78 protein-coding genes, 1 tRNA gene and 2 pseudogenes are annotated in these 86,441 nt (G+C 74.0%); 29 read left to right on the forward strand and 52 right to left on the reverse strand.

What is annotated here, in order from left to right:
- Positions 1-48 precede the first annotated feature (48 nt).
- The 5 genes from ACIRYZ_RS10450 to ACIRYZ_RS10470 all read right to left on the reverse strand — a co-directional run bounded on the left by ACIRYZ_RS10450 (position 49) and on the right by ACIRYZ_RS10470 (position 8,192).
- On the reverse strand, positions 49-1,896 hold the full coding sequence (locus ACIRYZ_RS10450; protein WP_402941947.1) for a threonine/serine exporter ThrE family protein: 1,848 nt from the start codon (positions 1,894-1,896) through the stop codon (positions 49-51).
- 119 nt (positions 1,897-2,015) lie between these two features.
- On the reverse strand, positions 2,016-2,198 hold the full coding sequence (locus ACIRYZ_RS10455; RefSeq protein WP_402941949.1) for a hypothetical protein: 183 nt from the start codon (positions 2,196-2,198) through the stop codon (positions 2,016-2,018).
- 88 nt (positions 2,199-2,286) lie between these two features.
- Positions 2,287-4,650 carry a hypothetical protein gene (locus ACIRYZ_RS10460; protein WP_402941951.1) on the reverse strand — a complete coding sequence of 788 codons (2,364 nt, stop codon included), beginning with the start codon at positions 4,648-4,650 and terminating at the stop codon, positions 2,287-2,289.
- Positions 4,651-4,720: 70 nt separating this feature from the next.
- The gene (locus ACIRYZ_RS10465; protein ID WP_402941953.1) at positions 4,721-6,643 is read right to left on the reverse strand and encodes an ATP-binding protein; all 1,923 of its coding nucleotides are present in this window, start codon (positions 6,641-6,643) and stop codon (positions 4,721-4,723) included.
- A 364-nt stretch (positions 6,644-7,007) separates the two neighbouring features.
- The gene (locus tag ACIRYZ_RS10470; protein ID WP_402941954.1) at positions 7,008-8,192 is read right to left on the reverse strand and encodes a TetR/AcrR family transcriptional regulator; all 1,185 of its coding nucleotides are present in this window, start codon (positions 8,190-8,192) and stop codon (positions 7,008-7,010) included.
- A 198-nt stretch (positions 8,193-8,390) separates the two neighbouring features.
- Between ACIRYZ_RS10470 and ACIRYZ_RS10475 the strand changes: the two genes are divergently transcribed.
- Complete coding sequence (locus ACIRYZ_RS10475) at positions 8,391-9,548, forward strand: acyl-CoA dehydrogenase family protein (protein WP_402941956.1); 1,158 nt, start codon at positions 8,391-8,393, stop codon at positions 9,546-9,548.
- Positions 9,549-9,666: 118 nt separating this feature from the next.
- On the opposite strand, the gene ACIRYZ_RS10480 is transcribed toward ACIRYZ_RS10475, so the two are convergent.
- Complete coding sequence (locus tag ACIRYZ_RS10480; protein WP_387619769.1) at positions 9,667-9,933, reverse strand: hypothetical protein; 267 nt, start codon at positions 9,931-9,933, stop codon at positions 9,667-9,669.
- Between the two features lie 115 nt (positions 9,934-10,048).
- On the opposite strand from ACIRYZ_RS10480, the gene ACIRYZ_RS10485 reads away from it, so the two are divergent.
- Positions 10,049-10,366 (forward strand): cupin, encoded by a 318-nt coding sequence (locus tag ACIRYZ_RS10485; RefSeq protein ID WP_393028074.1) that lies wholly within the window; start codon positions 10,049-10,051, stop codon positions 10,364-10,366.
- A 12-nt stretch (positions 10,367-10,378) separates the two neighbouring features.
- On the opposite strand, the gene ACIRYZ_RS10490 is transcribed toward ACIRYZ_RS10485, so the two are convergent.
- Entirely contained in the window at positions 10,379-10,969 is a 591-nt protein-coding gene (locus ACIRYZ_RS10490) for a TetR/AcrR family transcriptional regulator (RefSeq protein ID WP_402941959.1), read from the reverse strand.
- Positions 10,970-11,079: 110 nt separating this feature from the next.
- Here ACIRYZ_RS10490 and ACIRYZ_RS10495 point away from each other — a divergent pair, with 110 nt between their 5' ends.
- The gene (locus ACIRYZ_RS10495; RefSeq protein WP_402941961.1) at positions 11,080-12,636 is read left to right on the forward strand and encodes an MFS transporter; all 1,557 of its coding nucleotides are present in this window, start codon (positions 11,080-11,082) and stop codon (positions 12,634-12,636) included.
- Positions 12,637-12,721: 85 nt separating this feature from the next.
- On the opposite strand, the pseudogene ACIRYZ_RS10500 reads toward ACIRYZ_RS10495, so the two are convergent.
- Positions 12,722-12,945, reverse strand: a pseudogene (locus ACIRYZ_RS10500) (type II toxin-antitoxin system RelE/ParE family toxin); the annotation flags it as partial.
- A 43-nt stretch (positions 12,946-12,988) separates the two neighbouring features.
- On the opposite strand from ACIRYZ_RS10500, the gene ACIRYZ_RS10505 reads away from it, so the two are divergent.
- The 3 genes from ACIRYZ_RS10505 (at position 12,989) to tatA (ending at position 14,799) form a co-directional block, all read left to right on the forward strand.
- Positions 12,989-13,624: a class I SAM-dependent DNA methyltransferase gene (locus tag ACIRYZ_RS10505; RefSeq protein WP_402941962.1), complete on the forward strand. Its 636-nt coding sequence runs from the start codon at positions 12,989-12,991 to the stop codon at positions 13,622-13,624.
- A 115-nt stretch (positions 13,625-13,739) separates the two neighbouring features.
- Positions 13,740-14,309 carry a methyltransferase family protein gene (locus tag ACIRYZ_RS10510; protein ID WP_402941964.1) on the forward strand — a complete coding sequence of 190 codons (570 nt, stop codon included), beginning with the start codon at positions 13,740-13,742 and terminating at the stop codon, positions 14,307-14,309.
- 208 nt (positions 14,310-14,517) lie between these two features.
- The gene (gene tatA / locus ACIRYZ_RS10515; protein WP_393028079.1) at positions 14,518-14,799 is read left to right on the forward strand and encodes a Sec-independent protein translocase subunit TatA; all 282 of its coding nucleotides are present in this window, start codon (positions 14,518-14,520) and stop codon (positions 14,797-14,799) included.
- 139 nt (positions 14,800-14,938) lie between these two features.
- Here the strand turns inward: tatA and ACIRYZ_RS10520 are convergent, their stop codons facing one another.
- The 3 genes from ACIRYZ_RS10520 to ACIRYZ_RS10530 form a co-directional block, all read right to left on the reverse strand.
- Positions 14,939-16,510 carry a protein kinase gene (locus tag ACIRYZ_RS10520; RefSeq protein WP_402941966.1) on the reverse strand — a complete coding sequence of 524 codons (1,572 nt, stop codon included), beginning with the start codon at positions 16,508-16,510 and terminating at the stop codon, positions 14,939-14,941.
- Positions 16,511-17,087: 577 nt separating this feature from the next.
- Positions 17,088-18,164 (reverse strand): hypothetical protein, encoded by a 1,077-nt coding sequence (locus ACIRYZ_RS10525; RefSeq protein WP_402941968.1) that lies wholly within the window; start codon positions 18,162-18,164, stop codon positions 17,088-17,090.
- Positions 18,161-19,006 carry an RNA polymerase sigma factor gene (locus ACIRYZ_RS10530; protein ID WP_402942095.1) on the reverse strand — a complete coding sequence of 282 codons (846 nt, stop codon included), beginning with the start codon at positions 19,004-19,006 and terminating at the stop codon, positions 18,161-18,163. The genes ACIRYZ_RS10525 and ACIRYZ_RS10530 overlap by 4 nt, the downstream gene beginning before the upstream one ends.
- Before the next feature lie 300 nt (positions 19,007-19,306).
- On the opposite strand from ACIRYZ_RS10530, the gene ACIRYZ_RS10535 reads away from it, so the two are divergent.
- The 3 genes from ACIRYZ_RS10535 to ACIRYZ_RS10545 all read left to right on the forward strand — a co-directional run bounded on the left by ACIRYZ_RS10535 (position 19,307) and on the right by ACIRYZ_RS10545 (position 21,865).
- A complete protein-coding gene (locus ACIRYZ_RS10535) occupies positions 19,307-20,044 on the forward strand; it encodes a VC0807 family protein (RefSeq protein WP_402941970.1) in 738 nt (245 codons plus the stop codon).
- A gap of 177 nt (positions 20,045-20,221) precedes the next feature.
- Complete coding sequence (locus tag ACIRYZ_RS10540; protein ID WP_402941972.1) at positions 20,222-20,959, forward strand: tyrosine-protein phosphatase; 738 nt, start codon at positions 20,222-20,224, stop codon at positions 20,957-20,959.
- 144 nt (positions 20,960-21,103) lie between these two features.
- Complete coding sequence (locus ACIRYZ_RS10545; protein ID WP_402941974.1) at positions 21,104-21,865, forward strand: Clp protease N-terminal domain-containing protein; 762 nt, start codon at positions 21,104-21,106, stop codon at positions 21,863-21,865.
- Between the two features lie 75 nt (positions 21,866-21,940).
- On the opposite strand, the gene ACIRYZ_RS10550 is transcribed toward ACIRYZ_RS10545, so the two are convergent.
- On the reverse strand, positions 21,941-22,432 hold the full coding sequence (locus ACIRYZ_RS10550; RefSeq protein ID WP_393028085.1) for an NUDIX domain-containing protein: 492 nt from the start codon (positions 22,430-22,432) through the stop codon (positions 21,941-21,943).
- A gap of 113 nt (positions 22,433-22,545) precedes the next feature.
- Here ACIRYZ_RS10550 and ACIRYZ_RS10555 point away from each other — a divergent pair, with 113 nt between their 5' ends.
- On the forward strand, positions 22,546-22,881 hold the full coding sequence (locus ACIRYZ_RS10555; protein WP_402941976.1) for an STAS domain-containing protein: 336 nt from the start codon (positions 22,546-22,548) through the stop codon (positions 22,879-22,881).
- Here the strand turns inward: ACIRYZ_RS10555 and ACIRYZ_RS10560 are convergent.
- The 5 genes from ACIRYZ_RS10560 to ACIRYZ_RS10580 form a co-directional block, all read right to left on the reverse strand.
- Positions 22,789-23,766 (reverse strand): sigma-70 family RNA polymerase sigma factor, encoded by a 978-nt coding sequence (locus ACIRYZ_RS10560; RefSeq protein WP_402941978.1) that lies wholly within the window; start codon positions 23,764-23,766, stop codon positions 22,789-22,791. The genes ACIRYZ_RS10555 and ACIRYZ_RS10560 overlap by 93 nt on opposite strands.
- A 70-nt stretch (positions 23,767-23,836) precedes the next feature.
- Positions 23,837-25,072: a serine hydrolase domain-containing protein gene (locus ACIRYZ_RS10565; RefSeq protein WP_402941980.1), complete on the reverse strand. Its 1,236-nt coding sequence runs from the start codon at positions 25,070-25,072 to the stop codon at positions 23,837-23,839.
- Positions 25,073-25,283: 211 nt separating this feature from the next.
- Positions 25,284-25,556 (reverse strand): hypothetical protein, encoded by a 273-nt coding sequence (locus tag ACIRYZ_RS10570; RefSeq protein WP_402941982.1) that lies wholly within the window; start codon positions 25,554-25,556, stop codon positions 25,284-25,286.
- Between the two features lie 120 nt (positions 25,557-25,676).
- The gene (locus ACIRYZ_RS10575; RefSeq protein ID WP_393028090.1) at positions 25,677-25,943 is read right to left on the reverse strand and encodes a UBP-type zinc finger domain-containing protein; all 267 of its coding nucleotides are present in this window, start codon (positions 25,941-25,943) and stop codon (positions 25,677-25,679) included.
- A 34-nt stretch (positions 25,944-25,977) separates the two neighbouring features.
- Complete coding sequence (locus tag ACIRYZ_RS10580) at positions 25,978-26,922, reverse strand: helix-turn-helix transcriptional regulator (RefSeq protein WP_402941984.1); 945 nt, start codon at positions 26,920-26,922, stop codon at positions 25,978-25,980.
- A gap of 162 nt (positions 26,923-27,084) precedes the next feature.
- On the opposite strand from ACIRYZ_RS10580, the gene ACIRYZ_RS10585 reads away from it, so the two are divergent.
- The gene (locus tag ACIRYZ_RS10585) at positions 27,085-27,846 is read left to right on the forward strand and encodes an SDR family oxidoreductase (protein ID WP_402941986.1); all 762 of its coding nucleotides are present in this window, start codon (positions 27,085-27,087) and stop codon (positions 27,844-27,846) included.
- Positions 27,847-28,106: 260 nt separating this feature from the next.
- Positions 28,107-30,662 (forward strand): lysylphosphatidylglycerol synthase domain-containing protein, encoded by a 2,556-nt coding sequence (locus tag ACIRYZ_RS10590; protein WP_402941988.1) that lies wholly within the window; start codon positions 28,107-28,109, stop codon positions 30,660-30,662.
- A gap of 11 nt (positions 30,663-30,673) precedes the next feature.
- Here the strand turns inward: ACIRYZ_RS10590 and ACIRYZ_RS10595 are convergent, their stop codons facing one another.
- Positions 30,674-30,871: a hypothetical protein gene (locus ACIRYZ_RS10595; protein WP_387615921.1), complete on the reverse strand. Its 198-nt coding sequence runs from the start codon at positions 30,869-30,871 to the stop codon at positions 30,674-30,676.
- A 181-nt stretch (positions 30,872-31,052) separates the two neighbouring features.
- Here ACIRYZ_RS10595 and ACIRYZ_RS10600 point away from each other — a divergent pair, with 181 nt between their 5' ends.
- The 6 genes from ACIRYZ_RS10600 (at position 31,053) to ACIRYZ_RS10625 (ending at position 36,246) form a co-directional block, all read left to right on the forward strand.
- Positions 31,053-31,520: a carboxymuconolactone decarboxylase family protein gene (locus ACIRYZ_RS10600; protein WP_402941990.1), complete on the forward strand. Its 468-nt coding sequence runs from the start codon at positions 31,053-31,055 to the stop codon at positions 31,518-31,520.
- A 195-nt stretch (positions 31,521-31,715) separates the two neighbouring features.
- Complete coding sequence (locus ACIRYZ_RS10605; protein ID WP_402941992.1) at positions 31,716-32,360, forward strand: class I SAM-dependent methyltransferase; 645 nt, start codon at positions 31,716-31,718, stop codon at positions 32,358-32,360.
- A complete protein-coding gene (locus tag ACIRYZ_RS10610) occupies positions 32,357-32,935 on the forward strand; it encodes a TrmH family RNA methyltransferase (RefSeq protein WP_402941994.1) in 579 nt (192 codons plus the stop codon). The genes ACIRYZ_RS10605 and ACIRYZ_RS10610 overlap by 4 nt, the downstream gene beginning before the upstream one ends.
- Before the next feature lie 170 nt (positions 32,936-33,105).
- Complete coding sequence (locus tag ACIRYZ_RS10615) at positions 33,106-33,993, forward strand: ABC transporter ATP-binding protein (protein WP_402941996.1); 888 nt, start codon at positions 33,106-33,108, stop codon at positions 33,991-33,993.
- On the forward strand, positions 33,987-35,558 hold the full coding sequence (locus ACIRYZ_RS10620; RefSeq protein WP_402941998.1) for an ABC transporter permease: 1,572 nt from the start codon (positions 33,987-33,989) through the stop codon (positions 35,556-35,558). Before ACIRYZ_RS10615 ends, ACIRYZ_RS10620 begins: the two co-directional genes overlap by 7 nt.
- 139 nt (positions 35,559-35,697) lie before the next feature.
- Complete coding sequence (locus ACIRYZ_RS10625) at positions 35,698-36,246, forward strand: hypothetical protein (protein ID WP_402942000.1); 549 nt, start codon at positions 35,698-35,700, stop codon at positions 36,244-36,246.
- 149 nt (positions 36,247-36,395) lie between these two features.
- On the opposite strand, the gene ACIRYZ_RS10630 is transcribed toward ACIRYZ_RS10625, so the two are convergent.
- A complete protein-coding gene (locus ACIRYZ_RS10630) occupies positions 36,396-36,632 on the reverse strand; it encodes a DUF6059 family protein (RefSeq protein ID WP_393028099.1) in 237 nt (78 codons plus the stop codon).
- A 493-nt stretch (positions 36,633-37,125) separates the two neighbouring features.
- Here ACIRYZ_RS10630 and ACIRYZ_RS10635 point away from each other — a divergent pair, with 493 nt between their 5' ends.
- Positions 37,126-37,284, forward strand: coding sequence for a thiazolylpeptide-type bacteriocin (locus ACIRYZ_RS10635; protein ID WP_402942002.1), 159 nt, complete (start codon positions 37,126-37,128; stop codon positions 37,282-37,284).
- Between the two features lie 72 nt (positions 37,285-37,356).
- Here the strand turns inward: ACIRYZ_RS10635 and ACIRYZ_RS10640 are convergent, their stop codons facing one another.
- From ACIRYZ_RS10640 to ACIRYZ_RS10685, 10 genes are all read right to left on the reverse strand, one after another.
- Complete coding sequence (locus tag ACIRYZ_RS10640; RefSeq protein ID WP_402942004.1) at positions 37,357-39,054, reverse strand: DUF6297 family protein; 1,698 nt, start codon at positions 39,052-39,054, stop codon at positions 37,357-37,359.
- Positions 39,045-39,770 (reverse strand): ATP-binding cassette domain-containing protein, encoded by a 726-nt coding sequence (locus tag ACIRYZ_RS10645; protein ID WP_402942005.1) that lies wholly within the window; start codon positions 39,768-39,770, stop codon positions 39,045-39,047. Before ACIRYZ_RS10645 ends, ACIRYZ_RS10640 begins: the two co-directional genes overlap by 10 nt.
- A 101-nt stretch (positions 39,771-39,871) precedes the next feature.
- A complete protein-coding gene (locus tag ACIRYZ_RS10650; RefSeq protein ID WP_402942007.1) occupies positions 39,872-40,813 on the reverse strand; it encodes a thiopeptide-type bacteriocin biosynthesis protein in 942 nt (313 codons plus the stop codon).
- Complete coding sequence (locus tag ACIRYZ_RS10655) at positions 40,813-42,198, reverse strand: hypothetical protein (RefSeq protein WP_402942009.1); 1,386 nt, start codon at positions 42,196-42,198, stop codon at positions 40,813-40,815. Before ACIRYZ_RS10655 ends, ACIRYZ_RS10650 begins: the two co-directional genes overlap by 1 nt.
- Before the next feature lie 41 nt (positions 42,199-42,239).
- Positions 42,240-44,099, reverse strand: a complete 1,860-nt coding sequence (locus ACIRYZ_RS10660) for a YcaO-like family protein (protein WP_402942011.1) — start codon at positions 44,097-44,099, stop codon at positions 42,240-42,242.
- Positions 44,096-45,631 (reverse strand): hypothetical protein, encoded by a 1,536-nt coding sequence (locus ACIRYZ_RS10665; protein WP_402942013.1) that lies wholly within the window; start codon positions 45,629-45,631, stop codon positions 44,096-44,098. The genes ACIRYZ_RS10660 and ACIRYZ_RS10665 overlap by 4 nt, the downstream gene beginning before the upstream one ends.
- Before the next feature lies 1 nt (position 45,632).
- Complete coding sequence (locus ACIRYZ_RS10670; protein WP_402942015.1) at positions 45,633-46,640, reverse strand: hypothetical protein; 1,008 nt, start codon at positions 46,638-46,640, stop codon at positions 45,633-45,635.
- 4 nt (positions 46,641-46,644) lie between these two features.
- Complete coding sequence (locus ACIRYZ_RS10675) at positions 46,645-49,143, reverse strand: lantibiotic dehydratase (protein ID WP_402942017.1); 2,499 nt, start codon at positions 49,141-49,143, stop codon at positions 46,645-46,647.
- 198 nt (positions 49,144-49,341) lie between these two features.
- Positions 49,342-49,509, reverse strand: coding sequence for a thiazolylpeptide-type bacteriocin (locus ACIRYZ_RS10680; protein WP_402942019.1), 168 nt, complete (start codon positions 49,507-49,509; stop codon positions 49,342-49,344).
- Positions 49,510-50,321: 812 nt separating this feature from the next.
- Positions 50,322-50,395 (reverse strand) — tRNA-Thr (locus tag ACIRYZ_RS10685).
- 195 nt (positions 50,396-50,590) lie between these two features.
- Here ACIRYZ_RS10685 and leuE point away from each other — a divergent pair.
- On the forward strand, positions 50,591-51,253 hold the full coding sequence (gene leuE, locus ACIRYZ_RS10690; protein WP_402942021.1) for a leucine efflux protein LeuE: 663 nt from the start codon (positions 50,591-50,593) through the stop codon (positions 51,251-51,253).
- A gap of 10 nt (positions 51,254-51,263) precedes the next feature.
- Here the strand turns inward: leuE and ACIRYZ_RS10695 are convergent, their stop codons facing one another.
- The 11 genes from ACIRYZ_RS10695 to bldG form a co-directional block, all read right to left on the reverse strand.
- Positions 51,264-52,883 (reverse strand): alpha/beta hydrolase, encoded by a 1,620-nt coding sequence (locus ACIRYZ_RS10695; protein WP_402942023.1) that lies wholly within the window; start codon positions 52,881-52,883, stop codon positions 51,264-51,266.
- 176 nt (positions 52,884-53,059) lie between these two features.
- Entirely contained in the window at positions 53,060-54,229 is a 1,170-nt protein-coding gene (locus ACIRYZ_RS10700) for a hypothetical protein (RefSeq protein ID WP_402942025.1), read from the reverse strand.
- Positions 54,230-54,532: 303 nt separating this feature from the next.
- Entirely contained in the window at positions 54,533-55,744 is a 1,212-nt protein-coding gene (locus ACIRYZ_RS10705) for a DNA polymerase III subunit delta' (RefSeq protein ID WP_402942097.1), read from the reverse strand.
- A 174-nt stretch (positions 55,745-55,918) separates the two neighbouring features.
- Complete coding sequence (tmk, locus tag ACIRYZ_RS10710; RefSeq protein ID WP_402942027.1) at positions 55,919-59,425, reverse strand: dTMP kinase; 3,507 nt, start codon at positions 59,423-59,425, stop codon at positions 55,919-55,921.
- Positions 59,426-59,581: 156 nt separating this feature from the next.
- On the reverse strand, positions 59,582-62,476 hold the full coding sequence (gene topA / locus ACIRYZ_RS10715; protein WP_402942029.1) for a type I DNA topoisomerase: 2,895 nt from the start codon (positions 62,474-62,476) through the stop codon (positions 59,582-59,584).
- Between the two features lie 445 nt (positions 62,477-62,921).
- The gene (locus tag ACIRYZ_RS10720; protein WP_402942031.1) at positions 62,922-63,383 is read right to left on the reverse strand and encodes a DUF3592 domain-containing protein; all 462 of its coding nucleotides are present in this window, start codon (positions 63,381-63,383) and stop codon (positions 62,922-62,924) included.
- Between the two features lie 231 nt (positions 63,384-63,614).
- A complete protein-coding gene (locus tag ACIRYZ_RS10725; RefSeq protein ID WP_402942033.1) occupies positions 63,615-65,147 on the reverse strand; it encodes a methyltransferase in 1,533 nt (510 codons plus the stop codon).
- Between the two features lie 170 nt (positions 65,148-65,317).
- Positions 65,318-66,070, reverse strand: coding sequence for a small secreted protein (locus tag ACIRYZ_RS10730; RefSeq protein ID WP_402942035.1), 753 nt, complete (start codon positions 66,068-66,070; stop codon positions 65,318-65,320).
- 142 nt (positions 66,071-66,212) lie between these two features.
- Complete coding sequence (locus tag ACIRYZ_RS10735) at positions 66,213-66,602, reverse strand: cyclophilin-like fold protein (protein WP_402942098.1); 390 nt, start codon at positions 66,600-66,602, stop codon at positions 66,213-66,215.
- A 128-nt stretch (positions 66,603-66,730) separates the two neighbouring features.
- Entirely contained in the window at positions 66,731-67,150 is a 420-nt protein-coding gene (locus ACIRYZ_RS10740; protein ID WP_402942037.1) for an ATP-binding protein, read from the reverse strand.
- Between the two features lie 160 nt (positions 67,151-67,310).
- On the reverse strand, positions 67,311-67,652 hold the full coding sequence (gene bldG, locus ACIRYZ_RS10745) for an anti-sigma factor antagonist BldG (protein ID WP_380608663.1): 342 nt from the start codon (positions 67,650-67,652) through the stop codon (positions 67,311-67,313).
- A gap of 223 nt (positions 67,653-67,875) precedes the next feature.
- Here bldG and ACIRYZ_RS10750 point away from each other — a divergent pair, with 223 nt between their 5' ends.
- Positions 67,876-70,320: a DEAD/DEAH box helicase gene (locus ACIRYZ_RS10750; RefSeq protein WP_402942039.1), complete on the forward strand. Its 2,445-nt coding sequence runs from the start codon at positions 67,876-67,878 to the stop codon at positions 70,318-70,320.
- On the opposite strand, the gene ACIRYZ_RS10755 is transcribed toward ACIRYZ_RS10750, so the two are convergent.
- From ACIRYZ_RS10755 to ACIRYZ_RS10785, 7 genes are all read right to left on the reverse strand, one after another.
- Complete coding sequence (locus ACIRYZ_RS10755) at positions 70,315-70,815, reverse strand: Rv3654c family TadE-like protein (RefSeq protein ID WP_402942041.1); 501 nt, start codon at positions 70,813-70,815, stop codon at positions 70,315-70,317. The genes ACIRYZ_RS10750 and ACIRYZ_RS10755 overlap by 6 nt on opposite strands.
- The gene (locus ACIRYZ_RS10760) at positions 70,803-71,243 is read right to left on the reverse strand and encodes a TadE family type IV pilus minor pilin (RefSeq protein WP_402942043.1); all 441 of its coding nucleotides are present in this window, start codon (positions 71,241-71,243) and stop codon (positions 70,803-70,805) included. The genes ACIRYZ_RS10755 and ACIRYZ_RS10760 overlap by 13 nt, the downstream gene beginning before the upstream one ends.
- Positions 71,233-71,505 carry a DUF4244 domain-containing protein gene (locus ACIRYZ_RS10765; RefSeq protein ID WP_402942045.1) on the reverse strand — a complete coding sequence of 91 codons (273 nt, stop codon included), beginning with the start codon at positions 71,503-71,505 and terminating at the stop codon, positions 71,233-71,235. Before ACIRYZ_RS10765 ends, ACIRYZ_RS10760 begins: the two co-directional genes overlap by 11 nt.
- 57 nt (positions 71,506-71,562) lie before the next feature.
- Complete coding sequence (locus ACIRYZ_RS10770; protein ID WP_402942047.1) at positions 71,563-72,339, reverse strand: type II secretion system F family protein; 777 nt, start codon at positions 72,337-72,339, stop codon at positions 71,563-71,565.
- On the reverse strand, positions 72,336-73,364 hold the full coding sequence (locus ACIRYZ_RS10775; RefSeq protein WP_402942049.1) for a type II secretion system F family protein: 1,029 nt from the start codon (positions 73,362-73,364) through the stop codon (positions 72,336-72,338). The genes ACIRYZ_RS10770 and ACIRYZ_RS10775 overlap by 4 nt, the downstream gene beginning before the upstream one ends.
- Positions 73,365-73,511: 147 nt before the next feature.
- Positions 73,512-74,777: a TadA family conjugal transfer-associated ATPase gene (locus ACIRYZ_RS10780; protein ID WP_402942051.1), complete on the reverse strand. Its 1,266-nt coding sequence runs from the start codon at positions 74,775-74,777 to the stop codon at positions 73,512-73,514.
- Positions 74,778-74,860: 83 nt separating this feature from the next.
- The gene (locus ACIRYZ_RS10785; protein WP_402942053.1) at positions 74,861-75,325 is read right to left on the reverse strand and encodes a hypothetical protein; all 465 of its coding nucleotides are present in this window, start codon (positions 75,323-75,325) and stop codon (positions 74,861-74,863) included.
- A gap of 267 nt (positions 75,326-75,592) precedes the next feature.
- Between ACIRYZ_RS10785 and ACIRYZ_RS10790 the strand changes: the two genes are divergently transcribed.
- The 7 genes and pseudogenes from ACIRYZ_RS10790 (at position 75,593) to ACIRYZ_RS10820 (ending at position 79,717) form a co-directional block, all read left to right on the forward strand.
- Complete coding sequence (locus tag ACIRYZ_RS10790) at positions 75,593-76,225, forward strand: hypothetical protein (RefSeq protein ID WP_402942055.1); 633 nt, start codon at positions 75,593-75,595, stop codon at positions 76,223-76,225.
- Between the two features lie 106 nt (positions 76,226-76,331).
- Positions 76,332-76,520 (forward strand): annotated as a pseudogene (locus tag ACIRYZ_RS10795) (helix-turn-helix domain-containing protein); the annotation flags it as partial.
- A gap of 36 nt (positions 76,521-76,556) precedes the next feature.
- The gene (locus ACIRYZ_RS10800; protein ID WP_402942102.1) at positions 76,557-77,531 is read left to right on the forward strand and encodes a transcriptional regulator; all 975 of its coding nucleotides are present in this window, start codon (positions 76,557-76,559) and stop codon (positions 77,529-77,531) included.
- Positions 77,532-77,615: 84 nt separating this feature from the next.
- Positions 77,616-77,846, forward strand: a complete 231-nt coding sequence (locus ACIRYZ_RS10805; RefSeq protein WP_402942057.1) for a hypothetical protein — start codon at positions 77,616-77,618, stop codon at positions 77,844-77,846.
- A complete protein-coding gene (locus tag ACIRYZ_RS10810; protein WP_402942059.1) occupies positions 77,843-78,265 on the forward strand; it encodes an ATP-binding protein in 423 nt (140 codons plus the stop codon). Before ACIRYZ_RS10805 ends, ACIRYZ_RS10810 begins: the two co-directional genes overlap by 4 nt.
- On the forward strand, positions 78,262-78,441 hold the full coding sequence (locus ACIRYZ_RS10815) for a hypothetical protein (protein WP_402942061.1): 180 nt from the start codon (positions 78,262-78,264) through the stop codon (positions 78,439-78,441). The genes ACIRYZ_RS10810 and ACIRYZ_RS10815 overlap by 4 nt, the downstream gene beginning before the upstream one ends.
- A 307-nt stretch (positions 78,442-78,748) precedes the next feature.
- A complete protein-coding gene (locus ACIRYZ_RS10820) occupies positions 78,749-79,717 on the forward strand; it encodes a hypothetical protein (RefSeq protein ID WP_402942063.1) in 969 nt (322 codons plus the stop codon).
- Here the strand turns inward: ACIRYZ_RS10820 and hemC (ACIRYZ_RS10825) are convergent.
- Complete coding sequence (gene hemC, locus ACIRYZ_RS10825) at positions 79,714-80,640, reverse strand: hydroxymethylbilane synthase (protein WP_402942064.1); 927 nt, start codon at positions 80,638-80,640, stop codon at positions 79,714-79,716. The genes ACIRYZ_RS10820 and hemC (ACIRYZ_RS10825) overlap by 4 nt on opposite strands.
- A 103-nt stretch (positions 80,641-80,743) precedes the next feature.
- Here hemC (ACIRYZ_RS10825) and hemC (ACIRYZ_RS10830) point away from each other — a divergent pair, with 103 nt between their 5' ends.
- Positions 80,744-81,679 (forward strand): hydroxymethylbilane synthase, encoded by a 936-nt coding sequence (gene hemC, locus ACIRYZ_RS10830; protein WP_402942100.1) that lies wholly within the window; start codon positions 80,744-80,746, stop codon positions 81,677-81,679.
- A gap of 48 nt (positions 81,680-81,727) precedes the next feature.
- Here the strand turns inward: hemC (ACIRYZ_RS10830) and ACIRYZ_RS10835 are convergent, their stop codons facing one another.
- The 4 genes from ACIRYZ_RS10835 to ACIRYZ_RS10850 all read right to left on the reverse strand — a co-directional run.
- Complete coding sequence (locus ACIRYZ_RS10835) at positions 81,728-82,243, reverse strand: hypothetical protein (RefSeq protein ID WP_402942066.1); 516 nt, start codon at positions 82,241-82,243, stop codon at positions 81,728-81,730.
- A gap of 1 nt (position 82,244) precedes the next feature.
- Positions 82,245-84,449: a site-specific integrase gene (locus tag ACIRYZ_RS10840; protein ID WP_402942068.1), complete on the reverse strand. Its 2,205-nt coding sequence runs from the start codon at positions 84,447-84,449 to the stop codon at positions 82,245-82,247.
- Positions 84,446-86,218, reverse strand: coding sequence for a hypothetical protein (locus ACIRYZ_RS10845; RefSeq protein WP_402942070.1), 1,773 nt, complete (start codon positions 86,216-86,218; stop codon positions 84,446-84,448). The genes ACIRYZ_RS10840 and ACIRYZ_RS10845 overlap by 4 nt, the downstream gene beginning before the upstream one ends.
- Positions 86,218-86,441, reverse strand: a 224-nt coding sequence (locus tag ACIRYZ_RS10850; RefSeq protein ID WP_402942072.1) for a hypothetical protein, incomplete at its 5' end; no start/stop codon positions are given. The genes ACIRYZ_RS10850 and ACIRYZ_RS10845, both read right to left, overlap by 1 nt.

Genomic DNA, 86,441 nt, shown 5'->3' on the forward strand with positions numbered 1-86,441 from the left:
TGACATGGCCCGGGGCCCAACACGCCTCCAACACCGGCCGACGTGCGATCAGAACCCCCGGGTGCGCTTCGCCGCCCGGCGCGGCACCGCCGGGTAGAGCGAGGGGAGCTCGGCGCCGACCGGCAGCTTCAGGAACAGCCGGGCGATCTCCCCACCGAGGTTCACCCCGACCGCCAGCGCCATCGCGATCGCCGCCGCCCGGAAGACCGACACCAGGCCGGTGCTGGAGTGCCCCTGGGCGAAGGCCAGCATCCCGAGGTAGAGCGCCGAACCCGGCATCAGCGGGCCGATCGCGGCGGTCACGTACGGCAGCGCCGAACCGTTGCGGTAGCGCGCCATCAGCTGGCCGAAGAGGCCGACCAGGCCGGCTGCCACGCCCGTCGCCGCGATCGGGTTGACACCCGCGTTGTAGACCAGCGCGCCGTAGCTGGCCCAGCCGATGCCGCTGTTGACGGTGACCAGGGCGAGGGTGCGGCGGTCGGTCTGCAGCAGCATCGCGAAGGCCAGGGTCAGCAGCATCGCGGCGACCATCTGGACCGGCGGGTAGCTGATGCCGGCCAGGCTCTCGTCCGGCTTCAGCTTCGCCTCGAAGCCGACCCCCAGGTAGAGGATCACCATCACGCCGATCACGATGCCCGCGACCAGGTAGACCACTTCCAGCAGGCGGGCCGCGGCGGTGATGTAGAAGCCGGTCAGACCGTCCTGGACGGCGGCGACCAGGGCGCGCCCGGGCAGCAGGGCGAACAGGCCACCGGTGATCACGACCGAACCGCGCAGGCCCCAGTCGTTGAAGGACAGGATGATGCCCGAGGCCGCGGCCGGCATCGCGGCCGCCACGAACTGGTAGAACTCCGGCAGCCGGCGCCGGGCCAGCGCGGAGGCCAGCCGGTCGCCGAGCACGGCCGCGACGAAGGCGCTGGCGAAGACCAGCCAGGCCTTGTCGTCGATCCGCCCGCCGACCAGGAAGGTCGCCGCGCCGGCCAGCAGACCGGTGGTCAGGGCGAGCAGCCAGGCCGGGTACGGGTGCCGGTTGCGGCGGATCAGGGCCAGCCGGCGGTAGGCGTCGTTGACCGTCACCTTCTCCGCGGTGATGTCGGCGACCAGCTCGTACACCGCGTTCAGCCGGGTGTAGTCGGAGGTGCGGCGGCGCACCACGCGGTCGGCGGTGACCGGCGGCTCGACCAGCGAGGGCTGGTACGAGATGCCGATCAGGGTGAAGGTCACCTGCGGCTCGCAGCGGTCCAGCCGGTAGGCGTGCGCGATGCCGAGCATCGCCGCCTCGACGTCCTCGGCGCCCTCGCCGCTGGCCAGCAGCAGCTCGCCGATGCGCAGCGTCAGGTCGAGGATGCGCGGGACGTTGCGGGTGGTGCCGACGGAGGGGTGCAGCTCACGGGCGGTCCGCTCGAAGGCGGGGCGCTCGGACATCGGGGTGCGCAGCAGGGTGCGCATCCGGTCCGGCCAGGGCGCCTCGCCGGGGCCGCCCGGGGTGAGTTCGGGGATCGGGATGCCGGTGGGCGGGGTGTAGCCGGCCGCGCGCCACTCCTCGGGGGTGAGGGTGTCCTCGGCGACCGAGCGGCGGCGGGCCGGGCGCTCCGCCCCGGGGCGGGCGTCCCGGGGATGCACGTCGACGGCGAGCTCGGGGTGCGGCTCGGCGCGTGGCGGCGGAGTCGGTTCCGGGGTCGGTTCCGGCGTCAGCAGGCCCTTGGTCTCGGGGACGGGCGGGGCGAGCGGGACGACGACGGTCGGCTCGACGGGCGGGGCGGGGTGGCCGAGCAGGCCCTCGGTGGGCGGTGCGTCGGCGGGGTGCACCGGCTTCGGCGGCGCCTGCCGCGCCTGACGGACCGCCCGGCCTCCCCTCGTCCGCTTGCCCGCACCCGGTCGGCCCCGCTTAGGCACTTCCACTCCTCGCCGCCCCTGGTGGCCGCCGGCCACCCTTCGATCTCGGGTTACACCTTGCCTGATCGAACAGCGTGACGCACATGTACGCGACGTCCCGTGACCTGCGCCGCGATCGCCTACCCGGCGCGGTGGCGGGCGGCGGACGCCGTGCCGGAACGGCGGGCCCGGAGCAGTTCGATCGCCACCGGGATCACCGAGACCAGCACGATGCCGACCAGGATGGCCTCGATGTTGTCCCGGACGAAGGGGATCTGCCCGAGGAAGTAGCCGAGCACGGTGACGCCCCCGCCCCAGAGCACGCCGCCGGCCCCGGCGGTCAGTGGTGACCGTCGGGGCCGGGGTGGCCGGGGTGGCCGGGGTGGCCGGGGTGGCCGGGGGAACAGGGGCTCAGAGCCCGTAGCGCTCGATGATCTCCGTGTGCCGGCCGAGGTCCGCCTCCGCCGCCTTGGCCAGGTCGAGCCAGGCGAGCGGGTGCTCCCAGCCGGCGGTGAGCCGGTGCAGCAGCGCGTCGGCCTCGGCGGCCGAGGCGGTCGGGGGCACCCCGAGCGCGGCGTAGATGCCGGGCAGCTGCTCCTCCTCGTCCTCGTCCGCCGGGTCGTGGACGCTGTACTGCTCCCCGCTGTACGCCCAGACCGCGTAGCCGCTCTCCCGCAGGTCGTCGCGCAGCGCGGCCCAGGCCTCGTCGCCGGGCCAGGCGCCGTCGATCCAGTAGGTGGTGTAGCCGGCCGGGTCGAGCGGGGCCAGCAGCTCGAACACCGGGCGCCAGCCCACCCGCTCCGCCTCGGGGACGTCCTCTCCCGGCGGCTGCTCCAGCAGGGCCGGGGCGAACACCACCACGTCGCCGTGGTTGAGCGTCAGGTCGTCGCCCAGCACCGGCAGGATGCGGGCGGTGGCCGGGCCGGTCCGGACGGCGGGCAGGTCGGCCGTCGCGCCGTTGGTACGGGTGGCGCGGACCGTGACGAGCTGCCACTCCTCGTCGACCGGGCCCTCGGGCTCGTCGAACTCGATGCCGATCCGCGCGCCGGTGGAGCGGACCACGGCCCAGTCCCGGTTGGCGGTGGCCGCGGTGATCAGGTGCCAGAGGTCGGGCTCCTGGACCGTCCGGTACAGCTGTTCCTCTCCGGCCTCCTCGGCCGGCAGGGCGTGCTCCAGCAGGTCCTGGTAGAGCCGCTGCGCGGTGGCGTGGTCGCCCAGCCGGGTGGCGGCGGTCGCGGCCAGCCGACGGGTGTTGATCCGGCTGTCGTCCAGCGCGAGGATCGCCTCACACTGCTCCAGCACCTCGGCCCAGCGGCCCTCGGCGGCGGCCCAGCGGGCGCGGATCCAGTGCCCGTCGGACGGGCTGGTCACGGCCAGCCGCTCGGCGAGGCGGCGCACCCCCTCGGCGTCCGCGGCCTCGATCAGGGCCTGGCCGAGGGTGCCGGTCAGCTCCTCGCTGCCCGGGTCGGCCTCCAGCCGCCGCCACAGCAGGTCGGCGGCGGCCCGGGCGTGGCCGAGGCCGCCGAGCACGTTGGCCAGCAGGAGGGTCAGTTCGGTGGCGCCGGCCTGCTCACCCTGGTACCGGTCCAGGGCGACGGAGAGCAGGTCGGCGCCGGTCTCGTAGGACACCCGGGCCTCGGCCAGGTGCGCCGGCAGTTCGCCGGGCGGAACCGGCAGCTCGGACACCGGCAGTGCCTCGGCGGCCGCGCGCAGCGCGGCGACCTCCTCGGCCACGCCGTCGGTGCGAAGCAACTGGGTGAGCTTACGCTCCCCCGTCGCGGCGAGCGTGAGCGCCACCGTGCGGGCGCCGCGGGCGACGGCCAGCCGACCCGCCACCAGCAGCAGGTCCACGCACGGGCGGTGCGAGCCGGTGGCGTCCAGGTACCCGACCCAGTCGGCCAGCACGGCGCCCAGCTCGGCGTCGTTCTCCCAGGCGCCGGCCGCGACCAGCAGGGCGACCGTCTCCGCCCACGCCTGGCGCAGGTCGGCGTGGTGCCCGGCAGCGTCGCGGGAGGGCAGCAGCGGGAGCGCCTGCGCCGTCCGGCCGAGCGAGGCCAGCGCACGGGCCCGCAGCAGGCCGCCCCAGAGCCGGTCGCTCTCGTCGAGCTCGCGGCCCCGGGTGCGCTCGGCCTGTTCGGCGGTGTCGACCAGCGCGAGCACCTCCTCGTGCCGGCCCAGCCGGTGCAGGGTGCCGGCCCGGGCGTGGTGGAAGTGCAGCGAGAGGCGCTCGCCGGCGGCCTGTATTCGGGCGGCCGCGGTGTCCAGGTGGCTGAGCGCCTCGGCCGGGCGGCCGTCGTCCTCCAGCGCGTCGGCGTACTCGCGGGAGAGGCAGTCGAAGCAGGCGCGGGCGGGCTCGATCCGCTCCAGCGTCTCGGCGAGCACCTCCAGCCGCTGCGGCACGTAGCCGGGGCCGTCGACCCGGGCGTGGCAGATCGCGAAGTCCTGCACCACGCAGACCGACTGCGGGCAGCCGGCTGTCTCCTCGCGGTGGGCGAACTCCAGCAGCTCGACCGCCTCGGGCAGGGCCTGCTCGCCCTGGTGGCGCTTGTTCAGCAGGTTCTGCATCCGCCAGTGCCGCAGGTAGACCTCGACCCAGGGCAGGCCGAGCGCCCGGGCGGCGGCCACCGCCTCAGGGTAGACCGCGTCCAGCTGCTCGTTGCGGCCCTCGTTGGCGTGGCCGGGGAGCTCGTAGATGGCGTCGGCCAGCCGCCGGTGGCCGGCCTCGGCGAGCTGGCGGTGGGTGTCGTGGACCCAGGCCCAGATGTCGGTCGTCATGCGTGCTCCCCGTGCGTCGTGCTGATCAGTTGTCTACCGCAGGCCACTGACAATCCGTCGGCCATGCCCGTCACGCCTCGCCCGAGAGCGCCCCGGGGCTGTCCGGGACGGACGGCAGGCCGGCCGGGACGGCGGCGGTCAGTGCGGAGACCGCGGTGCCGATGCCGGCCAGCGCGGCGCCGAGGTCCCCCTCGGCGGGGCCGGCCGAGGCGGAGGCCATGATCACCTTGAGCGAGCGGAGCAGACCGGCCGCGGTGGCGCTGCCGGTGTGCCCGGTGCGGTAGGCGGTGAGCAGGTCCTGGACGGCCGGGCAGGCCAGGTTGAGGTAGAGCCGGGCCTTGGCCCCGCCGTCGGTGCGGGCGGTGAACGCCCGGGCCAGCCGCAGCGCGGCGGACGGGATCCGGGCGTCGGCCTGGTCGTCCTCGATCCGGGCCTTCAGCTCGGCCTCGCGGTCCGGCACCAGGACCAGCGGCAGGCCGGGCGGGTCGAAGCGGGCCGGGACGAGCTGCTCGCCCGGCTCGGCGAGCGCGCCGGCCAGCCAGGCCGACTCCTCGGGCGGCAGGGGGCGCTCCGGATCGCGGAAGAGTTCGCGGTTGCCGCGCTCGCTGCCCAGCTCGACCAGCCGACAGCCGCGCAGCTGGGCGTAGCGGCGCAGGAACGGCAGGACGGCGTAGCGGTCGCCGCGGGCGATCGGCACCTGCATCGCCCGGTAGAGCATCTCCTCGAAGCCGCCGCCGCTGCCGAGCGCGACGTGCACCGCTCCGCCGCCGGCCGCGCGCAGGCCGCCGGCGGTGAGGTCGCCCTGCGAGGTCGGCACCGGGACGTCGTCGGCGAGCAGGGTGAACAGCCGGTCGTCGCAGAGCGCGGCACCGAGCAGGTCCTGGCCGTGCCGGGTGAGGATGCGGCGCCAGGCGGCGGGCCGCAGCCGGGCCGTCTCGTACAGGCCGTCCACGATGGCGTCGGCGAGGGCCTTCTGCAGCGCGCGGTAGTGCTCGTCGCGCTGGAGGTCCTCGCGGCTGGCGGTGGGGGTGAGCCGGCTGGACTCGACCACGCCGCCGATGAACCCGGCCCAGCTGGGCAGCAGGTCGCGGGCGTCCTCGGCGAGCAGCATGCCGCGCAGGTAGACGGCGAGGTCGCGGTTGTCGCTGCTGCCGTAGGTGCCGCCGTCCTGGACCCAGAGCAGGCCGATCGCGTCGGTGCCGCCCTCGACACCCCCCTCTTCCCGGACGGGCTGCACGGGGAAGGCGGTGAGCGGCTCGAACCGGCGGCCGAAGGCGGTGGCGAAGCGCATCCGGGCGGTGTGCTGGTCGCCGTCGAGGTTCTGCCGCCAGGGCACCTGGACGGAGTTGACGGGCTCGGTGTCGTCGCCGACGTAGACCGGTATCGGCAGCAACACGCAGTAGCGGCCCAGGACTTCGCGCAGCGCGTGTTCGTCGGCGAGGTGGGCGTGCCCGGCCTTGAGCGCCAGCTCGACCACGGTGCCCGGCTGCGGCCGGGCGGGGACCGGCTCGACCTGGTACTGCTCGCCGCCGCGGCTGCGGTAGCGGTGGCCGAGCCGCGGCTCGCGGTGCGAGGTGGTGGTGACGGTGACCTCGTCGGCGACCGAGAAGGCGGACAGGAAGCCCAGGCCGAAGGCGCCGATCAGCTCCTGGTTGCCGGTCAGTTCGCGCAGCATCCGGGTGTAGCCGGTGCCGACGGTGGCGAGGTAGGAGTGGATCTCGGGCTCGGTGAGGCCGGCCCCGGTGTCCTCGATGGCGACGGTCCGCCGGGCGGCGTCGGCACGCACCCGGATCAGCGGGCGGTGGTCGCCGTCAGGGTCTTCCAGGAGCCGGCGGGTGTGCGAGTCGTGGGCGTTCTGGACGAGTTCGCGCAGGGCGACCAGCGGGGTGGAGTAGAGGTGGGTGGCGAGGACGTTCACCAGGCCGCCGAGATCGACCTCGGTGGTGCGCAGGTCCTCGGCGGGGGTGGGCTCGGTCGGGGCACCTTCAGACATGGGTCCCCAGTGTGCCAGTGCGACAATCCGCCGACCATTTCTTTCCTCCTGACGGAATGACGGACGACGAGTCGATGACGCATTACGGTCAACTCCGAATTGACCGATCCCCCACCATCGAGGGAAATGCCACCCGTTTGGTGGAGTTTGTCCACGTCGCCGGGGGATGCTGATCGCGCGACGCCAGGCAACGGCGCCGCGGAGCGGCCACTCCGGAGCGCGCCACTCTCGCACTTCCAGCTCAGGGAGACCGGGCCGGCCGGCCCCGAACGGGCCGGGTGCCCGCCCCGCGCCGACGGGGTGGGTGCCCGGCCCGACCCGTGCGCCGGGTCGGCACCGGCCGCGTCGGGTCGGCCCCGGCGGGTCAGGACAGTCCCAACACCGCCCCGCCGAGCCGCAGCAGACAGTCCCCGAGGTCCGGCCGGGTGCTGTGCGGACGGTTCCGCACTCCGTCGTTGACCAGCGCGAACAGCGCGTGCACCCGGATCCGGGCGTCCACCGCGTCGACCGTGGGGCTCACCTGCCGCAGCAGCTCGACCCAGGTGCGCAGGAAGTCCCGCCGGAAGTCCACCGCGGCCCGGCGGTCCGGCGGGGCCAGCCGCTCGGTCTCGCTGAGCATCGCGCCCAGGTAGTCGCCGTTGCGCAGCGCGAAGTCGACGTACGTGCCGAGCCCGGCCGTCAGCGCCGCCTCCGGTCCGGCGGCGGCCGCGATCGCGCCGTCCACCTCGTGCCGGAGCCGCTCGCGGCTGCCCACCAGGGAGGCGGCGAGCAGCTGCGCCTTGCTGTCGAAGTGCCGGTACACGCTGGGGCCGGATATGCCGACGGCTGCGCCGAGTTGGTCGGTGCTGACGTTGTCGAAGCCGCGCTGGTGGAACAGTCGGACGGCCGCCGCGAGCAGTTCCTCCCGGCGGGCCCGCGGCCTGGCCTCCGGCACGGATGCGGGTGCGGGGACCGGGGCGGAGGCGGCCGCGGGGGCCGTCTCGGGGTCGGCGGCCGTACCGTCCAGGGACACCGCAAGGACGGCCGCGACCATCCCGCGCAGCAGCGCCTCGGCCCGGCGGGACTGCGGCGCGGCCGACTGGTAGGACAGCCCGGAGCAGGCCGAGAGCGCCGACCAGCAGAGCAACTCGGCGTCCGACTCGGCCAGTTCGGGCCGCTCGGCGCGCAGCACGGCGGTCATCAGGGCGGCGTCGACACGGAGTTCGCGCCGCAGCGCCGCCCGGCGGGCCGGCGGCAGCAGTCGGGCGTCGCGCTGCACCAGGGTGCCGAGCGGGCGGTGACCGACCGCCACGGCGGCCAGCACGGCGCCGAGTTCGGCGGTGGTGGCGGCCGCGCGCAGGCCGTCGGCGAGCGCGTCCAGGCCCAACCGGACGGCCCGGTCCAGCAGTTCGGGCTTGCCGCGGAAGTGCCGGTAGAGCGCGGGCGCGGTGATGCCGACCCCGGCGGCGACCTCGGTCATCGAGACCTGGTGGTAGCCGCTGCGGTGGAAGCGGTCGGCGGCCACCGCGAGGATCTGGGCGCGCCGACCGGGCGGCCGTCGGACCACCATGACGCACCTCCTCCGGGGGCTTCTTTGAACGCCGTCCAAAGGCTAGCAAGGATTCACTTGCCGCCCCTGTCCGCCCGGAATCCCGGGCCGGACAACTCTGGACAGTCGAAGCTACCCGGGATTAACTTGTGGGGCCACCACCTGGGCCGTTCCGCCGCGGCCGGTACTCCGGCCGGCACCGTCGAAGGGAGCGCCGCCGTGCGCCGCACCGTGTTCAACGAGGACCACGAGGCCTTCCGGGAGACCATCCGGGACTTCATCGCCAACGAGGTCGTCCCGGTCTACGAGAGCTGGGAGACCGACGGCCACCCGCCGCGCGACTTCTACCGCCAGCTCGGCGGACTCGGCATCTACGGCATCGAGGTGCCGGAGGAGTACGGCGGCGCGGGCGAGAGCGGCTTCAAGTACCAGGCGGTGATCGCCGAGGAGACCGCCCGGGCGGGCGTGAGCTTCGGCTCCTCCGGCGTGCACACCGGGCTGGTGCTGCCGTACCTGCTGGAGTACGCGAACGAGGAGCAGAAGCGGCGCTGGCTGCCCGGCTTCGTCTCCGGCGACATCATGACCGCGATCGCGATGACCGAGCCGGGCGCCGGCTCCGACCTCGCGGGCATCACCACCACCGCGCGGCTCTCCGAGGACGGCACCCACTACGTCCTGAACGGCGCCAAGACCTTCATCACCGGCGGCGTGCTGGCCGACCTGGTCCTGGTGGTCTGCCGCACCTCGCCGTACGACCCGGAGAACCGCCGGGCCGGCCTGTCCATCCTGTGCGTGGACACCACGTCGCCGGGCTACACCGTCGGCCGCAAGCTGCAGAAGATCGGCCTGCGCACCTCGGACACCGCCGAGCTGGCGTTCAGCGACGTCAAGGTGCCGGTGGAGAACCTGCTCGGCGAGGAGGGCAGGGCCTTCTCCTACCTGACCCACAACCTGGTGCAGGAGCGCCTCGCGATCGCCGTCAGCGCGTACGCGTCGGCCGCGGCGGCGGTGCGGTTCGCGGTGCAGTACGTCAAGGAGCGCAAGGTGTTCGGCAAGGCGGTGGCCGAGTTCCAGAACACCAAGTTCAGCCTGGCCGACTGCGAGTCCCAGGTGATGGCGCAGCAATCGATGGTGGACCGCGCGCTGGAGCTGTACCAGAACGGCGAGTTGAGCGTCGCGGACGCGGCCGCCACGAAGCTGTTCTGCACCGAGTCGGCCTCCGTGGTCATCGACAAGTGCCTTCAGCTGCACGGCGGTTACGGCTACATCCTGGAGTACCCGATCGCCCGGCTCTACACCGACAACCGGGTGTTCCGGATCTACGGCGGCACCAGCGAGGTCATGCGCAGCATCGTCGCCAAGTCGCTGGGACTGTAGGCGCGCTGCAGGAGCGCTGGAGGATTTCCAAGCTGCGGCGGGCCGTACCCCCATGACGGCCCGCCGCGCCCGTCCCGTACGGGCGGACGGACGGACGCGCCCGACTGGGCGAGCCGGCTCAGTTGGGCGAGCCGTGCTCCGCGCGCCAGGCCTCCCAGCCGGCCGCGGAGGCCACCCTGGCCTCGCGCAGGGCCCGCTGGGCGAGTGCGGTCGGCGGGGTCTCCAGGCTGCGCACCCAGTTGCGGCCCGCGGTGAGCAGCGCCGCGCACACCATCGCCGCCCCGGCCGCGCCGAGCACCGAGCCGATGCCCGTGAGCACCAGGCCGCCGGCCAGCATCGAGCGGCTGACCTGGACCCCGCTCAGGATTCTCTCGTTGGTCGCCATGCCTCCACGATGAGGGCAGTCGGCGGGGGCTGCACCTCGGGTGACCCGCTCCGGACCCCTCCGGGTGCGCTTCGACAGCGCGTCCGCGACCCTGGGCACGGGGTGAGGAGGAGCGATGCCCGATCTCGAACAGCTCGCCGTGGAGCACGCGGCCCTGGCGGCCGAGAGCCCGCACGGCCGCAGCGCCCACCTGGTGCTGCACGACGGCGTGCTGCGGCAGACCGTGATCGCGCTGACCGCCGGCACCGCACTGGACGAGCACACCCCGCCCACCGCCGGAAGCGTCCAGGTGCTGCGCGGCCGGGTCTCGCTGACCATCGCCGGGCGGCGGACGGAACTGTCCGTCGGCGAGCTGGAACCCGTCCCGCAGGAGCGGCACGGGCTGCTCGCCCACGTCGACTCGGTGGTGCTGCTGACGGCCGTCACCGCGTGACGGCGGCCGCCGTCAGCCCGCGGTGGCGCCCAGTACGCTGCCGCTGACCAGCCGCAGCCCGCGCAGGAACTCCTGCCCGCTGGGTACCAGTTCGGGCGCGGCCAGCCACTGGGCGACGTACCCGGCCAGCAGGATCTGGTAGAAGGTGCCGCGGGCGAGTTCCTCCTCGGTGTCCGGCACCTCGGGCAGCCCCTGGAACAGCGCGGCGAGCCCGAGTCGACCCTCCTTCTGCGCCTCCGCGAGGGCCTGCGCGAGCTCGGGCTCGTGACCGGCCTGGGCGAGCGCCTCGAACTGGGCCGCCCAGAGCCCGCGGTGCTCGGCGAAGACGCCCTTGAGCCCCTCCCAGGCGGCGGCGAAGCGTTCCTCCGGGTCGTCGGAGCTCTGGTTGGCGGCGACGACCACCGCCCCCAGGCCCTGCCCCAGTTCACCGATCGCCTCGATCATCGCGGCGTTGAGCAGGGCGTCCTTCGAGCCGAAGTGGTAGCCGATCGCGGCCAGGCTGACGCCCGAGGCGCTCGCGATGTCGCGGGCCGTGGTGCGCCCGTAGCCCTTCTCGTACAGGCAGCGCTTGGCGCCGGCCATCAGGTCTTCGCGGTTTCCCATGCCCTTGATCCTACGGAAGGACTGCACAGATGTCTTGCACGAATGTCTAGGACAATCGATTTACACATACGTACTAGACAAACGTCTGACACGTCCGTACCGTCTTCCCCATGACCGCAACCACCGGCCGCGCAGGCCGCCGCGAATGGATCGGCCTGGCCGTCCTCCTGCTCCCCACACTCGTCCTGTCCATGGACATGGGCGTGCTGTTCTTCGCCGTCCCGTACATCTCCACCACGCTGGCGCCCAGCGGCACCCAGCAGCTGTGGATCATGGACATGTACTCGTTCCTGCTGGCCGGGCTGCTCATCACGATGGGCGCGCTGGGCGACCGGATCGGCCGCCGCCGACTGCTGATGATCGGCGCCGCCGGCTTCACCGGCGCCTCGCTGCTGGCCGCCTGGTCCGGCAGCGCCGAACAGCTGATCGCCGCCCGCGCCGTGCTCGGCGCCGCCGGGGCCACCGTGATGCCCTCGACCCTCGCGCTGATCCGCAACATGTTCCACGACCCCAAGCAGCGGCAGATCGCCCTCGGCGCCTGGGGCGGCATGCTCACCGCCGGAGCCACCCTCGGCCCGGTCGCGGGCGGCCTGCTGCTCGACCACTTCTGGTGGGGCTCGGCCTTCCTGCTCGCCGTCCCGGTCATGGCCCTGGTCCTGCTGACCGCACCCGTCCTGCTCCCCGAGTACCGCACCGCCGCCCGCACCGGCCGCTTCGACCTGCCCGGCGCCGTGCTCTCCCTCGCCGCGATCCTGCCGCTGGTCTACGGGATCAAGACCCTCGCCGTGGACGGCTGGAGCCTGCCGCCCGCGCTCGCCGTCGTCGCCGGGCTGCTGATCGCCGCCGCGTTCGTCCGGCGCCAGCGCACCGCCGCCAGCCCGCTGATCGACCTGAGCCTGTTCCGGATCCGCACCTTCAGCGGGGCGATCAGCGTCAACACCCTCGCGATGTTCGCGATGATGGGCTTCGCCCTCTTCACCTCGCAGTACCTGCAACTGGTCAAGGGCATGAGCCCGTTCACCGCCTCGCTCTGGTCACTGGTGCCGAGCGTCGGCGTCGGCGCGGCGATCGGGATCAGCTCCGCGCTGGCCGGCAAGGTCCGCCCGGCGGCGCTGATGGGCGGCGGCTTCCTGGTCGGCGCGGCCGGGTTCGCGATGATGACCCAGGTCGGCGCCCACTCGCCGCTGGCACTCATCCTCACCGCGGCGGGCGTGCTGGCCGCGGGCACGGTCGGGACCATGACGATGACCGCCGAGATGGTCGTCTCCGCCGCCCCGGTCGAGCAGGCCGGCGCCGCCTCCGCCACCTTCGAGACCGCCGTCGAACTCGGCAGCTCGCTCGGCATCGCCCTGCTCGGCGCGGCGGGCGCCGCGGTCTACCGCCACCAGCTGGACGGCGCCCTCCCGACCGGCGTCGGCAGCCAGGCCGCCGACACGGCCCGGGACACCCTCGGCGGCGCGGTCGCCGTCGCGGCCCACCTGCCCGGACAGCTCGGCGCGGACCTGCTGGAGACCGCCCGCAACGCCTTCACCGACGGCCTGCACGTCGCCGCCGCCGTCGGCCTCCTCTTCGCGCTCGGCGCCGCCCTCCTCGCCCACCGCCTCCTCCGCCACCTCCCGGCCGCCACCCCGGCCCCGGCCCCGGAGACGGAGACGGTTGCCGCCTGACCCACCCGACAACCCCGATCCACGCGAGTCATCGAGAGCCCCCGCCCACCCCGGGCGGGGGCTCTCCGCCGTCCGGGGGCCGGATCTAGCGGCTCCGGCAGATCTCGCGCCGGTGACCGACCGCCATGACCCAAACGATCAGCACCCCGTCTTCGACGGTGTACACCACCCGATAGTCCCCACCCTCAACCGCCACCGGGCGTGGTGCCCCTGAAGGGCCTTGACGTCGAGCATCGACGTGTCGCCGCCGTCCAGGGCCCGCTGCAGCTCGGTGAGTCGGTGGAGGATCCGAACCGCATCCGGGCGGGGAAAGGCCCGGCGCCGGGGTGGGTGGGCGTGTCAGGGTGGGGTCATGGCGACTGGTCACGGGCGGGTGCGCGGGAGTTACGACGCGGTGGCGGAGGAGTACCTGGGGCGGATCGGGGGCGAGCTGGCGTACAAGGTGGTGGACCGGGCGCTGCTCGGGGTGGTCGTGGAGGAGGCGGCCGGCGGGGTGGTCGCCGACCTGGGGTGCGGGCCGGGGCACGTGGCGGGGTGGCTGGCCGAGCAGGGGGCCGGGGTGGTGGGCGTCGACCTGTCGCCCCGGATGGTCGAGCTGGCCCGGCGGGAGCAGCCGAAGGCGGAGTTCCGCACCGGCGACCTGCTGGCGCTGCCCGCCGCCGACGGGGAGTTCGCGGCCGCGGTGGCGCTGTACTCGGTGATCCACCTGGAGCCGGAGGAACTGCTGCCCGCCTTCGTCGAGATGCGGCGGGTGCTGCGGCCCGGCGGGGTACTGCTGGTCTCCTTCCACCTGGGCGACGAGGTACGGCGGATGGAGGAGTGGTGGGGTCACCGGGTCGACGTGGACTTCCACTTCCGGGGGACCGACGCCGTCGCCGCCCGACTCGCCGAGGCCGGGTTCGCCGTCGAGGCGCGACTGGAGCGGGAGGGCCTGCCCGAGGAGGTGCCCACCCGGCGTGGCTACCTGTTGGCGCGGCGCCCGCGATGACCGGCCGGTGACCGTCCACCCGGAGGTGGACGCCGGAGCTTCCACCCCCGGGTGCGTGCCGTGGCGGGCCGGCCGGAGGACCGTGAAGGGGTGACCACGACCGTCAGGAGCCGTCATGTCCCTGCCGTCCCTCCTCTCCCTGCTCGGCCTCGCCTGCTGGATCGGCTACGAGCTGTTGCTGCGCCGCCGCGAGGACGCCGCCACCGGTAGCTGGCGCGCGGACGACCGCGACCGCGGCTCGACCCGGCTGCTGATCGGCTGCTACCTCGCGTCGGCCCTGGTCGTGGTGCTGTTCAGCCGCGCCTCGATCGGCGAACTGCCCACCTGGGCAAGCTGGTTCGGGGTCGCCCTGGTCGCCGCCGGGCTGGCGCTGCGGGCCTGGGGCATGCGCACCCTGGGCCGCTACTACACCCGCACCCTGCGCACCGTGGACACCCAGCACGTCGTCCGCACCGGCCCGTACCGGTTGATCCGCCACCCCGGCTACGCCGGCAGCCTGCTGGTCTGGGGCGGCTACGCGCTCGGCACGGCGGGCTGGGCGGCGGCCCTGGTGGTCGTCACGCTGCTGCTCGGCGCGTACGGTTGGCGGATCGCCGCCGAGGAGCGGCTGCTGCTGTCGGCCTTCGGCCCGGCGTACGCGCAGTACCGTACGGTCTCGAAGCGGCTGGTGCCGTTCGTCTACTGATCGCACCGGCGCCGGTACGGATGTGAGGCGGCACGCCGAACCACCCGGGACACGCCCGCCCACACCCATGATCCGCTTGAACGGCACCCGGTTTTTGGCCAGCGTTTCCCGGCCGGTGTATCCGTTCGCCGTCAGGTCCAGGCATACTGGCGAGCATGGGCGCTAGCGCCCCCCGTGACTCTAGACAAGAAGGGACCGGTGGCCAGGGATGCTGCGGAACGGTCTTGAGCCCTGGCACATCTTCGTGGTGCTGGCGGTCGTCATCCTGCTGTTCGGGTCGAAGAAGCTGCCGGAGATGGCGCGCGGCCTCGGCAAGTCGATGCGCATCCTGAAGGCGGAGACCAAGGCGATGCGCGAGGAGGACCCCTCGGCGGAGGCCGGCACCGCCCAGAGCACGGCCGCCCCGCAGCAGCCCGCCGACCGTCCGGCCGTCACGCCGACCAACGTGACCAAGGCCACCGAGGCGACGCGCCCCGAGACGACCGCCTGAGTCGCACAAGCTCCCGTCGAGCCCCTGGTGGATGCCCACCAGGGGCTCGACGCTTGTCCGGGGGCGACCGAGCACGGCAGGTCGAAGAGACCCGGGACGAGGGAACCGATCGCCGGCACGGGGCCGCGCGGGCGCGGCGTCAGTCGTCCTGCGGGTCGCCTGCGGTGGCGTGGAGGGTGGCGAAGAGAGCCGAGAGGCGGGCGTTCCAGTTGGCGTAGGTGGGGGCGTCGACGGCGTGCTTCTTGCCCAGGTCCCGGATCACCTTCTGGGCGCCCTTGAGCTGCTGGGCCGCGTCGTCGGGGTTGCCCCCGTTGAGGCGGTCGGCGGTGTCGTCGAGGATCCGCAGCAGCTCCGCCTGGCGGTCGCGTTCCTTGGCGATCTGCGCCTGGGCGACGGCCTGACGGAACGACTGGAGCTGCAGCGCGGCGGGCTGGTTGCGCGGGACGGCCTGGGTGGGGGCGGGGAGACCTGCGGCCGTGGTGGGGGCGGCGCCGGGGGGCGTCGTCGGCGTCGGGGTCCCGGCCGCCGCACTGCTGGGCGCGGTGGCGGCGGGGGGCGCCTTGGCGGCGGCGGCGTTGCCGGCCGGCTCGTCGAAGGCGGTGAGGGCCAGGGCGGTGACCCCGGCCAGGCCCGCGATGCCTAGGGCGCTGAGGAGCAAGGGCTTGCTGCGGCGGCTCCGGGCGGGGGCCGACGGGGCGGCGGGCACGGGTGGCGTGGTCGGGATCGGGGCCATCACCGAGGTGGCGGCGGCTGCGGGCCGGGGCGGCTGGGGCAGGTGGGGCGGCAGCAGGGTGGTGTGCTGCTGGTTCGGGTGCGGCGGGGCGACCGGTGGGAGCAGCTGGGTGGCGGCTGCGGTGGTGGCGAGCAGCTCCGCCGTCGGGTCGCCGACGGCCAGGCCCGGGACGGTGCCCAGCAGCTCGGCACGCGCCGCGGCGGCGTCGGCGGGCCGCTCCGCCGGGTTCTTGGCGAGCAGGCGCAGCACGGCCGCGTCCAGGGCCGGCGGCAGACCGGGGCGCCGTACGGACGGGGGCAGGGGCTGCTCGCTGACGTGCTTGAAGGCGATCGCCACCGGGGTCTCGGCGGTGAACGGGGTCTCGCCGGTGAGCATCTCGGTCAGCACGCAGCCGACCGCGTACAGGTCGGTGCGGCCGTCCAGGGCGGAGGCGGTGGCCTGCTCGGGCGAGAGGTAGGCGGCCGTACCGAGCACGCTCGCGGTCTGGGTCAGGTTGCTGGAGGAGCCCGCTCTGGCGATGCCGAAGTCCACGACCTTCACGCCGCCGTCGTCGGTGATCATGATGTTCCCGGGCTTGATGTCCCGGTGCACCAGCTCGGCCGCGTGGGCCACCGTCAGCGCCTCGCAGACCGCCGCCGCGATCCCCACCGCCCGCTCCATCGGCAGCTGCGGCTGCTGGGCCAGGACGGCGGCCAGCGAACGGCCCTCGACCAGCTCCATGACGATGAACGGGGTGCCCTGGTCCACGCCGGAGTCGAAGACCATGACGATCCTCGGGTGCACCAGCATCGCGGCGTGCTGCGCCTCCCGGCTGAAGCGCTCGGCGAAGCGGGGATCGTCCGCCAGGCCCCCGTTGAGGACCTTGACGGCCACCTGGCGGCCCAGCACGTGGTCGACGCCGCGCCAAACGGTGGCCATGCCGCCGACGCCGAGTATCTCGACGAGTTCGTAACGCCCGTTCAGCGCCCGTCCGATCACCTGCAGCTCCCCTCACGTGCGGCGCCCGGGGTTCCGGGCCGCGTCGTGCACCTGTGCACGATAGCCGCCTCGTCGTTGGGGATGGCCGGGGGCCGGGGCGGGGTTCCGGGCGGGACGGGGGGATGTTGTGGGGGTGGCCCTCGGAAGGACGGGCGCGGGTGGGCAGGGGCCGCTGAGGGCCCCGGAGGGGCTTCGCACCGGGGGTGGCGGCCGGGGGACCGGGCAGCGGTCCCCCGACCGCCGGCGCGGGGGTGGGGGGCGCCCCGGGGGGGGGGGGGGGGGGCGGCCCGGCGCCCCCCCCCCCCCCCCGGGGGGGGGGGGGGGCGCCCCCCCGGGCGGGGGGGGGGGGGGCCCCCACGTTCCGGGCCCGCCGGGCCGGGGGCGCATCCGGGGTGAGCGCCTGCCGGGCCGGCCGGGGCCGGCCGGGTGGACGGCGGGCACGGGGGAGCCGACCGGCCACCCGGGGTCTTCGGGTGGTTGTGCGTCCTGCGGGTGGTGCGGGTGGTGCGGGTGGTTCAGTCCGGGTGGGCGACGAGCCCGGGGGGAGTCGCTCGCCGCCCACCCGGAGTTCTGGGGGTCATCTCCGGGCCGACTGGTCGTCCTCGGAGGGGCCGGTTCTGCTCGGACGGATGTCCGGCGGGGTGGGTGCGGCCGGTGGGGTCGGGACGGTCACGCCGCCCTTGCCGGGTTTGGCGCCGCTACCGCCGCTGTCCTGGCCGTTGGTGCCGCCGCCGTTGGCGTTCGGGCCGCCGTTGGCGTTGGCCTTGCCGGGGTCCGCGCCGTTCCTGCCGTCGGTCCCGGAGCCGTTGCCGTTGCCCGTACCGGGGTCGGTACGGCCGGGGGTGCCCGGCTGTCCGGTGGCGCCCTGGTGGTCGCCGCCCGGCTGGCCGAGGTCCCCGTTGCAGTAGTCCGTCACGCGGTCCGCCCCGCCGGCCGCGGCGATCAGCTGGGCGAAGAGCGGGTCGGCGGCCAGCTGGTGCGGGCGCTCGCCCTTGCCCGTCCGGTCCGCGAAGCCCTGGCAGAGCGGGACCATCGCGGACGGCAGGACGGGTCGGGCGCCGTGTCCGTCGGCCGTGGGGGTGCCGGGCGCGGCGGTGTCGGAGGGGACGGCCGCCTGCGGCCCGCCGGAGGCGCCGACGGACGGCCTGGCGGACCCGGACGGGGTCGAGGAGGCGGAGCCCGTGCCGGCCGCGCCGGAGGCGGACGCGCCCGACGAGGTGCCGGTCGAGCCGCCCGGGACGGCCACCGTGTGCTCCGGCTCGGACGGGCCGCCGAGCAGGGGGGACGGCAGGTTGCCGGTGCCGGCGGCGACCGCGACCCCGCACAGCGCGGTGGCTCCGAGCACGGCGGCAGCGGCCTTCGTGCTGAAGGCCCTGGCCAGCGCGGCGGTTGCCATCGATCGTCTCCGGAAGGGGGTCACTACGGGGTCGGGCGTGAGACTCGCCTCCCGGAACGCGGCCAGTGCGGCCTCCTCCCCGGCCAGTTCCGCCGCCGTCGCCGGGGCGGCGGCCGCGGCCAGCACCCGGGCGACGTGCCCGGGACCGTCCGGTCCGGTGAGCGAGGCGTCCTGCCCGGCCGACGGGCCGCCCACGGCACCGCCGAGCAGTTGCTCGGCGGTATCACGGTCGATCCGACGGGATCGGTTGGTGCTCATCTCATGTCCTTCAGCGTCGCGGCCCGGCGTTCTGTCACACCCTGCGGAGAACTTTTTTTCGCGAATCTCTTCGCGGGTTCCTTCGCGGACTCCCCCGCGGACTCCTTCACCGGGCCCGACGGCTGCTTTCCGGCCCCCGGTTCGACCCGGCGGGCGGCCGGGATGCCGGCCCCGGAGGCGAACGGCTGCTCCAGCAGCTTGGCCAGCCGCCGCAGCCCCCGGTGGGCGGCCATCCGGACGCTGCCGGCCCGCTTGCCGAGCACCTGGGCGGCGCTCTCGGCGTCCAGCCCCATGACCACTCTCAGCAGCACCGCCTCGGCCTGGTCGCGCGGCAGCCGGGAGATCAGCGCCAGCGCGTCGGCGGTGCCGACGGTGGTCAGCGCGGCGCCCGCGGTGTCGTCCCCGGCCGCGAGCTCGACCAGGTACTCGAAGGGCAGGTCGGCGACCGGGCGGCGGCGCCGGGCGCGCAGGTGGTCCATGGCGCGGTTGCGGGCGATGGTGGCGGCCCAGCCGCGGAAGCCGTCCCCGTCGCCGGAGAAGCCGCGCAGGTCGCGGGCGATCTGCAGCCAGGCCTCGGAGGCGATGTCCTCGGCGTCCTGCATGTCCTCGGGCCGTCCGCCGACCAGCACCCGCAGGTAGCGCAGCAGGCCCGGCTGGACGGTCCGGAACAGCAGCCGGAACGCCTCCTCGTCCCCGTCCTGGGCGGCGCGGACCGCCTCGGTCAGGTCGGGGGGAACGGGGGCCGGGCCCCGCGGTGGGCCGGCGGGAGGGACTGGTCCGGACCGGCCGAGGGGGCTGCCGGTGCCCGCTCCGGGGCGTTCTGCACTCTGCACCCGCCACATCATGCGCCATCCGGGCGAACGGGTCGGCGCCGGACCTTCAGCCCGCCGGACGGCACCCGCCGGGCGCTGCTCGACCCGGACGATGCCGTCGCCACCGTCCGCCCCTGGACGCGCTGAGCCGCGAGCCGTGCGTCGCCCCCTGGGAACGTGCAGGTCGGAGGGTGTGTCACGGAGCGCACCGTGACAACTGTCATGCGGATCAGGCAACGGACGGCACTGCTCTGACGGAGGGCCGGCCGGAAAGACTGGAGGCACGACGCGGGCCGGAGCCCGCGGCCACCAGTCGGGGAGGAACCCACCATGAGCAGCCAGACCGTCAGCGCCGCCGGCACCACCGCCCCCGCCACCTCTCCGGCCCAGGGCGCCGCGCACACCAAGGCGCCGAACCCGCTGCTCTCCGGGCTCCGCCCGCTCGCCCTCGACGTGGCCGCCCCGCTGGCCGGCTACTACGTGCTGCACTCGGTCTGCGGTCTGAGCGAGTTCGCCGCGCTGGCCTGGAGCAGCGCCTTCCCGGCCGGCCGGACCGTCCTCGGGCTGCTGAGCGAGCGCAAGCTCAACCTGTGGGCCACTCTGATGCTGGTGGTCAACCTGGCGGGCCTGGCGCTCACCTTCGTCACCGGCGACGCCCGCATGATGATCGCCAAGGACGGCGGGCTGAGCGGCACCGTGGCGCTGGCGATCCTGGTCTCGGCCCTGGTCGGCCGGCCGGTGATGACCCCGATGCTGATGCCGTTCGTCACCAAGGGAAGCCGGGAGCGCGCCGGCGCCTGGCAGCGACTGGTCGAGGGCGGGGCGGCCGCCTCGCGGGCGTTCCGCCGCCACGAGCGGGTGTTCGCCGGGATCTGGGGCACCGCGCTGCTGGCCGAGTGCGTGGCCCGGGTGGTCGGCGCCTTCACCCTGCCGGTCTCGACCATGGCCTGGCTGTCCACCGTGTTCCTGATCGGCGCGATCGTGGGCGGTTCGATGCTCGGTCAGATCGCGGTCGAGCCGATCGAGAAGCTGGTCAGCGCCGAGGCCGAGCACCCGACCGCCGCCTGAGCCGTCTGCCGCCCGAGTCGCCCGAGCCGTCTGAACCGCCAGACCGACCGGGCATCGACAACCGCCTGAACTGCCGGTTCCGACAATTCGAACAGTCAGGAACCATCGGAATCCCCCGGGAGTCCTTATAACGAGGGGGTAACGGGACCCCCGAAACGACGAACCGGGGAGCCCACCATGCGGACGAACGCGCTGACCACCACCGAGGACCGCACCCTCGTCTGGGACGGCTGCCTGAACGTCCGCGACCTGGGCGGCCTGCCCACCGCCTCCGGTCGGCCGACCGCCCGCGGGGCGATAGTCCGGGCGGACAACCTGGACCGCCTCACCCGCGAGGGCTGGGACGCCCTCCTCGACCACGGTGTCCGCACCGTGGTCGACCTGCGTGACGCCGCGGAGTACCAGCCGCTCCTCCCGCTCCCCGAGGACGTCGAGCTGATCCGCGTCCCGCTGGACGAACTGGCCGGCTCCGCCTGGTGGGACACCTACGGCCGACTGGACGGCACCCCGCTGGCCCTGCGCCCCTACCTGGACCACTGCCCGCACGCCGCCGTCGCGCTGATCGCCGCGATCGCGGGCGCCCGCCCCGGCGGCCTGGTGGTGCACTGCGGCGCCGGCCGTGACCGCACCGGCCTGGCCGCCCTGCTGCTGCTCGCCCTGGCCGGGGTCGACCGGACCGCGATCACCGAGGACTACCTGCTGAGCGGCCCCAACGTCCGCCCGCTCTACGGGATGCTCGGCCTGCCGGACCCGTACCAGCGGATCGACGCGGTGCTGGTCGAGGCCGGGACCACCGCCGAGGCTGTCCTGGAGTCCACGCTCGACGGGCTCGACCCGGCGAGCTACCTGCTCGCGGCGGGGGCCACGCCGGCCCAGATCGCCGCCGTCCGGGACCGACTGCTGCCCGCCGCCTGAGGCCTGGCCGAGGACCTCACGGGACCCGACCCGGAGCGCGGCCCGGAGTGCGGCCCGGAGTGCGGCCCGGACCGCGGGAACACTACTCACGGGTAGCGTCAACCGATGGTTGACGATCATGGATCGACAACCTATGGTTGACGCATGGAGAATCCCGTTGTTCCCAACACCACTCCGCTGCGCCTCGACGACCTGATCGCCGCAATCAAGAAGGTCCACGTCGACGCGCTCGACCAGCTCTCCGACGCGGTCATCGCCGCCGACCACCTCGGCGACCTCGCCGACCACCTGATCGGCCACTTCGTGGACCAGGCCCGCCGCTCCGGCGCCTCCTGGACCGACATCGGCCGCAGCATGGGCGTCAGCAAGCAGGCCGCCCAGAAGCGCTTCGTCCCCAAGGACCCGGGCACCCTGGCCGACCTCGACCCCAGCCAGGGCTTCTCCCGGTTCACGCCCCGGGCCCGCAAGGTCATGGTGGCCTCGCAGGAGGAGGCCCGGCAGGCGGGCAACGCCGAGATCACCGCCGAGCACATCCTGCTCGGTCTGCTCGCCCAGCCCGAGGGCATCGGGCTCAAGGCGCTCGCAGCCCAGGGCGTCACCCCGGAGGCCGTCCGGGCCGCGGCCACCGCCGCCCTGCCGCCCGCCGTCGAGCAGGCGGTGCCCGCGCTGATCCCGTACGACGCCCAGGGCAAGAAGGTGGTGGAGCTGACCTTCCGCGAGGCGCTCAAGCTCGGACACAACTACGTCGGCACCGAGCACATCCTGCTCGCACTGCTGGAGTGGGAGAACGGGCAGGGCGTGCTCGCCGGGCTGAAGGTGGACAAGTCCGAGGCGGAGACCTTCACCTCGGAGGCCATCGCCGCCATCATCGCCGCCCGCGACGCGGAGGCCGAGCAGCAGCAGTGAGGAACCGGCGCCCCGCCCCGGACGGAACTCCCGTCCGGGGCAGGGCACTTCCGTGCGCTGCCGGTCAACCGCGCGCTAGAACCCGGAGATGTGGGTGGTGACGATCCGGACCCGGCCGTCGACGACCGCCTCCAGCGCCGCCCGCAGTCGGGCCGAACGGGCCGGGCCGAGCAGTTCCAGCGCCTCCTCGACGGGGGCCCAGCGGTAGGTGTCCAACTCACCGGCCGGGACGGTCACGGGGGTGCCGTCCGGGACGGTGCCGAAGTCGAACATGAAGTGCTCGGCCGGGTGGTCCAGTTCGCCCGAGGGGTGGGTCCAGGAGACGGCCAGCAGCTCGCCGGCCTCCCGCACGATGCCGGTCTCCTCCTCCAACTCCCGCGCGGCGCACTCGACCGGGCCCTCGCCCAGGTCGATCGTCCCGCCCGGGAACTGCCAGTGCTCGCGGTACCCCGCCTTCACGATCAGGATCCGGCCGGACTCGTCGCGCAGCAGGCAGCCCGCCGCCGCGTAGATCCGGGGCAGCGAGGCCAACCATTCCTCGCGGGACCTCAAGGGCTCGGCCGTCACTGTGTTCCTCCTCGGGCAGGGTGGGTGCGGTCGCCCCCACTCTGCCATCGGACGATCCGACGCGGATCCGCCCCGGACCGATGAGTCCGCGCCCTCCCGAGGGTCCAACCGGTATGAGGACCACACCGGACGAAGCCGTACTGACCTGTGACCTGGGCGCGCTGACCGCCCCCGACCTGGCCGTCGTCGACGCCCTCGCCCGGCTGCGGCTGGCCGCCGCCCGGCACGGGGTCGGCCTGGTGCTGCTGAACGCGGGCGGCCCGCTGCGGGAGCTGCTCGCGTTCAGCGGGCTCTCGGCGCTGCTGCCGGGAGCGGCGGATCCGCTGGACCTCGCGGAACTCGTGGAGCCGGCGTGGCTACTCGGCGTCCAGGCGGGACGGGAGGCCGAAGAGCGGGAAGAGCACGTCGGTGTCCAGGAAGTTGGTGAAGCCGGTGATCCGGCCCTCTGACACCTCCAGGACGATCAGCGCCCACGGCTCGTGCCCGCCCGCCGGGCTCGGCCGGTACTGGGCGAAGGCCGGGCCGCCGTTGGCCGTCACCGGCAGCAGCCGGGAGCCCCGGCAGCCGTGCCCCGGGCCCAGCATCCAGGCCCGGATCTCGTCCTGCCCCTGCAGCCACATCGCGAACGGCGGCATGTTGAGCGTGACGTCCTCGTGCAGCAGCGCGGCCAGGCCATCCATGTCGTACGCCTCGAAGGCGCGGACGTAGCGGTCCAGCAGAGCGCGGTGGTCCGCGTCCAGTGCCGGGGCCGGGCGGACGGCCGAGGCGTCCGTGGCGAGCACCGCGCGGGCCCGCTGCAGCGCGCTGTTGACCGAGGCGATCGTGACGCCGAGCAGTTCGGCCACCTCGGCGGCCTTCCAGCCGAACACCTCGCGCAGGATCAGCACCGCCCGCTGCCGGGGCGCGAGGCGCTGCAGCACGGCGACGAAGGCCAGCTTCACCGACTCTCGCTGGGCGGCCACCTCGGCCGGGTCCCCCGTCTCGGGGAGCACCCGGCCGTCCGGCGCGGGGCCGATCCAGGTCACCTCGGGCAGCTGGGTGCCGCTCGCGGTGGCCACCGTCACCGGCCCGGCCAGGTCCATCGGACGGGCCCGGGCGCCCCGGCCGTTCAGCGCGTCCAGGCAGACGTTGGTGGCTATCCGGTACAGCCAGGAGCGCAGCGCGGCCCGGCCCTCGAAGCCCTTGTGCCCGCGCCAGGCCCGGATCATGGTCTCCTGCACCGCGTCCTCGGCCTCGAAGACCGAGCCGAGCATGCGGTAGCAGTAGCCCGTCAACTCCGTGCGGTACCGCTCCAACTGGAGCTCGACCGGCTCCTCCGTGATCACCTCGGTCATGGTTGCCCCCGTCGCCCCGCCGTGTTCTGATGCGTCGACAGGAACCTAGCGCACGGCGCTGACAGTCGGGTCACTGCTTGCCGTACGCCTGACCGGAACCGAAGCCGGTGGTCAGCAGCTTCCACTGGGTGGGGGCCTCCTGGCCGTCGATGCCGGTCGGGTTGAGGCTGACCACCACGGTGCGGGAGAGGTCACGGGTGGCGAAGACCGCGCTGGTGTAGCCGGGGCGGGAGCCGGTCTTGCCCCAGACCTCGGTGCCGTTGGGCAGGACGGCGCGCAGCAGGCCGCCCTTGCTGAAGCAGGCATGCCCGGCGGTCGGGCCGATGTCGCAGTTCTTGTTGTGGTGGTTCGGCAGGTCGGGGACGTCGAACAGCTCGGCCTGCTGGGCGGGCGGCAGCAGGCGGCCGCGGAAGAGGGCGCCGAAGAAGTGCTCCAGGTCGGTGGCGGAGGAGATCATGCCGCCCTCGGCCCACGGGTACGGGCTCTGCTCGGTGACGTCCACCCGGTCGGTGCTGCCGTCGGCGGCCTTGACGTCCACGTAGCCGGTGGCGTGCGGGCCGCGGATGTCGAGGTCGTCGGCGTCCGGGACGTAGGTGGCGTGCAGGCCGAGCGGGCGGGTGATCCGCTGCCGCACCTGGTTCGCGTAGGTGTCGCCGGTGACCTTCTCGATCACCATGCCGGCGATGAAGTAGTTGTTGCCGTTGTACTGCTGGGCGGTTCCGGGCGGGAAGCTCATCGGCTGGGTGAGCATGTCGGCCACCACCTGCTCGGGGGTGAACCCGTCCGCCTTGTGCGCGGCGAACCACCCCGTGCTGCCGTCCCCGGAGGTCATGCCGCCGCCCCCGGGCAGACCGCTGGTGTGGTCGAGCAACTGCCCGACGGTGACCGGCGGGTAGTCGGCCGGGAGCAGACCGGGCAGGTACTGCTGGACGGTGCCGTTCAGGTCGACCTTGCCCTCGGCGACGAGCTGGAGCATCACCGTCGCGGTGAACACCTTGGTGATGCTGCCGATCCGGAACCTCGCGTCGGCCGGGACGTCGTCCCCGGAGGTGCCGCGCCAGCGGGCGTCCGGGCCTGCGGTGCGCACCAGGGCGCCGGTGATGCCGCCGGGGAGCGCGTGGACGGCCGCGTCGAGGGCGTCCCGGTCGAGCGGGCCGGGTCGGGACGTCGCGGTGGCGGCGGCGGTGGCGGCAGGCGGGGCGTCGGCGGCCAGGGCGGGGGACGCGGCGCCGACCGTGACGGCGGCGAGCAGCGCGCCGGCCGCCGCGAGGGTGGTCCAACGACGGCTGGGCGTGGGGGCGTTCATGCGGGGACTCTCCAACGGCGATGCGCCCGGAGGGGGCGGCGGCTCGGACAGGACCGAGTCTTCGGGAGAGCGGCCTCGCGCGACATCGGGGAACGCCCGGAGACAGCCCGGAGACGCCCCGGACAACGCCCCTGATCATGCGCCAGGGGCGGATGCCCGGGTCGCGGCATCCGCCCCCGCGGGGCCGTCGGGCGGCGTCGGGCTCCGCCGGTCAGTGGGCGGAGTGCTTCTCCGCGCCGCGGTGCCGGTGCCCCTTGAGCTCCGCGTGCATCGACGGTGCGGCGTGCATCGCCGAGGTCGCCGCGTCGCGCCCGCCGTGGCGGAAGGCGTCGCCGGAGAGGTGTCCGGCGCCGTAGGAGGACATGGCCGCGGTGCGCGGCTTCGGTCCGAGGCTGCTGGGCGTGCTCGCCATGCCCCGGCGTTCCAGCAGGTCCTGGGTGCCCTGGCGGAGCTTGGCGGTGCTGCCCGGGGTTCGCTTGGTCATCGTCGGCCTCCCTTCGGCGGCCACGGCCGGACGGATACCGAGCCGGAGGGCCGCACGGGCGTTATGTCCGGATTTTATCCGGGTTGTGGGCCGGTGCCACCGGGACGGCCCCCGCCCCGGTCAGCCCATGACCTCGTGGACGAAGCACCAGCGCCAGTCCTCCCCCGGCTCGTAGGAGCGGATCACCGGGTGGGAGGTGTCGTGGAAGTGTGCGGTGGCGTGCCGCTGCGGCGAGAAGTCGCAGCAGCCGATGTGGCCGCAGTCCAGGCAGACCCGCAGGTGCACCCAGTCCCGGCGCCCCTGGGCCAGGCAGTCGGCGCAGCCGTCGGTGGGCGGGAGGGGCTCGATGTCCCGGGGGGCCATAGCGAGGTCTTCGCAGGCGCTCATGGTCGAAGGCTATGACGGCCCGGGCCGGGTCGCCTCAGGAGACGCCCGGGGTCCCGGCGGCCGCGCCCGGTGCCGTGCCGGGCCTCGTGCCGGGGGCTGCGCCCGGTGCCGTACCGGGTGTTGCGTCGGCGGCCGTCCAACTGGCCAGCAGGGCCAGCTTCTGGGCGGTGGGCGAGTCCGGCTGGGCGGTGTAGACGACCAGGACCTGGTCCGGGGAGCCGTTGACGTCCAGGGTCTCGTAGCCGAAGTCGAGTTCGCCGACCAGCGGGTGCCGCAGCTGCTTGCTGCCGCTGCTCTTGTCCCGGACCAGGTGGTCCGCCCAGAGCCGGCGGAACTCCTCGCTGCGCAGCGACAGTTCGCCGACCAGCGCGGTCAGGGCCGGGTCCTCGGGGTGCAGTCCGGCGTCCCGGCGCAGAAAGGCGACGGTCTCCGAGGCGACGGCGTCCCACTGGCGATAGTGGTCGCGGGCAGCCGGGTCGAGGAAGACGTGCCGGGCCTGGTTGGGCGCGGCGTTCGGGTTGGCCTCCGAGTGCGGCCTGACGTCCGGGCGGGCCGAGAAGCCGCTCACCGCGTCGCCCAGCGCGTTCCAGGCCAGGACGTCCATCCGGCGGCCCAGAACGAAGGCCGGCACCCCGGCCATCAGGCCCAGCAGCAGCCGCGTCCCCGGGCGGACCTTCTGGGCGCCCCGTACCCGGGCGGCCGAGGCCTTCGGCGGTCGGGTCAGCGAACGCAGGTGCGCCGCCTCCGTCCCGTCCAGCCGCAGCACCCGGGCCACCGCGTCCAGCACCGCGTCCGAGGCGCTGCCGCCGCGGCCCTGCTCCAGCCGGACGTAGTAGTCCACACTGACTCCCGCGAGCTGCGCCACCTCCTCCCGGCGCAGGCCCTGCACCCGGCGGCGGCCGTGCGAGGGCAGGCCCACGTCCTCCGGCTGGATCCGGGCCCGGCGCGAGCGGAGGAAGTCCCCCAGGGTGTTCTCCATGGCAGGCAGCGTAATCGTGGGGTGCGGCGCGAGGGTGGTACTGGCTTTCCCAGGAAGGGAGTTCCCGGGCTGGGCTGTCCCAGGAAGGGCGCGGCCCTGGGTGGACGTGCGCGGCGTGCCCAGAGTGGTCGTCGTCAGCCCGATCCTCCCGAGGAGTCCTCGATGAGCTACCCCGCCCTCGCCACCCGCACCGCCGTCGTCACCGGAGCCGCCAGCGGCATGGGCGCCGCCACCGCCCGGCTGCTCGCCGCCGACGGCGCCCGGGTCGCGCTGCTCGCCCGTCGCACCGACCGGATCGAGGCGCTCGCCGCCGAGATCGCCGCAGCCGGCGGGCAGGCCCTCGCCGTCACCGCCGACATCACCGACCAGGCCTCGGTCGACGCCGCCGCCGAGGCCGTCCACGACGCGTACGGCCGAATCGACCTGGTGGTCAACAACGCCGGGGTGATGCTGCCCAACCCGCTCGCCGACGGCCGGATCGACGAGTGGACCCGCATGGTCGACACCAACCTCACCGGCGCGCTGCGGATCGTCCGCGCCTTCACCGAGGACCTCATCGCGGCCGCCGCTGACGGCCGCACCGCCGACCTGGTCAACGTCTCCTCGATCGCCTCGCACGTCGCCTTCCCCGACTACGCCGTGTACGGCGCCACCAAGGCCGCGCTCACCCAGCTGTCCGCCGCCCTGCGCAGCGAACTCGGCCCGCGCGACGTCCGGGTCAGCGCGATCGAGCCCGGCCTGACCGACACCGAGCTCGGCGGGCACATCGACAACCCGGTGCTGCGGGAACAGCTCGGCGGCATGTTCGCCGCCATCCCGGCGCTCGGCACGGAGGACATCGCCGACCTGATCGCCTACACCGTCAGCCGGCCGCGGCACGTGAACCTGCGCCACCAGGTGGTGCTGCCGACCCGGCAGGCGTAGCGGCCGGGTCGGGCAGCCGTAGCGGCCGCGCGGAATCCCCGTTCCGGGGTCACGGGTGGCATGGGAGCATGCCACCCGTGGTGATCGTGACGGGGAGAGCGAACGACGACACCGGCGGGGGCGGCGGCGGTGCCTCCTCCACCGGGCGGACGGATACCGGTGGGGGCATACCCAGGCAGCCTGGAACGCGGGAGCCCGGACCCCGGGTGCCCAGGGCCGGGCAACCCGGAGACAGCCGGTCCGGGGCCCGGCCGCCCCGGATGCGGCCGCTCACCGACACCGGCCGGATCCGGCAGCCCGTCGCCCTGCTCCGGTTGCTCACCGGCCTGCTCGCGATCGCGGTCACCCTGCTGCTCGCCGACTACGCCCGCGCCACCACCGGGGGCTTCGCCGCCGACGTCGCCGAAGCCGCCGCACTGGTGCCGCGCCCCCTGGCCGGCCTCGCCGGCGGGCTCACCACGGCCGCCGTCCTGCTGCTGCCGGTCGGACTCGCCGCCCGCCGGCTGCTCGGCCCGGACCGGCGGCGCGCCCTCCAACAGGTCTCCGACGGGCTGCTCGCCGCCGTCCTCGCGTACGGCGCCACCCTCGTCCTCGACCTGTGGGCCGACGACCTCGCCCCGGCCTCACTGGTCGCCGCGCTCACCCAGCGGCTGCCCGCCGACGTACTCGCGCACACCGAACCCGTCTACGGCTACCTCGCGCCCGTCCTCGCCTTCATGACCGCCTCCGGCAGCCGCGAACGGCGCCTGCCCGGGGCCGTCCTCGCCCTCTCCGGCCTCGCCGGACTGGCCGGCGGCTACGCCACCCCCACCGCACTGCTGCTCGGCCTGCTCATCGGCTGGACCGGCGCCCACCTCACCCTTTACGCCGTCGGCACCCCGGACCCCCGGCCCCGGCCCGGCGAGGTGCTGCGGGCCCTGCGGGACAGCGGGCAGCGGCCGGTCGAGGCCCTCCCCGTCGGGCCGGACCGCTACCGGATCCGGCAGGCCGAGGGGTGGCCCGAACTCGACGTCCAGCTGCTCGACCGGCAGGCCGTCACCGCCGCCGCCGTCCGGCGCGCCTGGCGCCGGCTGCGGCTGCGCACCGCCCCGCACCCCCGTGCACTGCGCTCCCCGCGCACCGGGCTGGAGCACGAGGCGCTGGTCACCTACGCGGCCCTCGCCGCCGGCGTCCGCACCCGCCGCATCGCCGCCACGGCCGGCCTCGGCCACGACACCGCCCTCATCGCGTACGAGCACCTGGCCGGCCGCACCCTGGACCAGCTCGCCGACGAGGAGATCACCGACGGCCTCCTCGCCGACACCTGGCGCCAACTCGCCCTCCTCCAGCGCCGCGAGATCGCCCACCGCGCCCTGGTCCCCGCCTCCCTGCTGATCGACGACAACGGCGCCGTCCACCTGGTCGACTTCGCCGACGGCGACATCGCGGCCAGCGAACTCGTGCTCCGCTGCGACATCGCCCAGCTCCTCACCACCCTCGCCCTGCGCACCGGCGCCGCCCGCTCCGTCCACACCGCCACCACCGTCCTCGGCCCCGACCCGGTCGCCGCCGCCCTCCCCCTCCTCCAACCCATCGCCCTCGCCCGCACCACCCGCCAGGCCCTCAAACAGCACGCGAAGCCGAAGGCCGGCGCCGCACAGGACACGGCCTCGGCCACCGCGGCGCCGACCGAGAGCACGCACCAGGCGCAGCCGGGCGCCGGAGCCGACCTGTCGGCCCCCGCGCTGGTGACCGCGTCCGGCAACGGATCCGCCACGGCCGCCGACGGGCAGCCCCAGGGCCCCCGCAGCGCCGAGGACACGTCCGGGGGGTTGTTGGAGGAGATCCGGGCGGAGGTGGTGCGGGGGCGGCCGGAGGTGGTCGGGCGGCCGGTGCGGTTGGAGCGGTTGCGGCCGCGGACCCTGCTCGCCGTGGTGGGCGGGGTGGTGGCCGGATGGCTGCTGATTCCGCAGTTCTTCGCGGCGGAGGACAATCCGGTCGCGGCGCTGGCCGACGCCGATCCGTGGTGGCTGGTGCTGGCGCTGGTGGCGGCGGGGCTGAGCCATGTGGCGGCGGCGATGGGATTCGTCGGGTTCGTGCCGGAGCGGCTGGACTTCCGCAACGCGGTGCTGGCGCAGTTGGCCGGGGCGTTCGTGAAGCTGGTGTCGCCCGGGGGCGTCGGCGGGATCGCCTTGAACACCCGGTTGTTGCAGCAGGCGAACATCCCGACCGCGCAGGCGCTGTCCAGCGTCGGGGTGGGGCAGTTGATCGGGCTGGTGCTGCACCTGCTGCAGCTGGGGGCCTTCGTCTACCTGGTGGACGCGCGGCCGGGCGGTTCGGAGCTGGAGGCGCTGCCCCCCGTGGTGGCCGGGCTGGCGGTGGCCGCGGTGCTGCTGGCGGTGGTGTGGTCGATCCGGCCGGCCCGGCAGTGGCTGGCGGCGCGGCTGCGGCCGTTGACGGCCGAGGTTCTGCCCCGGCTGCTGGACCTGCTGCGCAACCCCGGACGGCTGGCCGTCGGGGTGGCCGGGCAGCTGCTGGTGTCGCTCTGCCTGATCGCCTGCCTGTACTGCTGCATCCGCGCGGTCGGCCGGGTGCCGTCCTTCGCCTCGGTGGCGGTGGTGTTCCTGGTTTGCAACGCAGCGGGCAACGCGGCGCCGACCCCGGGCGGGGCAGGCGCGGTGGAGTTGGCGCTGGCCGGGGGGCTGCAGCTGACCGCGTCGATGGAGAAGGGCGGGGCGACGGTGGCGGTGGTGCTGTTCCGGCTGCTGACGCTGATCCTGCCGGTGCTGCCGGGTTGGGCGGCGATGACCTGGCTGCAGCGCCGCAAGGCGCTGTAGGACGGCGGGTCCTACTCCCGGTAGTCGTCCTCGTCGAGCTGGACCACCCGGCTCTGTTCGGCGGCGTCCGCGACGTCGGTGGCCGGGTCCGCACCGAGGGCCCGGCGTTCGGCGACCTCGTCGTACTCGCCGCCGGTGGTTTCCTCGTCGTCGGGTTCGACGGTTTCGACGACCTCGTCGATCAGGTAGTCCTCGTGATTCTGCGGCATGGCGTCCGTCCTCGCTGTTCGGAGGCTTCACGGGTGGCGGTACTGGCAGTATCCGCCGCCGGGCGCCCGGACGCGATGCGCCGGGGCCGCTCCGGCGTGTTGCCCCGAGCGGAATTGACCCACGAAACAGGTGGTCCAATGACCCAGGGAACGGGTGCATTCCGCGCCTAGGGTCGTAGCCATGACGACGAACGGCACCACCGCCGCCCCCGCCCGCCTCGACTACGCCCGCACCGCCCCGAAGGTATTCCGCGCGATGATCGCCCTGGACGCCGCCGCCCGTGAGGGCCTGGACCCGGCGCTGGTCGAGCTGGTGCAGATGCGCACCTCGCAGCTGAACGGCTGCGCGTACTGCCTGGACATGCACGCCAAGGACGCCCGCAAGGCCGGCGAGACCGACGAGCGGATCTACCTGCTGCCGGTCTGGCACGAGGCCCCGGCCGGGGTGTACAGCGAGCGCGAGCGGGCCGCGCTGGCACTGGCCGAGGAGATCGCGCGGATCGACGGCGGGGTCCCCGACCCGGTGTACGCCCGGGCCGCCGAGCACTTCGGGGAGGCGGAGCTGGCACAGCTGATCTCGGTCTGCTTCACCATCAACGCCTGGAACCGGATCAACGTGGCCACCCGCAAGACCCCGGGCACGCTGTAGCGGCCGCCCGCACCGTCGTCGCCCCGCGGGCGGGAGTCCGAGGACGGGCCCCGCGTCCACGCGGAACGCGCCGCAGGCCACCGGGGGTACGATCGGTGCCGTACCCAGGGCTCACCCGTACCCACCCGGTGGCCCCGAGGCCCTTACGAACGACGGCCCCCGCGAACGACGGCCGCAACGAACGACGGGAAGTTCATGTCCGGCTCGCACTACTTCACCGGTGCACCCGAGGTCGCCAGCGAGCGCCGGCCGATCACGGTCTCCCTCCCGGACGTCACCCTGGAACTGACCACCGACGCCGGGGTGTTCTCCCGCAGCCGACTCGACCCGGGCACCCGGATCCTGCTGGAGCACGCCCCGCAGCCGCGGGTGCGCGGCCCGATCCTGGACGTCGGCTGCGGCTACGGCCCGATCGCGCTGACCTGGGCGACCCGGCGCCGACGGCTGCCGGTGTGGGCGGTGGACGTCAACGAGCGGGCGCTCGAACTGGTGCGGCTGAACGCCGAGGTACTGCGGCTGGGCAACGTCCAGGCCGCGCTGCCGGACGACGTCCCGGAGGACGTCCGCTTCGCCACCATCTACTCCAACCCGCCGATCCGGATCGGCAAGTCCGCGCTGCGCAAGCTGCTGACGCACTGGCTCGGCCGGCTGACCCCGGACGGCTCGGCGTTCCTCGTGGTGCAGAAGCACCTGGGCTCGGACTCGCTGCAGAAGTGGCTCAACGAGCAGGGCTACCCGACCTCCCGGGTCACGTCGGTCAACGGGTTCCGGATTCTGGAAGCACGGCCCCGCCCGGATGCGGGCGAGGGCTCCGAGAGTGGACGGGGTACCACGTCGTGAAGCAGTTGCGCGGGACCGAACTGAAGCGTCTGCACCGCTCGTGGCGGCGCAGCAACGAGTTCCGGCTCGCGATGATCCTGGAGAACCTGCAGTCGCCGTTCAACGTCGGCTCGGTGGTCCGGACCGGGGCCGCGATGGGTGCCGAGAAGCTGTACCTGACCGGGGACACCCCGTCGGTGCGCTCGTCCGGTGCGCAGAAGGCCGCGATGGGCACCGACAAGTACCTGAAGGTCGAGCACTTCCCGACCGTCGCCGAGGCGGTGGCGGCCGCGAAGGCGGACGGCTTCAAGGTGGTCGGGCTGGAGCTGGCCGACGAGGCGGTGCCGATGTTCGCCGCCGAGCTGACCCCGGCGGTGGCCTTCGTCCTCGGGCACGAGGACCGCGGGATCACGCCCGAGGCGCTGGCGCTCTGCGACCAGGTGGTGTTCGTGCCGCAGCTGGGCCGGGTCGGCTCGCTGAACGTCTCGGCGGCCGCGACGGTGGCCTGCTACGAGGCGCGCCGCCAGGGGTACGCGATCAGCGGCACCCCGGACGGCAGCGACCTCGGCGGCGACCTCGGCGGCGACGAGGACTAGGTCCGTACGACCGCGACAACGGTGGCGGGGTGGGCCCGACGGCCCGCCCCGCCGCCGTTTTTCACCCGCCGCTTTCCGCGCGCCGCTTTCCGCACGCCGCTTTCCGCACGCCGCGGATCTCTGCCATATGGCAGATGTCGGCAGTCGCCCCGACCGGAAGCATTCCGGGGGTGACCGAACTGCAGATCCTCGACCTGACCAAGGAGTACCGCGGCGGCCGGCGCGCGGTGGACTCCTTCTCACTGACGCTCCGGCCCGGGGTGCTCGGCCTGCTGGGGGCCAACGGCGCCGGCAAGTCGAGCCTGATGCGCATCCTGGCCACGGTCACCCGGCCGACCTCGGGCCGGGTGCTGTGGGAGGGCGTCGACATCGCCCGCCGACCCGGGCCACTGCGCCGCACCGTCGGCTACCTGCCGCAGGACTTCGGCGTCTACCCCCAGCTCACCGCCCGCGAGTTCCTCGGCTACCTGGCCGCCGCCAAGGGGCTGCGGCGGCGCTCGGCCAGGGACCGGATCGAGGAGCTGCTCCAGCTGGTGAACCTGTCCGGGGCGGCCGGGCAGCGGCTGGGCGCGATGTCCGGCGGGATGCGCCAGCGGGTCGGCATCGCCCAGGCGCTGCTCAACGACCCGGCGCTGCTGATCGTGGACGAGCCCACGGTCGGGCTGGACCCGGAGGAGCGGCTGCGCTTCGGCAGCCTGCTGAGCGGGCTCGGCGCCGACCGGATCGTCGTACTGTCCACCCACATCGTCCCGGACGTGGCCGCCACCGCCGACCGGATCGCCGTGATGGGCGACGGCCGGCTGCTGCACCACGGCAGCCCGGAGGAGCTGCTGCGCGGCGCCGAGGACTCGGTCTGGGAACTGACCGTGACGGCCGATCAACTCCCGTCGCTGCGTTCGCGGTTCCTGCTCGGCGGCACCACCCGCACCCCGCAGGGGGTCCGGGCCCGGGTGCTGTCCGGACACCCGCCGGCACCCGGGGCGCAGCCCGTACCGCCCCGGCTGGAGGACGCGTACCTGCTGCTCACCGCCGGGCCCGAGCGGGTGCCGGCGTGCTGACCAGGATCGGGGCGCTCGCGCTGGCCGACTTCCGGGAGCGCCGGCGGCGGCCGGGCTACCTGGTGGTGCTGATCGGCACGCTCGCGCTGGGGCTGCTGGCCGCACCGGTGGGCGACTCCCGCTGGGAGGTGTTCCAGGTGACCGACCTGCACGGCCGCTACACCAGCGGCTACGTGGGAACGGTGACGGCGCTCGGCGGGGCGGTCTGGCTGTCGCTGGCGGGCTTCGGGATCGCCCGGGGCACGGTCGTCCGGGACGAGGAGAGCGGCGTCGGCCAGCTGCTCGCCGCCACCCCGCTGAGCCGGATCGGCTATCTGGCGGGCAAGTTCGGCAGCAACCTGCTGCTGTTCGGCTCGATGCTGCTCGCGCTGGCCGGGACGGCGCTCGGCGTGCAGCTGGTCAAGGGGGACTCGGACCGGGTGGACGTGGTGCGGCTGCTGCTGCCGTACGTCCTGATCACGCTGCCGCTGCTGGCGGCGGTGGCCGGGTGCGCGGTGCTCTTCGACACCGTGCGCGGGCTGCGCGGCGGACTGGGGGCGATGCTCTGGTTCGCGGTCTGGCTGGTCCTGGTGCTGGGCGCGCAGGCCGGCGGCGGGCCTGACCTGCTGGGCATGCGGCGGATCACCGCGTCGATCCGGGAGGTGCTCGCGGCGGGCGGGCGGCCGGTGAACGGGGTGGAGTTCGGGGTCGGCCTGACCGCGGACAACCGGGTGACCGGCACCTTCGACTGGCCCGGCCTCGGGCCGGGCGAGGCGGTCGGACCGGCAGCCACGGGGGTGCTGCTGGTCGGCGCGGCGGTGGGGATCGCACTGGTCGGCGCGCTCTGGTTCGGCCGCTTCGACGGGGCCGGGGCCGGTCGGAGCGCCCACCCCGCCACGGCCCCGGACGCGCGGGCACCCGCGGTCGAGGCCGGGACCGCCCCGGCCGGCTTCGCCCTCGACCCGGCCCGGCTGACCCCGGCCCGGGAGGGCCGCAGCGGCCTCGCCGCCGTACTCGGGGAGCTGCGGATCCTGGAGCAGGGCCGACAGCTGTGGTGGTGGGCCGGGGCAGGCGTGCTGGCCGTGGCCGCGGCCGGCGTCGCCCCGGACGGGCCGAGCCACCCGTTGCTGCCGTTCGCGATGCTCTGGCCGGTGCCGCTCTGGTCCCGGCTGGGCCACCGGGCGGGCGGCGGCAGCGTCGGCGAGCTGCTCGGCGCCTGCCCGTCCCCGCTGCGCCGGGGGCTGGCCGGGCTGCTCGCCGGGATCCTCCCCGCGCTGGCGGTGACGGCCGTGCCGGCCGTGCGGCTGCTCGGCGCCGGGCAGTCCCGGGCCGCGGCGGGGGCGCTGGCGGGGGCGCTGCTGGTCCCGGCGCTGGCGCTGCTGTTCGGCAGCCTCACCCATGGCCCCCGGCTGTTCCAGACCGTCTACCCGCTGCTCTGGTACGGGATGGTCAACCACGTCGCCGGGCTGGACTTCCTCGGCGTCTCCGGGGAGCGGGCCCCGGCCCCGGCGGCGGTCGCGGGTGTCGCCGCGGCACTGGCGGCGGCCGCGCTCGCCCTGGACGCGGTGCGGCACGCCACCCGCTGAGTCCCCCGGAGGAGGACCGGTTCCCCCGCCAGGGGGAGCCGGTCCGTTCGTACGGCGGAGGCCGCGCCCGGGGGTCGGCTGGGAGCTTGGAGGCAGCCGGGCAGCAGCCCGACTCCCTTCTTCCCGTAGAGGATCGACCATGCGCAAGACCACCGCCGCCGTCGCACTCGCCACCGCCGTCACGGCCCTCGCCGCCGGAACGGCGGGCACCGCCGCGGCCGCACCCGTACCGGCCGGGCACCTCGCCCTGCACAGCTGGACCCTGCTCAACGAGCGCGGCCCGGGCCCCAACCCGGGCGAGCGGCTCACCGCCCGCGTCGACGCCCGGACGGTCGACGGCCGCGCCCGGGGGCACGCCGTGGCCCAGCACGTCTTCAAGGACGGCACCGTCCGGGTCGAGTTCGACATCGACTGCCTGAAGGTCGACGGCAGCGGTGCGGTCACCGTCACCGGGCCGATCGATAGCGTCACCGTCACCCCGGTCGGCAGCCGGCCGACCACCACACGGCCCGGCTGGCACCCCGAGGCCGGGCTGACCTACTACCCGGCCGACGAACACGGCGAACGCCGGGTCGGCTGGGCCGCCTCCGACTACCGGGACCCGAACACACCGGCCAAGGTGACCAAGTGCACCCCCGTCCCGGCCGACCTCTGGGTCATCGAAGGCAGGACCGTCCTGCACCGGTAGCGGCGCCCCGGCGGCCCGGAGCGGTCAGCCCGGCGTCGGCCGAGCGCCGGCGCCGCGCACGACCGTCGTGGGCATGACGTCGCCTTCGTCGACCCGCACCCGGTCCGCCAGGAACGCGACGAGCCCATCGCCGGCCTCGCCGCCCTCGCCTACCTCGACCAGTAGCCCGGCAGATCGACCAACTGGCTCCACAACCCCCGCTCCACCGCCGTCATCCCGACGTCCCCCACCACCCGCTCCGGATGCCCCGGCCCCGGCCCCACCAACCCGCCCGCCTCAGCCGCGGCCACCGCCCCCGCCACATGCGCCTGCCCGAGCGCCACCAGCCCCGCCCCCAGCCGCCCCCAGAAGCCCCCGACCCGCCGCCACCACACCCCACGCGCCATCCCCCCAGCCTGCCCGCACCACCTCGAACCCCCCTCGACCCGCGCTCCCGCCCCGCCCAACACAAAGGCCCGGTCAGAACATCTGACCGGGCCTTCCGCATCTGAGCCGCCTGCGGGATTCGAACCCGCGACCTACGCATCAGGGGTGCAACACGGATCGTAACCAGCCATGCCCAACGGTGACCGGCGATCGCACGCCGCCTCCTGGGTCCATCGAGACCTACCCACCATCGCCCCCGACGGCAGCGAGACCCGCATGACTGCCGGTGGGCCGGTGCCACAGGAGAACGCCCGACGGCGCGTCCGGGTGCCGGTGAATACCGAGCCAAGCCGAACATTTCCAGGGCAGAGCAGATTTCGCATTTGGTTGTGAAAGGTGCTCCCGTTCGACAGTATTCGATGTCTATGATGGACGGTGTCCGGTCTGCGGATTCGTTCCAGCCGGGCCGAGTTCCGTCATATCCAGAAATCATGCCAAGAACAGGGGGTAGCCATGTCCTTCGACACGGCTGTTGACGAGGTGCTGGACTTCAGCGAGTTCACCATCGCGGAGATCGAGTCCGTAGACCTGCCGGACACGGTCGGCCTGCCGGCCATGGGGGCGTCGCATGCGTCGATCGGCTGCTGCTCCTGCTGCAGCAGCAGCTCCTGATTGATGAACTGCCGGGCCGGGGATGCGTGTTGGCATCCCCGGCCCGGCGCTTGCCTGGTGGTCGAGGTGGTGTCAGAGGTCGGCCTGACGGGCCACTGAGCGAGTGACGCGCCACGCGGCGAGGGCCGTGGCCAAGACGGCGGAGACAGCGAACTGGGCGAGCGCAGTGCCGTCGGCGAGGGTCTCGGCGGTGGCGGCGTGCCAGAGCATGGGGGCAGCCACGGCAATGGCGACCAGTGCCGGCGCACAATACCAGAGCACAAATGGAAATACGCCGTACCAGTCCGCGGAAAGGGACATCAGCTCATATCGGAGCGGTCCGCGATAAGCACTCAGCAATGCCGCTCCAATACCGGCCGGAGCCCCTGCGGTGAAAAGCAGCAGAACGGCCAGCAGTACGATGTCCGGGGCTGAGACCAGGGTGGCGGTGGCCACTGCGGCGGCCGAGCCCAGAACCGCGAGCAGGGCGGTCGGCACCACCAGGTGGGAAAGCGCGATCCGGGCCGGGGTGAACGGGAGCAGGCCGGTGCGGGCCGGCCGGTCGGTCTCCTCCCGTGCAGGCTCCACCAGCGCTGCGGCCGCCAGATAGGGGCCAAGGCTCAACAGGCAGCCCAGCCAGGCGGCGGTCACCGGGGCGGGGTGGGCGTGCGCCGCCCAGAGCCGGGCGGCGTTCAGCAGGAGGACGGAGCCAGCGGCCCAGGCGGCCGCGGCAGCCAGCCGGCCGGGGCGGCGCAGCAGGGCGGTCGCATCCCGCCAAAACAGGATCAGCAGCCGGGCTCGGGGCATCGGCAGCCGCAGGGCCGCCCCGGTCCGCCGGGCGCGGGCGGCGGCCTGCGCGACCAGTGCGATCTGCCGGAAGTCGAGCAGCAGTAGGCCGGTCTGGGCCCGGCCGGCCGCACGGGAACGGAGCGCGAGGTCGGCGGAGGGCAAGGTGGCGAGGGAGCGGTCGGCGGCGGCCAGGGCTGCGGCGGTGCCGGCCACCAGGGCTAGAGCGGCGAGCAGTCGAGCCGGCTGAAGGCCGCCGGCCGTGCCGCCGAGCGCCCAGCCCGCCCAGCCCCACGGGCCGGAGGCGGCCAGCAGGCCGGTGGTCCACTGGTCCCACTGGTCGCGACCGGCCGTGGCGAGACCGCCGAGCTGCGCCAGGCCAACCAGGGTGAGGGCCACGGAGCCGACCCGCACCAGCCGGGCCCACCGCGGCGAGCCCTCGGCCAGTGCTCCGACGGCCGCGGCCAGCCAGGCCAGTAGCAGGCCGATGACCATGGCGAGCCCGATCCCGAGTGGGCTCGGCCGACCGGTCGAGGCGGCCACCGCACCACCCAGAGCGCCCAACACGGCGCCACCCGCCCCTGCGGCGGCCAGCGCAGCCGACAGCCGCGGGCGCAGCAGCCAGCGGCGGTCCACCGGTAGCGGCAGCAGCCAACTGAGCTCCGGTGCCGGCAGCACGACCGGACCGAGCCACAGCGACAACCGCAGCAGCCCGGCCGTGCCGATCGTGCTGAGGCCGACCAGCAGCCCCGGGAGCCGGCCGTCGCCGGGCGCGAGCACCGAGCCCGCCAGGCCGGAGAGGGTGTCGACCGAGCCGACCAGTACGGTCAGCAGCACGAGCGCGGTGATCAGTGCGGTCCAGAACCGCTGGATGCGACTGCCCGCCACGCGGGTTGCTCGGCGGGCCCGGGTGCGGCGCAGTTGCTCGACGGCGCTCCGGGCCGGGTCGGGGGTCGGTGGTCCGGCCGGCGCGGGATGCGGGAGCCGACGGGTGGTCAGCGCCATGGCGTGGCCTCCCGCTCCAAGACCTCGGCGGTCGGGCCGTGGTCGACGACGCGTCCGCCGTCCAGAACCATCACCTGGCCGGCGACCTGAGCGAGCAGTTCCTGGTCGTGCACGGCCATGACGATCGCCGTGCCGTCGGCCAGGGCCTGCCGGAGTGTGCCGGCCAGCCGTTCCCGGGCGCCGGTGTCGAGGCGCTGCTCCGGCTCGTCCAGCAGCAGCAGGCGAGCCGGGCGGACCAGGACGGCAGCGAGCAGCAGCATCTGCCGCTGGCCGGCGGACAGGGTGTCGGGAAAGGCGTCGGCCCGGTGGCGCAGGCCCAGCAGGTCCAGCACGCCGGCGCACCGCTCGGCGGCAGTCGGGCCGAGCCCGTGCGCGGTGGCGACCATCCGGACGTGCTCGGCCACGGTGAGGTCGGGGAAGCACGCGGCGTCGTCCAGAAAGACGCCGACCTGCTGCCGGAAGCCGAGTTCGTGCTCCCGCACCGGACGGCCGTCCAGCAGGACGGTGCCCCGGTCCAGGCGGTAGAGCCCGGCGAGCGCTTTGAGCAGGGTCGACTTTCCGGAGCCGTTGACCCCGACCAGTCCCAGGCAGCTGCCCGGCCGCACGGCCAGCGACGGCACGGCGAGCAGTTGTCGGCCGCCCACGCTGACCTGGACGTCCTCGGCTGTCAGCAGCGGTGACCCGCCGTCAGTCGCTGCTGCCGGTACCGCACCCACGGCACCGGCGACTCCGGCGGCTGCGGTCCGGCCCGGCGGCCTTCGGCGGCGGTCTTTCCTCATGCGTGTTCCCCTGGCGCGTTGATCATCGGTCTGCCCGCTCAGCGCAGGCCGCGTAGTGTCGCAATCAGCATGAACTCCTCATGGACTAGAAGGCCAAGCCGATTGAGCGTCATATGAGTTTGTGAGATGGCGACGCCCTCCCTGGTGAGGGCGCCCGGGCCGGTGCCGGGGTGCGGGCGCAGCGAGTCCAGGGCCGCGTCGTGCCAGGCGGTGACGGCCGAGTCACGGGCGACGAGCCGGCCCGCCGAGACACCGCCCTGGTCGGCCAGGGCGGTCGCCAGGCAGGTCGCGCCGTCGCCGAGGACGGCGGTGTCGAAGACCGGCGGCGCCACGGATTCGGCCCACCAACGCCAGTAGTCGGCATACCGCGCCAGATAGGCGTCGGTGTCGCCGCCCAGCCGCTCGACGCCGTCGGCTAGCTTCGCGATCACCTCCAGGCCGATCAGCCGCAGCTGCATGGTGGTCGGGGCCGCCCCGGCCACCCGGACTGCCAGGTCGCTGGAGCGCTCGAACACCGCCTCGGCGGCGTCCAGCAGCTCGCCGGAGCCGTACCGGGCGCGCTCGGGAACGTAGGTGGCCGCATGGACCCCCGGCGGCTGGACGGTGGTTGCCAGGCTCTCGTCGACCGAGGGATCGGCCAGGCCGCTGGCCCGGGCCAACCGGGAGATCCCGTCCAGATAGCCGGCGACGGCGTCCGACTCGTTCAAGGCGCCAGCAAGCGCGGCGAAGGCTTCGCGCACCGCGGTGTCCAGCCCGGCCGGCGACGATCGCGTGGTCGGCCGCAGCCGCAGTCGCAGGTGCGGGCCGCCCTCCCAGTAGCGGATGAAGAACCAGCGGCTGATCGCCCTGTCCTGCCGCAACGCCGCGATCAGGCCGGCGAGTGGGCCGGCGACCAGCTCGTCGATCCGGTCAGCCGCCGCGAACGGCACGTGGATGTGCCAGGACAGCCAGCCGTCCGGGTTGGGCTGCGGAGAATTCATCACTGGCCTCCAGTTGCCTCGGTCCGGTGGAACCGGAGATCGATCGCGGGTTCCGTGAAACGGTTCCGGCCGCACGCGACCTGGTAGACGGGCACCAGGGCGTCGTGGGCGCCAATGGCCGCAGCGATGGTCGCTGCGTTGAAGCTGCGCAGCGGGCGGGCGAACAGCCGGGCGGACGCGGCGCCCATGCACAACTGCTGGGCGAGCCAGCCGACGGTGGCCAGCACACCGGGGAGCGCCTGCTCGGGGCCCAGCGGTCGGACGGCCCGCGCCGCGTCGACCGCCATGATCCACACCATGTTGCAACCCGCCAGGTCGTAGGCCAGACCGGGGGCGGGGGCCGAGTCGACGACCAGCCCGCCGCGTAGCGCCGCCAAGTCGCCGATCCGCCGCATGCCGGCCGGCCCAGCAGCGGTCTGCGATGGCTCGAGTGGGGCCTCATAGAGGCCGTCCGGCAGCCCCGCGACAGCTCGCACCGCGCAGTACGCGCGCACGGCCGGCAGCCACTGGTCGAGATAACCGGCGTTGGCCGCGCCCCGCGCGGCGGCGGCGAGCACGGCGGTCAGGCCGTCCTCGGGAATGCTGCCGTGCCGAGCGGTGAAGCCGTAGAAGCCGCCCGGGGCCCGGCCGCTGTTGCGCAGCCAGCCGACCTCGGCCCAACTGAGCGGCCGGCCACCGTGACCAGCCGCCTGCTCAGGTGAGCCGACCGATCGTTCGGAATCGACGGGAGTGAGCCGGAAGCCGGGCACCACCGGCCCGGTCCATTCGCCCAGCCGGTCCGTCCAGTTGCCCGTTGCCGGGCCGGCGACGGTGAGTGGATGCCCGAGCGCCCGACCGGTGTCGGCCAGCGCGGCCAGCACGTGTCCGGTCTCCAGGCCCGCGAGCACCGGGCGCAGGCCACCGTAGAAGGCGGGCAGGGCCGCGAGCGCCGACGCCGTCTCCACGGCCACCGGATGTGACTGCCCGCCCACCTCGACCAGTGCGTCCAGCTCCGGCACCACCAACTGTTGCCCGGACCCGTCGGACACCGCCACCCGAACCGGGAACTTGGACCGCGGCGAGGGGTAGAGCCGGTGCTCGGCATAGGGGTTGGCGACCTCGTGACGCAGCGGGGCGGCGGCCGTCGCGGCCACTTCGGCCAGGCCGACTCCCGCCGCGGCGGGGCCGGACGCGGGCCAGGGCCGGGCCGTGAGCTGCTCCCAGGCCGGCCGCAACGGGCGCCGCGGCAGGCTGCGGCAGGTCTCGGCGAGCCGGAGCCGCACCCGCTGCCGGTACGGCCGGGCCTGCGGGTCGTACCGCGACGGATCCTCGGGCTGTGCGGAGAGCTGCCGCACGAGCTGCTGGACAGCCTGCCGGTCGGGCTGGTGGGTGGGGTTGCTGGGCATGGGGGCTTCCGGACGTCGGGACGGGTGGATGGCGCAGTACCTCACGGGAACGGGTGCACGGTGAGGCGGTCTGCGAGCGGGCCGTCCTCGATCCCGGCCACCGCCGCGGCCAACCGGGGCAGTCCGAGGACACGTTGGTGGGCGAAGCCGAAGCACATCGGTACCGCACCGGGCACGATGGCGCGCACGGCGTGCAGGCCGACCCGGCTGTGCTCCCAGCCGCTCTGGTCGACCACGACGACCTCCGGCATCCCGGCCGCGCGCAGCAACTCCCGCAGCCCCGCGGCGACATCGCCGATAGACCCGAGGGACTGGCCGTCGGCCGCGGGCCGCCCCCAGGTGCAGTCGGCGAAGACCTCCGCGAGCGGTCGAGTGACGCAGGACAGGAACGGTTCCAGTGCCGGACCCGCCTCCGGCATCGAGTGCCAGCGGACGTGGTCAGCCAGGGTGGTGACCTGCCAGGGGTCGGTGCGCACCCGGCGGGCGGCCGCGTCGTCGCGGGCCACCACCTGGGCGAGCACCAGCGGCGCGAGCTCGGACAACGCCCCGCGCACCGCCTTTTGCGGGTCGGGGTGGGCGCTCGCGGCGGTGAGGCTGAACCGGCCCGGCGCCCCGGGATTGATGGCCAGCGCCCAGACCACCGGGACCGGGATGCCGCCGCTGACGCGCAGCAGGTGGACCTGGTAGCCGGCTTGCCGCATCCGGGCGTGCAACTGCCTGCTCAGTGGGTCCGTGATGGACCGCCAGTCGATCCGGGGCAGCGCTTCGCCCCGCCACCAGGACATCAGGAAGGCGTCGCGCTCGACGACTTCGAGCACCGCGTGGATCACGGCCTCGTCCCGGGTCGACCCCAGGGCGCAGCCGTTGGACGACTCGTAGAGCACCCGCCCCCAGCGCAGGCCCGCCCCAGGGCGCGGGGTGACGTGGTAGGAGGCCGCCTCGACCGGCACCAGCACCCGTCGGCCGCTGTGCCAGTGCGCGGCCTCGGCCCAGAGCAACTCGGCGTCGGGCGTGAACTCGTCTACCCGGCACGAAGGATGGTTCAGCTGCTCATTGCTCAGCCGACCAAGACGGCGCGGGTCCAGGGCGAGGCCAGCCAGCTCGGCGTAGCCGGCCCGGACCAGCTCCTTGGTGAGCACCGCCTCCGAGCCGGCCCGTTCCAGGCGCTCCAGGATGGCGGTCCGGCTGGCGGCCGCCACATGCCGACCGCGTCCGAAGCCCGCCGTCTCGGTGTGCTCGTCGGAGCGCGAGTGCAACGCGGCAACCAGTGCACCGGGGGCATCCGCCACCTGCTGCAACCCGAGCACCGGGCCGTAGCGGGTGTCCACGCAGTGCTCGGTCAGCTGGTCGAGCCGGGTGCTGGTCGCGGTGACCAGCCGGAGATCCTCGTCCACCTGAGACGACGGATCGTCAGTCACCTTGTCCGCCGCCGGATTTCCACAGTAGGGACATCCGGTGACCTTGCGGACGCGCTGCACGGCGGCGCCCGTGCGGGTGACGGCCAGGACCTCACCGCTGGCCGGCGTCCACTGCACCAGCGCGTCGACCGCACGGTGCAGCTGCTCGGCGGCGGCGCGCGGGAGCCGCGCGGCGGCATGCAGCCGGGCCGATCCGGAGGACACCCCCCGGCTGCGCAGCTGCGCGATCGCGGCGCAGAGCGGGCAGCCGGCCGTGGTGTCGGCGGACCAGTGCGGTCCCACCTCGACCTCGCCCGGCCAGATCCGGACCGGAAGGAGAGCTTCCCCTGTCTCGGCACACTGACGGAGCAGCTCCAGCTCGGCATCCGGGTGGTAGCCGGAGAGCACGGCGAGCCGGGCGCCGCCGAGCCGCTTGGCCAGGTGCTGCAGACGTTCGGTCAGCTCGGCCGGCAGTTCGGCCATCGAGGCTGCGAGGGTGGTCACCGGGCGACACCTTCCGTCTCCGGCCCACTGAGCACGGCCACCTGGGCATGCCCGACAACGGGGTCCGCCGAGGCCCAGGTCAGGCCCGCGCCGGGCGGTGCGGCGAGGAGCGGCAGCCCGGCCAGCTCGCCCCGCTCGGTGAGGACGTGCAGCACGCCGGTGTCCAGCGTCTCGGCCAGCGTCCCGTCCGCGAACCGCACCGCTGCATCGGGCTCGGCACCGACCGGCGCCGCCGCTCCGAGCCGACGGCCGAGGCCCTCGACGGCCAGCGCCCGGCCGAGAGCGCGCCGCACCGCGTCGGAGGCGTCCACGCCCCAGGCCCGGACCCGCAGCCCACCCCGGTCGAGCTCGGCCAGCCGGAGCCCGCCGTGCTCCGGGTGGATCCGCCAGGCCATGGAGTCCGGCCCGTCGACCGTCTGCGCCAGTTCGAGCGCGGGGCTCGGGAGCGGGTCGGTGGACCAAGCGGGCTCGGATGCGCGGCAGCGCTCGGCGGTGGCGGCCCGCAACCGCAGGTCGGCGAGGGCCGCCTGCTCGGTGAGGCCGCTGCCGCAGTCCACGCGGCCGGCTCGGAGCGCGCCGCACAGGGCGTCCAGCCCGGCCTCCTCGTGGGAGCCGCCCCAGCCGGCGACAGGGGCGGCGCCGTGGCGGCTGATCGCGCGCGCCAGCGAGACGGGCATCTGCTCCCAGTCGTCCGGAGTGTCGAGCCGCAGCACGCCGACGAGCTCATCGGCAGCGGGGTGGTCCGGGTCGATCACAGCCCGCATGGTCGAGCCGGGGTGGCGATCGGCGATGGCGTCCGCCAGCGGGACCACCCGCCAGCCGACCACCTCGGCGTCCACGATCCTCACGAGCGGCCGGACCTCGGTGCCGGTGAGCACGGCGAACAGGCAGTCGGCTGCCAGCCCGGCGGCAAGCAGCCGGGCGGTGGGACCGGCCGCGCCCGGCCGGTACAGCCGGTCGCGCAGCACCTCCTGCGGCACCCCGGCGGGCAGCACCCAGAGCCGGCTGCCGGCGGCGTGCAGTTCGACCTTCAGGCCGCGGCCGACCGGCACGTCGGCGGTCAGAGTGAGCGGCAGCTCCGCCGTACCGCCCGGCTCGACGGCAGCCGTGATGCCGCGCCGGTGCAGCGCTGCCGCGCAGGCCTCGGCGAGCGCGCCGCCGCCGACCAGGGTGACCCGGACCTCGGCGAGGGTGCGGGCGGCCTGCTCCGGGTCTGCGGCGTGCCCCTGCAGGTAGATCCGGGCGTCCTCCGGGAGACCGGTCTGCGCCGTGTCCTCAGGGATCTCCAGCAGCGCCCGGCGCCGGCTCAATTGATCGAGGATGTGACGGCAGACCGGTTCGGCCGACGGACCGCCGGAGGTCGCCAGCAGCCCATCGACACTGGTGGGTTCATCCAGCACCGCGAGCCAGCTCAGCACCGGCGGCACCAGGGCGGCCGGGAGCTTGAGCGCGAAGGACTCGAATGGTCCCTGGATGAAGACCCCGGTGGGGACGACGCCGAAGACGACGCTCGGGCGCAGCATGACGGGCATATCAGGCGGTCCTTTGGGCGATGCGCTGCTGCCAGCTCTCGCCGAGGAACTCGTCCACGGCGCAGGCGATCAGATGGCAGGAGAGGTAACGGGCGGCGGGCTGCACGTCGAGCAGCGGCAGTGCTTCGTAGAGCCAGTTGATCAGAACGCGGTACTCGTTGAAGCCGATGGGCGGGTTGTCCCAGAAGGCGAACTGACGCAGCGTCGCGTGGAACTGGCTGGTCGGCGCCGGCTGCCCCCGCCGCTGTCCCGGCGCGGTGAGCCGGCGGATGTCCGCGGCGTGCTCGGCTGATCGCAGCACCGCGTAGGTCTGCTCCGCCAGCCGGTTGCCGGGCAGCGATGACGCGGACCGCACACCGGTCTCGACCAGTTGGAGCGCTGCCGCACGGTTCTGCCGGTAGGCCTGCTCGAACTGCTGCCGCAGCCTTTCGCCGTCGGGCCGGACGGCGAGGAAGGCCTCGGCGTGCGACCGCAGCGAGAGGGAGCCGAACCGCAGCCCGCCGGGGTAGACCGCCGCGGTCGCCACCAGCAGGCCCAGGCCGAGCCCGCTGACCCGGCTCGGGGCGTGCCCGGGCACCAGGGTGTCACGCAGTACCTCGGCCATGCCCGTGTGGTAGGCCCGGCGCTGCTCGGCGAGCGGCCCGTCGTCCGGCATCGTGTCGATGCTCACGGTGCCGTGCGGTGCGGGCCGTGGGCGGAACCCGGTACGCCCTTCCAACCGGCTGTTGCGCTCGGCGATCGCGGTGTACTCGGCCTCGGTCCAGGTCTCGGCCGGGTTCGCGGCCGCGGCCGCGGCGAGCCGCCGGGACAGGTCGTCGAACACGGCCTGGTCCAAACCCGGCCCCGCCAGGTGCAGAGCCAGGTGCGACCCGCCGTCCCAGCCCCTGGTACAGAACGCGACCGGTAGGTTGTGTGCTGCCCGGAGCTCGCTGAGCAGCGGCAGCAAGGCCTCGCTCAGCAGCCGGATCTTGCTCGGGTGGTAGTCGTAGACGCGTGCGACAGTGATCACGGTGTTAGCCGATCCGATCGAACTCGTACAGGTACTCCGCCGCCCGGCGGCCGGGCACCGGGACGGGCAGGCACTCCTCCAGCACCGGTCGGTCCAGGTCGGCGGCCGACTTGGCAAGGGCGGCCCGGCTCAGCGGGCTGGCCAGGTCGAGGTACCGGGGCTTGCTCCGCACCACTGCCGGTCCGGCGGTCCAGTCCGGCAGCGCGGACTGACCCACCTGGTGCCAGGGCGGGACGGATTTGCAGAAGAGCCGGCGCGGCAGCCCCCAACGGGCCGCGAACCCGAGCAGTTGGTGGAGTTGCTCCCGCTCCTCGCCCTCCGGCAGCAACTCGGCGAGCGAGGGCAGGTACCAGCGCGCCCGCTGGACCACGATTCCCCGGTACGAGATCCGCGGCACGGCCACCACCCCGGCCCCGGCCCGTAGTGCCCGCTCCCGGTAACTCCGGTCCAACCCGCCGGAGATCTCGCCGCCGCTCTGCAGCCAGAGCGCAATCCGGGTGGCTGCGGGCAGCAGGTCCCAGCGGGTGGAGGTGAGCACGAACGGTCTGCGGCCGTCGGGCGCGGTGAGGGTGAGCCGACCAGCGGTGCCAGTGTCAGCCAGCACCAGTCGGCCCCAGTCTGCCGGATCGAGCCGCTGGTCGAGCAGTTGCGGGTGCACACCGGTGTTAAGCCCGTGCGCGCAGCGGTCCTCGGCGTGGGTGGCGCCGAGCGCGGCCCGCAGCCGGGTGGAGACCCGCGCGAGCGCCGTGCCGCCGGCTTTGGCGTCGGGCCACAGGAACCGCGCCAAGTGTGTGCCGAATCCAGCGAACACCGCGTTGCAGACCAGGAGTTCGCCGGCCGGCTGGAGCATCGCAGCGAACGACGCCGGCTCGTCGGGCAGAAGCGGCGCCACCAGCCGGGACCACTCCTGGACGGCTACGTCGGGCAGTTCGAGCACGCCGCCCGGCGGCACCCCGTCCAGCAGCTCGGCGAGCTGGGTGAGGATCCGCCCCCGGGTGGCCCACAGCTGCTCGAACGCGCTGTTCACCAGCGGATCGCCGACGGACTGGCCGCGTCCGGCCGCCACCGCCACGGCCAGGGTCTCCTCAGCCAGCGCCTCGGCGTGGTCGGCCAGCCGGACCTCGCCGCCGCGCCGGCGCACACCGGCCTGCAGGCCCAGCCGCATGTCCAGCTTGAGGTCGAACACCGCCAGGAATCCCAGGAGTCGGGCCATCGCGGACAGCCGGTCCGTATCCACCGGTGCCGGCGCGCTGGTTCGGATCACCGTGTCCTCGTAGACCTGCAGCGGCAGCGGTGCGTAGGCCTGCAAGTCGGCGTGCCGGGACCGGAGTTCGCTCAGCAGTTGCGGGCGGGTGGCCGGTTCGTCATCCGACAGCCGGTCAAGGAGCCCCGCGATCGAGGAGATCGCCCTGACCAGCGGCGGATCCGGCGGGAGAGCGGCCAGCAGCTCGTGCAGGAAGCGCTCGCTGTTGTCGGACACCGGCAGGGCCGGCAACAACAGGCCGATGTCCAGGCACGAGCGGATGACGCGCTCGGCGCTCGCGAGTGGGCAGTTCAGCTCGACGGCCAGTCGCGCGGTCAGCTCCTCGCGGTCGGGGAGGTCGAAGTAGACGAGTCGGACGACCGCGCTCAGCGGTGGCTGGCGACGGACGATGACCCGACGGCGGCCCGCCGCAGTGAACGTGAGGAATGCGAGCTGCTCCGGCTCGGCCGCCACCAGCGGCGCCAGCCGGACGTGCCGCGGCAGCTGGCCGGTGCGCCGCAGTTCGGACGCGAGGGCGGCCTCTGCGATCGAGACGTAGGTTCCGCGCTGAACCTCGAAGCTGCGACTCAGCTCCAGCCGGGGCTGTCCGACCGGATCGTCCTGGTCGTACGCCGCGGACGCCAGGCTGACCGGCCGCAGTGTGACGCCGGTGAACTGGGAGCGCGGACTGGTGCGCAGCATGGCGCGGTAGGCGTAGGAGAGCAACTGGTGCTCGGACTTGCGATCTTGCCGCTCCCAGCTGCCGCGGTTGCGCACGAACCTCGCCCGGGCCTGGTCGAGGTCAGCGCTGACCAAGGCGAGCGAGGAGGCGAACTCGCCGAGCCCGCACAGCTCGGCGAGCTCGGTCCGCTCTGCGTCGCGCACGGCGCCCTGGCCGGCTGCGAAGGCGTCCAGTAGGCGCTGGTACTCGAGCGCGTGGCCGTGCCACTCGCGCACCGCCTCCGGCTCGGCCGGTGCCTCGGTGAGCGGGGTGAACGGCTTGCTGCGCACCCGGCGCCGGACGCGAACGTACGAGTCGGCCCGCTCGGGCTCCTCCCGCACCAGGCCGTGCAAGGTCACTGCGGCGCGGGTCGCGCTCTCGGCGGCCGCGCTGCGGGCCGCCCCGATCTGCTCCCAGGCCGTCGCCGCAGCACTCGGCAGGATTTCGGAGAACGGGATGAGATTGATCCGTGATACCGCCTCGCCGGCGGTCCGAAAAAGCGTCGGGAACCGCCCGCCGGGCGCATTCCGAATGGCCACAGAATTCTCCGGTCTGGCAAGGTGGAGTGCGGTTGGTGCGAATGGCAGGTCGGCGAAATCAATGGCTCCTCCCGAATCGCCCGGGGAAAGCCGGTCCACCGATCGCCACCGGAGGGTGGAGCCATGCGGACGGCCGCGCTCCGGCGCGCCTGAGACCCGGAGGAGCTCCCGCGCGCCGAAGCCAGCCTCAGGTGCTGATCAGCTGCTGGAGCTGCAGCAGGAGCAGCTTCCGGCGCAGCAGGAAGCACCGTTCGAGGCGCCCATGGTGGGCAGTCCGACGGTGTCCGGCAGGTCGACGGTCTCGATCTCGCCGATCGTGAACTCGCTGAAGTCGAGAACCTCGTCGGTGGCGATTGCAGCAGACATACTCATATCCCCCTTCGCAAATGTGGGCGAGGGGGTTCAACTAGGATTGTTGCGCTTCCACTGATGCTTCCAGCATCTGGCCCCCCGCCGCGCTGATGGCTCATCATGCTCATACGCCAGCGAACGTGTCAACAATGTTGCGGAGCATGAAGGGCTCGGAATGCCGCCCGCGACGTTAGCCCTGTCGCACCTCCGGGCTCCACCGGCGCGCCCTGGGGCGGTTCGCCGTCCGCCCTCAACGTTCACTCCCCGGCCGGCACGCAGCCCGACGCCTTCGACGTGCCTATTGAGTTCCGCCGCCCGAGGACGACGTGAGCCTTCGGCGGAACTACACGGCCGTCTCCGGCATGACCCAGCAGGGCGGGTTGAGGATCGCTGAGGGCGCAGCGGCGGCCGCCAGCGACACGAACGTCTGGTTTCGCACCGCCCTCGACCCGCTGGCTCGGGAAAGAGGAGTTCACCTTCCTGCAAGCAAGTACGGGTGCGCCGCCCGAGCCCCTCCCGTTCCCCTCTTCAAGACCGACACCGGTCCGGCGAAGCCGATCCAGCCCGACACCAAGCGGAGGCCCACTACCGTCTCGCTTGCCTGGAGGGGGAGCACGGTCCACGGCCATGGGGTTGGACAGCTGTCAGCTGACGCTGGCCTGGTGCAGCGCCCTCTGCTGCATCACCTCGGACCGACGACCTCGATGTCCCAATGCATCGACCTCAATACGACCATTCCACTTGTCCTGGCCACCCTGGAGGCTGCCCGCACGCCAAGGAATGACAAAAGGCCCAGGTCACGGGCTATGTGACCTGGGCCTTCTCTGAGCCGCCTGCGGGATTCGAACCCGCGACCTACGCATTACGAGTGCGTTGCTCTGGCCAACTGAGCTAAGGCGGCACCGCTGCCATCTGTGGTGGCAACGCGGGCCAGTCTACACAGGTTCGCAGGTGATCCGTAGCCAGGACGGGCGGGGGGCAGGGCGGGGGTGGGACATGGGTGGGCAAAGGGGGATGGTTTTCGCTTCAATCGATCGCCGGTACGACGTTACGATGAGCGCCCCCCTGCCACCCCTTCCCCACCCCGGAGCGCATCGTGCTCGGCGTCAACGACCTGGCGACATACATCCTCGGCGCCCTCGTCATCATCCTGCTGCCCGGCCCCAACTCGCTGTACGTGCTGTCGGTCGCCGCCAGGAAGGGCATCCGGACCGGGTACCAGGCCGCGGCGGGCGTGTTCGTGGGCGACCTCACGCTGATCAGTCTGACCTCGCTGGGCGCCGCCTCGCTGCTGAAGGCCAACCCGGCGGTGTTCGCGGTGGTCAAGTTCGGCGGGGCCGCGTACCTGCTGTGGATCGGCTTCGGGATGCTCCGCGCCGCCCGCCAGCTGTGGCGCGAGCGCCGGGCCGAGGCCGAGGCCGAGGCCGACCCGGCCGCCGAGGCGGCGCCGGAGGCGGTCGAGCGGCCGTTCCGCCGGGCGCTGGTGATCAGCCTGCTGAACCCGAAGGCGATCCTGTTCCTGCTGTCGTTCTTCACCCAGTTCGTCGACCCGTCGTACGGGCAGCCCGCGCTCTCCTTCGGCCTGCTCGGCGGGATCCTGCAGACCTTCAGCCTGCTCTACCTCTCCCTGCTGATCTTCGCAGGCACCACGCTGGCCACCGCCTTCCGCCGCCGCAAGCGCCTCTCCGCAACGCTGACCAGCGGCGTCGCCGTGCTGTTCGCGGGCTTCGCCGCGAAGCTGGCGGTCTCCTCCGCCTGACGGCAGGCGGCTACCGGTCGCAGCGCCTGCCCTGCTCCGGCGCCTCCCCGGTCAGCAGGAAGTGGTTGACCGCGCCGTCGACGCAGGTGCTGTGCCGCCCGTACGCGGTGTGACCGTCCCCGTCGTAGGTGAGCAGCCGGCCGGACTCCAGCTGGCCGGCGAGGGAGCGGGCCCAGTCGTACGGGGTGGCCGGGTCGCGGGTGGTGCCGACGACGACGATCGGGGCGGCGCCGGCGGCCCGGATGGTGTGCGGCGCGCCGGTGGCCCGGACCGGCCAGTAGGCGCAGGTCAGCGCCATCCAGGCCATGTCGCGCCCGAAGTGCGGCGAGGCCCGCTCGAAGTCCGGCACCGCCCGCTGGACATCTTCCGGCGAGCTGAAGGGGGCGGGCAGGTCGAGGCAGTTCACCGCCGTGTTGGCGAACATCAGGTTGGGGTACGAGCCGTCCGCACCGCGCCCGTAGTACTCGTCGGAGAGCTTCAGCAGGCCGGTGCCGTCGCCCGCCCTGGCGACGGTGAGCGCGCTGCGCAGCCTGGGCCAGAGGAAGTCGGCGTACATCGCCTGGATGACCCCGGCGGTCGCCTGGGAGCCGGTGAGTCGACGCCCGTTGTCGGTGCTCGGCAGCGGGTGGGCGTGGACGGCCGTGAGCAGGGCGGTGAGCTGCTCGCCGACCTGCTGCTCGGTACGGCCGAGCGGGCAGTCCTCGTGCTTGGCGCAGTCCTTGGCGAAGGCCGCCCAGGCGGTCTCGAAACCGCCGGCCTGGGTGCGGTTGCCGGCCATCGAGTCGAGCGCCGGGTCCATCGCGCCGTCCAGCACCACCCGCCCGACCCGGCTCGGGAAGAGCCCGGCGTAGGTGGCCCCGAGGAAGGTGCCGTAGGACTTGCCGACGAAGTTCAGCCGCTCGTCGCCGAGCAGGGCGCGCAGCACGTCCATGTCGCGGGCCGCCTCGACGGTGCTGAGGTGGCCGAGCGCGGCCCCGGCCTGCCGGGAGCAGCCGTCGGCGAACTCCTTGTCGGCGGCGACCAGCGCGTCGATCGCCCGCTGGTCCCCGGGTTCGAGGTCGACGGCGGTGAAGGCGTCCATCCGCTCGCCGCTCAGGCAGCTGACGGGGTTGCTGCGGCCCACCCCGCGCGGGTCGACGCCGACCAGGTCGTACCGGGCCCGCACCGAGCGGTCGTACGTCCGGGCGACGGCCTCCAGGTACTCGATCGCCGAGCCGCCGGGCCCGCCCGGGTTGAGCAGCAGGGAGCCCAGCCGGGCGTCGGCCCCGGCCCCGGGAGCGGCGCCGGGAGCGGATTGCGCACCGGATTCGCCCGGTACGGCCGCCGCCCGGGCTGCCGAGAGGGTGAGGTCGCCGTCCCCCGGCAGGTCGTAGTCCATCGGCACCCGGAAGGTGGTGCACTCGAACCCGCCGTCGCAGGGCTGCCAGACCAGACGCTGCGCGTAGTACGGCGCGAGCGCGTCCGGCACGGCGGCAGGCAACGGCTCCAGTGGGGTGACGCCGACCGCGACGGACGCGTCCAAGCCGGTCGAGTCGGACGGCCCCGCACTGCACCCGCTCGCCGGGACCGCCAGCAGCCCGGCCGCCAGCAACGCGGCCGCCGCCCGGACCCGCCGTCCGAAGACCCTCATCCGCTCCCCTTTCCACGAATCCACGAATCCACGAACCCCGCGAACCACGAAAACCACAGAAGCCACAGAGACCACACGAAAGAACGAGCACGAAGGCACGGGAGCGAAGAGAAGAAACGCGGCTGCCCGGCACCCACCCCGGGTACCGGGCAGCGTAACGCCCGCTCAACCACCGTTCAGGACGCCTTCGCCAGCGCCTCGGCCAGGAACTGCGCCGCCTGCCGGACCAGCCGCAGCCGCTCCCGGTCGGGGGTGTAGTCCTGCACGTTGTCCGAGATCCGCACGTCCGCCTTGGCCGCCGGGCCGGGGCCCGCCTTGAGCGCGGTCTGGAGCGTGCGGGCCGTGTCCAGCCCGGCGGCGTCCGCCTTGGCGGCGGCCAGCAGCAACTTGGCCGCGCTGCCCGCCGGGGCCTCGGCGCCGGCCTGCGTGAGCGCGGCGGCGTCGTACCGGCCGGAGACCGCTGCGGCCGCGCCGTACAGGTCCGGACGGGCCAGCCCGGCGGCGGCTGCGCACGGCGCGCCGCCCTCGACGCCGAGGGCGCCCCAGGAGGCGGGGCCGGGGGGCAGGGTGCGGAAGGAGGCCGCGATGGTGGTACGCAGCGTCGCGTCGTCGGAGACGGCGGCCGGGGCGGCGGCGATCAGCTCGCAGGGGTGCGCGGTGCCGTTCGGCGCCTCGGGGGCGACCAGGATGAACGCACGGGCGCGGCCGGTCTGCAGGGCGGCGCCGACGCCCTCGAAGACGTCCGGGACCTCGGCGTCGGCGGTCTTGCCCGGCGTGGCGGCGTGCATCACGACGACGGGGAAGCGCGCGTTCGACTCCTTGGCGTACTGCGGCGGCAGCCAGACCCGGACGTTGCGCGGCTTCCCGTCGGGGCCGAGCACGGCGGACTGCAGCAGCTCGCCGCCTCCCGGGTGCCCGACGCTGTCGAAATGGCTGACCACGGTGGGCGTCGCGGCAGCGGAGGCAGCGGCAGCCGCAGCGGTGGCCGACTCGGTCGGCATCGGCGTCGGCGGTGCCGCCGGCTGCCGGACCGCCGGACTGGCGCCGGAACCCTCCCAGGCCCCCGCCGCGGCGGCGTCCACGGCCGGCTCCACCCGATCCGCCTCCGCCCCACCCCGGCTGAGGCCCCCGAAGGCGCCGAGCGCGGTGAGCAGCGTCAACGCGGTGACGCACACTCCGCAGACCATCGCCCCCGCCGCCCGCAGCAGCATCGGCCACCGGTCGCCGGCCAGTTCGTAGGTCTGGGCGGCGCGCAGGTCGCGCCAGCGCTGGAGCGCGCCGCGCGCCAGCCAGATGCCGCCGACGGCGGCGGCCAGCAGGGGGATGACGAGGAGCGGACGAACCACGGAACGCACCACCTCGGAGGAGGGCCGGCGCCGGACCGGACCCGGTGCCGTCAGGGAGGCGACCACACCGACGGCGGGCCCCCGACACAGGGGGAGCCCGGGGTACGGCCGGGGCGCAGTCGGCCACCAGCGTGCACAACGGGCGCGCTGTCACACGCGGGTGTGCCCGGCGAGTATCGCCCGTTCACTCGAAGGTGGGACGGCAGGCCACCTCCGGGAGGCCTACGGGGGGACCGGAGGCCTGCGGCGAGGACCGGCGGCCTACGGGGAGGACGGGAAGCCCACGGCAAGAAGGGAACGGCCTCAGCCCGCCCGCAGCGCCACCGTCATCGCCTCGACCGCCAGCAGCGGGTCCACGTTGCGGTCCAAGGCCGTACGGCAGGCGAGCACCGCCTCGATCCGGCGCAGCGTGCTCTCCGCCGGCCCGGCCTGGGCGACCCGGTTCAGCGCCTGCCGCTGGTCCTCGTTGGCGAGCACGCCGGTGGAGCCGAGCTGGATCGCCAGCACGTCCCGGTAGAAGCCGAGCAGGTCCAGCAGCGCGACCCCGAGGGTCTCCCGGCGGGTGCGGGTGGCACGGCTCTTCTGCCGCTTCTCCAGCTCCTTGACCGCCCCGGCCATGCCGCGCGGCGCCTTGCTGCCCTCGGCGGCGCCGTAGGCGGCCTTCAGGTCGTCGGTCTCCTTGGCGTCCTGGGTCTCGGCGAGCGCCTCGGCGTCGGCCTTGGCGGTGTCGACCAGGCGCTGGGCGGCGGCCAGGCAGCCGCCGATGTCGGAGACCTCCAGCGGGATCCGCAGCACCTCGGTGCGGCGGGTACGGGCCTGCTCGTCCACCGCGAGGCGGCGCGAGCGCTCGATGTCGCCCTGCCCGGCGAGCGCGGCCAGCCGGGCGGCCTCCGACTCGACCCCGTCCCGGCGGACCAGCATGTCGGCGACGGCCTCGGCGGCGGGCGTGCGCAGCACGAGCAGGCGGCAGCGCGAGCGGATGGTCGGCAGTACGTCCTGGACGGAGGGGGCGCAGAGCAGCCACACGGTGCGCGGGGAGGGCTCCTCCACGCCCTTGAGCAGCGCGTTCGCGGCGGCCTCGGTGAGCCGGTGGGCGGCGTCGACGAGGATCACCGACCAGCGGCCGCCGGTCGGGTAGCTGGAGGCGCGCAGCACCAGGTCGCGCATGTCGCCGACGCCGATGGACAGGCCGTCGGTCCGCACGTACTTGACGTCGGCGTGGCTGCCGGCCAGCACCGTGTGGCAGCCGTCGCAGAACCCGCAGCCGGGCGTGCCGCCGAGCGCGAGGTCGGGACTGGCGCACTGCAGGGCGGCGGCGAAGGCACGCGCGGCGGTGACCTGCCCGGCCCCGGGCGGGCCCGTGAACAGCCAGGCGTGCGTCATCAGGGAGGCGTTCCCGCCCTGGACCGGGGCGGCGCCGCGACCGGCCTCGACCGTCGCCCCGGCCGCCCGGGCCGCGGCGGTCAGCTGCTCGACCACCCGCTCCTGGCCCACCAGGTCGTCCCAGACGGCCACTACTGCTCCCAAGCTCCGTACGACAGCGCTCCCGGCGCCGATTCCCCGCCGTCGAGCATACGTCTCCGCCCCGACAGCCACTGCTCAGTCCGGGTCACGCCCGTACGGCGACGGGCGGCGCCGCCGAGGGCCACTGCCCCGACGACGCCGCCCGCCACCCGTGACGAAACGGGCTCAGCCCCGACGACCCCAGCGCCGTCCCTTGCCCTTGCCGCCGTCCCCACCCCGGTCGTCCCCACCCCGGTCGTCCCCACCCCGGTCGTCCCCGCCGCGCCGGTTCCCGCCGTCGTGCGGGTCCTGCGGCCCCTGGCCACCACCCTGCTCCCAGCGGGCCCACTCGTCGCGCGAGCCGAGCAGGGTGTCGGTCAGGCTCGGCAGGTCGTCCATCGGGGTCTCCTCGGCCCACTCCGGCCGAGGCCGCTCCGCCGTGGGCTGCTCGATGCCGGGCTGCTCGACACCTGGCCGCTCGACGGCGGGCTGTCCGGCACCTGGCCGCCCGACGGCGGGCTGTCCGGCACCTGGCCGCTCGACGGCGGGCTGTCCGGCACCGGGCCGCCCGGCACCCGCCTGCCGCCCGCCGACCACCGGCAGCTCACGCGTGCCGTCCGCCGGCTCGCCGGAGCGGCGGCCCCACTCGACCGGGGGCAGCACCGCGGTCTCATCCGCGGCGGGAACCTTCGGCAGCACGGCGGTCTCGTCCACCGTCGGCACCTTCGGCAGCACCGCGGTCTCGTCCACCGCCGGCACCACCGGCAGCTTGGCAGTGGCGTCGGCCGCCTCGGCAGCCCGGACGGCCGCCGCCTGCCGGTCCCGCAGCGACAGCTCCCGCGTCGCCTCGTCGCCGAGCCCGGCAGAGGCACCCGACGCGTCCGAAGCACCCCGCGAGGCTCCCGGGGCCTCCCCCGGCGTCTCCCGAACCCCCCGCAGCTCCGTGGTGGCCGCGTCCCCGGCCTCGGCCCGCCCCTCGGCCCGCCCCGCAGCCGTCTCCGCCGCGGCGGCAGCCGCCGCGAGCGCCGCGGCCTGCGCCAGCCGGGCCTCCTCGGCCCGCTGCAGCGCCTCCTCCGCCCGGCGCCGCTGCTCCTCGCGGGCCAGGTCCCGCTGCCGCTGCAGCTCCGCCTGGGTGGCCGCCTCGTCGGCGATCCGCTTGCGCTCGGCGGCTTCCGCGGCCAGTCGGGCCTGCTCCTCCGCCCGCCGACGGGCCTCCTCGGCGGCGCGCCGCTCGGCCTCCTCCTCCGCCCGGCGACAGGCCTCCTCCTCGGCCTTGCGCCGGGCCTCGGCGGCGGCCCGCTCGGCCTCCTCCTTGGCCAGTCGCTCCTTCTCGGCCTGCTCGGCCCGCAGCTGCGCCAGCACCTCCTGGCGCTTGCGCTCGGCGGCCTCCTCCTCAGCCCGACGACGGGCCTCCTCGGCGGCGCGCCGCTCGGCCTCCTCCTTCGCCAGCCGCTCCTGCTCGGCGCGGGCGGCCTTCTCCTGCTCGGAGAGCGGCAGCTCGCGGTCCAGCCGGTGCCGGATGGCGGTGGTGACGAAGCCGGGGGCCTGGCTGCCGTCCACGACCAGGTAGCGCGCCGGGTCGGCAGCCGCGAGGGCGAGGAAGCCGGCCCGGACCCGCTGGTGGAACTCGGTGGGCTCGGACTCCAGCCGGTCCAGCGCCTCGGTGAAGCGCTCCCGGGCCCTGGTCGGGTCGACGTCCAGCACCACGGTCAGGTCGGGCAGCAGCCCGCCGGTGGCCCAGCGGGAGATCCGGGCGACCTCGGTGGCGGCCAGGTCGCGCCCGGCGCCCTGGTAGGCGATGGAGGAGTCCATGTACCGGTCGGTGATGACCACGGCGCCGCGGGCGAGGGCCGGCCGGATGACGTTCTCGACGTGCTCGGCCCGGTCGGCCGCGTAGATCAGCGCCTCGGCGCGGTGCGACAGGCCGGTGTTGCCGACGTCCAGGACCAGGCCGCGCAGCCGCTGCCCGACCGGGCTGCCGCCGGGCTCGCGGGTGAGCACGACCTCGTGTCCCTTGCCGCGGATCCACTCGGCGAGCGCCTGGGCCTGGGTGGACTTGCCGGCGCCGTCGCCGCCCTCCAGGGCGATGAAGAAGCCGGTGCCCGCGCCCCGGTGCGGCACCGGGCCGCTGCCGCCGCGCACCGCGTCCACCAGGTCCCGGGCGAACGGAGCGGTGCCGCGCCGGTCGTCGGTGCGCAGCAGCACGACGGCGGCGAGCACCAGCGTGAGCAGCCCCGAGGTGGCGACGGCGAGGGCCGCGCCGCCGTGGATGAAGGTGAAGGAGCCGGGCTCGACGGTGCCGTACTCGACGTCCCCGTAAGCCGCGGCGATCAGCGGGACGACCACCAGCGCGGCCGCGACCACGGCCCGCAGCACCGCGTAGAGGTGCTCGGTGACCTTCGGCAGCCGGGCCTCCTCGACCTCCTGGGCGAGCAGGGTGCGCCCGGCCGAGATGACGAGCCCGGCGGCCAGGCCGGCCAGCACGGTGAGCAGCAGGACCAGCACGAAGTCCAGCACCAGCCCGGCCAGAATCAGCGCGACACCCTCGGTGAGCAGCGCCAGCGCGAGCAGTCGGCGGCGGGAGAGCGAGGGCAGGACGGCCCGGGTGAGCCGGGCGCCCAGCGCGGGGGCGCCGGCCGCGGCGAGCACGGTCAGGCCGTAGCCGATCGGCCCGGCCCGGTGCTCGGCCGCGGTGAGCAGCGCCAGCGCGGCGACGCCGGCCATCGAGGCGAAGCCGGCCGCGACGGCGAAGGTGAAGTACGGGGCGCTGCCGGTGCGGCCCTTGCTCAGCGCGGGGCCGGGCGTGGCGTCGGTCGGGGCGCGCAGGCCGGTCAGCGGCGAGTGCGGGGCGACGGCCACCGGGCCGCCGGGCAGCTGCTGGAGGTAGCCGCGGGCGGCCGAGGCGGCGAACAGGCCGGCCGAGCCGAGCGCGGCGAAGGTCAGCTGGTGGGCGCGCAGCCAGTCCGAGCCGAGCGCCGCGCCGATGTTGTTGAGCAGGGTGAAGGCGACCAGGCCGACGGCCGCGAGCGGCACGGTGGCCCAACCGGTGAAGCGGTCGATGCTGCGGACGGTGTCCAGGTTGGCGGCGGTCGGCCGCTGCTCCGCGGCAGGCGCGTACGGACTGGCCGGCGGCAGCAGGCCGGGGACGACGACGGCCTTGGCGATCCCCCAGACCCGCTCGGCCGCGCCGGTGAGGAACACGGTGGCGAGCAGTACGTAGGTGGCGGCGCCGGAGGGCCGCGGTCCGGAGCTCAGCCAGACCGTCCACCAGGGCGCGAGGCCGATCAGCAGGGCGCGCAGCACGTCGGCGCCGAACAGCGTCCAGCGCCGGTCGAGCTTCCCGGCGACCAGCTGGTGCAGCGGTTCCAGGAGCGCAACGCCGACCAGCCCGGTGGCCGCCACCCGGACGGCGAGGACGGCGGCGGTGGCGAAGGCGAGGCTGCGCGGCAGGTCGCCGAACTGGCCGCCCTGGGCGGCCGCGATCACGGTGAGCGCGAGCAGCACCAGCAGGCCGAGCCGGTCGGCGGTGCCGCCGATCAGCTGGGTGGTCCACAGTCGCCGGTAGGGGCGGGTCCGCAGCAGCGCCCGGGCCCGGTCCACGGGGGTTCCGGCGGGCACGACCTCGGTCAGGTCGGCCACGGCGGCTCCGGCAGCCGGGGCGGCGCTGGGGGTGGGCTGCTCCTCGCTCGTCATACGGTCAGCGTAGCGGGCTGGGCTTTGCCCGATTGAGACGAACGGCGTTCCGGACCCCGGTCATCACCGGGCTGTGACGATCCCTGCACAGACCTCGGGCCCGCGCCCCGGGTGGGGGCGCGGGCCCGAGTCCGCTCTCGGCGGGCTGTCGGAGGATCAGCCCTCGTCGGTGGCGGCGTTCTTGCCGGCCACGGGATCGCCGGCCGCGGCCTTGGCCGCCGTCTTCTTGGCGGCCGTCTTCTTCGCCGCCGCCTTGGTCGCGGTGGTGGTCTTCTTCGCGGCCGTCTTCTTGGCGGCGGTCTTGGTCGCCGCCGTCTTGGTGGTGGTGGTCTTCTTGGCCGCCGCCTTCTTGGCCGGGGCCTTCTTCGCCGCCTTCTTCACCGGCCCGCGCGCCCGCTTCTCGGCGAGCAGCTCGTAGCCGCGCTCCGGCGTGATGGTCTCGACGTCGTCGTCCTTGCGCAGCGTGGCGTTGGTCTCGCCGTCGGTCACGTACGGGCCGAAGCGGCCGTCCTTGACCACCACCGGGCGCTCGCTGACCGGGTCGGTGCCCAGCTCCTTGAGCGGCGGCGCGGCGGCCGCCCGGCCGCGCTGCTTGGGCTGGGCGTAGATCGCCAGCGCCTCGTCGAGGGTGATCGTGAAGAGCTGGTCCTCGCTGGTGAGCGAACGCGAGTCGGTGCCGCGCTTGAGGTACGGGCCGTAGCGGCCGTTCTGCGCGGTGATCTCCGCGCCCTCGGCATCGGTGCCGACCACGCGCGGCAGCGAGAGCAGCCGCAGCGCGTCCTCCAGGGTGACGCCGTCCAGCGACATCGACTTGAACAGCGAGGCGGTGCGCGGCTTGACCGCGTTCTTGCCGGTCTTGGGCGTGCCCTCGGGCAGGATCTCGGTCACGTACGGGCCGTAGCGGCCGTCCTTGGCGACCAGCATGTTGCCGCTGACCGGGTCCGGGCCGAGCTCGAAGTCGCCGCTGGGCTTGGCCAGCAGCTCCTCGGCCAGCTCGACGGTCAGCTCGTCCGGCGGCAGCTCGTCCGGGATGTCGGCGCGCTGGCCGGGCTCGCCCTCGACAGCGGAGGCGCGCTCGACGTACGGGCCGTAGCGGCCGACCCGCAGGGTGATGTCGTCGCTGACCTTGAACGAGCTGATCTCCCGGGCGTCGATCGCGCCGAGGTCGGTGACCAGCTCCTTCAGGCCGCCCAGGTGGTCGCCGTCGCCGTTGCCGGCCTCGGCGGCGCCACCCGCGACGTGGCCCTCGCCCTCGCCGAAGTAGAAGCGCTTCAGCCACGGCACGGACTGCGCCTCACCGGCGGCGATCCGGTCGAGGTCGTCCTCCATCTTGGCGGTGAAGTCGTAGTCGACGAGCCGGCCGAAGTGCTTCTCCAGCAGGTTGACCACGGCGAAGGAGAGGAAGGACGGGACGAGCGCCGTGCCCTTCTTGAACACGTACCGGCGCTGGATGATCGTGTCGATGATCGACGCGTAGGTGGAGGGGCGGCCGATCTCCCGGTCCTCCAGCTCCTTGACCAGCGAGGCCTCGGTGTAGCGGGCCGGCGGCTTGGTGGCGTGGCCCTCCGGGGTGATCCGCTCGGCGGCCAGCGGATCGCCCTGGGCGACCTGCGGCAGCCGGCGCTCACGGTCGTCGAGCTCGGCGTTCGGGTCGTCGGCGCCCTCGACGTAGGCCTTCAGGAAGCCGTGGAAGGTGATGATCTTGCCGGAGGCGGAGAACTCGACGTCCCGGCCGTCGGCGGAGGCGCCGCCGACCCGGACGGTGACGGACTGGCCGACCGCGTCCTTCATCTGGGAGGCGACGGTGCGCATCCAGATCAGCTCGTACAGCTTGAAGTCGTCGCCGGTCAGGCCGGTCTCGGCGGGGGTGCGGAAGCGGTCGCCGGAGGGGCGGACGGCCTCGTGCGCCTCCTGGGCGTTCTTGACCTTGCTGGCGTAGGTGCGCGGGGCGTCCGGCAGGTAGTCGGCGCCGTAGAGCTGGGTGACCTGCGCGCGGGCGGCGGCGATCGCGGTGTCCGACAGCGTGGTGGAGTCGGTACGCATATAGGTGATGAAGCCGTTCTCGTACAGCTTCTGGGCCACCTGCATGGTCCGCTTGGCGCCGAAGCCCAGCTTGCGGCTGGCCTCCTGCTGGAGCGTGGTGGTGCGGAACGGCGCGTACGGCGAGCGGCGGTAGGGCTTGGACTCGACGCTGCGGACGCTGAACGCGGTCTGCGCCAGGGCGGCGGCCAGCTGGCGGGCGGCCTGCTCGTCCAGGTGCAGGGTGTTGGTGCTGCCCGCCTTCAGTCGGCCGTCCGAGCCGAAGTCGCGGCCGCTGGCGATCCGCTTGCCGTCCACCGAGGCCAGCCGGGCGCCGAAGGTCTCCGGGTTGGCGGAGTCGGCCGGGGTGCGGCCGGTGCCGAAGGTGCCGACCAGGTCCCAGTACGAGGCGGTGCGGAACGCCATCCGCTCGCGCTCGCGCTCGACCACCAGACGGGTCGCGACGGACTGCACCCGGCCCGCCGACAGCTTCGGCATGACCTTCTTCCACAGCACCGGCGAGACCTCGAAGCCGTACAGCCGGTCGAGGATGCGGCGGGTCTCCTGGGCGTCGACCAGGCGCTGGTTGAGCTCGCGCGGGTTGGCCACGGCCTCCTGGATCGCCGACTTGGTGATCTCGTGGAACACCATCCGGTGCACCGGCACCTTGGGCTTGAGCACCTGCTGGAGGTGCCACGCGATGGCCTCGCCCTCGCGGTCCTCATCGGTGGCGAGGAAGAGCTCGTCGGACTCCGCGAGCAGCGACTTCAACTTGCTGACCTGGGACTTCTTGTCCGCGTTGACCACGTAGATGGGCGCGAAGTCGTGGTCGACGTCCACCCCGAGGCGGCGCACCTCGCCGGTGTACTTGTCCGGCACCTCGGCCGCGGTGCTGGGCAGGTCGCGAATGTGCCCGACGCTCGCCTCGACGATGTAGCCGGGGCCCAGGTAGCCCTTGATCGTCTTCGCCTTGGCCGGCGACTCGACAATGACGAGTCGCTGTCCGTGCGCGGTCTCGCTGCTCGGGGACACCTTCGCTCTTCTCTCCCGGTCCTTATGTGGCTGGTCGGCGCCGGCAGCACGGGCTGCGCTCCGCCCGACCCCTCCACCGTCCCGGGCTGCCGCTGAACGACACCCCACCAGCGGAGTGTGACCGTACCCCGGCCACCCTTGTCAAACGGACGGATCCCGCGTTTTCACTTGCCGGGCTCACCGACGCCACTCGAACGGTAACCCGATGACGGAGGTTCGCGCCCCGTGGAGGGGGGCTTCGGCAGGTTCCGGAGGATGGAATGACGAATTTCAAGATCTGTCAACGGAAAAATCGCCGCACTTCCGGTATTGCGCTTTCCGGATCGCGCCAGGGGCCACCGACACGGCCGGTGCGGCTGAGGTGTTCGGTACGGCAGGTACGGCCGATGCGCTCGGTACGGCTGGCCTGTCCGGTACCGCTGCCGCGGCCGCTGCCGCTGCGAGCTCAGCGGCCGGCCGCGGCCAGCAGTCCGGCGCCCGCCGCCAGGCAGCACACGCCCAGGGCGCTCCACAGCAGGTCGGTGACCGCTGCCCGGCTGACCTCCCCCGCCGCCAGCACCGCCCGGCAGGGCCGGTCGGGGTCGTAGCAGACCCGCACCGAGGCGCCCGGCGCGAAGCTCTCCGGGCGGCGCAGCGGGGTGTGCCCGCGCGGACGGGTGAGCACCAGCTCCGCGATCCGGCCACCGCCGGGCCCCTCGGCGGCCGGGGGCAGCACGGAGAAGGAGAGCAGCGGCGCGCTGTCCAGCTGCCCGTGCACCTCGTTCTCGGCGACGACGGTGGCCACCGCCGGCACCCCCCGTCGGCGCACCCGGTGGCGAAGGCGCACTTCGGCGGCGCACCAGAGCAGCAGCGCGCCACCGAAGAGGGTGAGCACCAGCCCGCCCACCGTCGCCGTCGTCGTGTCCACCCCTGGCCCCCGGCTCCCCAGCTCTGTCCACAGCCTGTGGACAGAGAGCCTCACAGCGGCGGACCAACGGGGTGCGGCCACCCGGGGGCCGCCGGACGAACCGGAGGGTACGGGCGGGTGAACCGGGAGTCGTCCGCGAAGCGTTCCACCGGACGGGGCCAGGCAGGGGCCGGACGCGGGCCGGACGGGGACCGCCGTACCGAGGCCACCGAAGCGGTCGCCGAAAGCGGGTCACCGAACGGGGTTGATGAACCCCTGCTCGGTCAGCAGCCGCAGCGACTCCGGCACCCGGTCCCGCAGGACCACCCGGTCCTCGCCCAGCAGCTGCGCGATGGCGTCCACGATCTCGCCCGCCGCCAGCGACCCGTCGCAGACCCCGACGAAGCCGGCACCCACGGTGTCCACCTTGGTTGCCCGCCGCATGCCGCGGTTGTGACGCAGGATCACGTGCTCCGGGTCTTCCGCCCCCGGCGCGCCGACCTGCTCCTGGACCACCTCGTCGGCCAGCACGTAGCGGGCCGCGAGCAGGCCCGCGTCGTCGTGCGAGCTCAGGAAGTCCTGCCGGTCGAACCACTCCTCGATGTGCGGGCCGAGCGGCTGCTCCACCGGGTGCGGCCACTCCTCCACCCGCACGATCGGACGCTCGGCGCCGCTCGCCCGCAGGGTGATCCAGCCCATGCCGATGCCCTCGACCCGGCCCGCCTCGAAGGCGTCCAGCCACTCGCCGTACCGGGCCTGGTAGTCGCCGCCGGGGCCGCGGTGGTCGCCGCCGTCGCGCAGCCACAACTCGGCGTACTGGGCCACGTCCTGGACCTCGCGCTGGACGATCCAGGCGTCCAGCCCGGTGCCCGCCACCCAGCCGGCCAGCCGCTCGTGCCAGTCCTCGCCCTTGACGTGCTGCCAGTTGGCGAGCAACTGGCAGTAGCCGCCCGGCTCCAGGTGCTCGGCGGCCGAGCGCACCAGGTTGCGACACAGGTCGTCCCCGGCCATGCCGCCGTCGCGGTAGGTGAACCGGCCGGCCGGCGAGATGACGAAGGGCGGGTTGGAGACGATCAGGTCGAACTTCCGCTCCCCGACCGGCTCGAAGAGGCTCCCGGCGACCGCCTCGGTGTTGTCGAAACCGGACAGCGCGAGGGTCAGCTCGGTGAACCGCAGCGCGCGCGGGTTGAGGTCGGTGGCGACGACCTTCTGGGCGTGCCGGGCCGCGTGCAGCGCCTGCACGCCCGAGCCAGAACCGAGGTCCAGCGCGGCACGGACGGGGCGGCGCACGGTGATGTTGGCCAGCGTCGTGGACGCGCCGCCGACCCCCAGCACCAGGTCCTTGCGGGCCACCCCGTGGGCCGTCTCCCCGGAGCCGATGCCACCTGCGCCACCCACCGCGCAGCCCAGGTCGGAGACCACCCAGGCATCCGAACTCGGCATCCCGGCCACCTCGTTGGCGTACGGGCGGACGTCCACCGTGGCCCGCACCAGGTCCCCGTCGGAGCGCAGCCAGCCGTCCGCCAGGCAGTCCTCCACCGGCAGCGCGGCGGCGGCCGCCTGGTACGGCACCGGCTGCTGCAGCAGGAACAGCCGCACCAGGGTCTCCAGCGGGCTGCCGCCCCGGGTCGCACGCAGCGCCGGGACGGCCTCGCTACGGGCCAACGCCGCGTATCCGGTGGGGCCCAACAGGTCCAGGCACCCATCAGCGGTGAACGATGCGGCCAGCAGCGCCTCGCGCAGCTTGGCCAGACGGGTCGGGTCGAGAACGGGGCTACTGATCACCCCGCCATTGTCCCCCGCCCCACGCCACCCCCGCCCCACCAGCCCACTCGGGGCGCACCCACCCGGGTCCGAGCCCCGGCCTGCGCCTCTCGGCGGACACAGCAGCCGGGGCCGGAGGGCCGCTCCCGTGAGCGGCCCTCGCCGTTGCTCCCGCTACTCCTCGTTCTCGGTCAGCTCGCGCTGGGGGCCGGGGTGGACGGGGCGGCCGCCGGGGTGGTGGCGGCGCCCGCGGAGGGGGTGGCCGCCGGGGTGGTGGCGGCGCCCGCGGAGGGGGTGGCCGCCGGGGTGGTGGCGGACGCTCCGGCGCTCGGGGTTGCGCTCGCGCCCCCGGCGGCCGGGGAGCCACTGGCGCTGCCGCTCGCACCGGCGCCCGGGGTGGCCTGGCTGGGCTTGCAGCCGTCCTGCTTGGCCATCGCGGCGCCGAGCTCGCCGCGCTGCAGCTTGCTCTGCGCCTGGGTGGACAGCGAGGCCAGCTGCTGCACCTGGTCGGCCACGCTGCGCAGCCCGTCGGCGAACTTCGCCTGGTCGTTGTTGGGCAGCGCGTCCAGCTTCTTCTGGACGTCCTGGTAGCCGTCGGCGGCCTTCTTCAGCTCGTCGACGGTGTCCTTCTGCAGGGCCGCGCCGTTGTCCACCTTGGGCGCGCCGGCCGCGTCGATGGCGCTCGCGATGTCCTGGTTGGTCTTGGCCAGCCGCCCGATGTCCGTCGAGAGCCGCTTCTGCAGGTCGGCCGGGGCCTCGCCGGTCTTCACCTGGCCGGTGTCGGCGAGCGCGGACTGCGCCTGGGCGATCGGGTCCTTGGCCGCGCCGCAGACGTTCGACGCCCAGGATTCCAGCTGTTTGCTGTTGTCGTCGCCGCCGCAGCCGACGGCGCCGAACGCGAGCAGCACGCCGAGGGCGGGTACGGCCAGCAGTCGCTTGTTCACCGGGAGAAGCCTTTCGGTTTCGGTCGTCTTCGGTCGTCGAACCTACACGTCCGCCGTCCGAGCCCCGGTTCCCGGCTGCTCAGCCCCGGTCGGCCGCTCCGGGCTCCCGCTCCCGCCCCGCACTCTCGCCCCCGGCCGCCGCTCAGGCCCGCTCGACCCGGATCGGATCGCCCGGCCGGACGGTGCCCAGCACCTGGGCGTCCCCGTCGAGCCCGCCAAGGACGTTGCAGGGGCTGGCCAGTCGGCACTCGCCGTCGCGCGAGATCGGCGTCGGTCCGTAGGGCAGGGCGAGGCTGTCGCCGTCGGTCCAGAACGCGACCGTGCCCGGCTCGACCACCTGCCGGGCACCGTCCTCGCGCGGCACGCTGACGGGCGTGCCGAAATAGACCTCCTCGCCCCAGGTGCTCGCCGTCGATTCGATCGGCAGCTCGGCCCAGAGCGCCTCGGTGGTGGGCGTGGCCCGCAGCGTCGCGGTGGCCTGACCGGCCGGCCACAGGATGCGAATCCGCCTGTGCTTCCTCTTCCGCGACAGGTCCGATCAGCGATCGGACCCGGTCGTGCCGGAAGCAGCGAACCGCCGGGCTCAACAATTTGTCAACAGGATCCCAGGAATCGGGATCCCAGGAGTTGGGACCGGGGCATCGGAGGCGGCGCGGGCCCTCAGACGGCGACGGAGGCGACCGAGACCGGCCAGCTCATCCGGATCACAGCACCGCCGGTGCCATTCGTGACCTCCAGGTCCTCGACCAGGCCGGTGATCACGGCGAGGCCCAGGGTGTCCTCGTCCGGGTCGCCGCCCTCGTCGGCGCCGGGAGCCGAGTGGGCCTCGGGGCCGGCTTCGTCCTCGACCTCGATGAGGAAACGCTTCTCCTGATCAGTCAGCGCGACCCGGACCGTGCCGCCGATGCCACCGCGCTGGTGCAGACCGACCGCACGCGAGCACGCCTCACCGACCGCGAGCCGTACCTCGTCGAGCACCGACTCGTCGACCCCGGCCCGTCTGGCGACGGCCGCGGCGACCAAGCGGGCCGTCCGCACGTGCTCGGGAAGCGCGCTGAATCGAAGTTCGACGGTTGCCATATCTCCCCTTCGGGGTGCTCCGACGGGGGCCGGAGGTACGGCCCCGGTGGGCCGGACGGGCCGGCCCCTGAGCGGCCGGGAAGCACCGGGGCCCGTGCGGACCCCAGCGCCCCGGACGCGTGGAACGGGCGGGCCGGCCGCGGGGACCGGCCCGGACGCGTCAGTCGGTCGCCTGGACCGCGTCCTCCACCGAGGTGTGGATCGGGAAGACCTTGGTCAGGCCGGTGATCCGGAAAATCTTGAGGATGCGCTCCTGGTTGCAGACGAGGCGCAGCGAGCCCTCGTGGGCGCGCACCCGCTTCAGACCGCCGACCAGGACACCCAGGCCGGTCGAGTCAAGGAAGTCAACGCCCTCCATGTCGACGACGAGGTGGTACTTGCCGTCGTTGACGAGCTCGACCAGCTGCTCCCGCAGCTTCGGGGCGGTGTACACATCGATCTCGCCGCCAACCTCGACGACCGTACGATCGCCGACTGCGCGGGTCGACAGGGACAGGTCCACGGAACCTCCAGCACCTTGCCTTGCTACGTCATGTGCGATCCTCGGCCGGACGGCCGCCACCGCATGGTCGCGAGCCCGGGCGCGCCAAGCCAAACGCGTGGCAAGCCTCAGCGCTGCGACCCACGGCCGTACGGCCGTCACGGCCACATTCAACCACCTGCGACCATGCCCGCACGATGGCTTACGACGATTCTGCGTCACGCCGGTGACACACTGGGTCCCCATGCCGCCCCGACACAGCCTGCCCGAGGCACTGCTCACGACCCTGGCCACCAGTCGGGGGCGATCCGACCGGCTCACCCATACGGAGCACCTTCCCGCCCGGCCTGCACGTTATTCGCCGTGGCCCGAGTCGATCCGACCGGAGATCGTGGCCTCGGCACTCGCCGTCGGGGTGGAGCAGCCCTGGGCGCACCAGGCAGAAGCGATGAACCTGGCCAAAAGCGGCCAGACTGTGGTGATCGCCACAGGCACCGCCTCGGGCAAGTCGTTGGGCTATCTGGCGCCGGTGCTCAGCGACCTGCTGGAGGGCACCGAGGCCCGCAACGGCCGCGGCGCCACCGCGCTCTACCTGGCCCCGACCAAGGCGCTCGCCGCCGACCAGCGCCGCCGCGCCGCCGAACTCGCCCCGCCAAGGGTCCGGGCCGCGCTGTACGACGGCGACACCCCGCCCGAGGAGCGCGAGTGGGTCCGCCAGTACGCCTCCTACGTGCTCACCAACCCGGACATGCTGCACCGGGGCATCCTGCCCGCGCACGCCCGCTGGTCCTCCTTCCTCAAGGTGCTGCGCTACGTGGTCGTCGACGAGTGCCACAGCTACCGGGGCGTGTTCGGCTCGCACGTCGCCCAGGTACTGCGGCGGCTGCGCCGGATCTGCGCCCGTTACGGTTCGTCACCCACCTTCCTGCTCGCCTCCGCCACCACCGCCGACCCCGCCGCGACCGCCCGGCGCCTGACCGGCCTGCCCGCCGTGGCCGTCACCGAGGACGCTTCGCCGCGCGGGCCGATGGTCTTCGGCCTCTGGGAGCCGCCGCTGACCGAGAACGTCGGCGAGCACGGCGCCCCGGTGCGCCGCACCGCCACCGCCGAGGCCGCGCACCTGCTGACCGACCTGGTCGAGCGGCAGACCCGGACCGTCGTGTTCGTCCGCTCCCGCCGCGCCGCCGAACTCGTCGCCCTCCAGGCCCAGGACCAGCTCGGCCGACCGCTCGCCGAGCGGGTGGCCGCCTACCGCGGCGGCTACCTGGCCGACGAACGCCGGGCCCTGGAGCGCGCCCTGCACTCCGGCCGGCTGCTGGGACTCGCCTCCACCTCCGCTCTCGAACTCGGCGTCGACATCTCCGGCCTCGACGCCGTCCTGATGGCCGGCTACCCCGGCACCCGGGCCTCGCTCTGGCAGCAGGCGGGCCGGGCGGGCCGCGAGGCCCAGGGCGCGCTCGCCGTCCTGATCGCCCGGGACGACCCGTTGGACACCTACCTGGTGCACCACCCGGAGGCGCTGTTCGCCGCACCCGTCGAGGCCACCGTGCTCGACCCCGACAACCCGCACGTGCTCGCCCCGCACCTGTGCGCGGCCGCCGCCGAACTGCCGCTCACCGACGCCGACCTGGAGCTGTTCGGCCCCTCCACCGCGCCGCTGCTGCCGGTGCTGGAACGGCGTGGCCTGCTGCGCCGGCGCGCCGACGGCTCCTGGTACTGGACCCGCCGGGAACGCGCCGCCGACGCCGTCGACCTGCGCGGCAGCGGCGGCAGCCCGGTGCAGATCGTCGAGGCCGACACCGGCCGGCTGCTCGGCACGGTGGACGCGGCGGCCGCCCACGCCACCGTCCACACCGGGGCCGTCCACCTCCACCAGGGCCGCACCTACCTGGTCCGGGAGCTCGACCTGGAGAACTCGGTCGCCCTGGTCGAACCGGCCGACCCGCCGTACACCACATCCGCCCGCGACCTCACCTCCATCTCCGTCCTCGACACCGACACCACCGTCCCGTGGGGCGAGGGGCGGCTCAGCTTCGGCTCGGTGGAGGTGGTCAACCAGGTGGTCGGCTACCTCCGGAAGCGGATCTCCACCGGGGAGATCATGGGCGAGAGCAAGCTCGACCTCCCGCCCCGCACGTTGCGCACCCGCGCGGTCTGGTGGTCCGTCACCGAGGACCAGCTGCTCGACGCGAACCTCCCGCTCGACCAGCTGCCCGGTGCCGCCCACGCCGCCGAGCACGCCTCGATCGGCCTGCTGCCGCTGTTCGCCACCTGCGACCGGTGGGACATCGGCGGCGTCTCCGTCCCGCTGCACCCCGATACCGGGCTGCCCACCGTGTTCGTCTACGACGGCCACCCGGGCGGGGCCGGCTTCGCCGAACGCGGTTTCCAGCGGGCCGTCGAGTGGCTGACCGCCACCCGGGCGGCGATCGCCTCCTGCGAGTGCGAGCGCGGCTGCCCGTCCTGCGTCCAGTCACCCAAGTGCGGCAACGGGAACGACCCGCTGAACAAGGCGGCCGCCGTCCTACTGCTGGATGTCCTGCTGGCCGGGGCACCTGACGCGGGGTCCGGGCCGGGCCCGGAAGGCGCGGAGCCCGGAACGAGCCCCGAGGCGGCGGGGTCCGAACCGCGCCCCGAGGCGGCGGGGTCCGGGCCCGACCCGGAGGGCGGGGCGCCGAGCGGTTCATGAGACCGCCGCCGCGCCGCCCGGGGCGTCACCGAGGCCGTCCTCGGTTGCGGTGACCGGGGCCCGTACCGGTCCGGCCCGGGCCCTCGCCCGCGCCGGGCCGACCGGCAGGTGCACCGGGAGCCCACCGACCGGCACCTCGGCAACCACCTCCACGGCGTCCGCCGACCGGTCCACCGAGCAGGACACCAGGCCGGCACCCTGTGCGGCGGCGATCCCGGCGGCCCGACCACAGCCGCCGTCCGGCTCCAGCAGCAGCCGGTCCGCCGCCGCAAGGGCCGCGAGGTCGGCGGCGGACTCGGCCCGGTGCCGGGCGGCGACCACCGCACCGACCGCGACCGTCGCGGCGGACACCGTCGTGCCCAGCATCGCCAGCGCGAGCAACCACACCGTCGCCGAGCCCGCGTCCGGCCCGCGCCCGCCCACCGCGGCGGCCCGAGCGGTACGGGCCCGCCCCAGCCGCCCCACCGCCCGGCGTGGGCCGCTCAGGATGGCCACGCGCCACCACCTCCTCCCGAACCACTCCTCCCCAGCACGTCCTCCCGCTGCGCCACCGCCCGCGCGCCGAGCCGCACCGCGAGCAGACCGCCGAGCTTCCCGGGCGCCGCGCACGGCGCGTCCACGTCGACCCGCACCGTGTCCGCCGCGACCGCGACCCGGACCTCCGCCCCCGGCGGGGCGGCCGCGCGGGCGAGGTCGGCGGCGTCCGCCTCACCGCGTGCGGCCGCCCTGGCACCGATCCTGGCCGCGTCCACGCAGTGGATCTGCGCGGCCGCCGCGAGCACGCCCCAGATCAGCATCGCCGCGAGCAGGACGAGCGCGGGCAGGGCCACCGCCGTCTCCGCCGTGGCGAAACCGCCGTCGCCGCGTCGGGCCGGCCGCAGCGACCACGGACAAGCGCCGCCGCTCGCCGTCCTACGTGGCATGGAGCGCGCGTTCCAGCATCTCGGTCAGCGCCCCGGTGATGGTCGCGCTGGTCACCACCTTGTACAGCCCGGCCGCGAGGGCGCAGGCGCCCAGCGTTCCGACGGCGTACTCGGCCGTGGTCATCCCGGCGTCCGACCGGCGCCGGCGGCGGGCCAGCCGGCCGGCCCGGCCGACCGCCCAACGGCTCTTCCGCCGCCACACCCCCAGCAACTGCCGGAGCGGGCGCCCGGTGTCGGGCCTGATCGCGATCACTGCGGTCATCGATGTCTCCTGTTCGATCTCTTCCGCGACTCCGGCCGATCCGGAGCCGACGTTCATTCACATGGACTGGGCAAAACGGCTGGTGAGGCCGATCACCACTGGCACGACCCCGATCAGGACGAAGGCCGGGAGGAAGCAGAGCCCCAGCGGTGCGGTGGCGAGCACCCCGGCCCGGCGAACCCGCGCGTGGGCCGCGCGGACGGCGGCCGTCCGCTGTTCCTGGGCCAGTCCGATCAGTGGACCGGCCGCGGGGGCTCCACCGAGGCTCGTCCGGACCAGGCAGCGCGCCAGCGGGGCCAGCGCGGGATGCTGTTCGCCCAGTCGGGTCCAGCACAGTTCCGGCGGGGCGCCCAGGGCCAGCTCGGCCCCGATCGCCGCCAGCCGCGGCCCCAGCGGCGCGCCCACGCTCCGGCCCACCGCCGACACCGCCGCCGAGGGCAGCGCCGCCGACCCGAGACAGGCTGCCAACAGCTCTGCACCCAGTGGGAGTTGCCGGGTCAGCAACTCGTTCTCCCGGGCCGCCCGACGGTCCGCTGGTGACCGTGCCCGGGCCGACCACCGATGGACGCCCACCGCCGCCAGCACCCCGGCGACCGCCCCGGCACCGCCACCGAGCAACACCGCCACCGCCAGCCCGGCGCCGACCGTCGGCGCCACGCGCCGCCAGGGCCCGACACTCGGGCCTTTCAGCCGTGTGCGCTTCCGCACCTCCTCCCGCTCCCACGCCCAGGCGGACGCCCGCCGCCTGGCCTTGCCCCGCACCGGCGCCACCACGGTCGCCACTGCCGCCGCCACGGCGAGACCGGCCACCGCCCACTCGAAGCCCCGCGTCACCCGGCCCCCGCTCCCCCGCCGAGCGCCCACGCCCGGACGAGCCCTCGACGCGCACCGCCGCGCTCCCTTGCCCCCGGAGCCTGAGCACCGCCCCCGACCCCCCGAGGAGGCTCCAGCGCTCCCCTGGCCGCCGCCCGGACGATGCGGGCCGTCCAGAGCACGCCCAGCCCCTCCAGGACCGCGCCCGCCACGAGGCAGCCCAGCCCGGCCGACGTGTGCAGCAGGACGTCCAGCGGACGGGCCCCGAGTGCGCCGCCCAGCAGCAGCCCCGCGCTCGGCAGGGCGGCCAGGACGGCGATCGTCGCCCGCGGCCCGGCCAGTTCCCCGGCGATCTCCTCCGCCAGCGCCCGCTCGCCGCGCAGCGCCTCCGCGACCCGGTCCAGCGCGGCGGCCAGCCCCACCCCACCGTCGGAGGCGACTCGCCAGCAGGCCGCGACGGCCGCCGCCCCGCTGCCGCCCGGCAGTTCGGCCAGCAGCTGGAACGCGGCGGGGACGTCCCCGCCGTAGCGGCCCGCCGCCAGCCGGGCCACCGGCTCCTCGCCGAGCCGGCGCAGCCCCTCCGGGTCCGCCGCGAGCCGGGCCGTGACCAGGTGCAGCGCCTGCTCCGGCGTCGAGCCGCCGCGCAACTCACCCGCCAGTGCGGCGCAGAGCTCCACCACGGCCGCGGCCCGCCGCCCGGCCTCCACCGCCGTGCGCCGCCGCAGTCGCCACCTTCGCAGCGGCAGGGCGGCCAGCACGGCCGCGAGTACCGGCACCGGCGAGGAGACGGCCTGCCCGGCGACCAACCCCACCGGCAGCAGCAACAGTTCGGGTGCCAGCAGCTCCGGGAGCCGAGCCCTCGCACGCCCCGCCGCCTCCGGGCCCGGCCCGCCCACCGGAGGCCCGCTGCCCGCCAGCACCAGCCTGGAGCGCCGCCCGCCCGGCAGCTGCTCCTGCACGGCCCGCCACGCGGCGGCCGCCAGCAGGAACAACACCGCAGTCCAACAGAGCGCCAGTTGACTTCGCATCACATCGCCACCGTCCATGTCATCGCCCCTTCCTGCCCCAGGTCCCGAGCAGTGCCAGCGCGGCCACCGCGCATCCGGTCAGCAGCACCACGAACCCGAGCTCCACCAACCGCAACTCCCGCGCCGCCCCGCCTGCAGACAGTGCTGCCGCGATCACCACCGCGCTCACAACGGCCCCGCCCCGGGCGGCACCCCGAGTGCCACCCCGCGCGCCGCCAGCAAGCCGACGAGCCGTTCCCAGCCCGCCCCCGGCACCAGGCCGCCCGTTGCCGGAAAGGCCACCGCCGCAGTGGTCACGGCCAGCCCGTCGCGGTCCCCGGCCAGCGTGTGGATCTCCGCCACCCGGCGGCGGCCCGAGCCCGGATCCCGGACCAGGTGCACCACCACATCGAGCGCGGCCCGCAGCTGGCTGTGCAGCGCCGGCCGGTCGAGCCCGGCCAGCGAGCCCAGCGCCTCCAGCCGGACCGGCACGTCCGCCGCCGTGTTGGCGTGGACGGTGCCGCAGCCGCCCTCGTGCCCGGTGTTGAGCGCGGCCAGCAGGTCCGACACCTCGGCGCCGCGGACCTCGCCGATCACCAGCCGGTCCGGCCGCATCCGCAGGGCCTGCCGGACGAGGTCCCGCAGGGTGAACTCGCCCAGACCCTCCTGGTTGGGCGGTCTGCTCTGCAGCCGGACCACGTGGGGATGGGCCGGTCGCAGTTCGGCGGAGTCCTCGGCGACGACGATCCGCTCGTCCGGCCCGACCAGGCCGAGCAGCGCCGCGAGCAGCGTGGTCTTGCCCGAGCCCGTCCCACCGGAGACCAGCAGCGAAAGCCGCGCCTGCACGATGCCGGCCAGCAGGTCGGCGCCCTCCGGCGGCAGCGCCCCGCCCGCCACCAACTCGTCCAGCGTGAACGGCCGGGGCCGGCAGACCCGCAGCGAGATGTGGGTGCAGCCGGCCGCGATCGGCGGCAGCACCGCGTGCAGCCTGGTGCCGTCCGGCAGTCGGGCGTCCACCCAGGGCCGGGCGTCGTCCAGGCGCCGCCCGGCCGCGGTGGCCAGCCGATGGGCCAGCCGCCGCACCGCCTCGGCGTCGGCGAAACGGACTCCGGTGGCTCGGTGCAGACCGCCGCCACGGTCGACCCACACCTCGTCCGGACCGTTCACCAGGACGTCGGTGACGTCCGGCGCCGCCAGCAGCCGGTCCAGCGGGCCCGCACCCACCAGTTCGGCGCGCAGCGAGCGCACGGTGTCCAGCACCTCGTCCCCGCCGAGCGGCGGCCGGGTGGCCCGCAGCACGGCCGCGACCGATCCCGCCGTCGGGGCGGCCCCCGACTCGGCCAGCCGCAGCCGCACCGCGTCCACCAGCTCCGCCGTCCGCTCCTCGCGGGCCGTCCGGCCGTACGGGCAGGGCCCGTGCCCGGCCTGCGGCGGCCCGCCGGGCGGTGGCACGCTCCTGAGCGGCCGGTGCTCCCGCGCACCGTCGCCCGGGCCCGGGGCACCGCCCCGAGGGCCTGTTCTGCGAAGACGGACCATCAGTACACACCTCCTCCGACCGCCGGCACCGGCGGCAGTACCTCGTTCAGGAAGGTCGCGCAGAAGCGCGCGAGCGGGCCGCTCTCCCGGATGCCGGGCGGGACGCCCTTCTCGACGTCCTCGGCGAGCCCGGGCTCGGGTTCCAACTCCCCGGCCAGGTCAAGCCGCAGCCCGCGGGCGATCCGGTGCGCCGGGAGCCCGCCGGCGCGCACCGGCCGGACCACGGCCCGGACGTCCCCGAGCCGCATCCGGGCCGCCGCCGCGACCCGGTCGGCGGCCGCCACGGCGCGCAGTTCGGCCGGGACCACCAGCAGGGCCAGGTCGGACTGCTCCAGCGCCTGCCCGGCGGCCGCGTCGAGATGGCGCGGCACGTCGACCACCACCAGCCCGCCGCGCCGCCGGGAGGCGGCCAGCACGCTGCGCATGGCCTCCGGCGGCACCGTCAGGGTGTCGCCACGGTTCATAGTTGTTACTGCACTCGCCGTGTCCCACGCAGGTCGTGTCTCACTGGGGACCATCGCCGTTGGCGCCGCGAGTTCCCTCTAGCCGCGCCATCGTGTTGCGTAACGATGCGTCAAGGAGGCTACCAGAGTGGCGGAAGTCACAGAGTGGTGGAGGCCATCGGCCTTCGGTCGATCCAGCTGTGCCGCGCCCGCTTCGCCTGGCCGGACGGCGGCGAGAGTGCTCTAGAACTCTTCCCCAGCGGCGGACGCGGCCCCTACGGTGGCGCCGTGACGATCACCAGCGCGCCGTACCAGCTCATCGCCGGCCCGGGCGGCGGTGCGCCGCCATGGGTCTCCTACACCGGACTCGCCGTCAGTATCGCGGTGGCCGTGGGGACCATCACGATGCACCTGCGCACCCACTGGCGCGACCGGCGCAAGGACAGCGAGGAGTATGCGGCGAAGGTCGCCGCCTGGACCGGCCCGGACACCGGAGAAGGCCCGGGGAACCTCTACCGCTACGACTCGATCGTCGTTCACAACGGCGCTGACCAGCCGGTATTCAACGTGGTGGCGGTCCTGCAGAGCGCCGAACCCGGCGAAATACCCGGTGAGACCGACGTGGTGAACATGGTGATCGGCTTGATCCCGCCCGGGGAATCGGTGGAGAAAGAGATCAGCATCGCCGTGCCGCACGAGATTGTCCAACGGCCAGTCACCATCTGGTTCCAGGACGTTCGGGGACGCAGGTGGGAGCGGGACGAAGCTGGACAGCTCCGCCGGCGAGAACGCGTAAAGGGCACTGCCCTTGAGCCCAGCGCCCGGCGCAACGACGACGGATCGATCGGACCCGCCACATCCAGGCCCGGAGCCGTGAGGCGCCTGCTGGGAAGGTTGGAGCTCCTGCTCAAGAAGTCCTGACTGGCCCCACGTCAACACCGGTTGCCGAAACGATCTGTGGGCGGGCGACTTCGGGGGTACGGTCCCGTGCACACGGGTTCAAGGCGTGCACGGGATGGGGACCAGCATGGCACCTCCGGACGAAATCAGCATCGGCCAGCGGATCGCGGCCTACGAGGATGTGAGGGGTTTGAGCCATCGGCAGCTCGCCGACCGCGCTCACGTCTCGTACAGCCTGCTCACGAAGGTGGTGTCGGGGCACAAGCCGGCGACGCCGGAGTTCGTGGCAGCGGTCGCCCGGGCCTTGGGAGTTGAGCCGGGCGACCTTCAGCCGCCCTCGTACAGTGACGGCATGGCCGATGACCCGCTGGTCCCGCTGATGGGGCCGATCCGCACGACCCTCGACCTGTACGACCTGCCGCCGCAGGATGCCGTGCGTCCGCGGGCCCTGCCCGCGCTCCGGGCGGCGGTGCGGCAGGTGAACGCGCTGGCCCAGGCCGCGAAGTACAAGCCGATGGTGGCGATGCTGCCGGGGCTGCTGGTCGAGTTGCACACGGCCGCGCACGAGTTCACCGGAGAACAGCAGCGCCAGGCGTGGGGCCTGCTGGCGGAGGCCTACCGGTGCGGGCACTCGGTCGGGATCGCGATCGGGCTGAACGACCTGTCCGCGACCGCGCTCGCCCGCATGGACTGGGCCGCCCAGCGGGCCGGCGACCGGGCGCCCGCGCTGCGGGCCGCCCGCGAGTACCTTCGGGTCACCGCCTACCTGCGCGTCGGCGACCTGGAAGCCTGCCGGCGCCTCCAGGAATCCGGCCGCAGCCACCTGGGCGGCACCGACGCCAAGACGCCCAGCGCGCTGGTCACGACCGGGCAGCTCCACCTCGGCTCCGCCGTGGTCGCCGCCCGCTCCCGGCAGACGGACGTGATGAAGCACCACCTGGACGAGGCCCAGAAGGTCGCCGCCCAGACCGGCGAACGCCCAGACCTGTCGCTGCACTTCGGACCCACCAACGTCCAGGTCCACCGGGTTATGACGCTGGTGGAGGCCGGCGAGCACGACCAGGCGGTGACCGCCGCCAAGGGCCTTCGGTTCCCGGCCGGATGGGCACCGACCAGGATCGGGCACCACCACATCGACCTGGCCCGCGCCTACCGGTGGATGGCCAAGCCCGAAGCCGCACTCGACCAGCTTGACGCCGCCTATGCGGTCGCGCCCGAGCAGGTCTCCCGGCACCCGCTCGCCCGCGAAACTGTGACCGCCCTGTCACGCTCCGCTAGCCGCCGGAGTCTGCGGCTGTCAACCTGGATCACACGAACGGGCATCTGACGATCTTTCACTTCTGGTGAAATTCGCGGCCTTACATCAGCGGCATCGTGGTGTTCAGGCCCCCGAGAGGCGAAGCCCCGGGGCATGAGCCCGGTCCGGACCCGCGCGGGTCTGGACCGGCGCCTCCACCACACCACTGATTCCCTGGAGCCCGTGATGGCCGCTACCCGCCGCCCGCCGCACCCCGCCCCGTCGCCGTCCGGGCCGCGCAGATCCGCCGGGGACCGCCTTCGGCGGAATGCCCTGGCCACCGCGGCGGCCGGCTGGGCCGACTTCTCCCCGGCCGCCGATCCCCGGATCCGCCCGGCCTCGTGAGCACGGCGACCGCCCCGGCGACCGCGGTCGAGAAGCCGTCCGTCGCCCATCTGCCCTACCGGCCTGAATCGGCCTCGGTGGCCCGCCGCCTGGTCCGCGACAAGCTGGCCGAGTGGGAGCTGGATGAGCTCATCGACGACGCCCAGCTGATCGTCTCCGAGCTCGCGGGCAACGCCGTCAAAACCAGCTGCCTCCTCAGGATGACGGTCGAGATCACCCGGATCACCGCCACGGCGGTGCGGATCTCGGTCACTGACGGCAGCCGGACTCTGCCGGTGCTGATCGACGCTGGCCTGAAGGCCGAGGGCGGCCGAGGTCTCGCGCTCGTGCACGAGCTCACCAGGGGCCAGTGGGGTGCGACCTTGGAGCCGTTCGGCAAGATCATTCACGCCGACCTGCGGATGCGGGGTGCGTCATGACCAGCCGGCACCGCGGACAGCATCGTGACCCTGTCCACGACGCGCTGAAGGCCTTCGTGGTGCTCGGGCACCTGGCGGCGATCGGCCTACTCGGCATCGCCGTGCACCAGCAGGAGACCCTCCACGACACCGCGGCGACCACCGTCCCGGACAGCGACCCGCCGAACACCACCTGAGCCCCCGCCCGCCCGGCGCCCCGGGCGGGCGGGCCCGGGGGGCCCGGCCCCCCCCCCCCCCCGCGGGGGCCCCCCCCCCCCCCCCCCGCCCCCCCCCCCCCCCCCCCCGGGGCGAGGAATGGACCAACCCCCCCCCCCCCCACCCCGCGCCGCCCCCCGCCCGGCACCCCGCCCCCCCAAACCCCCCCGGCCCCCCCCCCCGCCCGCCCCCCGGGGGGGCCGGGCCCGGGGCGCCGGCCGCCGACGACACCGGCCGGCGCCCCTTCCACGCACCTCGGCACCACACACCACGGACCGAGAGGACGAGATGACCACCTCCCAGCACACCGCCGCACACGCCGCCTGCGACCGGCTGCACGGCCGCCCGGCCGTCCGCAGCTTCCTGGAGGGCCCGGAGCTGACCGCGGCCGACCTGAGCATGGTCCTGCTGGTCCGCGAGGACGGCGAGGACGCCGACCGGCCGATGCCGACCGTCACCGTCGCCGAGATCCCGCAGACCGTGCGGGACCTGGCCGCCGCCGGCATCCGCTCGGTGAAGGTGTTCGCCAACAGCCTGGAGCGGAACCCGCAGGCCTCCGGCGCCGTCGCGTCGGACTCCCTGATGGTGCGAGCCATCCACGCCGTCAAGGACACCGAACCCGGCATGGCCGTGATGACGGAGAACTGCCTGTGCGGCCACACCGACACCGGCGAATGCCACCTGACCGTGAACGGGCGGATCGACCTGGACGCCACGGCCGCGCTGACCGCCGCCCAGGCCGTCATCCAGGCCAGGGCCGGAGCCGACATCGTCGGCCCTGCCGCGATGACTAGGGGCACGACCTGGACCGTGCGCCAGGCCCTGGACGAGGCCGGTCACCGCGACGTGGCGACCATGCCGCACCTGATCTTCGACTCCGCCCTCTACGAGGGCTACCGCACCACCATGCGGGCCACCCCCGCCTCCGGTGCTCGCCGCCCGTTCCAGATCAGCCCCCGCAGCCCGGAGAGCGCCGTGGACACCGGCCTCGCGTTCCTCGGCGAGGGGGCGGACATGCTGCTGCTGGAGCCCGGGATGCTGTCGGTGGACATCCTCACGGCTCTCAAGCGCCGCACCCAGGCGCCGCTGATGCCGTTCTCCGTGTCCGGCGAGTACACACGCCTCGCTCCGCTCGACCCGGCCTCCGGTCAGCGGGACTTCCGGCCGCTGCTGGAGGTGTTCACCATGCTCAAGCGGGCCGGGGCCGAGCGGATCATCACTTACGCGGCCCTGGACCTGGCCCGCCTCCGCGCCTAAGCGGCGGGCCGGACCTCCGCCAGGATGCCCTCCGCGCCTTGGTCCAACAGGAGGCCGGCCACCTGCACGCCCAGCTTCTCCGGCTCGCTCAGCGGGCCGGAGAGGCTGGCCTCCACCTGCCGCCTGCCGTCCACGGAGGTGACCTGCCCGTGCAGCGTCAGCACGTCCCCGTCCGCCTTGCCGAACGCTCCGACCGGCACCGAGCACCCGCCGTGGAGCTCGGCCAGCATCGCCCGCTCGGCCCGCACCTCCGCGTCTGTCACCGGGTCGCCAGCCCCGGCCAGGATCTCGCGGGCCAGCTCGTTGTCCTCCCGGATCTGGATGCCCAGCGCGCCCTGCCCCGGGCTTGGGGGGAACAGCTCGATCGGCAGAATCTCGCTGATCTCCTCGCCGCGGCCGAGCCGCTTGATCCCAGCAGCCGCCAGCACCACCGCGTCCAGCCGCTGTGTCCTGAGCTTGCCGAGCCTGGTCGGCACGTTCCCCCGGATCTCCACCGGCACCAGGTCCGGGCGGACGTGCAGCAGCTGGGCGATCCGGCGCGACGCCGAGGTGCCGATCCGACCGCCGCGCGGGAGATCGGCCAGCGTCGAGCCGCAGAGCGCGTCGTGCACGTCCGCACGAGTGGGCGGGGGCAACAAGATCAGGCCGGGCGGGTTCGCGGTCGGCAGGTCCTTGAGCGAGTGCACGATCACATCGACCTCGCCCGACACCAGCGCGTTCACCTGGTTCACGGAGAACGCCGAGCCGCCGCCTCGCTCCGACACGTCCCGCAGAGCCGACCTGCGGTCCTGGTCGCCGGCCTCCGTGATCACCCGCTGGCGGAAGACCACGTCGGGGAAGCGCTCCCGCAGCGGCGCCAGGAACTCCCTGACCTGGGCCCGCGCCAAGTGACTGGCCCGCGACCCCACCACCAGTGTGCTCATACGCCAACTCCCAGCATCTGACGAGATGTTGACCGCATGCTACCCGCATCGAACACGCCCGGTTTCCGACGGTATGTCGGAAACCTGGAAGGAGCCCTTCGTGCTGAACACCACCCGGACCATCCGCATCGGCGCCCGCACCTCTCCGATGTCGCTGGCCCAGGTCGCCCGGGTCACCGAGGACCTGCGCGAGCGCTACCCGGACGCCGAGATCGAGCTCGTGCCGTTCACCGCGGCCGGCGACCTCGAACCCGGCCGGCAGGCCGAGCTGCACGACAAGGGCGCCTTCACCGGCGAGATTGAGGACGCCCTGCTGACTGGTGCCTGCGACATGGCCGTGCACTGCATGAAGGACGTCGCCGGCTACCCGCTGAACGCCCCGGGCACCGTCTTCGCCGCCCACCCCGCCCGCGCCGACATCCGCGATGCCCTGATCCACCCTGGTGGCCTGGCCCTCGACCAGCTGCCGCCCGGCACCCGAGTGGGCACGGCCGCCGTGCGCCGGATCGCCCAGCTCACCGCCAGCCACCCCCACCTCGAACTCGTCCCGAGCCGGGGCACTGCGAACCTGCGGCTGGCCGCTCTCAAGGCGGGCAAGGTCGACGCCCTGGTCCTGGCGGCCTCCGGCCTGGAACGCATCGGCGAACACCACCGCATCAGCGAGGTGCTGTCCGTCGAGCAGATGTGCCCGCCGCTCGGGGCCGCCGTCCTCGGCCTCCAGTGCCGCGCCGACGACCCGGAGATGATCGCCCTATTGGCCCCGCTCGGCGACCGCCTCACCACTCGGGAGATCACCGCCGAACGGACCGTGCTGAACCTCCTGCGCGGGCACTGCAACAGCCCGATCGCCGGACATGCCCGCGCCTTCAAGGACGGCCGCCTCGCCCTGCGGGCCATGGTCTTCACCCCCGACGGCGCGACCGTACTCACCGCCAGCCGCACCAGCGACCAGCTCACCCCGCAGGCCCTCGGCGAGGCCGTCGCCGAGACGCTGATCCGCGACGGCGCCCGCGACCTGATCGACTCCATCGCGCACTGACGTCCGAAGCCGGCGACCGCGCGGCCCCGCGGCAGGCCCGTCAAGCCTTCAACTGCACGATCCGTGCGGGGCCGTACGGTTGCCGGTCGTCAGCTGCCGGACGACCCCGAGCGGGCCTTGCGCCTCGGGCCGCCGCGCCAGCTCTTCCCGAAGGCGTTCGATCTCCAGGTGCTGGGCAGCGATCCTGGACAGGGCCAGCTGCCTGAACTCGGTCAGCTCCTCGATCTCGGCGTCGCGGTCGTCCAGACGCCGTTTCAGGTCGGTGTTGGCGGCTTTCAGGCGCTCAATCTGGGCTGCCCGGGGGTCTGGCACCGTCCCGGCCTCCCGCAGGGCCGTCAGGCGCCGCTCGAACTCCTCGGCCAGGTGCTGGTAGGGGCCCGAACGCTCGGTGCCGTCGCGGTTCTTCTTCGGGTAGAAGCCGGTGCGGGTCACCCCGGCCTCGGCGGCGAGTGCCTTGAGGTCGCACTTGCCGCCGGGAGGCAGCTCGCCCCGCAGCAGCCGGTCCATGGCGGCCCGGATGGCTTCCTCGTTGCGGGCTCGGGTCTCATCGCTGATACGCGCCATCTCAGTCCCCCAGTCCAGTGGCAGCGTCGATCTCGGCAAGGACCCGCAGGTCCCTGTCCAGGTCGGCTTGCAGACGTGCTCGCTCGGTCTTCTGGCCACGGGTGATCGAGCCGATGAACACCTTCTTGTTCTCGGCGCTCGATGCCCACACGGGCCGGTGGCAGGGATGGTGGGTCGCCTGCGGGCAGCGGGCCGAGTCGCACAGCCCGGCCATCGGCTTGGCGTCCTCGGTGACCGGGGCGCCGGCCAGCTTCAAGCACAGGGCCTTGGCGGGGTCGGCGAACCAGCAGTAGTTCGCGACTCCCAGGTGCAGGGTCTTGGCGCGCTTGGCCAGCAAGCTCAGCACCTCGCGGTCGCCCCGCTTGACGTTCGGAGCGGCCTTGGCCTGTTCGCTCAGGTCGGCGTCGACGGACTCGAAGAACTCCACCAGGTCGCGGGCGCCGGGCCCGGCGGGCAGGACGCCGTTGCGGTAGTCCTCGAAGGCCTGCCGGGTCAGCTGGAGGTTGCGGTTCTGCTCTTCCTTGCCCACCTCGGCCAGGAAGAGGCTCTGCGTGCCGCCCGGCCGGGCGGCATAGCCTTCCGTCGTGGCCACTGAGACGTGCTTGAGAGCCACCTTGGCCGCCAGCAGTCCGCCAGGCCTGTGAGCCAGTTCAAGAGCCAGCGTCCGCCGGAGCATTCGCAGGCTCACCGGGCCGTCGGGGATCGGCGCCAGACCGAGCCGCTGCCCGTCGGCGCCGTTCACCCACTGCCGGAAGGTGGTGCACCGCGAGTTAAATTGGAGCTTGCCCTGGCCGATCAGATGCGTCTCGGTGTCCGGGTCGTCCAGGAGCTTGCGCATCAGGTCGAGCGCCTTGTAGACGTCCTCCACGACGACCCATTCGTCCCACACGCCGCCGTGCCCGATCCCCTTGATCCGCTTGCTCTTGACCCTGTAGCGCGCAAGCCCTTCGGCCACCTGGTCCGGCGGCAGGAGGCAGTCGGCCGGCAGCTCGCAGATCTCGCTCATCCGCATCCCGGTCACCGCCGCCACGACGACGACGCAGGCCGTCCGCACTCGCTCGATAAGCCAGTTCACCTGGGAGTGTGCGGGAAGGGGCAGTGTCCACGGCACCTCTCCCTTGCCGTCGGCCTTGGCGACCAGGGGAGCCCGGCGAGCGGTCGGGTGCTCGACCCCTACAGCGGCGACAGCGGCTTCGAGCTCGGCCCGGTGGTCGTTGAGGATCTTCAACGCCTTCGGGAAGCGGATGCCCGTCTCCAGCGCGATCTGCTTGGAGCTGACCCGCAGCAGTGGATCATTGGGCGACCAACCGACACCCAGGCGGTAGCGGATCTGCTCGTCGGAGGTGGCCGGGAGCGGATCAGCTCGCCGAACGTAGTCGCTGATCACGGCGGTGATCAGCGGGGCCCACTGCAGCTGGCCCTTCATCTGGGCGAAGCGATGCTCCAGGTCCGCGTCACGGCGCCCTTCCACTTCCCGCAGCAGTAGGACGTGGGGCGCCAGGTGCTCGATGACGTAGAAGGCAGCGGCCAGAAGCGGCTGCAGGACGTCGTCGTTCACCGGCTGGGTGGCGTTCTCACCCCGTCGACGGGATCCGGCGACCTGCTCGGCGCTCCTGCCTGGCCAGGGCCGGAAGCCCGGGGCATAGCCCCCGGCCGTAAGGAGTTCGCCGTAGTCTGCCAGTTCCAGCACGGCGTTCACGGCCTGGCGCCGGTAGGCCCGCGAGGTCTCCTTGACCGCCCGGCCGTCCTTCCAGGAGTGTTGGCACCACAGCAGGAAGGCGTCGCACATCTCCTGGGTCACCTTGGCCAGGTCATGAACACCCCTGCCGGTCAACCACTCGAACCAGCGTATGAGGTTGAACATCCGCTGGTTGACGGTGGAGATGACCCGGGGCGCGCGGTAGGCCCGTGGCAGGACGCGCACGCGCTCGTGGCCGGGGGCCATCAGCGCGAACAGGTACTCCTTGGCGGCCAGCCGAAACGCCGGGTTCTTGATCCTCGTGAAGTCCAGGACCTGCGTGTTCCTGACCTGGTGCCGGGGCAGGCCGAGCACGCTGGTGAAGTCCCAGACGTCCTGGTCGAAGACGGGCCGGACACTGGCCCGGTCGGGGTCGATGGACAGGCCCGCCGCCTGGCAGACGTCCTCTCCCGCGAACGGCGAGGCCTTGACCGCCTGGTGGTCGGCGACGTGGTGCGGGGTCGTCATGCGGTCATCTCCTCGGCTCGCAGGGGCAGATCGGTATCGGTGTCGGTGACCTCGCCGGCCGCGCGGGCCAGGGCTCCGGCGGGGAAGTTGTCCTCGGTGAGGACCCGATCGAGGCGGGTGGCGTACGGGCCGAAGACGGCCATGAACTGCGCGGTGGGCATCTGCTTCCACTGCCGGGCAAAGAACGCCTTGAGCCGCAGCAGGTTCGGCAGGTGGCGCGGGGCGTACATCGACAGCGGGCACAGCAAGCACACCCACGGCCGGGCCGGGCAGGGCTTGCCCTTCGGGCCGTGCAGGCCGGACAGCTGGTCCGCGCACGCTGCGGTGAACACGTCGCGCTCGCCAGCCAGCAGCTCGGCGATCGCGGCATCGCTGAGTCCCAGCCGTTCCACCACGTCCGGGTAGCTTTCGGCGAACTTCGCCGCGTCCTCGGTCGCGAGGATCATCGGAGGTTGCGCGCGACGGAGCATGTCCATCTGGGCTTCCTCGATGATGGAGTCCACGGCTGCCTTCTGCGCGGGCGTCGCCACTTGCAGGTAGTGGTCGCCCTCCACCTGCGGGGAGTGGTTGGGGTCGATGGTGGCCCGGGGGCTTCCCCTCCACCCCCGCCGGTCGCGCAGTGACTCGAACGTGGTGCGGAAGCGGTGCTCGTGCAGCTGCAGTGGGGCGCCCGCGTCGTCGACGATCCCGTGCCTGCCCGCCCAGCGCGGCGTCACGCTTCGGTGGGCCCGGCCGGCCGACCACTGCGTTCCGCCTTGCAGGCAGTAGCGGACCCACAGTTCGTCACGCAGGGTTTCCGGCGCGTGAGCGCGGGTGACTGAGGAGTGCTCCAGCCACTGCTCCAGCAGCCGGGTCGCCTTCGTCGACAGGGTCAGACTCTCAGTCGCGGTGCGGCCCTTGACGTAGGTCAGCAGCACCGTGGCATCGCCCGCCCAGTCGATTCCGTCCAGGCCGAGGTCGATCAGCCCGTCCGGGACGATACCGGTGTAGGCACCGAGGAGCACCTGATACGCCTTGAGGACGTCCAGGCTCGGGTAGAGGCCTTCCAGGGCTTCGGCCTGTCCCTGCGGGTACAGCTCTGCGGGGACGGCATCGGGTCGCGTGCTGGCCCGGCGGCCCCGGCGCACGGTCGTGGCGAGCACCTCGGCGCTCTCGGGGCCGCGGTTCAACAGCATCCACTGGATGCTTTCCTCGGTCCACCCCGCCTCCGCCGGATCGCTGCCTCGTTCTGCCTGGGCTCGCGCTTGCCGGTAGGCGGCGAAGGCTGGCTTGATCAGTGACCGGCACACGGTGATCAGCCGCTGCCACTCACTCTCCGTGTACGGCGGAAGCGTGCGGCGGTCCACTCGAAGGTTCGGCCGGAACATCCGCCCGTCGACAAGGTCGCGGACGTCCGGCCGCAGAGCCCCGTGCAGGTCGTCCAGACTCCGCAGGACCGTCCGAGCGAGGCCCTCGTTCCTGTGCGCGGTCCGCGACTGTCCGGCTCCCATCCAGACCTCGGCCAGACGGGCCCGCGTCAGGTCCTCCGCCCGGCCCTGGAAGCCGAGCCGCTGCAAGCTGGTCAGCAGCGACCTGAGCGCCGTCATGTAGCTGCCGATCGTCCGGGCCGAGTTCAGACGCCCGTTCGGGTGGACAAGCTCCGCGAGCCCGACCAGCAACTGCCGGGCAAGTTCGGGGTTGCCACTGGGATCGAGGACCTGGTGAGTCCGGGTCCGGTCGCTGAACACACAGGTCAGGCTCAGCCCGTCGTCACTCAGCGTGGCAGGCATCAGATCTCGTCCTCATCGTCTTCGTCGTCGAACTCCGCCGCGGCCTCCCTGCCGGCGGCGTCACGGTCGCCGGGCAGTCCGGCGCCGTCGTAGGCCTCGCGGTAGACGCGGGTCATGTCCAGGCGGCGTAATGGTGGAGTCGGGTATTGGAACTGTCCGAATGCCTGCCGCATCAGGGCTCCTTGGACGGTCGGTTCGCGGCGCAAACGGCCCAGTCGCCAGC

The sequence above is a fragment of the Kitasatospora sp. NPDC101155 genome (genome assembly GCF_044768305.1).
Taxonomy (GTDB): domain Bacteria; phylum Actinomycetota; class Actinomycetes; order Streptomycetales; family Streptomycetaceae; genus Kitasatospora.

Bases quoted from the DNA above. Each gene is read 5' to 3' on its own strand.
- ACIRYZ_RS10460 (WP_402941951.1), bottom strand. From the start codon at position 4,650: ATGACGACCGACATCTGGGCCTGGGTCCACGACACCCACCGCCAGCTC.
- ACIRYZ_RS10465 (WP_402941953.1), bottom strand. From the start codon at position 6,643: ATGTCTGAAGGTGCCCCGACCGAGCCCACCCCCGCCGAGGACCTGCGC.
- ACIRYZ_RS10470 (WP_402941954.1), bottom strand. From the start codon at position 8,192: ATGGTGGTCCGACGGCCGCCCGGTCGGCGCGCCCAGATCCTCGCGGTG.
- ACIRYZ_RS10480 (WP_387619769.1), bottom strand. From the start codon at position 9,933: ATGGCGACCAACGAGAGAATCCTGAGCGGGGTCCAGGTCAGCCGCTCG.
- ACIRYZ_RS10485 (WP_393028074.1), top strand. From the start codon at position 10,049: ATGCCCGATCTCGAACAGCTCGCCGTGGAGCACGCGGCCCTGGCGGCC.
- ACIRYZ_RS10490 (WP_402941959.1), bottom strand. From the start codon at position 10,969: ATGGGAAACCGCGAAGACCTGATGGCCGGCGCCAAGCGCTGCCTGTAC.
- ACIRYZ_RS10495 (WP_402941961.1), top strand. From the start codon at position 11,080: ATGACCGCAACCACCGGCCGCGCAGGCCGCCGCGAATGGATCGGCCTG.
- ACIRYZ_RS10505 (WP_402941962.1), top strand. From the start codon at position 12,989: ATGGCGACTGGTCACGGGCGGGTGCGCGGGAGTTACGACGCGGTGGCG.
- ACIRYZ_RS10510 (WP_402941964.1), top strand. From the start codon at position 13,740: ATGTCCCTGCCGTCCCTCCTCTCCCTGCTCGGCCTCGCCTGCTGGATC.
- tatA (WP_393028079.1), top strand. From the start codon at position 14,518: ATGCTGCGGAACGGTCTTGAGCCCTGGCACATCTTCGTGGTGCTGGCG.
- ACIRYZ_RS10525 (WP_402941968.1), bottom strand. From the start codon at position 18,164: ATGAGCACCAACCGATCCCGTCGGATCGACCGTGATACCGCCGAGCAA.
- ACIRYZ_RS10530 (WP_402942095.1), bottom strand. From the start codon at position 19,006: ATGTGGCGGGTGCAGAGTGCAGAACGCCCCGGAGCGGGCACCGGCAGC.
- ACIRYZ_RS10535 (WP_402941970.1), top strand. From the start codon at position 19,307: ATGAGCAGCCAGACCGTCAGCGCCGCCGGCACCACCGCCCCCGCCACC.
- ACIRYZ_RS10540 (WP_402941972.1), top strand. From the start codon at position 20,222: ATGCGGACGAACGCGCTGACCACCACCGAGGACCGCACCCTCGTCTGG.
- ACIRYZ_RS10545 (WP_402941974.1), top strand. From the start codon at position 21,104: ATGGAGAATCCCGTTGTTCCCAACACCACTCCGCTGCGCCTCGACGAC.
- ACIRYZ_RS10555 (WP_402941976.1), top strand. From the start codon at position 22,546: ATGAGGACCACACCGGACGAAGCCGTACTGACCTGTGACCTGGGCGCG.
- ACIRYZ_RS10560 (WP_402941978.1), bottom strand. From the start codon at position 23,766: ATGACCGAGGTGATCACGGAGGAGCCGGTCGAGCTCCAGTTGGAGCGG.
- ACIRYZ_RS10565 (WP_402941980.1), bottom strand. From the start codon at position 25,072: ATGAACGCCCCCACGCCCAGCCGTCGTTGGACCACCCTCGCGGCGGCC.
- ACIRYZ_RS10570 (WP_402941982.1), bottom strand. From the start codon at position 25,556: ATGACCAAGCGAACCCCGGGCAGCACCGCCAAGCTCCGCCAGGGCACC.
- ACIRYZ_RS10575 (WP_393028090.1), bottom strand. From the start codon at position 25,943: ATGAGCGCCTGCGAAGACCTCGCTATGGCCCCCCGGGACATCGAGCCC.
- ACIRYZ_RS10580 (WP_402941984.1), bottom strand. From the start codon at position 26,922: ATGGAGAACACCCTGGGGGACTTCCTCCGCTCGCGCCGGGCCCGGATC.
- ACIRYZ_RS10585 (WP_402941986.1), top strand. From the start codon at position 27,085: ATGAGCTACCCCGCCCTCGCCACCCGCACCGCCGTCGTCACCGGAGCC.
- ACIRYZ_RS10590 (WP_402941988.1), top strand. From the start codon at position 28,107: ATGCGGCCGCTCACCGACACCGGCCGGATCCGGCAGCCCGTCGCCCTG.
- ACIRYZ_RS10595 (WP_387615921.1), bottom strand. From the start codon at position 30,871: ATGCCGCAGAATCACGAGGACTACCTGATCGACGAGGTCGTCGAAACC.
- ACIRYZ_RS10600 (WP_402941990.1), top strand. From the start codon at position 31,053: ATGACGACGAACGGCACCACCGCCGCCCCCGCCCGCCTCGACTACGCC.
- ACIRYZ_RS10605 (WP_402941992.1), top strand. From the start codon at position 31,716: ATGTCCGGCTCGCACTACTTCACCGGTGCACCCGAGGTCGCCAGCGAG.
- ACIRYZ_RS10625 (WP_402942000.1), top strand. From the start codon at position 35,698: ATGCGCAAGACCACCGCCGCCGTCGCACTCGCCACCGCCGTCACGGCC.
- ACIRYZ_RS10630 (WP_393028099.1), bottom strand. From the start codon at position 36,632: ATGGCGCGTGGGGTGTGGTGGCGGCGGGTCGGGGGCTTCTGGGGGCGG.
- ACIRYZ_RS10635 (WP_402942002.1), top strand. From the start codon at position 37,126: ATGTCCTTCGACACGGCTGTTGACGAGGTGCTGGACTTCAGCGAGTTC.
- ACIRYZ_RS10640 (WP_402942004.1), bottom strand. From the start codon at position 39,054: ATGGCGCTGACCACCCGTCGGCTCCCGCATCCCGCGCCGGCCGGACCA.
- ACIRYZ_RS10650 (WP_402942007.1), bottom strand. From the start codon at position 40,813: ATGAATTCTCCGCAGCCCAACCCGGACGGCTGGCTGTCCTGGCACATC.
- ACIRYZ_RS10655 (WP_402942009.1), bottom strand. From the start codon at position 42,198: ATGCCCAGCAACCCCACCCACCAGCCCGACCGGCAGGCTGTCCAGCAG.
- ACIRYZ_RS10665 (WP_402942013.1), bottom strand. From the start codon at position 45,631: ATGCCCGTCATGCTGCGCCCGAGCGTCGTCTTCGGCGTCGTCCCCACC.
- ACIRYZ_RS10680 (WP_402942019.1), bottom strand. From the start codon at position 49,509: ATGTCTGCTGCAATCGCCACCGACGAGGTTCTCGACTTCAGCGAGTTC.
- ACIRYZ_RS10695 (WP_402942023.1), bottom strand. From the start codon at position 52,883: ATGAGGGTCTTCGGACGGCGGGTCCGGGCGGCGGCCGCGTTGCTGGCG.
- tmk (WP_402942027.1), bottom strand. From the start codon at position 59,425: ATGACGAGCGAGGAGCAGCCCACCCCCAGCGCCGCCCCGGCTGCCGGA.
- ACIRYZ_RS10740 (WP_402942037.1), bottom strand. From the start codon at position 67,150: ATGGCAACCGTCGAACTTCGATTCAGCGCGCTTCCCGAGCACGTGCGG.
- ACIRYZ_RS10750 (WP_402942039.1), top strand. From the start codon at position 67,876: ATGCCGCCCCGACACAGCCTGCCCGAGGCACTGCTCACGACCCTGGCC.
- ACIRYZ_RS10760 (WP_402942043.1), bottom strand. From the start codon at position 71,243: ATGCCACGTAGGACGGCGAGCGGCGGCGCTTGTCCGTGGTCGCTGCGG.
- ACIRYZ_RS10765 (WP_402942045.1), bottom strand. From the start codon at position 71,505: ATGACCGCAGTGATCGCGATCAGGCCCGACACCGGGCGCCCGCTCCGG.
- ACIRYZ_RS10775 (WP_402942049.1), bottom strand. From the start codon at position 73,364: ATGGACGGTGGCGATGTGATGCGAAGTCAACTGGCGCTCTGTTGGACT.
- ACIRYZ_RS10785 (WP_402942053.1), bottom strand. From the start codon at position 75,325: ATGAACCGTGGCGACACCCTGACGGTGCCGCCGGAGGCCATGCGCAGC.
- ACIRYZ_RS10800 (WP_402942102.1), top strand. From the start codon at position 76,557: ATGGCCGATGACCCGCTGGTCCCGCTGATGGGGCCGATCCGCACGACC.
- ACIRYZ_RS10805 (WP_402942057.1), top strand. From the start codon at position 77,616: ATGAGCCCGGTCCGGACCCGCGCGGGTCTGGACCGGCGCCTCCACCAC.
- ACIRYZ_RS10815 (WP_402942061.1), top strand. From the start codon at position 78,262: ATGACCAGCCGGCACCGCGGACAGCATCGTGACCCTGTCCACGACGCG.
- ACIRYZ_RS10820 (WP_402942063.1), top strand. From the start codon at position 78,749: ATGACCACCTCCCAGCACACCGCCGCACACGCCGCCTGCGACCGGCTG.
- hemC (WP_402942064.1), bottom strand. From the start codon at position 80,640: ATGAGCACACTGGTGGTGGGGTCGCGGGCCAGTCACTTGGCGCGGGCC.
- ACIRYZ_RS10835 (WP_402942066.1), bottom strand. From the start codon at position 82,243: ATGGCGCGTATCAGCGATGAGACCCGAGCCCGCAACGAGGAAGCCATC.
- ACIRYZ_RS10840 (WP_402942068.1), bottom strand. From the start codon at position 84,449: ATGACGACCCCGCACCACGTCGCCGACCACCAGGCGGTCAAGGCCTCG.
- ACIRYZ_RS10845 (WP_402942070.1), bottom strand. From the start codon at position 86,218: ATGCCTGCCACGCTGAGTGACGACGGGCTGAGCCTGACCTGTGTGTTC.